The organism is Streptomyces griseochromogenes (assembly GCF_001542625.1).
In the GTDB taxonomy this organism is placed as follows: domain Bacteria; phylum Actinomycetota; class Actinomycetes; order Streptomycetales; family Streptomycetaceae; genus Streptomyces; species Streptomyces griseochromogenes.
The window spans coordinates 4,857,794-4,970,914 of record NZ_CP016279.1; the positions used below are offsets into that span (position 1 = coordinate 4,857,794).

99 protein-coding genes, 1 tRNA gene and 17 pseudogenes are annotated in these 113,121 nt (G+C 69.2%); 60 read left to right on the top strand and 57 right to left on the bottom strand.

The window, feature by feature from the left end:
* Positions 1-311: 311 nt before the first annotated feature.
* Together AVL59_RS20580 and AVL59_RS20585 are read right to left on the bottom strand one after the other, a co-directional pair.
* On the bottom strand, positions 312-911 hold the full coding sequence (locus AVL59_RS20580; RefSeq protein ID WP_067306534.1) for a cation diffusion facilitator family transporter: 600 nt from the start codon (positions 909-911) through the stop codon (positions 312-314).
* Positions 912-993: 82 nt separating this feature from the next.
* Positions 994-1,437: pseudogene (locus tag AVL59_RS20585) on the bottom strand (IS110 family transposase); the annotation flags it as partial.
* A 280-nt stretch (positions 1,438-1,717) separates the two neighbouring features.
* On the opposite strand from AVL59_RS20585, the gene AVL59_RS20590 reads away from it, so the two are divergent.
* Complete coding sequence (locus AVL59_RS20590) at positions 1,718-2,215, top strand: GNAT family N-acetyltransferase (RefSeq protein WP_067306539.1); 498 nt, start codon at positions 1,718-1,720, stop codon at positions 2,213-2,215.
* A gap of 446 nt (positions 2,216-2,661) precedes the next feature.
* Here the strand turns inward: AVL59_RS20590 and cynR are convergent, their stop codons facing one another.
* On the bottom strand, positions 2,662-3,615 hold the full coding sequence (gene cynR / locus AVL59_RS20595) for a transcriptional regulator CynR (RefSeq protein ID WP_067306542.1): 954 nt from the start codon (positions 3,613-3,615) through the stop codon (positions 2,662-2,664).
* A 126-nt stretch (positions 3,616-3,741) separates the two neighbouring features.
* Between cynR and AVL59_RS20600 the strand changes: the two genes are divergently transcribed.
* Both AVL59_RS20600 and cynS read left to right on the top strand, forming a co-directional pair.
* The gene (locus tag AVL59_RS20600; protein ID WP_067306544.1) at positions 3,742-4,335 is read left to right on the top strand and encodes a carbonic anhydrase; all 594 of its coding nucleotides are present in this window, start codon (positions 3,742-3,744) and stop codon (positions 4,333-4,335) included.
* Positions 4,336-4,440: 105 nt separating this feature from the next.
* The gene (gene cynS, locus AVL59_RS20605) at positions 4,441-4,911 is read left to right on the top strand and encodes a cyanase (RefSeq protein ID WP_067306546.1); all 471 of its coding nucleotides are present in this window, start codon (positions 4,441-4,443) and stop codon (positions 4,909-4,911) included.
* Between the two features lie 55 nt (positions 4,912-4,966).
* Here cynS and AVL59_RS52270 read toward each other — a convergent pair whose 3' ends face one another.
* Genes AVL59_RS52270 through AVL59_RS52275 form a run of 3 tightly spaced genes read right to left on the bottom strand, consistent with a single transcriptional unit; the run spans position 4,967 to position 5,571 of the window.
* Positions 4,967-5,098 (bottom strand): DUF4253 domain-containing protein, encoded by a 132-nt coding sequence (locus AVL59_RS52270; protein WP_159399967.1) that lies wholly within the window; start codon positions 5,096-5,098, stop codon positions 4,967-4,969.
* Positions 5,095-5,346: a DUF4253 domain-containing protein gene (locus tag AVL59_RS20610; RefSeq protein WP_067306548.1), complete on the bottom strand. Its 252-nt coding sequence runs from the start codon at positions 5,344-5,346 to the stop codon at positions 5,095-5,097. Before AVL59_RS20610 ends, AVL59_RS52270 begins: the two co-directional genes overlap by 4 nt.
* Before the next feature lie 48 nt (positions 5,347-5,394).
* Positions 5,395-5,571, bottom strand: coding sequence for a hypothetical protein (locus tag AVL59_RS52275; RefSeq protein ID WP_159399968.1), 177 nt, complete (start codon positions 5,569-5,571; stop codon positions 5,395-5,397).
* Positions 5,572-5,940: 369 nt separating this feature from the next.
* Here AVL59_RS52275 and AVL59_RS20615 point away from each other — a divergent pair, with 369 nt between their 5' ends.
* The 4 genes from AVL59_RS20615 (at position 5,941) to AVL59_RS56465 (ending at position 8,239) form a co-directional block, all read left to right on the top strand.
* Positions 5,941-6,396, top strand: a complete 456-nt coding sequence (locus AVL59_RS20615) for a VOC family protein (protein ID WP_067306551.1) — start codon at positions 5,941-5,943, stop codon at positions 6,394-6,396.
* A 98-nt stretch (positions 6,397-6,494) separates the two neighbouring features.
* On the top strand, positions 6,495-6,686 hold the full coding sequence (locus AVL59_RS56460; RefSeq protein WP_079146829.1) for a DUF2716 domain-containing protein: 192 nt from the start codon (positions 6,495-6,497) through the stop codon (positions 6,684-6,686).
* Between the two features lie 77 nt (positions 6,687-6,763).
* Entirely contained in the window at positions 6,764-7,375 is a 612-nt protein-coding gene (locus tag AVL59_RS20620) for a DUF6193 family natural product biosynthesis protein (protein WP_067306553.1), read from the top strand.
* A gap of 174 nt (positions 7,376-7,549) precedes the next feature.
* Positions 7,550-8,239: a transposase family protein gene (locus tag AVL59_RS56465; protein WP_079146830.1), complete on the top strand. Its 690-nt coding sequence runs from the start codon at positions 7,550-7,552 to the stop codon at positions 8,237-8,239.
* On the opposite strand, the gene AVL59_RS20625 is transcribed toward AVL59_RS56465, so the two are convergent.
* On the bottom strand, positions 8,220-8,645 hold the full coding sequence (locus AVL59_RS20625) for a hypothetical protein (protein ID WP_159399970.1): 426 nt from the start codon (positions 8,643-8,645) through the stop codon (positions 8,220-8,222). The genes AVL59_RS56465 and AVL59_RS20625 overlap by 20 nt on opposite strands.
* A 649-nt stretch (positions 8,646-9,294) precedes the next feature.
* Between AVL59_RS20625 and AVL59_RS20630 the strand changes: the two genes are divergently transcribed.
* From AVL59_RS20630 to AVL59_RS20665, 9 genes and pseudogenes are all read left to right on the top strand, one after another.
* Complete coding sequence (locus tag AVL59_RS20630) at positions 9,295-9,555, top strand: hypothetical protein (RefSeq protein WP_067306559.1); 261 nt, start codon at positions 9,295-9,297, stop codon at positions 9,553-9,555.
* Positions 9,556-9,885: 330 nt separating this feature from the next.
* Positions 9,886-10,374 (top strand): hypothetical protein, encoded by a 489-nt coding sequence (locus AVL59_RS20635; protein WP_237281892.1) that lies wholly within the window; start codon positions 9,886-9,888, stop codon positions 10,372-10,374.
* Between the two features lie 246 nt (positions 10,375-10,620).
* On the top strand, positions 10,621-11,196 hold the full coding sequence (locus tag AVL59_RS20640) for a hypothetical protein (RefSeq protein ID WP_208870417.1): 576 nt from the start codon (positions 10,621-10,623) through the stop codon (positions 11,194-11,196).
* A 423-nt stretch (positions 11,197-11,619) separates the two neighbouring features.
* Positions 11,620-12,516, top strand: a complete 897-nt coding sequence (locus tag AVL59_RS20645; protein WP_067306562.1) for a L,D-transpeptidase — start codon at positions 11,620-11,622, stop codon at positions 12,514-12,516.
* A 52-nt stretch (positions 12,517-12,568) separates the two neighbouring features.
* On the top strand, positions 12,569-13,075 hold the full coding sequence (locus AVL59_RS20650; protein WP_067306564.1) for a SigE family RNA polymerase sigma factor: 507 nt from the start codon (positions 12,569-12,571) through the stop codon (positions 13,073-13,075).
* Positions 13,068-13,790, top strand: coding sequence for a L,D-transpeptidase (locus AVL59_RS20655; protein WP_159399971.1), 723 nt, complete (start codon positions 13,068-13,070; stop codon positions 13,788-13,790). Before AVL59_RS20650 ends, AVL59_RS20655 begins: the two co-directional genes overlap by 8 nt.
* A gap of 509 nt (positions 13,791-14,299) precedes the next feature.
* A complete protein-coding gene (dacB, locus tag AVL59_RS20660; RefSeq protein ID WP_067306568.1) occupies positions 14,300-15,667 on the top strand; it encodes a D-alanyl-D-alanine carboxypeptidase/D-alanyl-D-alanine endopeptidase in 1,368 nt (455 codons plus the stop codon).
* Between the two features lie 118 nt (positions 15,668-15,785).
* A pseudogene (locus AVL59_RS48510) lies at positions 15,786-15,993 on the top strand (cold-shock protein).
* Between the two features lie 50 nt (positions 15,994-16,043).
* Positions 16,044-16,117 (top strand) — tRNA-Met (locus tag AVL59_RS20665).
* Positions 16,118-16,469: 352 nt separating this feature from the next.
* Here the strand turns inward: AVL59_RS20665 and AVL59_RS20670 are convergent.
* Entirely contained in the window at positions 16,470-17,099 is a 630-nt protein-coding gene (locus AVL59_RS20670; protein WP_067306571.1) for a TetR/AcrR family transcriptional regulator, read from the bottom strand.
* A gap of 72 nt (positions 17,100-17,171) precedes the next feature.
* Here AVL59_RS20670 and AVL59_RS20675 point away from each other — a divergent pair, with 72 nt between their 5' ends.
* A complete protein-coding gene (locus AVL59_RS20675) occupies positions 17,172-17,999 on the top strand; it encodes a class I SAM-dependent methyltransferase (RefSeq protein WP_067306573.1) in 828 nt (275 codons plus the stop codon).
* Positions 18,000-18,283: 284 nt separating this feature from the next.
* Here the strand turns inward: AVL59_RS20675 and AVL59_RS20680 are convergent, their stop codons facing one another.
* The 7 genes from AVL59_RS20680 to AVL59_RS20710 form a co-directional block, all read right to left on the bottom strand.
* Positions 18,284-20,044, bottom strand: coding sequence for a thiopeptide-type bacteriocin biosynthesis protein (locus tag AVL59_RS20680; protein WP_079146833.1), 1,761 nt, complete (start codon positions 20,042-20,044; stop codon positions 18,284-18,286).
* A gap of 7 nt (positions 20,045-20,051) precedes the next feature.
* A complete protein-coding gene (locus tag AVL59_RS20685) occupies positions 20,052-22,094 on the bottom strand; it encodes a TOMM precursor leader peptide-binding protein (RefSeq protein WP_079146834.1) in 2,043 nt (680 codons plus the stop codon).
* Positions 22,091-24,178, bottom strand: a complete 2,088-nt coding sequence (locus AVL59_RS20690; RefSeq protein ID WP_067306575.1) for a hypothetical protein — start codon at positions 24,176-24,178, stop codon at positions 22,091-22,093. Before AVL59_RS20690 ends, AVL59_RS20685 begins: the two co-directional genes overlap by 4 nt.
* Before the next feature lie 128 nt (positions 24,179-24,306).
* Complete coding sequence (locus tag AVL59_RS51425; RefSeq protein ID WP_067306578.1) at positions 24,307-25,488, bottom strand: lantibiotic dehydratase C-terminal domain-containing protein; 1,182 nt, start codon at positions 25,486-25,488, stop codon at positions 24,307-24,309.
* Complete coding sequence (locus AVL59_RS55865) at positions 25,485-28,325, bottom strand: lantibiotic dehydratase (RefSeq protein WP_067306580.1); 2,841 nt, start codon at positions 28,323-28,325, stop codon at positions 25,485-25,487. Before AVL59_RS55865 ends, AVL59_RS51425 begins: the two co-directional genes overlap by 4 nt.
* 211 nt (positions 28,326-28,536) lie before the next feature.
* Positions 28,537-28,716, bottom strand: a complete 180-nt coding sequence (locus tag AVL59_RS20705) for a thiazolylpeptide-type bacteriocin (RefSeq protein WP_067306582.1) — start codon at positions 28,714-28,716, stop codon at positions 28,537-28,539.
* Between the two features lie 47 nt (positions 28,717-28,763).
* The gene (locus tag AVL59_RS20710; protein WP_067306584.1) at positions 28,764-28,967 is read right to left on the bottom strand and encodes a thiazolylpeptide-type bacteriocin; all 204 of its coding nucleotides are present in this window, start codon (positions 28,965-28,967) and stop codon (positions 28,764-28,766) included.
* A gap of 1,023 nt (positions 28,968-29,990) precedes the next feature.
* Here AVL59_RS20710 and AVL59_RS20715 point away from each other — a divergent pair.
* The 3 genes from AVL59_RS20715 to AVL59_RS20725 all read left to right on the top strand — a co-directional run bounded on the left by AVL59_RS20715 (position 29,991) and on the right by AVL59_RS20725 (position 33,439).
* Positions 29,991-30,395, top strand: coding sequence for a hypothetical protein (locus AVL59_RS20715; protein WP_067306587.1), 405 nt, complete (start codon positions 29,991-29,993; stop codon positions 30,393-30,395).
* A gap of 585 nt (positions 30,396-30,980) precedes the next feature.
* A complete protein-coding gene (locus AVL59_RS20720) occupies positions 30,981-32,525 on the top strand; it encodes an FMN-binding glutamate synthase family protein (protein ID WP_067306590.1) in 1,545 nt (514 codons plus the stop codon).
* A 131-nt stretch (positions 32,526-32,656) separates the two neighbouring features.
* The gene (locus tag AVL59_RS20725) at positions 32,657-33,439 is read left to right on the top strand and encodes an alpha/beta hydrolase family protein (protein WP_067306592.1); all 783 of its coding nucleotides are present in this window, start codon (positions 32,657-32,659) and stop codon (positions 33,437-33,439) included.
* A gap of 152 nt (positions 33,440-33,591) precedes the next feature.
* Here AVL59_RS20725 and AVL59_RS20730 read toward each other — a convergent pair whose 3' ends face one another.
* Positions 33,592-34,518: a hypothetical protein gene (locus AVL59_RS20730; RefSeq protein ID WP_237281578.1), complete on the bottom strand. Its 927-nt coding sequence runs from the start codon at positions 34,516-34,518 to the stop codon at positions 33,592-33,594.
* A 4-nt stretch (positions 34,519-34,522) separates the two neighbouring features.
* Complete coding sequence (locus tag AVL59_RS20735; protein WP_067306595.1) at positions 34,523-35,137, bottom strand: papain-like cysteine protease family protein; 615 nt, start codon at positions 35,135-35,137, stop codon at positions 34,523-34,525.
* A 253-nt stretch (positions 35,138-35,390) separates the two neighbouring features.
* Between AVL59_RS20735 and AVL59_RS20740 the strand changes: the two genes are divergently transcribed.
* Positions 35,391-36,374, top strand: coding sequence for a hypothetical protein (locus AVL59_RS20740; RefSeq protein WP_079146835.1), 984 nt, complete (start codon positions 35,391-35,393; stop codon positions 36,372-36,374).
* Between the two features lie 125 nt (positions 36,375-36,499).
* Positions 36,500-36,803 (top strand): annotated as a pseudogene (locus AVL59_RS50550) (IS5/IS1182 family transposase); the annotation flags it as partial.
* On the opposite strand, the pseudogene AVL59_RS54485 reads toward AVL59_RS50550, so the two are convergent.
* The 8 genes and pseudogenes from AVL59_RS54485 to AVL59_RS20770 form a co-directional block, all read right to left on the bottom strand.
* Positions 36,731-37,219: pseudogene (locus AVL59_RS54485) on the bottom strand (transposase); the annotation flags it as partial. The pseudogenes AVL59_RS50550 and AVL59_RS54485 sit on opposite strands and share 73 nt — an antisense overlap.
* 48 nt (positions 37,220-37,267) lie before the next feature.
* Positions 37,268-38,539 (bottom strand): protein kinase domain-containing protein, encoded by a 1,272-nt coding sequence (locus AVL59_RS20745; protein ID WP_079146838.1) that lies wholly within the window; start codon positions 38,537-38,539, stop codon positions 37,268-37,270.
* Positions 38,540-38,616: 77 nt separating this feature from the next.
* Positions 38,617-39,029, bottom strand: a pseudogene (locus AVL59_RS48525) (IS110 family transposase); the annotation flags it as partial.
* A 500-nt stretch (positions 39,030-39,529) separates the two neighbouring features.
* Entirely contained in the window at positions 39,530-39,946 is a 417-nt protein-coding gene (locus AVL59_RS20755) for a hypothetical protein (RefSeq protein WP_067317566.1), read from the bottom strand.
* Between the two features lie 2 nt (positions 39,947-39,948).
* Positions 39,949-40,236, bottom strand: coding sequence for a hypothetical protein (locus AVL59_RS53000; protein ID WP_162494759.1), 288 nt, complete (start codon positions 40,234-40,236; stop codon positions 39,949-39,951).
* Positions 40,233-40,655: an ATP-binding protein gene (locus AVL59_RS20760; RefSeq protein WP_237281579.1), complete on the bottom strand. Its 423-nt coding sequence runs from the start codon at positions 40,653-40,655 to the stop codon at positions 40,233-40,235. The genes AVL59_RS53000 and AVL59_RS20760 overlap by 4 nt, the downstream gene beginning before the upstream one ends.
* A gap of 643 nt (positions 40,656-41,298) precedes the next feature.
* Positions 41,299-42,087 carry an anti-sigma factor family protein gene (locus tag AVL59_RS20765; RefSeq protein WP_067317567.1) on the bottom strand — a complete coding sequence of 263 codons (789 nt, stop codon included), beginning with the start codon at positions 42,085-42,087 and terminating at the stop codon, positions 41,299-41,301.
* Between the two features lie 25 nt (positions 42,088-42,112).
* Positions 42,113-42,715, bottom strand: a complete 603-nt coding sequence (locus AVL59_RS20770; RefSeq protein ID WP_079146839.1) for a sigma-70 family RNA polymerase sigma factor — start codon at positions 42,713-42,715, stop codon at positions 42,113-42,115.
* Positions 42,716-43,582: 867 nt separating this feature from the next.
* On the opposite strand from AVL59_RS20770, the gene AVL59_RS20775 reads away from it, so the two are divergent.
* From AVL59_RS20775 to AVL59_RS20785, 3 genes are read left to right on the top strand one after another with little or no spacing between them, the layout of a single operon-like run.
* Positions 43,583-43,879 (top strand): plastocyanin/azurin family copper-binding protein, encoded by a 297-nt coding sequence (locus tag AVL59_RS20775; protein ID WP_067306604.1) that lies wholly within the window; start codon positions 43,583-43,585, stop codon positions 43,877-43,879.
* The gene (locus AVL59_RS20780; RefSeq protein WP_067306606.1) at positions 43,876-44,889 is read left to right on the top strand and encodes a metallophosphoesterase family protein; all 1,014 of its coding nucleotides are present in this window, start codon (positions 43,876-43,878) and stop codon (positions 44,887-44,889) included. The genes AVL59_RS20775 and AVL59_RS20780 overlap by 4 nt, the downstream gene beginning before the upstream one ends.
* A complete protein-coding gene (locus AVL59_RS20785) occupies positions 44,886-45,341 on the top strand; it encodes a hypothetical protein (RefSeq protein ID WP_067306609.1) in 456 nt (151 codons plus the stop codon). Before AVL59_RS20780 ends, AVL59_RS20785 begins: the two co-directional genes overlap by 4 nt.
* 564 nt (positions 45,342-45,905) lie before the next feature.
* Here the strand turns inward: AVL59_RS20785 and AVL59_RS20790 are convergent.
* Positions 45,906-46,781 carry a PhzF family phenazine biosynthesis protein gene (locus AVL59_RS20790; protein WP_067306612.1) on the bottom strand — a complete coding sequence of 292 codons (876 nt, stop codon included), beginning with the start codon at positions 46,779-46,781 and terminating at the stop codon, positions 45,906-45,908.
* Between the two features lie 143 nt (positions 46,782-46,924).
* On the opposite strand from AVL59_RS20790, the pseudogene AVL59_RS54490 reads away from it, so the two are divergent.
* Positions 46,925-47,092: pseudogene (locus tag AVL59_RS54490) on the top strand (IS5/IS1182 family transposase); the annotation flags it as partial.
* Positions 47,093-47,121: 29 nt separating this feature from the next.
* Here AVL59_RS54490 and AVL59_RS20795 read toward each other — a convergent pair.
* The 3 genes from AVL59_RS20795 to AVL59_RS48535 form a co-directional block, all read right to left on the bottom strand.
* Positions 47,122-47,466 carry an ArsR/SmtB family transcription factor gene (locus tag AVL59_RS20795; protein WP_067306614.1) on the bottom strand — a complete coding sequence of 115 codons (345 nt, stop codon included), beginning with the start codon at positions 47,464-47,466 and terminating at the stop codon, positions 47,122-47,124.
* Positions 47,463-47,921 carry an SRPBCC domain-containing protein gene (locus tag AVL59_RS20800; protein WP_067306618.1) on the bottom strand — a complete coding sequence of 153 codons (459 nt, stop codon included), beginning with the start codon at positions 47,919-47,921 and terminating at the stop codon, positions 47,463-47,465. Before AVL59_RS20800 ends, AVL59_RS20795 begins: the two co-directional genes overlap by 4 nt.
* Before the next feature lie 155 nt (positions 47,922-48,076).
* A protein-coding gene (locus AVL59_RS48535; RefSeq protein WP_237281881.1) for an IS5 family transposase occupies positions 48,077-48,876 on the bottom strand; the annotation gives its coding sequence in 2 pieces (ribosomal slippage) (positions 48,077-48,538 and positions 48,541-48,876; 798 coding nt in all).
* Positions 48,877-49,457: 581 nt separating this feature from the next.
* Here AVL59_RS48535 and AVL59_RS20815 point away from each other — a divergent pair.
* A pseudogene (locus tag AVL59_RS20815) lies at positions 49,458-49,840 on the top strand (transposase family protein); the annotation flags it as partial.
* Positions 49,841-49,853: 13 nt separating this feature from the next.
* On the opposite strand, the gene AVL59_RS52280 reads toward AVL59_RS20815, so the two are convergent.
* Both AVL59_RS52280 and AVL59_RS20825 read right to left on the bottom strand, forming a co-directional pair.
* Positions 49,854-50,309 (bottom strand): hypothetical protein, encoded by a 456-nt coding sequence (locus tag AVL59_RS52280; RefSeq protein ID WP_159399972.1) that lies wholly within the window; start codon positions 50,307-50,309, stop codon positions 49,854-49,856.
* Positions 50,310-51,007: 698 nt separating this feature from the next.
* A complete protein-coding gene (locus tag AVL59_RS20825; protein ID WP_067306623.1) occupies positions 51,008-51,472 on the bottom strand; it encodes a peptidase inhibitor family I36 protein in 465 nt (154 codons plus the stop codon).
* 548 nt (positions 51,473-52,020) lie between these two features.
* Here AVL59_RS20825 and AVL59_RS20830 point away from each other — a divergent pair.
* The 10 genes from AVL59_RS20830 (at position 52,021) to AVL59_RS20875 (ending at position 63,544) form a co-directional block, all read left to right on the top strand.
* Positions 52,021-52,359, top strand: coding sequence for a hypothetical protein (locus AVL59_RS20830; RefSeq protein ID WP_067306626.1), 339 nt, complete (start codon positions 52,021-52,023; stop codon positions 52,357-52,359).
* 321 nt (positions 52,360-52,680) lie between these two features.
* A complete protein-coding gene (locus AVL59_RS20835; protein WP_067306629.1) occupies positions 52,681-53,295 on the top strand; it encodes a class I SAM-dependent methyltransferase in 615 nt (204 codons plus the stop codon).
* Positions 53,296-54,128: 833 nt separating this feature from the next.
* Positions 54,129-55,319: a M6 family metalloprotease domain-containing protein gene (locus AVL59_RS20840; RefSeq protein ID WP_237281580.1), complete on the top strand. Its 1,191-nt coding sequence runs from the start codon at positions 54,129-54,131 to the stop codon at positions 55,317-55,319.
* 235 nt (positions 55,320-55,554) lie between these two features.
* Positions 55,555-57,237: an ABC transporter substrate-binding protein gene (locus AVL59_RS20845; protein WP_237281581.1), complete on the top strand. Its 1,683-nt coding sequence runs from the start codon at positions 55,555-55,557 to the stop codon at positions 57,235-57,237.
* Entirely contained in the window at positions 57,234-58,178 is a 945-nt protein-coding gene (locus AVL59_RS20850; RefSeq protein ID WP_067306639.1) for an ABC transporter permease, read from the top strand. The genes AVL59_RS20845 and AVL59_RS20850 overlap by 4 nt, the downstream gene beginning before the upstream one ends.
* The gene (locus AVL59_RS20855) at positions 58,175-59,167 is read left to right on the top strand and encodes an ABC transporter permease (RefSeq protein WP_067306642.1); all 993 of its coding nucleotides are present in this window, start codon (positions 58,175-58,177) and stop codon (positions 59,165-59,167) included. Before AVL59_RS20850 ends, AVL59_RS20855 begins: the two co-directional genes overlap by 4 nt.
* Positions 59,164-59,985, top strand: coding sequence for an ABC transporter ATP-binding protein (locus tag AVL59_RS20860; protein ID WP_067306645.1), 822 nt, complete (start codon positions 59,164-59,166; stop codon positions 59,983-59,985). Before AVL59_RS20855 ends, AVL59_RS20860 begins: the two co-directional genes overlap by 4 nt.
* A 5-nt stretch (positions 59,986-59,990) precedes the next feature.
* Positions 59,991-61,019, top strand: a complete 1,029-nt coding sequence (locus tag AVL59_RS20865) for an ABC transporter ATP-binding protein (protein WP_079146840.1) — start codon at positions 59,991-59,993, stop codon at positions 61,017-61,019.
* Complete coding sequence (locus AVL59_RS20870) at positions 61,016-62,296, top strand: alpha/beta fold hydrolase (RefSeq protein WP_067306651.1); 1,281 nt, start codon at positions 61,016-61,018, stop codon at positions 62,294-62,296. The genes AVL59_RS20865 and AVL59_RS20870 overlap by 4 nt, the downstream gene beginning before the upstream one ends.
* A 45-nt stretch (positions 62,297-62,341) precedes the next feature.
* The gene (locus tag AVL59_RS20875) at positions 62,342-63,544 is read left to right on the top strand and encodes a M6 family metalloprotease domain-containing protein (RefSeq protein WP_067306654.1); all 1,203 of its coding nucleotides are present in this window, start codon (positions 62,342-62,344) and stop codon (positions 63,542-63,544) included.
* Between the two features lie 130 nt (positions 63,545-63,674).
* Here AVL59_RS20875 and AVL59_RS20880 read toward each other — a convergent pair whose 3' ends face one another.
* Entirely contained in the window at positions 63,675-64,640 is a 966-nt protein-coding gene (locus AVL59_RS20880) for a LysR family transcriptional regulator (RefSeq protein WP_067306658.1), read from the bottom strand.
* Positions 64,641-64,793: 153 nt separating this feature from the next.
* On the opposite strand from AVL59_RS20880, the gene AVL59_RS56470 reads away from it, so the two are divergent.
* Both AVL59_RS56470 and AVL59_RS20885 read left to right on the top strand, forming a co-directional pair.
* The gene (locus tag AVL59_RS56470) at positions 64,794-65,888 is read left to right on the top strand and encodes an aldehyde dehydrogenase family protein (protein ID WP_418361217.1); all 1,095 of its coding nucleotides are present in this window, start codon (positions 64,794-64,796) and stop codon (positions 65,886-65,888) included.
* 181 nt (positions 65,889-66,069) lie between these two features.
* Positions 66,070-66,267, top strand: a complete 198-nt coding sequence (locus tag AVL59_RS20885; protein WP_067306661.1) for a DUF1918 domain-containing protein — start codon at positions 66,070-66,072, stop codon at positions 66,265-66,267.
* A gap of 236 nt (positions 66,268-66,503) precedes the next feature.
* On the opposite strand, the gene AVL59_RS20890 is transcribed toward AVL59_RS20885, so the two are convergent.
* Positions 66,504-67,019, bottom strand: a complete 516-nt coding sequence (locus tag AVL59_RS20890; RefSeq protein WP_159399973.1) for a hypothetical protein — start codon at positions 67,017-67,019, stop codon at positions 66,504-66,506.
* A gap of 156 nt (positions 67,020-67,175) precedes the next feature.
* On the opposite strand from AVL59_RS20890, the gene AVL59_RS53005 reads away from it, so the two are divergent.
* Together AVL59_RS53005 and AVL59_RS56855 are read left to right on the top strand one after the other, a co-directional pair.
* A complete protein-coding gene (locus tag AVL59_RS53005) occupies positions 67,176-67,421 on the top strand; it encodes a hypothetical protein (protein WP_162494773.1) in 246 nt (81 codons plus the stop codon).
* A gap of 3 nt (positions 67,422-67,424) precedes the next feature.
* A pseudogene (locus tag AVL59_RS56855) lies at positions 67,425-67,634 on the top strand (tyrosine-type recombinase/integrase); the annotation flags it as partial.
* 493 nt (positions 67,635-68,127) lie between these two features.
* Here AVL59_RS56855 and AVL59_RS20900 read toward each other — a convergent pair.
* On the bottom strand, positions 68,128-68,904 hold the full coding sequence (locus AVL59_RS20900; protein ID WP_067306669.1) for a class I SAM-dependent methyltransferase: 777 nt from the start codon (positions 68,902-68,904) through the stop codon (positions 68,128-68,130).
* A gap of 90 nt (positions 68,905-68,994) precedes the next feature.
* The gene (locus AVL59_RS20905; protein WP_237281582.1) at positions 68,995-69,666 is read right to left on the bottom strand and encodes a pyridoxine/pyridoxamine 5'-phosphate oxidase; all 672 of its coding nucleotides are present in this window, start codon (positions 69,664-69,666) and stop codon (positions 68,995-68,997) included.
* A 529-nt stretch (positions 69,667-70,195) separates the two neighbouring features.
* Between AVL59_RS20905 and AVL59_RS50560 the strand changes: the two genes are divergently transcribed.
* Together AVL59_RS50560 and AVL59_RS20915 are read left to right on the top strand one after the other, a co-directional pair.
* Positions 70,196-70,438 (top strand): LysE family translocator, encoded by a 243-nt coding sequence (locus AVL59_RS50560; RefSeq protein WP_237281583.1) that lies wholly within the window; start codon positions 70,196-70,198, stop codon positions 70,436-70,438.
* An 81-nt stretch (positions 70,439-70,519) separates the two neighbouring features.
* On the top strand, positions 70,520-71,194 hold the full coding sequence (locus AVL59_RS20915) for an HAD family hydrolase (RefSeq protein ID WP_067306675.1): 675 nt from the start codon (positions 70,520-70,522) through the stop codon (positions 71,192-71,194).
* A gap of 30 nt (positions 71,195-71,224) precedes the next feature.
* Here AVL59_RS20915 and AVL59_RS20920 read toward each other — a convergent pair whose 3' ends face one another.
* Positions 71,225-72,043, bottom strand: coding sequence for an AraC family transcriptional regulator (locus tag AVL59_RS20920; RefSeq protein ID WP_067306678.1), 819 nt, complete (start codon positions 72,041-72,043; stop codon positions 71,225-71,227).
* A 101-nt stretch (positions 72,044-72,144) separates the two neighbouring features.
* On the opposite strand from AVL59_RS20920, the gene AVL59_RS20925 reads away from it, so the two are divergent.
* Together AVL59_RS20925 and AVL59_RS20930 are read left to right on the top strand one after the other, a co-directional pair.
* Complete coding sequence (locus AVL59_RS20925) at positions 72,145-72,951, top strand: sulfite exporter TauE/SafE family protein (RefSeq protein WP_067317571.1); 807 nt, start codon at positions 72,145-72,147, stop codon at positions 72,949-72,951.
* A 163-nt stretch (positions 72,952-73,114) separates the two neighbouring features.
* A pseudogene (locus AVL59_RS20930) lies at positions 73,115-73,802 on the top strand (M24 family metallopeptidase).
* Here AVL59_RS20930 and AVL59_RS20935 read toward each other — a convergent pair.
* Both AVL59_RS20935 and AVL59_RS20940 read right to left on the bottom strand, forming a co-directional pair.
* Positions 73,778-76,525: a molybdopterin-dependent oxidoreductase gene (locus tag AVL59_RS20935; RefSeq protein ID WP_067306680.1), complete on the bottom strand. Its 2,748-nt coding sequence runs from the start codon at positions 76,523-76,525 to the stop codon at positions 73,778-73,780. The pseudogene AVL59_RS20930 and the gene AVL59_RS20935 overlap by 25 nt on opposite strands.
* Positions 76,522-77,343: an FAD binding domain-containing protein gene (locus AVL59_RS20940; protein ID WP_067317573.1), complete on the bottom strand. Its 822-nt coding sequence runs from the start codon at positions 77,341-77,343 to the stop codon at positions 76,522-76,524. The genes AVL59_RS20935 and AVL59_RS20940 overlap by 4 nt, the downstream gene beginning before the upstream one ends.
* Before the next feature lie 212 nt (positions 77,344-77,555).
* On the opposite strand from AVL59_RS20940, the gene AVL59_RS20945 reads away from it, so the two are divergent.
* Together AVL59_RS20945 and AVL59_RS54500 are read left to right on the top strand one after the other, a co-directional pair.
* On the top strand, positions 77,556-78,539 hold the full coding sequence (locus AVL59_RS20945; RefSeq protein ID WP_067306683.1) for a PucR family transcriptional regulator ligand-binding domain-containing protein: 984 nt from the start codon (positions 77,556-77,558) through the stop codon (positions 78,537-78,539).
* Positions 78,540-78,652: 113 nt separating this feature from the next.
* Positions 78,653-78,703, top strand: a pseudogene (locus AVL59_RS54500) (hypothetical protein); the annotation flags it as partial.
* A 92-nt stretch (positions 78,704-78,795) separates the two neighbouring features.
* Here the strand turns inward: AVL59_RS54500 and AVL59_RS20950 are convergent.
* A complete protein-coding gene (locus AVL59_RS20950; RefSeq protein WP_067306686.1) occupies positions 78,796-79,194 on the bottom strand; it encodes a TOBE domain-containing protein in 399 nt (132 codons plus the stop codon).
* 146 nt (positions 79,195-79,340) lie between these two features.
* Here AVL59_RS20950 and AVL59_RS20955 point away from each other — a divergent pair, with 146 nt between their 5' ends.
* Positions 79,341-79,697 carry a LysR substrate-binding domain-containing protein gene (locus tag AVL59_RS20955; protein WP_067306689.1) on the top strand — a complete coding sequence of 119 codons (357 nt, stop codon included), beginning with the start codon at positions 79,341-79,343 and terminating at the stop codon, positions 79,695-79,697.
* A gap of 19 nt (positions 79,698-79,716) precedes the next feature.
* Here AVL59_RS20955 and AVL59_RS20960 read toward each other — a convergent pair whose 3' ends face one another.
* The 5 genes and pseudogenes from AVL59_RS20960 to AVL59_RS54505 form a co-directional block, all read right to left on the bottom strand.
* Positions 79,717-81,510 (bottom strand): Ig-like domain-containing protein, encoded by a 1,794-nt coding sequence (locus AVL59_RS20960; RefSeq protein ID WP_067306692.1) that lies wholly within the window; start codon positions 81,508-81,510, stop codon positions 79,717-79,719.
* Positions 81,511-81,584: 74 nt separating this feature from the next.
* Entirely contained in the window at positions 81,585-82,565 is a 981-nt protein-coding gene (locus AVL59_RS20965) for a hypothetical protein (RefSeq protein ID WP_237281584.1), read from the bottom strand.
* A gap of 1,004 nt (positions 82,566-83,569) precedes the next feature.
* On the bottom strand, positions 83,570-83,980 hold the full coding sequence (locus tag AVL59_RS20970; RefSeq protein ID WP_067306698.1) for a DUF6234 family protein: 411 nt from the start codon (positions 83,978-83,980) through the stop codon (positions 83,570-83,572).
* Positions 83,981-84,307: 327 nt separating this feature from the next.
* Positions 84,308-84,748 (bottom strand): annotated as a pseudogene (locus AVL59_RS20975) (transposase); the annotation flags it as partial.
* A gap of 682 nt (positions 84,749-85,430) precedes the next feature.
* Positions 85,431-85,651 (bottom strand): annotated as a pseudogene (locus AVL59_RS54505) (dihydrofolate reductase family protein); the annotation flags it as partial.
* Between the two features lie 375 nt (positions 85,652-86,026).
* Between AVL59_RS54505 and AVL59_RS20980 the strand changes: the two are divergent.
* Complete coding sequence (locus AVL59_RS20980) at positions 86,027-86,518, top strand: cupin domain-containing protein (protein ID WP_159399974.1); 492 nt, start codon at positions 86,027-86,029, stop codon at positions 86,516-86,518.
* Positions 86,519-86,593: 75 nt separating this feature from the next.
* A pseudogene (locus tag AVL59_RS20985) lies at positions 86,594-87,052 on the top strand (IS5 family transposase); the annotation flags it as partial.
* Between the two features lie 567 nt (positions 87,053-87,619).
* Here the strand turns inward: AVL59_RS20985 and AVL59_RS20990 are convergent.
* Complete coding sequence (locus tag AVL59_RS20990; RefSeq protein WP_067306704.1) at positions 87,620-88,057, bottom strand: subtilase-type protease inhibitor; 438 nt, start codon at positions 88,055-88,057, stop codon at positions 87,620-87,622.
* Positions 88,058-88,524: 467 nt separating this feature from the next.
* Positions 88,525-89,271 (bottom strand): SDR family oxidoreductase, encoded by a 747-nt coding sequence (locus tag AVL59_RS20995; RefSeq protein WP_067306707.1) that lies wholly within the window; start codon positions 89,269-89,271, stop codon positions 88,525-88,527.
* Between the two features lie 99 nt (positions 89,272-89,370).
* Here AVL59_RS20995 and AVL59_RS21000 point away from each other — a divergent pair, with 99 nt between their 5' ends.
* Entirely contained in the window at positions 89,371-90,273 is a 903-nt protein-coding gene (locus tag AVL59_RS21000) for a LysR family transcriptional regulator (RefSeq protein WP_067306710.1), read from the top strand.
* Positions 90,274-90,321: 48 nt separating this feature from the next.
* A pseudogene (locus tag AVL59_RS54510) lies at positions 90,322-91,037 on the top strand (IS5 family transposase); the annotation flags it as partial.
* 698 nt (positions 91,038-91,735) lie between these two features.
* Here the strand turns inward: AVL59_RS54510 and AVL59_RS21010 are convergent.
* Together AVL59_RS21010 and AVL59_RS21015 are read right to left on the bottom strand one after the other, a co-directional pair.
* Positions 91,736-94,735 (bottom strand): M48 family metalloprotease, encoded by a 3,000-nt coding sequence (locus AVL59_RS21010; protein ID WP_067306715.1) that lies wholly within the window; start codon positions 94,733-94,735, stop codon positions 91,736-91,738.
* Complete coding sequence (locus tag AVL59_RS21015) at positions 94,732-95,154, bottom strand: hypothetical protein (RefSeq protein WP_079146844.1); 423 nt, start codon at positions 95,152-95,154, stop codon at positions 94,732-94,734. Before AVL59_RS21015 ends, AVL59_RS21010 begins: the two co-directional genes overlap by 4 nt.
* Before the next feature lie 1,478 nt (positions 95,155-96,632).
* Here AVL59_RS21015 and AVL59_RS21025 point away from each other — a divergent pair.
* Positions 96,633-97,016 carry a hypothetical protein gene (locus tag AVL59_RS21025; RefSeq protein WP_067306724.1) on the top strand — a complete coding sequence of 128 codons (384 nt, stop codon included), beginning with the start codon at positions 96,633-96,635 and terminating at the stop codon, positions 97,014-97,016.
* A gap of 90 nt (positions 97,017-97,106) precedes the next feature.
* Here the strand turns inward: AVL59_RS21025 and AVL59_RS21030 are convergent, their stop codons facing one another.
* The 3 genes from AVL59_RS21030 to AVL59_RS21040 form a co-directional block, all read right to left on the bottom strand.
* Positions 97,107-97,511, bottom strand: a complete 405-nt coding sequence (locus AVL59_RS21030; protein ID WP_067306726.1) for a hypothetical protein — start codon at positions 97,509-97,511, stop codon at positions 97,107-97,109.
* Positions 97,512-97,580: 69 nt separating this feature from the next.
* Positions 97,581-98,255 (bottom strand): DUF6745 domain-containing protein, encoded by a 675-nt coding sequence (locus AVL59_RS21035; RefSeq protein ID WP_308281987.1) that lies wholly within the window; start codon positions 98,253-98,255, stop codon positions 97,581-97,583.
* Positions 98,256-98,282: 27 nt separating this feature from the next.
* A complete protein-coding gene (locus tag AVL59_RS21040; protein ID WP_159399976.1) occupies positions 98,283-98,720 on the bottom strand; it encodes a hypothetical protein in 438 nt (145 codons plus the stop codon).
* 695 nt (positions 98,721-99,415) lie between these two features.
* Between AVL59_RS21040 and AVL59_RS53010 the strand changes: the two genes are divergently transcribed.
* Positions 99,416-99,643, top strand: coding sequence for a hypothetical protein (locus AVL59_RS53010; protein ID WP_162494760.1), 228 nt, complete (start codon positions 99,416-99,418; stop codon positions 99,641-99,643).
* On the opposite strand, the pseudogene AVL59_RS51430 reads toward AVL59_RS53010, so the two are convergent.
* Positions 99,614-99,697: pseudogene (locus tag AVL59_RS51430) on the bottom strand (IS21-like element helper ATPase IstB); the annotation flags it as partial. The gene AVL59_RS53010 and the pseudogene AVL59_RS51430 sit on opposite strands and share 30 nt — an antisense overlap.
* A gap of 406 nt (positions 99,698-100,103) precedes the next feature.
* Between AVL59_RS51430 and AVL59_RS21050 the strand changes: the two are divergent.
* The 4 genes and pseudogenes from AVL59_RS21050 to AVL59_RS21070 all read left to right on the top strand — a co-directional run bounded on the left by AVL59_RS21050 (position 100,104) and on the right by AVL59_RS21070 (position 106,843).
* The gene (locus AVL59_RS21050; protein WP_079146845.1) at positions 100,104-102,329 is read left to right on the top strand and encodes a S8 family peptidase; all 2,226 of its coding nucleotides are present in this window, start codon (positions 100,104-100,106) and stop codon (positions 102,327-102,329) included.
* A gap of 27 nt (positions 102,330-102,356) precedes the next feature.
* The gene (locus AVL59_RS21055) at positions 102,357-103,145 is read left to right on the top strand and encodes an FHA domain-containing protein (protein ID WP_067306736.1); all 789 of its coding nucleotides are present in this window, start codon (positions 102,357-102,359) and stop codon (positions 103,143-103,145) included.
* Positions 103,106-104,278 (top strand): annotated as a pseudogene (locus AVL59_RS21060) (IS701 family transposase); the annotation flags it as partial. The gene AVL59_RS21055 and the pseudogene AVL59_RS21060, both read left to right, overlap by 40 nt.
* A 792-nt stretch (positions 104,279-105,070) precedes the next feature.
* Positions 105,071-106,843 carry a protein-arginine deiminase family protein gene (locus AVL59_RS21070; protein ID WP_067306742.1) on the top strand — a complete coding sequence of 591 codons (1,773 nt, stop codon included), beginning with the start codon at positions 105,071-105,073 and terminating at the stop codon, positions 106,841-106,843.
* A gap of 119 nt (positions 106,844-106,962) precedes the next feature.
* On the opposite strand, the gene AVL59_RS21075 is transcribed toward AVL59_RS21070, so the two are convergent.
* Complete coding sequence (locus AVL59_RS21075) at positions 106,963-107,958, bottom strand: GNAT family N-acetyltransferase (RefSeq protein WP_067306744.1); 996 nt, start codon at positions 107,956-107,958, stop codon at positions 106,963-106,965.
* Positions 107,959-108,049: 91 nt separating this feature from the next.
* Between AVL59_RS21075 and AVL59_RS54515 the strand changes: the two are divergent.
* Positions 108,050-108,379, top strand: a pseudogene (locus tag AVL59_RS54515) (transposase); the annotation flags it as partial.
* 64 nt (positions 108,380-108,443) lie between these two features.
* Complete coding sequence (locus AVL59_RS56475; protein WP_099053095.1) at positions 108,444-108,908, top strand: hypothetical protein; 465 nt, start codon at positions 108,444-108,446, stop codon at positions 108,906-108,908.
* Between the two features lie 495 nt (positions 108,909-109,403).
* Here the strand turns inward: AVL59_RS56475 and AVL59_RS21090 are convergent, their stop codons facing one another.
* The 4 genes from AVL59_RS21090 to AVL59_RS21105 form a co-directional block, all read right to left on the bottom strand.
* Positions 109,404-109,691 (bottom strand): hypothetical protein, encoded by a 288-nt coding sequence (locus AVL59_RS21090; protein ID WP_372450420.1) that lies wholly within the window; start codon positions 109,689-109,691, stop codon positions 109,404-109,406.
* 195 nt (positions 109,692-109,886) lie between these two features.
* Positions 109,887-110,234 (bottom strand): VOC family protein, encoded by a 348-nt coding sequence (locus AVL59_RS21095; protein WP_067306746.1) that lies wholly within the window; start codon positions 110,232-110,234, stop codon positions 109,887-109,889.
* Between the two features lie 518 nt (positions 110,235-110,752).
* Positions 110,753-111,481 carry a hypothetical protein gene (locus AVL59_RS21100; RefSeq protein WP_067306749.1) on the bottom strand — a complete coding sequence of 243 codons (729 nt, stop codon included), beginning with the start codon at positions 111,479-111,481 and terminating at the stop codon, positions 110,753-110,755.
* A gap of 442 nt (positions 111,482-111,923) precedes the next feature.
* Positions 111,924-113,108 carry a hypothetical protein gene (locus AVL59_RS21105; protein ID WP_067306751.1) on the bottom strand — a complete coding sequence of 395 codons (1,185 nt, stop codon included), beginning with the start codon at positions 113,106-113,108 and terminating at the stop codon, positions 111,924-111,926.
* Between the last annotated feature and the right edge of the window lie 13 nt (positions 113,109-113,121).

A 113,121-nucleotide genomic window follows, 5' to 3' on the forward strand; every position in this document is an offset into this window, starting at 1 on the left:
TGCCGGCTCCGGTAGCTCCTGAGGCGTGAGATAGGCGCAGGCGCGGAATTCTCCGCCGCCTGCGCCGACCACGGCCCCTACAACGTCCTGGTCACCCCCCCCGCCTGGCCCGAACCGTACATCGACCCTGCCACGCTCTACCGCAACCTCGTCCAAGAGCGCCTGCCCTCGCAACTGGTGAGGCATACAGCCGACCGTCCCACCAGAAGGTCGGCACAAGACCGCGCCGCGCTGGATAAATGACTTCCCAATCTTTACGTCAAGGGGGCGAAGGAGTGCCTGAGTGCCGTTCCGGGTTCCGTGGCGAGGGCTCAGTGGTCGCCGAAGAAGATCTCCTTGACCTCTCGTGCGGCGTAGTAGACCAGCACGTAGCCGGCCGCTGGGTCGGCGCACCACCAGCCGACCGCGGTGTTGAGAATCAGCCCGAGCAGCACCGCGGCGGCCAGCAGCCCGTCGATGAGGGTGACCCGGCCCTCGGTGGTCAGCACCGGGTTGCCCAGGGCCGCGCCGGTGCGGGCCTTGCCGTAGGCCAGAGCGAACATCACGGCAGCGGTGATCGCGGTCCAGACGATGCCCAGCGGGGAGTGCTCTGGATGGAAGCCGGTGGCCAGCACCCACGTGGATTGCACCAGCAGGTAGACCGCGAGCAGCGCAAAGCCGACGCCGATCAGCCGCAGGGCGCGGCGCTGACGGTCCTCGCCGGTGCCGGACAGCTCCCAGATCACCACCGTCGAGGCGCCGATCTCGATCAGGGAGTCCAGGCCGAACCCGGCCAGGGCGACCGACTTCGCGGTGATCGCCGCGACGGCGAGGACCACGATGCCGACCACGTTCCAGCCGAGCGTGATGTATTCGAGGGTGAAGCCACGGCGCAGCAGGGCTTGGCGGCTGAGGTCATCGGTGCTGGTCACTGCACGAGTTTCGCAGAGCCGCACGGCCACACACCGGCCTGGTCTGCTCGGCCGCGGTCAGGCTGCCCTGGCAAGGGGAGGCTCTGTGTCTGCGCAGGTTGCCGCTGCCGGAGTCCCAGGGCGCGGGAGCGAAGCCGGCCAGGCGGTCGGGGCCACCGAAGGTGCTCAGGTCGCCGCCGGTCGCGGCGATGAACTCCGCCCCGAGGGTGGGGTCCATGCCGGGAAGGCTGAGGATCACCTCGGCGTCCTGGTGCTGGCGAAAGCGCGCCTCGATCCGAGCGTCCAGCTCGGTGACCTCCTCGCGGTGGTCCATCATCACGCGCGCCGGCCGAGCCACGAGCTCGGAGCCCAGGTCCTCCCCGGGCAGTGCGGTCACCTGGGCTTGGGCGGCATCCACGGCCCTGCGCGCGAGTGCGGCGGCATCGCTGACCTTGCGGTTGCTCAGCCAGGACTCCAGCCGCTTGGCGCCCATGCGCCGGATTTCCGCTGGGGTCTGATACCCGGTCAGCAGCGTGACCGGACCCTTGTCTACTCCGGCCCAGATCCGGGGCACGGTCACATCCGCCGGCTTGCCGTCTCGCATCGGTCCCGCAGCCGACCTCGCCGACATGGTCTTACAACAGCGATCAAGTCGCGTTTCCCAATTGGTGGTCGAGTCGTCGCGGGGCTCCGGGCGGCCAAGTTTCCAGAGCCATCCGAACTGCAACGGGAAACGAGCCATACCCGGAGCCCCTGAAGCCACCGATCCTACGAATGACCGATTGATCCCCACGGCGAAAACGTAAGACAAGCTAACCTCGGCCCTTATGAGTTGGCTGCCTGACGACTTCGTCCATCCCGTGTACGTGCCCGTGCCCAACACCGCGCTTCACCTGCGGCCGATCCGGGAGGCGGACACCCCGCTCGACTACCCCGCCGTGATGGGTTCCCGAGAGCGTTTGTGGGAGATCTTCGGCCCGGCCTGGGCCTGGCCCAAGGAGACGATGACCTATGAAGAGGACCGCGTCGACTTGCTGCGGCACGAGAAGGAGATAGCCGCGCACCAGTCATTCAACTACGCGCTGCTGGACGAGGAGGAAACGGCGATCCTCGGCTGCGTCTACATCGATCCGCCCGAGCGCGCCGGCTCCGACGGCGAGGTCTCCTGGTGGGTGGTGGACGATCTGGTCGGCGGCGAGGTGGAGCGCGCGCTCGACGCGCTGGTGCCGCAGTGGATCGCGGCCGACTGGCCCTTCCGGCAGCCCCGTTGTCTGGGCCGCGACATTACCTGGCAGGACTGGCTCGCGCTGCCGCGCGCCTCCTGACACCGCCGGGGCAGTGCCTGGATCGTTCCTTTGCAGCGTGGGCGGGCCCGGTCCCGGCTGTGGCGCCCGTTTCGGCAGTACTGCCGGCGGTCGCAGTGCGCGCCCCAGCCGACCGTCTCGCATGGTCCGTGGAGACGCCCTGCTCCTGACAGGACGAGAGAAGCAGCTCGCGGGTGGCGTCGTCGCTCCAGTGCACGTCCTCGACGACCAGCGCGACCTGTCCGAGGGCGCCCAGCACCTCGCGTACTGCCTGCCCTCACCAGCTGGTACCGCTCACCGCGAGTGTCCTCGGCCGGCGGCGCGGCAGGCAGACGGTTGGCCGGCTCGGGCAGATTCCGGCTGAGCGCGCCCGCCACCCCGGCTACGCGCGCTGGGGTCAGCTCCGGTCGATGGATGAACATGGATGAACAAGGTCAAGGAACGGTAGTCAGGGCGCCGTTGCCGAATTACGGCGCCGGCCGGCCAAGATCCGCCTCGGCGCCAGCGGCTGTACCAGTCCCCAGTCCGGTGTAGTGGCGGGTGCGGACGAGGTCGTGGGTGAGGCGCGTGAAGGCGCGGGCGGCGGCACTTTGGTAGGCGTCGGTCCGGGTGAGGAGGGCGACGGTGCGGGTGGGCAGGGGTGGGTCGAGGGGGATCGGGACGAGGTCTGGGTGGTCGTGGGTGATGGCGTCAGGGAGGGCGGTGGCCAGCGTGGTGCGCTGGACGACCTCGGTGAGGGCCTGGACGGAGTTGGCCTCCACCGCGATGCGGGGGCTGACGCCGTGCCGGGCGAGGTAGTCGTCGATGTGGCCCCGGGTGGCGAAGTCGCCGCTCAGAAGGGCTAGCTGATGCCCGGCGAGGTCGCCCACGGGCAGGGGGCGGTCGTGGCCGGCGGGGTGGTGGGCGCTGGTGACGAGGGTGAGCGTTTCGGTGAACAGTTCGTCGGTGGTGATGCCGGGCAGATGGCTGCCGGTGAAGGCGATGCCGAGGTCGATTTCGTCGGCGAGCAGGCCGGTCTCGATGCGGTCCTGGGTCATCTCCCGCAGCGTCAGCGTGATGCCGGGGTGGCGGGTGTGGAGTTCGGCGGCGAGCGGGCCGGTGAGATAGGCGGTGAAGGTGGGGGTGACCGCCAGGCGCAGGTGGCCGCGGGTGAGGTCGTGTACGTCGTGGACGGCGCGTTCTGCGGCGGCGAGGTCACGAAGTGCGCGGCGGGCGTGGTGGACGTAGGCCTCGCCGGCGTCGGTGAGGCGCACGGTGCGGCCGGTGCGATCCAGCAGTTGCACGCCGAGGATCCGCTCCAGCTGCTTGATCTGCTGGGAGAGAGTGGGCTGGGAGATGTGCAGTTCTTCGGCGGCGCGGGTGAAGGTGCCGTTCTCGGCGACGGCGAGCAGGTAGCGCAGATGACGCAGTTCCAGGACCATACATTCGAATATAGATGACATCTATAGCAGACATGGATAGCAGGTCTTGGACTCTATAGATGCAGGTCGTGCATGGTGGATTTCGCCAGCCCGGTGAGGGTGGCACCCACCGATAGGGAGTGACCCATGCATGACCTTGCTGAGGGCGTCGCGCGGTTCCAGCGGCACGTCTTCCCGGCCAAGGAGGGACTGTTCGCCCACCTGGCCGGTCACCACGACCCGCACACTCTGTTCATCAGCTGCTCGGACGCCCGTGTCGTCCCGGAGCTGATCACCGACAGCGAGCCGGGCGAGTTGTTCGTGATCCGCACCGCCGGCAACCTCGTGCCCGCCTACACTCCTGGTTCCGACGGGGTGGCGGCGAGCATCGAGTACGCCGTCGCCGTCCTCGGCGTGAGGGACATCGTGGTGTGCGGGCACTCGGCTTGCGGCGCGATGACCGCCCTCGCCCGGCATCACGACCTGTCCGGCGCCCCCGCGATCGCCGGTTGGCTGCGGCATGCGGACGCCTCCCAGGCCGGTACCACCACCGTCGGCGACATCGATGCGCTGGTACGGCAGAACGTGCTGGCGCAGCTGACGAACCTGGCCACCCACCCCTCGGTCGCCCGTGCCCTGGCGGAGCGGACGGTCACACTGCACGGCTGGGTCTACGACATCCCCACCGGCCGCGTCGACGACCTGGACCCCGCCGGCCTCCCCGCCGCCCGCGCGGCCTGACCTCATGACTTCCCGCGCCGCCCCTGGCGCACGGGATCACGCTCCATCACCGTCGTGCGCAAGCGCGTACGAGGCATCGCAACCCCCGAAAGGAATCTCCTTCTCATGGTGCACGCACAGTTCGACCCTGCCGCCCGCCAGGCCCTTGCCACGGAAGCCGTCGAGGCCAAGACCCGCAAGAACCTGACCTGGGAGCAGATCGCCGAGGCTTCCGGCCTGTCGGTGGCCTTCACCACCGCCGCCGTGCTCGGCCAGCACGCCCTGCCGGAGAAGTCGGCCAAGGCGGTCGCTGAGCTGCTGGGGCTGGACGAGGACGCGGGGATGCTCCTGCAGACCATCCCCACCCGCGGCTCGATCCCCGGCGGCATCCCCACCGACCCGACCATCTACCGCTTCCACGAGATGCTCCAGGTCTACGGCACCACCCTCAAGGCCCTCGTCCACGAGCAGTTCGGCGACGGCATCATCTCCGCGATCAACTTCAAGCTCGACGTGAAGAAGGTCGCCGACTCCGAGGGCGGCGAGCGCGCCGTCATCACCCTGGACGGCAAATACCTGCCGACCAGGCCTTTCTAGGAGGTTGCCTCTCTTGGTCCGCAGTTGATCCGAGAGAGGGTCCTGCCTAGTCCCATCAGAAGGACCACGCATGCTTGCCCAGGATTTGGCCGGCCGCGTAGGCACGGAGGGTCTCGTCGCGGCCCTGGGCGATGTTGTCGGGTGCGAACACGATGTGTTCGGCGGCGACGGCCTCGACTTCGCTCATCTCCCCACGGGTGCCGCCACCGAGACGGTCACGCGGTCGTCCGACAGTCCGATCAGCCGTGTACCGAAGCGTTCCTCCCAGGACCGCAGGACTATGCACATCTCCGCTGTGTCATAAGGCCAGCCGGCTCCCTGGCGCACTTCGGCCAGGACAGGCAGATCCGTGCTGAGGTACGCCCTCTCCAGGAGATCCATCTCCTGGAGAGCGTCTTCGCCCTGCATCAGGCCGGCCAGCACCTGCGCCGCCACTTGCTCGGCGTCCGCCCAGGGTTCGGACGGCGGGTCCGCCAGCCCGGGTCACTCGGCGCCGAAGGGGGCGACTACCTCTTCGAATGGAGCGGGCTCGCCGAAGAGCTCGATGCCCCTGTCCCGACCGGGGTAGTCCTCGCCGGTATGCGCAATCTTCTCCTGGGCGTAGCTCTGCCAGCTCTGCCAGCTCTGGCCCAGGATCTGGTCCACTGTGCGTTCGTGCACGGCTCGACTCCACCTTCCCGGTCTGTGGAATCGACGGGACGCCACCAGCCGTCTCCGACAGTGCCGGGGATGCCGGATTTCCGCGTGGACCCGCCAGGTCGCCGTGTGATGCGCCTCGTCGCGGGGCGGGCTGCCTCCCCTGCCAGCCCGCCCCGCACTCGCCTCCTGCCCGTACCCCGTCACCCGGAGGAATCCCGTGGTGGTGTAGGTGGAGATGCCTCGGCGACGAAGTACTTGTTCAAGTGTCGCGCGGTGATCGGCTTGCCCCGGGTCGGAATTGTTGCCTTGCGGAAGTGGATCTTTTGGCACGGGGTGGTCCGGGCAAGAGCCGTGACCGATGTTGTCAGACCTGCCTGGCATCCTCCGGGTATGGAGATGACGCTGCAGCTGGTGATCGACTGTGCTGACCCGCAGAGGCTGGTGGGCTTCTGGGCCGAGGCTCTGGGGTACGTTCCAGAGCCTCCGCCGGGCGGCCACTCCACGTGGCGGGAGTATTGGGTGGGCATGGGGGTGCCCGAGGAGGAGTTGCCCGCCGGTGCCGGGGAGACGCCGGAGTCGATCATCGATCCTGCGGGACAGGGGCCGCGGGTGTGGTTCCAGCAGGTCCCCGAGCCGAAGGTCACCAAGAACCGGTTGCACCTTGACTTGAAGGTGGGCGGAGGGCGCGAGGTCCCGTTGGCGGTCCGCGCTCAGCGGGTCACCGCCATGGTGGAACGGCTCACCGAGGCCGGTGCCACCGTGCTGCGGATCATGGATGACCCGGACATGGAGCACTACGCTGTCGTACTGCAGGACCCCGAGGGCAACGAATTCTGCGTCGTCTAGAACCCCGTCGGGCGGTACTGGGCACAGCCACTCGCTGATGAAGCCGAAACGCGGCTCGTCTCGGGAACGTCACCGACACGTGCCAGTCGTACCGGCTCATGCGAAACCTTCCGGACGATCACCGTGTCGCGCGCCTTCAGGAGGCCGTCGAACGCGGCCTGCGCGCTTGCGTCCGCCCCGGTGAGCAGCTCTACTCGGTCAGCTGGTGGCACCAGGGCTACCGTTTCGACCCGGCCCGCGTCGGAGGCTCCGGCCAGCCGAGGTGGCGGCATCGTGGGGGGCGGTCATAGCAACAGGCGACCAAGAGGGCGAGCGGCGGGCCGCGGCCCAACCTGATGCGGCGTCGTCTGTGGATCCGGTGCGGCGCATGGAGATCATCGCGCTGGCTCAGGGCGTCGACTTGAGGCAGCTGCGGCCTGTATCCGGAGGGGACGTCGGTGCTGAGATGGGCACAGGTCGTGGCAAGGCGATCGTGTCCCTGCACGCGGAGGACACGTTCCGTGTACGGATCTGTCTCCACGGTGCTTTCGCCTGGTCGGAGGGCTGGACGAACGATCTCGTTGCGGCGGTGGGGGTAGCGGACCTGTGGTGCCGGGGCGGCCGTCTGCGGGAGTTGCACGACCGATTCCCGTTCATGAGCTGGGACGAACTGGCACAGGCGTTCGAGGACGGTGACCCTGTTGCCACGAAGTGGCGACAGCTCCTTTCCAGCGATTGGCATCTACGTGACCGCCCGCTTCATGAGGCGGCCCATGTACACCCTGACCTGCGGGTGTTCTATCCGGACATCAGCATGGGGAGCCTGATGCTGAGCCGGAAGCCGTTCGACCTCGAATCCGGCCTCGTGAAGATCATGCCTCTTTCCGAAGAGCACTACCGAGTGACCATGTGGCCGACCGCATTCCGGCGTGACGTGACGTCACTGAACGAGGCGCTTGACGTCGCGGTGGCCTGCTTCCGATCCCTGTCGGATTCGTAACCTCGCCGCTCGCGGGCGGTGTATGCAGGATCGTTCTGGCTGGGGGCGTCTTGACCATGCAGGTCAACACACTCGAAGAGCTGCTCTTCCCTGGAGTGCGGCCAAGGGCGGGTGGTTGGCGTTCGTCGATGCGGCCTTGATGATCGACGCCGCTGCTTGCGGCCCGCCCGGAAGATGCCCGCAGTGCGACCACCCGGCGTGCGCGTTCACAGTCGGTACTGGCGACACATAGCCGACCTGCCCCTGGGCGGCCAGAAGATGGCTGTGCATCTCCGCGTGCGGCGGTTCTTCTGCGATCAGGGCGAGTGCCGACGTCGGACATTCGTGGAACAGGTGGCGGGCCTGACCGAGCGACGACTCAGCTCTTCAACTGCAGCGCGATCGGCCATGAGAGCGATCGCGGTGCAACTCGGCGGACGTCCGGTCCGGCGCCTTTGCCGGAAATTGCAACTCCATGGCCGGCGAAGCTCACTCCTGGGACAACTCACATCCCCACCCGCGCCAGCGCGGGCACCGCGGATACTCGGCATCGACGAGTTCGCTTTCCACCGGGGCCGGACCTACGGAACCGTCCTCGTCGATGCCGAGACCTCCATCCCGGTGGATGTCCTGCCCGACCGGGAGACCAGGACGGTCGCCGCCTGGCTCCGACAACCGTCCTCGCCGAGGACATCAGAAGAAGGGCTTTTGTACTGGGTGCACAGACAGTCGAGTTCGAGCTCTTCTTGGAGGGCGTCGAAACCCCCGACCCGACTGAAGCTCTCCGCCCGTTTCGGAGGCAGTAAAACGCCCCAGTCCCGCAGCCGTCGTCGGACATCCGCAGGACCGGGGCGTCAGCAATTCCCTACGGAACCTTCACCTTGACGACAGGCGTTGTGGCATCGCCGATTTCGACGGTGGTACCCGGGCTGGTGCAGTGCGTCGAGCCCTGGAAGTTGCCCGACCAGTTCACCTTCTTGCCACCCGCCTCAGGCGTATAGAAGGTCGTCTTCGTGCCGTCCGTCTTGACCGAGCGCGTCTCACTCGATGTCGCGGCCGTCGAAGGAGCCTCGCCGGTGGAATACATCAAATGGCCTTTGCAATGGGCCTTGATGGTCGGCACGCTGCCTGCGCACTCGACGCGGGTCTTGTAGATGACACTCTTGGCGCCCTTGGACCAGTGCGGCCTGTCAGCCGATGCCTTGCAGACGAACTTGGGTCCGTCCGCCGCATGGAGGCTGTCGGCCATCGCGGGACCAGTGGTCAGACCGCCGACCATGATGAGGCTCATAGCTGAAATAGCAGTCGCCCTGAGCGGGTTACGCACACTTCCCCCTGCTTCGCATAACGGTGGGCCCGGTCACGGCCCTGAGTAGATGTTCGAAAGGGAGATTACCCAGAGAGATGGCAAACGATCAAGGAGCGTCCCGTTTCAGACAAACCTCGAACGACACCTGCCACCACTGTGGGTAGCGGAGGCGTGGGCCGTGGCGTCACAGTTCGCCCGGGCGGCGCCCGACATTGGCTGTGCCCGGGGGTGCGTTTTTGTCGCACCGAGTCGACCCATGAGATGTGAACGGCTTCATGTCGCCCAGCAATTGATATTCCGGAATGGTCCGACATAAAGGTCACGAAAGTCAGAACGGGCGCGTCCAGAATGTGACAAGGCACCTCGGCGTACTGACTACAGCGTCATGGACACCCGAACCTCACTGGGCCGCGATTGACAGGGGCTCCGCGTCAATGAGCGATCGCGCCCCCTTCGTGGTGAAGCCGACCAACTGGTGGGCTTGTCCGTGGTGTCGGGTACTGCGGGACCGCTTTCGGGGTGTTGGGGACAGATCTCGTCCATGCTGCCTTCGGGGAAGCCGCGGCCGGAGCCCATGCCGCTGACGTCACGTCGGCGGACCGCCCGCGAGGCGGGCCGTTACGGTTGCCCCATGCACGTACGAGGAGTGGATCCGCAAGACACCACCTGGGAGCAGGATGACGCCACCTACCGTGCGTACTTCTGGGACAGGTCGGCGAGGACATCGGACGAGTATGAGATGACCGGGGCCGACGTCGAGGAGGTCCTGGCCTGGGCCCGAGCCAAGGCGCAGAAGGCGGGCTCGGCCTACACGCTGTACGTGCGCGTCACCGACGAGGGCAGGCCTGGGCTGGTCCGCCTGAGCGGAGTGGCGGGCGACCCGTTCGCTTGAAATCCCGGCCCACCTCCAAGAGCGTTTTGTTCTGACGGGGTAGTTGGTTCGAGGTTCGGATGTCGCGACCGATGCCGAGCCTCCAGCCGCGAACCGCTCCGGACGGCGCATATCGCGGTGACCGATATCAGCTCCCCGGAGCTCTACCAGCGCATCGCGCGAAGCCTCGGCCGCGACGTTACGGAAGACACCTCCGAGGCGCGTGGTGAGTGGCAGCGGGAGGCACTCCAGCTCCATCAGCTCTACCGGTATCAGTGAAGGCTCCTGGTCGGCTCGGGTGCGGATCGTGGAGCGAGCGGGGGCGTCAGGCAGAATCCCGGTGTGACATCCATGGGGATCCTGACCGAGCTGCAAGCCGGCATGGCAGAACTGTCCACCCCGATGCGGGTGTACGTGGCGGCCGGGCGGTTCACCGAGCCGGACCCCGACCTGCCGGAGCTGGCGGCACAGGTCCGCGCGCTGCTGGCCGTGGTCGCGGTGGACGAGGCCTGGCGGCGCTTCCTGCAAGGGTACGTCCCGCCGTCCGTCCCTGAGATCTGCGCCGCTCTGGAACCGGTGGAAACCCACGGCGCCGCCGCGTTCCTGGCCTGGGTCGCGGCCGTCGACCTGGTCTGGCCGAGCCACCGGCACCTGCCCGTCGAGACCGCCGAGCGCGCGGCGGAACGGGTGGTGTCCTTGCTCGGACCGGAGGCCAGCTGGTGGACGAACCACGACGCCGGATGCGGCGCCGTGAACGGGCTCACCTCACTGTTCGACAGCCTGCTCGCGGGAACGGACGGTGAGCACTTCGCGCTGGCCCTGCAGATCGCCGACGACTGAGCGCCCCGCCCGTAGGAGTGGTCATCAGTCTCTGCGCGCGCGGACGCACGGCGCACGCGCCAAGGAGGCCCGCATTCCTGATTTCGATGCTGCGGCGCACTCTCGCCCCGTTCGTGGCGCTCTGCTTGTCACCGCCGGAACCGTTGCCGGGACAGCCGTACGGCTTGCCCTGGCTGCCCCCTGCGACTGCGGCGTGCGGTGCTGCGAGCGGTGGCCGAACGGGGCTCCACCCCTGAGGAAATGGACATGATGCACAAGCTTTCCGACGACGAACGCCGGCGCCTCATCACCGACTTCATCGATGACACCTTCGGCGGGCTCGACGCCAATGCCGAGTTCGTGGACATGATGCGCTCGGCCATGCCTGACCTGCCGGACGACCCCGAACCCGATCAGGTCGACGCCTGGGTGGAACTCGCCGAGCTCACCCAGGACTCCGACTTCCGTGCCGCCGTCCGCCGCATGGCGGAGTACCAGGCAGCCGAGCGCGCTCAGGGCGACGTCACCGGCTTGCACCACGACCTGACCGAAACCGTCCGTGACCGCGTCGGCCGCGCGTTCGACGCCGGCATCGCCCCTGCTTCCGCCGAGGCAACACCCGTCATCGACGCCCTCACCGCCCGTTACGCGCACACCTTCGGCCGTGCCGACGACGCCGACTTGCGCCACTGGCTGCTGGCACGCCTGGAGATCGCCGGTGACCCCCGCGCGGAGCGCTACTGGTACCTGCTGGCTGTCATCAACGGATGGCCCGTGCCACCCAGCCTGGCGCCGGTGTTCACGTGGTTCACAGAAGCCTTGCGCGCCCGCACCCGGCAGTAGTCCCGTGACTTGCGGTCGGCCCGGTCCTCGCGGCTTCGACCCCTGCCGCGAAGGTCTCGGGGCGTTCCATGAGGTGGCCGCCCTCGAAGCGGGCTCCGGCGTGCACGAGGGCGACGAGATTGCTCCTGGCCGAGTGTCCAGCTTCGAAGAGCGTCGGGGTGCATGCTCGGCGGGGACAGGCGGTGCGCGAGTACGTTGTGTATCTCCCGGGTCCAGTTGCCCGGCAAAGAAGTTGTGTTGCGATGCAACCTGCCTCCCAGCCCGTGCGTATTAGAGGCGATACCGCACCTCATCCGGGGGGATTACATGTATTTGGACCGTTCGGCCGTTCGGACCGTCGGCCGTTTCGGCGCTGTTGCAGTGGCCTGCGCGGCCTTGTTCTCGGCCGTCGGCTGTTCGGCGGACTCGGGTTCTGGCGTCAGGGTGGCCGCTGACGGGCCGGATGCCGGGGCCTCCACCACGGCGGCCGGCAAGGCTGCGGGCGGGCACAACGGCGGCGCGGGCAAGGCGTCCGGCGCACGCTCGGTTCCGTCGGTGCCGGAGCCCGCGGTGCTTGCGCAGGCGCAGGTGAACATATCCGACGGGCAGACGGTCGGTGTGGGTATGCCGATATCCGTCTCTTTCGCCCGGCCGGTCCCCGCCGCGGACCGCAAGAGCGTGGAGCGCTGGCTGCGCGTGCAGACCTCGTCCGGCACGAGGGGCGCGTGGAGCTGGGTGAAGGGCCACAACCTTCTGGACGGGCAGCGCGTCGACTTCCGCCCCAGCACCACCTACTGGCAGTCCGGCACCCAGGTCACCCTCCGTCTCGGCTCGCACGGCGCCCGCCGCTTCACCATCGGCCGGTCGCTGGTCGCCACGGTCGACGCGAAGACGCACATGATGACCGTCCGTACCGGCGGTGGTACACAGCGCATCCCGGTCACCACCGGGGCGCCGGGGATGGACACCTGGAGCGGGACGATGGTCGTCATGGACAAACAGTCCAAGGTGTATATGGACTCCCGCACCGTGGGCCTCGGCGACACCTACCATGGCTACTACTACTGGGCCGTGCACCTGACGACGTCGGGGACGTACGTGCACCAGAACCCGCGGGCGAACACCGAGGCCGGACACCGTAATGTCACTCACGGCTGTGTCGGCCTGGCCTCCAACGGCATCGCCCAGCGCTTCTACGACCAGGTACAGGTCGGCGACGTCGTCACGGTCACCGGGGCGGACAAGGACATCGTCGCCGCCGGCAACGGCTACGGCGACTGGAACCTGACCTGGAAGCAGTGGCTCGCGCAGAGCGAAGCCGGCGCCACCACGACCGCATGACCCCCATCGCACCGGCCCTGCGCCCCACGCCGTAAGAAGAGAGCACGACAAGGTGACCGAGGACGAGTTCGACCTCTTCTACACGGCTGCCTGCCCACGTCTGGTGGGTCAGCTGTACGCCCTGACGGGCGACTACGCCGAAGCCCAGGACGTGGTCCAGGAGGCGTTCGCACGCGCCTGGGAGCGGCGTTCGTCCGTCCTGAACGGCGACCGGGATCCGGAGGCGTGGATCCGCACGGTGGCGCACCGTCTGGCGATGAGCCACTGGCGGCGGGCGCGCCGCTGGTGGGAGCTGGTGCGGGGCGAGTCCGCGCCACGGCCGGTGCCCGAACCGAACCCGGACCATGTGGCGTTGGTCTCCGCTCTGCGGCGTCTGCCGGAGGTCCAGCGGACCGCGATCGTGCTGCATCACCTGTGCGATGTGAGCGTGGAACAGATAGCCGCCGAGACCGGTGCGGCCGTCGGCACCGTCAAGGCACGCCTGTCACGCGGCCGTACGGCACTCGCCGCTCACCTGGTGAGCGAGGAAAACCACTCCACGGAGGAAGCCTGTGTCTGACCAGCCACCACCGCATCCCCTGACCGAGACGGAGCTGTCGGCCCGGCTCCGTGGCCTGGCCGCGCAGGGCGCGGCACCGGCCACAGGGGCACAGGCGAGGAGCCGGGCGCAACGCCGCCGCCGCAGCCAGCGCGTTGTGCTCTCCACCACCGTGCTCGCGGCGGCGGCTCTCGCCGCCGTCGCCTCCGGCGCCCTGGGCTCCGACACCGAGGCGGCCGCACCCCCTGCGGCGTCCGTGTCCCACACCCCCACACCCGTCCCGTCCCCGGCGCACGTCCAGCGGGTGACGATCGACCTGGACGCCCACACACTGACCATCAAGGGCAGGAGGTTCCCCATCAGCGGGGTGCAGGACAACTGCCCGATCGGCGAGAGGGAGGTCACGGTCACCGCCAAGTACCCCACCCTGACCATGCCCCCCGACAAGTACTCCAGGCTGACCAAGTATGTGGACGTCAGGCAGTGGACTGTCACCTTCACCGACCGCCATCATCACGAGCGGCTGCTGATGTGGGCGCTGGACCCCTCCGCCGGTCTCAACAGCATCGGCAACAACGCCGGCCCCGGCTCCATCGCCCTCGCGCCCCAGGACGGCAAGTGGGTGTACGACGCCATCAAGCCCGGCGCACGTGTGGAGATCAAGGGCCGGCAGGCCGCGAGCGCGGACCCGGACTCCGTGTGCTACGACCGCCACCCGGTCACCGGCGACCACTGATAACGAACCGGCAGCGCGGCGTGGGCACGCCGACCGCACCGGTCCAAGGCTGCGCGAATACCACGCCGGTGACCTCCAGGGTATCGACGCAGGCAAGAGCCCGCCGCCCCTGCCGACCCGCCCGACACCAGCGCTGTCCCGGCCGGGCATGTCGGGAGCCCATTCCACGTACTCCGTCGGAACGGATCGATTCCGTGTATTCCGCTGGAAGGAACCGATTCCGCGCATGAGGATCGTCGGCGCCCATGGGACGGATGTATTCGAAGAATATGGACAACTGAACAAGTTCCCCGTCCAGCCCGTCAGTTCGGCCAGTCCTCGTGTCTGCCCGGCTGTCCGCTCAGCCGGCACACCCTGCATCATGCCCAGCCGACGACCGGCCGCAGACCAGGCCAATTGCCCGCACGGGCAGACACGTTGACCTCCGGCTGCATACATGTGTGATGGCTGATGCAGAGCGTTTGGCTTTCCTTCATCCAAAGCCCCCCTCCTGAAAGCGTCGAACCCCGATGACCGAAGCACCTGTCAGGACACCCGAGAACACCTTCCTTCCGGGGGGCCGGCGCCGGCACCGCAAGCCCGGACAGAGTGGCACGGGAACCGGCCTGCGCCGGGCCCTCGTCCTCGCCATGGCCGTGCCCGTGGCGTCCGCCGCCCTGGCGGGTCCGTCCGCCTTCGCCGCCCAAAAGGGCGCCGGCGCGACGGCCAAGACCCACGGCCTGGACACCGGGGACCAGCAGATGGCCAAGAACCTGAAGACCCGGGTACTCGATCAGCGGCTGGGCTCGAACGTGAGCGGCGTGGTCCTCAACGCGGACTCGGCCACCACTGTCTGGGGCCACAACGCCTCCACCGCGCTGATGCCGGCGTCCAACGCGAAGCTCGCCACTTCGACCGCCGCCCTGACCGTGCTCGGCCCGCAGCACCGGTTCACCACGAAGGTCGTCTACGGTCACGGCACGCTGACCCTCGTCGGGGGCGGCGACCGCACCCTGAGCACCGCCGACCTCGCGGAATTGGCGAAGACCGCGATCGCCGGACTCAAGGCCGCGGGCCGGACCACCGTGACGGTCACCGTCGACGACAGCCTGTTCCCGGAGCCGACCCTGGCCAAGGGCTGGAACAAGGGCTACTACCCCGACACCGTCGCCCCGGTCCGCGCGCTGGTCGTCGACGGGCACGGCGTCCAGGACACCTCCATCGACGCCGGGCAGGTCTTCGCCAGGCAACTCGCCGCGCATGGCGTCACGGTCACCGGCGACGTCACCCGTGCCACCGCACGCCCGACGGACGTTCCGGTGGCCCAGCACAAGTCGGCGCCGCTGTCGGACATCGTCCGTACGATGCTCAAGCGCAGCGACAACGACATCGCCGAGACCCTGCTGCGGATGACGGCCCTGGGCGCCGGCCGCCCGGCCACCTTCGAGGGCGGCACTGAGGCCGTGCGGCGGGTGCTGAGCCGGGTGTACGGCGTTTCGCTCGACAACTTCGAGCTCTACGACGGCAGCGGCCTGTCCCGGGCCGACCGCATCCCGGCCGCCACCCTCGCGCAGATCCTCGAACTGCTGACGCAGCCCCGCTACGCGCACACCCTCGGCGCCGTCCGGGACGGCCTGCCCGTCTCCGGTGAGGCCGGCAGCACGCTCGGGCCGGAGTACGGCCGCTTCGACGACGCCAACTCCAAGTGCGCGGTGGGCAAGGTGCGCGCGAAGACCGGCACCCTCACCGGCGCCATCGCGCTGAGCGGTCTGACTCGGGGCAAGGACGGCAAGTGGAAGGTGTTCTCCTTCGTCGAAAACGGCGCCACGGCCGACCCGAACGCCATCAAAGACGCCATGGACGGCCTCGCGGCGACCGTCAACGGCTGCTACGCGTAAGGGATTCGGCCTCGGGATTGGTGGGCTCTGGTATTCACCTGTCGCGACATCTCCCGGATGAGGAATGGCGTCGGATCCGGTCTGCCGCGGTGCGCCCGGCGTGCGAGAGGGACTCTGGATGGCCGGCGGCGTCGTGAAGTGGTTCAACGCTGAAAACGGCTTCGGTCTCATCGCCAAGGACGGCGGGACCGATGCGTTCGCCCATCGCAGCGACATCGCCGATAGCGGGTGCCGGGAACTAGTGGAGGGCGAGGAGGTGGAAGGCCACCTTCGCCGTGACCCAGGGGCAGAAGAAGCCACAGGCCGAGAACATCGTCCGCGACTGAAATAAGGATTCTGCCCCGCGTGGGGCTGCTGTGTATAGTGGACCTACCGACGCGGGGTGGAGCAGCTCGGTAGCTCGCTGGGCTCATAACCCAGAGGTCGCAGGTTCAAATCCTGTCCCCGCTACGAAACCGAAGGGTCCGGCATCGTTCGCCGGGCCCTTCGGCTTTTCCGGCCCCGCTTGACGGCCTCGGCGATCTGACCGGGCACCAGCATGCTTCGGAACTTCAGGTGCGCACGCGCAACGCACCGCACCTGTCCTGACAAGTCGCGCTGTCTTCGGAAGAGTCAACGAGTGCATCGTCCGCCAGCTCGTCACAGGTACAGCCGCCGCCGTGGCCTTGCTGCGACCGTCCGCGTCACGCGACCGGCCCTCGGGTTCTGGTGCTCTGGGCGACCGGCTCCATCAGGCGTTGCCCGCACTGCTCGTCGTGACGGCTGCCGCGGCCCTCGGCCGAGCGGCCGGCGCCCTCTCGTCCTACGCCGGCCGCAGGCTCACCCCCTGTTGACGCGGTCGTCGTTGCACGGCATCCGCGATGACCGCTGTCACGAGCTTGTTGACGACCGCCGTGGCCGGCGGGCCGGGGTCGCGGTCCGCGAACAGGAGATGCCCGCCGCCGACCAGGGAGAGGGTGAGTGAGTCGATGTCGGCGTCGGCCGCGATGCGGCCCAGTTCACGCTCGTCGGCCAGATAGGCGGAGATCGCGGTCGTGGCCTCGGCGAGGATCGCGATGCCGCCTCCGGGCCTGGCTTGCCGCAGCCGTGCGCGCAGCTCGTCCCGGAAGGTGATGAGCGGGATGACTGCCACCGGAATCGGTCCGAACAGGGTGGTCAGCGCGCTGGTGAGGTTGTCGGCCACCGTGCCGGTGCCGGCGGACTCGCGCAGCGCACTCGCCTGCGTCTCGAGCTGCGCGGCCCGGTCGAGCACGAGGTCGGTGAGGAAGGCGTCGAAGTCGGTGAAGTGCCGATGCAGGACGCCTTTGGCGCAGCCCGCCTCGTCGGTGACGGCCCGGCTGGTCAACCCGTTCGGCCCGTCCCGCAGAAGTACGCGTTCGGCGGCGTCGAACAATTGCTGCCGCGCGTCGCGAAGGTGCACCCCAGTCGGCACTCGCAGATCCTCTCGTGCGTCACTCTGCTGGCACCCGTTGCCCAGTGGGCGCACGCCCACTAAGGTGGGCGCATGCCCATCTTACCGCGACAGCAACCAGAACCGTCTCCGGCGGAGCCGCACAAGGCCCGGCGGATGGCCGAATCGTTCGGTGCGGACGTGCAACGCTACGACCAAGCCCGGCCCGGCTACCCCGAAGCGCTGGTGGCACGGATCGTCGCCGGAAGCCCCGGTCCTGACGTGCTCGACATCGGCTGCGGCACCGGCATCGCAGCCCGCCAGTTCCAGGCCGCCGGCTGCGCCGTGCTCGGCGTCGAGCCCGATGCGCGGATGGCCGACTTCGCGCGAGCCCGTGGCCTGCAGGTCGAGGTGGCGGCCTTCGAAGCCTGGCAGTCGGCCGGCCGGACGTTCGACGCGGTCATCGCCGCCCAGTCGTGGCACTGGGTGGATCCGGTCGCCGGCGCCGTGAAGGCGGCACGTGTGCTGCGTCCAGGGGGACGGCTGGCGATCTTCGGGCACGTGTACGAGCCGCCCGCCGAGGTGGCCGAACCGTTCGCCGCTGCCTACCGGCGGGTGGCGCCCGACTCCCCGCTCAACGGCCAACCGGCCCGACGTCCGCTCGGCCTCTACCAGGCGGCATACGCGAAGTTCGCCGACAGGATCCGCGAGACCGAACAGTTCGACGACCCCGAACAGTGGCGGTTCGACTGGGAGCGGTCCTACACGCGCGACCAATGGCTGGACCTGCTGCCCACCACCGGTGGCCTCACCCAACTCCGTCCCGATCAGCTGGCCGAGATATTGGACGCGGTCGGGGGCGCCATCGACTCCCTGGGCGGACGCTTCACGATGAACTACACCACCCTGGCCGCGACCGCCGTACGTGCTGACACCGCCTGAGTCCATCTGCCCAGTCGTCGCCGACCCAGAAATCCGCGCGGACATTCGACGCTCTGCCCGGCGTCGGCGGAGGAGCGCGGCCAGCCGCCTGGGCTGCCGTCGATGGGTCGATATGTGTGCTGAGGTCGCGTGGCGCTCGCTCGCCCCGGACCGCTGCCACCACCACACCGATCCCACCGTGCCCCGAGCCGTTCCGCCGGCGTACCTGTGCGTGATATTCCGGCCGTGCCGTCGGCCGGCTCGGGCGCCTGCCACAAAATAACCGCCGAGTAGCTCTCGTATCGTCAGATGCCCCGTGGACTGGTCAGTCTGCCTGGCGGGGCGGGGCGGCCCAGGGGGAGGAGGTACTGGACCGGCTCGTCGAGGTCGTCGAGGCCGAGGAGCTCGTGGGTCAGGTCGTCGTGGAGGCCGCCGAGCGGGAGAGTGGCGAGGCCGAACGCCGCCGAGGTGAGCAGCAGCGTCTGCGCGAGGTGGCCGGCCTCCAGCAGGCCCAGCCGCAGGGCCCGCAGGCCGTAGCGGCGGCGCAGCAGGCCGAGGTCGAGGTGGACGGTGAGTACCGCCGGGGCCTCGTCGATGCCCACCGCGTCCGGGTCGTCCGCCGGCCGGGAGAGGTACGAGGACAGTGCCTTGAGCTCGGCGACGGTCGGGGCCGGGCCGATCGGGAGCAGTGTGCGGCGCTCCGGCACGCAGTGGTACGTGCCCGCGGCCAGGCCCGCGACATCCAGCGCCACCAGGCGCACGCGCACGCTGTAGAGGGCACCGGCGCTCGGGTACGGGCGGTGCCGGAGGGTCTGTACGGTGCCGTCGGCGAGCGGCCGGTGCGTCGCGTGGCTCTCGGCGTACGCGGACCACAGCACCCCGCCCAGGGTCCCCGCGTCCAGCGGCCCGTACAGCGGTCCGCGCACGGAGCTGCGTCGGCACAGTGCCTCGGCGAGCGACAGTTCCGGCAAGGGGACGGCGGGCAACGGCAGTTCGGCCGTCAGCCGGGCCGCCGAAGGGGTCGGCGGCGGGGGCAGGTCGCGCAGCGCGGTGTCCTCGGGTCGTCCGATCCGGAACTTGCTGCGCTCCAGGTACTGGTAGTCGGCCGCGCGGTGCCCGGCGGGGAAGAACCCGGGGTCGTCCTCGGTCTCCAGCAGCGTGCGGGCCGCGAGGCGGCAGACGGCCCGCTCCTCGTCGGGGGTCACACCGAGCCGGTTGAACAGCATGTGCAGCTGGGACGCCCAGACCCAGGGCACACGGCGGGCGGCCTGCTCCGCGGGCACGGCGTCGCGCAACCGGGCGTCCGTGGCGCCCACCCGGCGCGCCCACTCCGCCAGCCAGTGCGCGGCGGTGCCCGCGTCGAGGGCGGCGCCGAGGGCCCCGGCGCGCCGGACCAGGCCCGGCCGCTGGAGGGCGAACACCGAGTTCACGCGGGAATGGACGGCGGCCCCGGGCAGCGGCTCCACCTCGGTGATCCAACGCCAGGAGGCGGCGTGCCGACGCAGCCAGCCCGCGGCCTGGAGTTCGTCGAGGCCGAGCGCGTGGGCGGTGGCATGGGCGAGGTCGAGGGCGAGCGGGAGCCGGGCGGCGCGGTCCGGGGTCGCGCGCAGCGCCTCGACGGCCGCGCGGGTGGAGTGGCAGAACACCTCCTCGGCGACGCGCAGCGCGGCGGGGCCGCCGTACCGCTCGGCCTCGGGTACGTACGGCACCTCGCGCACCTCGCCGTGCCGGGACGGCCAGGAGCCGGTGAACTCCGCGGGCCGGGCGGCCGCCAACTCCGCCAGGACGGCGGGAAGTCCGGCCGCCGCACCGGCGGGCAGCGGTCCCCGGAAGCGGATCCGCAGGTGGGGGCCGCCCTCGCCGTAGCGGATGAAGAACCAGGCGGCGCGCGGGTCGGCGGTCAGATCGTCCATCAGCGGAGCGAGGTCGTCGGTGACGAACGCGTCCGTCTCCGCGCCGCCGGTGTGCAGGGCGAGGTGCAGGCTGTGCCAGGCGTGTCCGGGGTACTCGGACGCGACCTCGGAGGCGGTCGGGCAGGGGCGGGGGCGGGGGCGGGCGGTCGTCATCGCGTCCTCACGGGAAGGGGTGGGGGTCGAGGGGCAGTTCGTCGCGTCGCGGCGGCCGGGCGGTACGGCCCAGCCGGTGGGGCACTGTCAGCAGCCGGTCCAGTCCCGCGGTGCGGCGGTTGACGTGCCCGAAGGTCATCGGAAGCGTGCCGGGGACGATCACCTTGGCGCAGTGCAGCCCCAGCCGGTCCCGTACGCCCGGCTCGTCCTGCGTGACCGCGATGACCTCCAGTCCCTCGGCGGCCAGCCGCTCCACGGTTCGCTCCAGCAGCCCCGTCAGGTCGGCCACCGGCTCGGGCGCCCCCGGCCACCGCTCGTACCACGGCGCCTCCGCGGTGTCGGCGAACAGGAAGTCCAGCCGGGGCTGCGCCTCGGGCAGGGTGTTGAGGCCGACGTGGTCGTCGAGGTCCAGCACCAGCTCGGGGCGGTCAAGCATCGGACGCAGCCGCTCCGGGTCCCGGGGACCGCCCGGAGCGCAACGGCGGGCGGACTCCTGGACGTTGGTGACCACCTCGGCGACCGCCGAGCGGATCGCCACCCGGGGGTCGTGATGGGCGCCGGCAGCCAGGAACACGCGGGGCGCGTCGGGATGCGCGCCCTCGTAGCGGCAGAGCGAGATCACCGCCGGGACGCCCAGGTCGTTGGTGGCGTCCAGCAGGGTCAGGCGGTAGCGCAGCAGCGCGGCGCGGTCGGCCAGGGCGGTGACCTCCGGGTCGTCGGCGGGGACGGAGATCCGGGGCAGCGGGGTGCGCGCGTACCAGGCCATCAGGAAGGCGTCGCGTTCGGCGACCTCGAACAGCCCGTACAGCGCGGCCTCTTGGGGGCTGTTGCCCAGTCCACAGCCGTTCGAGGACTCGTACACCACCCGCGGCCGGTCCGGCCCCGGTACGTCCCAGTACGCCACGTGCTCGGGTACCGCCAGCGCGCGGCGCTCGGTGAGCGACCAGCCGTACACCCAGTCGAGTGCGAGGCCGGGGGAGTACGGGAGGGTCCGGCGGGCGGGGTGACCGTCGAGCTCGGGATCCGGCAGGCCGAGCCGGACGGGGTCGAGTACGGCGTGCCCGCCCGCGGCGACGAGGTCGGCGTACGAGGCGCGGAGCACGGTACGGCGGCCGGTGGGCCGCATCCCGGCGAACCGCTCCACGCTCTCGAAGAGGGCGACGCGTTCGCTGGACCGGAAGTCGCCCGACCGGCCGTAACCGCCGTCGTCGAGGGGGCGGCCGTCCGTCACCCAGGCGGTGGTCAGCGCGAACGCGGAGTCCTCGGTCCTGAAGAGCCGGCGCACCGGCCCGAACCGCTCGTCGTGCAACTCGGCCCGCAAACGGGCGGGCGTGGCACGGGCGTTGGGGCCGCGCAGCACCGACGGGTCGGGCACCGGCCGGGGCTCGGCCGGCAACCGGGCGTCGGCGGGCGAGTCGTCCGGCAGCGGCCGGCAGACCGGGCAGCCGCCGACCGGCCGGATTCGGTGGGTGGACCAGGTGTACCGGTCGCCTTGGAGGATGTGGAGGACGGCGCGGTCGTCGACCGTGACCGGGTCGGGGGCGTCGGGAGCGTCTGGCCCGGCGGGGCTGTCGGGGCCGTCGCGGTCGGATGGGGGCGGGGCGTGGCGGTCGGACGGGGGCGGGGCCGGTTCGAGCGGGTCGGCTGTGAGCAGGTCGGCCGTCAACAGGTCTGCCGCGAGCCGGAGCGCGGCCTCGGCCAGGGGCGGGGTCGCGGTGCCGCCGAGCGCCAGCCGCGGGCTCTGCCACGGCACCCGGCCGCCTGCAGTGGCCAGCCGCTGGTACTCCGCGCAGCCGACGCAAGCCCGCGCTCCGGGACGGAGTACGGGCCCGATCACGGTCAATGCCCCGTCCTCGCGCACCGGCACGAACCGCACCGGATGAGCCAGTGCGTGCCGGCTGAGCCGCTCGGCCAGTGCGAGATCCCACGCGGTCAGCCGCACGACGGCGGTGCCCGCGACGGTCGCGAGCGCCGCCGCCGGATCGAGGACCGGGACCGGGACGGGGACGGCGTACGGATCGGGGACGGCGTACGGAGCGGCGGTGCTCATCGGGCGCCTCCCCGTCCGGTCAGGAGCGTGAATCCGGCTGCGCGCAGGGCGTCGGCGAGGGGGTGATGGTGGCCGGTGCCCCGCCGGGGTGTGGGGCGTAGGCCGGTCAGGCGGTGCAGGGCGGCGCGCAGGGCCGGTTCCCGGGCGGCGATCCCTGCCAGCCAGGCGTCGGTCCAGCCCTCGTCCGCCCAGCCGGGCGGCTCGACGCCGGCGAGCGGGGCCGCGGCCCCGCTGAGCGCGGTGTGCCGCGCCCGGTCCGGCACGTGCTCCGCCGCCATCGCGCGCGTGACCGCGTCGATGGCGGCGAGGGCCACGGCGTCGGCCGCGGTGGCCTCGACGGCGTGGCTCACCGTGGCGGGGGAGGCGCTGGTACCGGCCGAGACCGATCGGACCCGGATGACGGCCGAATGGGCTTCCTCGGAGCCGAGTCGCCGGACCGACAGATCGGCCGACCGGCCCATGCGTTCGGTCAGCACGGTCCACCAGTGACGGGCCTGAGGGTGCGTGCGCCAGACGTCGTTCCCGATGCCGTCGGCGCGGGCGCCGGCAGCGACCGGATCCGCCTCCGACGCGGTGTCGGCGGCTTCCGGCCCGATGTGGTCGAGGACGGCGCGGCGCAGTGCCCGGCCGTATGCGTGATCGGGGCTCGCTCCGACGATCGGGGCCGACGGGCCGTCGGCGAGGGCGAGTTCGGCGGCCCGGCAGGCGGCTTCCAGCCGGGCCAGGTCCGCTCGTACCGCTCCGGCGACCAGCAGACCCGCCGGGGTCCGGCAGGATGCGAGCGACGCGGGAAGCTGCGGCAGGGCCCCGGGCAGCGGCGCGTCGAGCACGCCGAGCAGCGGGTCGCCCAGGGCTGTGACCCGGCGCAGCGCCTCCCCGAGATCCGGCGCGGGCGGGGCGTCCGGCCTCCGGCGGGCAGCCCGAGGGGCCGCCGCCCACGGGTGGTACGTCGCCTCCGGCGGCTCGGCTCGGGCGATCAGCACGGCCGAGTGTCCGGCCGTCGCCGTGCCGGAGGCGTCCTCGTGCGCGGCAGGGTCGGGCAGGCCGGCGACGGCCGCGAGCAGCCGCCCGGCCGCGGCACCTGCGAGCAGGGCGACATGCGTACGGGACGGCTCCCTGGCAGAGGCAGAGGCACCGGTAACGGCAGCGGCAGCCGACTGCGACGGCGCCCGGGCACCTGCAGGCGGTGTGGCAGGCGCTGCCGATCGCGACTGCGTGGTGCCGGGCCTGCCTTGAGCCAACGCCGGCGTCCACAGTGGTGTGCTGGTGGTGAGGCGGGTGGCGATGGCGGTGGCGTCGGGGCGGGCGTGGTCCGGGGGGCCGGGCTCGGTGACGAAGCCGCCGTCGGCGTCGCAGGAGACGGCCAGCGCCACGGCCCCGGACGGAGCTTGGGCCGTGACCACGGCCCAGCCGACGGGCAGCCGGCCGTCGGCGGTGACCCGCGGGCTCGCCCCCGCGCGGCGGAGCGCCCCCACGAGGCTCACGGCGAGAGGACCCTCGGGATCCGGAGTGGAGACGACCGGTCGCGCGGTCCGGATCGCTTCGACCGCCTCAGCCGGGTGGGCGGCTGACGAATCCGGCCAGGGCGGGAGTTCGGCCCCGTCCGGGTGCTCGACCAGCAGGTCGTGCTCGCGCAGTCGGGCCGCGAGCGTGGCGAGCGCCGCTTCCACCCGAGGGCCGGCCTGATCGCTCGCTGCGGCCCTTCCCCGGCTGCCTGCCTGCTCTCCGGCCTCGGCCTGCGCCCGGGCCACGCCCTGAATCTGGGCGTCGGCCCAGGGAGTGTCGTCCGCTCGTGCCTCGGTATCGGTCTGCGTGTCGTCGTCCGCCCTCGCCTCGGTACCAGCCTGTGCGTCACCGTCGCCCCGCACTGCCTGGTCCGGGGCGAGCCGGTCCGAGAGCAGCTGCCACAGGGCCGGCAGCGCGCGGCTGCCCTCCAGCGTGACGACGGCGCCGCGGCCGCGCAGGTGCAGACCCGTGAGCAGCGGGGTGACGGCCACGCCGGGCCGCAGTCGGAACCGCGGCTCCGACCCCGGCCGCGGCGCGGGCGCGACGAAGGTTTCGGGCGCGACGGGGGCCTCGGGCATGACGGGGGCTTCGGGCGTCGGCGGGGCGGGTTGCCCTCCTGGAACGGGGTCCGGGGGCTTCGGGACCGTGCCCGCCGCGGAGTCCGAGGGCTCCGCGGCTGTGTCTGGCGCGGCGGCGGGGGCAGTGGTCATGACGAGCCCTCCACCGCCGCGATCACTTCGTCGATGCGGCCCTGCCAGGTGTGCCCGGTGAGCTCCGGCACCGTGCGCACGACCAGGTACGCGGCGAGGTACCGCTCCACCGGCCGTACGTCGCAGATCGCGAACAGCCGGTAGAGCGCGTTCGTACAGGCCCGGTAGATCAGGTAGTTGGGCCGAGTCCACATCGCCCCCTGCGGGTCCGAGCGGCGCAGCCGGCGGTGGAACTCGCTGTAGCGGGTGCGTACGTCCTGGTTCCAGCGGTCGGCCACCGTCCGGTCGCCGAGCACCGCCGCCCGGTCCCGGTACTCGAGGGGGTCGCCGGCGAAGTCCGCGCCCGCCGCGAACCGCTGCGCGGCGATACGCCACGCATCGGCGGACCAGTCGGCCCAGGCGCGCTCCCAGCCGGCCGCCCCGCCGCCCGTGATCCGCCCGACCATGGCGGTGACGGCCGGCCCGGTGGCCTCCCACCTGCGTTCGAAGGCCGCGCGGAGCCGCCCGTCCGGGTCCTCGTAGACCAGGAAGTCCTCGAGGTGCGAGACGAACGAGTAGTGGCCGCCGATCAGCCCCTCGGGGTGCGCCGTGGCGTGCGCGGCCAGCGCCGCGACCGCGAGCTGCACGCGGGCGGCGGGCGCGTCGCCGTGCCCGCCCAGGAACGCGCACCCCGTGTCGAGGGCCTGCAGGCCCAGTGCCAGCAGGTCGTCGCGGAGCCGGACCCCGTCGGGCCCGATCAGGACGCGCAGGGACGACTGGTCCACCGGCTCGACGCGGACCGTGCCGTCCGGTACGAGCGGGCCGTACGGCGGGGCGATCAGCTCGGCGCGGCCGGCCACGGCGGCCCGGGCGAGGATTTCCTCCTCGGTGACGTGGGCGGCCGAGGGGTGGTCGGCGGCCCAGGTCCGCAGGGCGGAGGCGGTGCGCTCGGCCGCCAGGGCCACCCGGTGGGGTACGCCGCGCAACCGGATCCGTACGTGCGGGCCGTACAGCCAGTGGCGCTCGACGTGCCCGGTCAGGCGGGCGCTTGCGGCCCGGCGGGCCAGCGGCAGCACCGCCTCGCGCAGCAGCGGGGCCTTGTCCTCGCGGTAGTCGTACAGGACGACGTCGAGGGCCGTGGCGGACCCGGGCACGGCCGGGTCCGGCGGGGCGGGGGCGGGGCCGGCCGGGGCGTTCATCGGGTGCCTCCTCGACGGGGTACGGGCGGGGCGGCGGGCCGGGTCGCGGCCCGGTCGGCTGTGCGGCGGCGCGCCGGGCGGTACGTCTCGATGACGGACTCGACGGCATGGGCGGGCTGGTCCCGGCCGCCGAATGCGGGCAGGGCCTCCTCCAGGACGACGCCCTGGGGATGGCGTGCCAGCCAACTGCCCAGGCAGCGCAGGTGCAGGACGTTGCCCAGGTCGAGCGCCTGCGGTTTGGGCGCCCGCAGTTGCGCGACGAAGTCGTCGACCGCGCGCCCGGCCGGGGGCCGTGGAACCGTGTGCAGGAAGAGCTGCTCCGGCAGGTCGAGCAGGGCCCGCCAGCGGGCCACCGTGGCGGCCGGCACCTCCCGCTCCTCCGTGGTCAGGTCGGCGCGCAGCGCGTCGAGCACGCCCGGGCCGAGGTGCCAGCGGCGCCGGGCCAGCACCAGGTGGCGGTGGCGCAGCCGCGGCGTACGGACCACCTGGCCGCCCGGCGCCGCCATGGCGTGCCGGGGCAGCAGCGGGTGGAAGTCCACCACCCCCGCGGGATGGTCGGAGAGGAACGGCCCGAGCCGTCCCGGCAGCATGATCGGTGCGAGGAAGCCCAGGTAGAGCACGTCCAACGGGTCGCCGGTCGCCCGTACGCGGAACCGCAGTCGGTCGGTGACCGGGTCGTGGACGAGATCGAGGTCGGCTTCGGCGAGGGCGGTCCGGCCGCGGTCGGGTCCGATCTCCTCGGCGAGCAGCAGCGGGTGAAGGTTGGCGTTGAACCCGCCCACCGGCCGGACCTGGGCCGCCCGCGCGCCCGCGCCGAGGCCGCGCCGGACGCGCTCGCCGACCGCGGCCGCGGCGCTCACGGGCATGGCGTCGAGGAAGCGGCTGGTGAACCGGCCCCAGCCGCCGTAGACGTGGTTGACGCACAACAGCCCGTCGTCGTGAACGCGTTGGACGAAGTGGGAGTAGCTGAGCGGCCGGGCGGCCGTCCAGTCGGGCAGACGGGCGGCGAGGGCGCGGACGGGGTCGGCCGGCAGGACGATCGCGGGGGCCGTGTCCCCGGCCGGTCCTGCCGCCGCCCGTGCCAGCGCGGAGAACTCCTCGCGCAGACAGGCGAGTTCGACCAGTCCGGCCGGCAGTTCGGGATCGTCGGACGGCCGGGCCACGAGGCGGCCGGATTCCTCCCAGGCGGCGGCGGTGTCGGCGCCGAAGTCCCATGGGTCGCGGCAGGTTCCGCCCTCTCCGTAGCGGGCGACGAAGCGGTCCCGGGCGATCCGGCTCATCATGTGTCCGAGGTCGAACAGCTCGGCCAGGGGGGTGAGTTCGCTGAGCGCGGCGTGGTCGGCGGGAGTGAGCGGGTCGTACCCGGCGGGCCGGTCCTCGTACGGCGCTCCCGTGGTCCGCTCGTCCGTGTCCGGTGCGGTCGGCGGGCGGCGTGGGGACAGGGGAACGGGGGCGACGGCGTCCTCGGTGAGGGTCGTCAGCGGGGCCGCGTCCGGCGGGACGGCTCGGCCGGTGTCGGCGAGCAGCTCGTGCCAGTGGTCGGCCAGGGTGGCGAGCAGGGCGGGGCGCTCGGCGGCGGGAGTGTCCGCGAACCGCCGTGTGTCGTGCGCGAGTCGGGTGAGCCGGTCCGCCAGGACCGCGTCCGCGGGCCACTGGCGCAGCCAGTCGGCGAGCGCGAGGAGCGGGGCGGGGTGCTGCGGGTCGACGGGCTCCGCGGGCATGAGCAGCCCGGAGTCGGCGAGCCGGTCCACGAAGCCCGCGACGGCGGGGTCGTCCGGCGTGCGGCCCAGGCCGGCGGCGAGCCGGGCGGTGAGCGTACCGAGGGCGAGCGGGCCGCCGGCGAGGACGGCTGCCAGCGTGTCCAGCGCCGGGCGGGCAGCCACCTCGACCTCGTCCTCGCGGGTGACCAGGTACCGGCCGCCGGCGAACAGCGCCTCCGCGCGGGCGAAGCGGGCCCGCCCGTCGGCCACCCGTGCGGTGCTCGTCATGCGGTGGGGGAGGGCGCGGCGGCGGCGCGGCTCGTCGAGCAGGGCCGCGGTGAGCGCGGCGACGAGGGTGCGGTTCTCCTTGACGACAGAGGTCAGCGGGGTAGTGGACCCGGGCTCGGGCTCCGTCGCGGCGGTGGCCGTGGCAGCCGTGTCGGCGACCGGTTCGGCCGCCCACCCGACGGCGGTGAACCAGGACAGCGGACTGGTCTTCGTGCTGGCCCGCAGGGCGTGCCGCAGGACCGAGGCCTCCTCCTTGCGCGCCCGCCGCCCGGTCTCGCCCCGGCCGGCCCTGCCGACCGCCCGCAGCAGGTCGGCACTGGTCAGGGCGATGGCCCGGGCGAAGGCCGGGGAGCGGCAGAGGCCGGCGAGCGCGGCGCGCTCGGCGGTCAGGGCGGGCGGTACGGCGGCGCCGAGCTCATCGAGCAGCCGGGCGCGCAGTTCTCGCAGGGCGAGCCAGTCGGCGAGCCGAGGCACCCGGTCGGGAAGGGCACCGAGCCGGCCGAGGAGGGCGGGGCGGGGCTCGCGGCCGTTGTGCAGGGCGCGGCGGAGTGGAAGGACCACCTGGCGGTGGAACTGCTCCTCGTGGCCGGCGCGCGCGGCGAAGAGGTCGTCGGACAGGGCCGCCCGCAGGGCGGCGTCCTGGGCGGCCAGGGCGGTGAGCCGGGCGAGCAGGGTCCGTACCTCGGCGGCGGGGGCGGTTTCGGCGGGGTATGGGAGCACGGTCGTACGGACGAGGGTGTACGGCGCGGTCCGGTCGTACGGGTCCGCCGGGTCGTAGGGGCCTGCCGGGTCGGCCTGGTCGGGCTGCGGCACGCGCACCGGGGTTGCCGGCGGGGCGGAGTACGGCATGACGGGGCTCCCGGCGTACGGCTCGGAGGGCGGGCGGGATCGGCGGAGCGGGCGGGAACGCGCGGACGGCTTCAGCGGTACCGGGTGGACCTCTGCGGACCGCGTCGGGGTAGGCGCGGGGTTGTGCGGCCGGCCGGCTGGACAGGACGAGCCGGCCGGCCGCACGGAGCCGTGGCCCACCGGCCTCGTGGGAAGCGAGGCCGAGGGCGCACTAGTAGGGCAGGTCGGGCAGCCTGGGCTGGGCGCGCGAGGAGGAACCGCATGAGCCCGAGCCGGCTCCCCCGGATGCGCCCGTCTCGGGCAGCGCGACGGTGTCCCGCAGGGCGGTGACGGTCAGTTCGCCGAGCTCGGGGTCATCGAGGGCTAGGAGGTCCCCGCTGTGGTCGGGCATGTGGAGCCTCCCAGGTTCGAAAGACGGTGTTCGGGATGGGCCCGGGGTCAGAGGACTACGGGCGTGTCCACTTGCGGCTGCGCGCACGACGACGAGCCCTGGCACGAGCAGGAGCCCCACGAGGCGCCGTTCTCGGGCAGCGCGGCGGTGTCGCGCAGCGAGGTCACGGTCAGGTCGCTGAGGTCCAGGTCCGCGTCCAGGGCGAGGTCCTGGAGGTCCAGGCCGTCCTGCTGGTTCGGGGTACGGGACATGACGAACTCCCTTGGGAGGAAGGTGGAGGTCGGAACGCGCCTATGGAATGACGGCGCGAAACATGCCGAAAAGCAGGGCATGTAAGGGAATTCCGCTCGAAGCTGGAGAAAGAGCCCGAACGGTCATTCGTCGTACAGCAGCGAGTCTGGGTCCCGGGGGAGGCCGGCAGCAAGGCCAATTCAGTTATTGGCCTGTTGTGTTCATCCCGGTTCGGTGCGTCTTGGCACGTCGCGTCGCGGTGGTGCGGCCGCGTTTGGACTGGTGCGAGGTGAAGAAAATGTGGATGCATGTGTCCCTTGTGAGGTGGATCTCCCCTGGTTGTCCACGAGGTGAGTCAGGGTCGTGACAGGCGGACGTCAGGCCTCCGTCAGCCGGGTGTCAACGCCTCCCGGCGCCCTCGTGCGGCCCGGCGCACGGAGGTGGCGCACGTCGCGTCCATGAGGGGTGCACAATCGGTCAACTTCCTTTCCGGGGAGGTCGGGTGGATAGGTACGGGCCCCGGACCGAGTCTCGGTCCGGGCCTACATCCGGGCCGGAGAGGTCGAGATCCCGCTCCTGCTCGCCGCACGCGCGATCGGGCATGCCGATGCCAGTCGGATCGCGGTCTGCCTTCCCTGATGGGTTGCTTGGCGGGGTGTCCTTGCCGTCGACCTGGTGCGCTTTCCGGGCCGCCGGGTGCCGGATCTCTGCCCGCTGAGTGACGACCGGTAGGTCGCCCGGATCGGGGTGGAGGCGGATCTGCCGCGGGGTGCACCTGGACGCGGCGCCGGCGCGACCGGTTCGGCCGCGTGACTCAGGGCTGGGATGCCCGGAACGCCGCTCCGGCACGGAACGGCGTGGCCTGGCTACGGTCTGCCCGTCGCATGCATCGGGGTGCTTCACGGGCACATAAAGGGGATTTACTTCACACATCAAGTTTATTGTTCAACTATGTATGGGTGCGTAGCTTTGCCAGGGCCAAGACAACGGGGCGTCCGCCGCCGGCAGGCACGGAACGGCGGGCAGTGCAAGGAGGAAAGATCATGAAGAAGCTCATGCGGCGTATCGCGACCGCAAGCGTTTCAGTGACACTCGCCGGAGGCGCTCTCCTCGCCGCCGGCGGCTCCGCGACTGCGGCCACTTCGCAGGACAGCGGGCCCACCCCTGCTCCGGCCGCCCTGACTGCGGACGCGAAGGTCATCGACCTCCACGGCATACATCACGACCGTGGCGCCCCTACGTACGGTCACCGGCTCCATGACCGCGGTGACCAGGACTACGGCAGCCGGTGTGACGACGGCCACGGTCACGCTGGCACGTACCGGACGGCGGGTGGCCGCTTCGACCCCTGGGTGGACGACCAACTGCTGAAACCCGACCCCTGGATCAAGGATCAGTTGGCGATGTTCGTCCACTCCGGCGAACCCGGTCATCGGCACTTCGTGTGACCCGCGCCGCAGCGTCCGCACGCACTCGGACCGCACAGGGAAGGGCACCCGCCGCTGAGTGCTCGCCCGGAGCACACGCAGGTGCGTCGCCCCTGCGTCGGCAACCGGCGGCTTGTGCCTGGCGCGGACCTCGGGCCCGCGTCGCCGTCCTGTACTCGTGGTGAGCCCACTCGGTGCCACCCTCGACCGCCTCCCGCACCACTGCGAGGCCGTCCCCACCAACAACAACGGCTACCGGCTCAAGAACGTCTCCAGATCATCGAACGAGACACCGGCGTGGCGTGAGCGGTGCACATATCCCCGTACTTGGTGCTGCACTCACGCGAGTACGGGGACAACAGCCCACCGACGACACCAACCCGAGCGTGTCCGCGCCTGCTTCCCTATCCCGTCCGCTCCGGCCAAGGCGAAGCCGAACCCGGACCAGCCCCCTGACCACACGCCTGTCCGGGCGGCCTCTTAACATCATTTGGCATTCTTCGACGGACGCTGATGCCCGCTTGGCCGCGCCCGCCGTCCAACGCCCAACACGACACAACGACTCCACCGCGTCGCGACGGAGTCGTGCATCGAGGAGGAACGTTCATGCACGCCCGGAGGATCGGCGCAGCCGCCGCAACAGCGTTGGCGGTCCTGGCTGCCCGCGACCTCACCCAGAAGAAGCACGCACTGCTCCGGAACTTCCCGGTCATCGGGCACGCCCGGTACCTGTTGGAGAAGATCGGGCCGGAGCTGCGGCAGTACATCGTGACGTCCAACGAGGAGGAGCGCCCGTTCAGTCGTGACCAGCGCACCTGGATCTATGCGTCGGCGAAGGAGGAGAACAACTACTTCGGGTTCGGAACCGAAGTCGACGTCGAGCACGTGCAGGGGCACGCCTACCTGAAGCAGCGCACGTTCGCCGGCACTCTGCCCGACACGCACGACCCGCAGGCGTCACTGCCCTCCGCCAAGGTGCTGGGCGGGCCGCGCGGGCGCGCCAAGGCGTTCCGGCCGGCGAGTGTGGTGAACATCTCTGCGATGAGTTTCGGATCGCTCTCCGGCGCGGCCATCACGGCGCTCAACAAGGGGGCGGCGCTGGCGGGCACGATGCACAACACGGGCGAGGGCGGTCTCTCGCCGTACCACCGCAACGGCGGCGACCTCGTCCTTCAGATCGGTACCGCGTACTTCGGCTGCCGCAACGAGGACGGCAGCTTCAACCTCGACAAGCTCAAGGACGTGGTCTCCGGCGCCCCGGTCAGGGCGATAGAGATCAAGCTCTCCCAGGGCGCCAAGCCGGGGCTGGGCGGGATGCTGCCGGGCGCGAAGGTGACCCCGGAGATCGCCGCGATCCGCGGCATCCCGGTCGGCAAGGACTGTGCGTCCCCGTCGCGGCACACCGCGTTCAACGACGTCGACTCGATGCTCGACTTCGCGGAGCTGATCGCCACCGAGACCGGTCTGCCGGTCGGGGTCAAGAGCGCGGTCGGTGAGATGGGTTTCTGGCGGGAGCTGGCCACGCTGATGGCGCGGGGTGACCGTGGTGTCGACTTCGTGACCGTCGACGGCGGTGAGGGCGGCACCGGGGCGGCGCCGAGGATCTTCGCCGACTCGGTGTCGCTGCCGTACCGGATGGGTTTCTCCCGGGTCTACGGCACCTTCGCCGAACTGGGGCTCACCGACGAGCTGACCTTCATCGGCTCCGGCAAGCTCGGCCTGCCCGAGAACGCCGCGGTCGCCTTCGCTCTGGGCGCCGACATGATCAACGTGGCCCGTGAGGCGATGCTGTCCATCGGCTGCATCCAGGCACAGAAGTGCCACACCGACACGTGTCCCACCGGCATCGCAACCCAGAACCCGTGGCTGGCCCGCGGCCTGGACCCGGCCTCGAAGGCCACCCGGGCCGCTGTCTACCTGCGCACCCTACGCAAGGAGCTGCTCAAGGTTTCGGCGGCCGTCGGCGTCGCCCACCCGGGACTCATCACGGCCAACGACATCGAGATCATGAACGGCGACTACGAGGCCCGCACCCTGGCCGGCGTCTACGGCTACAAGGACGGCTGGGGCGAACTCGGCCCGCACCTGGCCGATGAGATCACGGCACTGCTCACCACCAAGCCGGCCGCCGTCCACAAGCCGGTCGTCTGACGCGCCGACAGTGACAAGCACCGCGCTCAAGGCGCCCTTGCGCGGAACACGAGCGTGGCACCAGCCGGTGTCGCCCTCACCCATCCACTTGCCCCTACCCCACGGCCAGTCCGTGCCGAGGCGATCACAACATGACTGAAGAAGTGAGATTCAAGAGCGTCGTCGGCCCCGAACTGGCCGGGTCGATCGACCTGCCCGAAGGCGAGATCCGGGGCTGGGGAATCTTCGTCCACGGATTCACACTCGGCAGGAACTCGCCGGCCGCCTCGCGCGTCAGCAAGCAGCTGGCACGCGAGGGGATCGGGATGCTGCGCTACGACAACCTCGGGATCGGAGACTCCGACGGCGACTGGGGGGACGGTTCCTTCACCATCAAGGTCCAGGACACGGTCCGTGCAGCCGCTTTGATGGCGGAGCGAGGAACTCCAGCAGACCTGCTGGTGGGGCACTCGTGGGGAGGCGCCGCCGCCATCGCCGCCGCGGCCGAGGCAACCGGCGTCCGCGCGGTCGCCACGATCGGGGCGCCTGCCGACCCCAGCCACGTCGAGAGACAGTACGACGCGGTCATGGAACGCGTTCTCAACAAAGGTTCGCACGAATGGTTCGTCGGCGGGAGGACCCTGGTCCTCAAGCGTGCCTTCGTCGACGACGTCCACCAAGCTCGCCTGCGCGACCGGATACGCGAGTTGCACCTGCCGCTACTCGTCATGCATTCGCCCACCGACAACACCGTCGACATCGCCAACGCCGGGGAGATCTTCCGCGAGGCACGCCACCCGCGAAGCTTCATCTCGCTCGAAGGAGCAGACCATCTCCTGACCGCACGAGGACAAGCGCAGCGAGCCGCTCACATCATCAGCGCCTGGGCCGACCAGTACATCCACAGGTCACGGCCCGGAGGAAAAGACATGTGAGGGAGCCGCTGAGCCATCGGAAGGGGTGGCTCGGCAGCGTTGCATCTCCTGGTGAAGACCGACGTTCCCCGCGTGGGCTGGGCGGACAGCCCCCGTGCCCCAGACCGGGTGGGCCTGGGGCACGGGGGCGGCGCCGGCGCCGGGGAGGCGGCTCAGCCGCTGCGGTGCGAGCGCCGCATGCGGTGGACGCCGAAGCAGGCGCCGACCAAGGCGGCAGCCGTGGCGGCGGCGCCCGCGGTGACGGCTACGTCGGCGGTTGCCACGGGTGCGGCGGACGCGCGCGGGGGCGCGGCCGTACCGCCGTAACCGCCACCCTCGCCCGCCCGGTCGTAGGCCGACCCCGGGAGCTTGTCGCCGTATTTCGCGTGTACGAGGCGTTGGTAGGCGGCCAGGGGCACGCCGCCCTTCCCCACCGCGCGCCGCGCGTCGGGGTCGAGCGGCAGCACACGGCCGTCGCGCACCACGTACCAAGCGTCGATCTGCGGTTCCCGGAAGACGGTTCCGCGGCCGTGCGCCTCACTGACGTAGTGGGTCTCGTCACCGCCGGTCGCGATGTTGACGACCTTCCACCCCTTCGCCGTCCGAACGGTCCACACCGAGGCGACCTGGCCGTCTGCGGAGACCGCCTTGCTCGCGACGAACTGCGGGTCGGCGACATGGGCGCCCGGGCGTCCGGCGACGAACCCCGGGTCGAGGAAGTAGATGGTCACCGACGGTCCGACCAGGCGTGGCCGGGCCGCGCTCCGCGCGATCGCGTCATCGCGGGCGAAGAAGCGCGAGAGGGTGTGGAGGGTGGCCGGGGTTGACGCCGCCTCGCGTGCCTGAGCGGTGTCGGCGGCGGTGAAAGGCGCGGGGAAGTCGCCGGCGGTCGCCGCGTGGGCGGTGACGGGGGCGAGTGCGCCGAGCAATGCGGTGGCGGCGAGCACCACGACCGCGGCCTTCTTGCGGACGGGCTTGCGGCCGGGGGACGCGTGCCGGTTCGGTGTGCGGCGCTTCGATGACGTCTGGGTCGGCGGCATGCCGCTCGATGACGTCTGGGGCGGTGTGGTCTGGATCGGTGACGTGCGGATCGGGGTCATGGGGTCACGCTCCGATCCCGTAGAGCGAGTGGGTCCACGTGAACGAGTTGTTGGTCACGTAGTAGTCGTAATCACCCCAGTTGTAGCGGTAGTTGGAGGGCCACGGGTCGCCCCAGTAGACTTGGTTGTCAGAGGTGTCGTAGCCGTACAGCACATGCATGTGTCCGCCCCCGGAGCTCCACTCGATGCGCGTCTCGACGGGGCGGTCGGCACTGATCTCGTTCTGCACGGTGCCGTAGCGCAGATACCCTCTGACGTACGTACCGGGGTTGATGCCCATCCAGTCGAGGGCGTTCTGCACGTCGTCCAACGCCGCTTGCCAGTTGCCGCAGGTGCTGCCCTGGGGCCGGTTGAAAGCGGCGTCACAGAACTGGTTCTGGGTGTAGTTGCGCCCGAACCACGACGCGATGGTGTTGCCGCTCGCCGCCCAGCACCAGTTGCTGTGCTCCTGCGCCTGCATGGTGATGTTGAGGCGCTTGGCGGCGGGAACGGCACGGTGGGCGACGGCGTGGGGAGCGGCGTGAGCGGTGGCCGTTGGCACGAGGGCGGGAGTCAGGACGGCGACGGCCGCGAGGACCGCTGACGCCAGCCGTCTACGGCCCCGGGTGGTAGTGGACATGGCGTTCCTCCCAGTCAGGGTGGGGGTGGAGGAGCGCGTCCGGACGCTGCGACAGCAGCATCGATCTCTTGTCGGGCCCCGGTCAATGAAGTTATCCACAGGGCTGGCGGCGAAGTGAACTCCACCCGTACGGTTGTGAACGCCACAGCGGGTACCGGCAGGTGGCAGCGCAAGTAACGCTCCGTTCCAGGACGGAGAAGTGAATGTTCACAAGTCAATGATCACAGGGGGTGGGGGGAGGGGAGGGGGCCCAATGGCAGCACATAGCGCCGATCGCCGTGCCACCCCGCGCCCCGGTGACCCAGCTCTCGGCTCGCCCCGCCGCCCCACCCCCGAGGCCGAACTCGCCGAAGCCCTGCGCACCGGTCCGTTCTCCGCCGCGCTCCGGGCCGCGCTTGCCGCACGCGGTCTGGCCCTGCACCGTGTGCAGCACCGGCTCGCCCAGCGCGGCATACGTGTCGGTGTGACCAGCCTCAGCTACTGGCAGCGCGGTGTGCGGCGGCCCGAACGGCCCGAGTCGCTGCGTGCCGTCACCGCGCTTGAGGAGGTGCTGGAGCTTCCCCCGCACGCCCTCACCCGCCTGATAGGCCCACGTGCCACCAGCGACCACCCCCCGGCCCGCTCGTATCGCACCCTCCTGGAACCCGCCGCCGCGCTCGAATCACTGCTGGCGAGTCTGGCGGCACCGGCGGACGGCGGGCTGCACACCGTGATCCACTACGAACACGTTCACATCGGTGCCCATAGAGAGCTCGCCGCCCGCGACTCGCAACACGTCGTACGGGCTCACCGCGATGGCGTCGACCGCTATCTCGCCATCCATCACGGCGACCCGGGCTGCGATACGGAACGGGTACGGGTACGCGGTCTCGGCAACTGCCGGGTCGGGCGGATCCGGCGCCACGGCGCTTCGGGAATGATCGTCGTCGAGCTGCTCTTCGACGGGCGATTGAGAGTCGGGGAGACCGCCGTCCTGGGGTACCGCTTCGAGGACGGAACCGGCGCGCCCAGCCACGAGTACGTTCGCGGCTTCACCTACGGCGGCGGCCAGTACGTCCTCCAGGTCGGCTTCGACCGCGCCGCGCTGCCTGTCCACTGCCGCCGCTTCGCCCGTCCCTCGGCGACCGCCCCTCGCGAGGCGGTCGCCGATCTGACGCTGAACGCCCATGGCTCTGTCCACCTCATGGAGCAGCAGATACGGCCGGGCGTCCTCGGTATCACATGGGAGTGGGACTAAAGGCAACATCAACCAGCTCAAGAACCCGGCTGCCGCGCCGGAGAACGTCGGCTGACACCTCCCGTCGAGGCCGGCGCACAGCTCCTGCCTCGACCGGAGACCGCCCCGAACAAGCGAGAGAATGGCCCCTGGCCCTCGCCATCACTGCGGGGCAGGCGGGGGACGCACCGGCTTTGAGGCCGTGATGGCAGGCATCGTGTCCCGTGGAGCGGACGTGGGAGACCGAGGACCCGGCCGGAGGCCGTCCTGGCGGATCGCGCGTATTCGTCCCGTGCGATCCGTGGGCAGCTGAGCCGGCGCGGGATCCGTGCCGTCAATCCGCAGCCTTCCGACCAGGCTGGGCACCATGTGCGGCGAGGTCGCGCCGGCGGTCGCCCGCCGATCTTCGACGCCGAGGCGTACAGGCAGCGCAACGCGGTCGAGCGATGTTGGATGGGGTCCAGGACGGGAATCATCTGCGGGGTTTCATCCCATTGTCCGGGCGTGACCTGGACGGCCGGCGGGCGGCAGGCGCCGTCACTCACCGGATGGATCTTCGCCGGGAGCCCGCCAGGTGAGCGGCCGATCCCCTCGTCGGGACGATGCCAAGCAGGGTGAGCGCGTCGCCCCGGTATCCGAACCGGCCGGTGACACGCCCCGGCGGCGTGCTGGTGCGCGCGGCACACCGTGGACTCCACGCTCACCACGCTTCAGTCGATGCGGCCTGCCGCGTCGGCGTCGGCCCGCACGGCACGCAGGATCTTCTCCCGCGTACCGGCCGGCCATCGCCGATGGCGATCATGAACGGTCTTCCAGTTCCCGAACCGAGCAGGCGGGTCCCGCCAAGGGATGCCGGTCCGCTGGCGATTCATGGAACACGCCTGAGGACGCCCGGCACGCCAGCTCTGTGAACCCTACTGAGGCGTGCCGAGAGACAGGGTGACCCGCACGATGGCGTCACGTGACACCTGAACCCCGGGTGAAGGCATCTGCTCGCACACCTGGCCGGGTGTGGCGGGCTGGGGACACACCCGGTGCCGCACGTGGATGCGCACCCCTGCCACCTGAGCGCGCGATCGGGCTTCGGCCATCGTCATGCCGACAAGTGACGGCGCCGAGACGGAAGGCCGAGCCGGAGCCTGCCACCCGCTGATCATGTAAGTGGCCAGGCCGGCTGTCAGCAGTGCCGCGGTTGCCTGGAGGGCCCTGCGGATGCGTCGTCGACGCATGGGGCGCGTCTTCGGCGAGCCCTGATGCGGCAGATGCCGCGTCTGCTGGACCGTCGCCGACGGTACCGGCAGCGGCGGGGCGACTGCTGTGGGGCGGGCTGCAAGTATCTCCCCGATGGCGTCGTGCATCTCTTCGGCCGTCTGATACCGCTCCGCGCGATCCTTGGAGAGTGCGCGGAGCACCAGGGTGTCGTAAGCGCCGGGGAGCCCTGGTACGTGGGCGGACGGAGGCACGGGCGGTTCCGAGACGTGCTTCATGGCCACGGCCAGCGGTGTGTCACCGGTGAACGGGGGTAGGCCAGTGAGCAGTTCGTACAGGAGACAGCCGGTCGAGTACAGGTCGGTTCTACGGTCCACCTGCTCGCCTCGAGCCTGCTCCGGTGAGAGGTACTCCGCTGTGCCCACAACCATCGACGTCTGGGTGAGGGCTGTTTCCGTCAGATCCGTCGAACGGGCTATGCCGAAGTCCATCACTTTCACCATGCCCTCGTGAGAGACCATGGCGTTCGCCGACTTGATGTCCCGGTGGACGATGCCATGGTGGTGAGCATGCTCGAGCGCTTCCAGGACGCCGACGGTGAGCTCCAGAGCGTGCTCGGGCCCGGTGATCCGCTTCTCGCGCACCAGCTGGAGCAGCGTGATGCCTTCGACGTACTCCATCACCAGATAAGGGGCGGGTGCTCCATCCGCCATGTCCTCGCCTGCGTCGTAGACCGCGACAATGGACGGATGGCCGAGCAGTGCGGCCGAGACGGCCTCACGGCGGAAGCGTGCCCAGTGTTCGGCATCGGCCGCCAGTTCCGGACGCAGCATCTTCACCGCGACCGAGCGAAACAGCAGCAGATCGTACGCGAGCCATACCTCGGCCATTCCCCCCTGGCCCAACATCTGTTCCAGACGGTAGCGCCCGCCCAGACAACGTGTGCGATCCACTGTGCTCCCCCTCGTCGCCAGCATCCGGCGACGCACAGTAGGGGCAGACCTTGTGGGATCTCTGTGATCCCGACAAACCCCGATCGCAGGTCAAGCGCTGGCATCTCCAGCTCGGCGACGGTGTTGTGGTCCAGGTCGAGCGAGTGCAAGGTGCGCGGCATGGCGCGGGCGGTGTCCGAGATGATGAACGCGCCACGGGTATCGGTTGTCGCTTTGCCGGGGTAGAGGTCGGCGATCCGCCGCATCGTCAGGCCGGGCAGATGGGCGACCTGACAGCCCGTGTCGCGGGCGACGGCCGGCGGCAGGGCCCCGATCGTGGCCGGCTGGTCGACGACCACGAGGACGGTGCCGTGGTTGGCCTGCAGTTTTGCGAAGACCTTGCGGAGTTGGGGTTCGATGTCGGGCAGCCGCTCGTCGAATGCCTTCTTGCCGGCTGGGTGACGGCGGCGGCGTGGTGCTCGTCCCCGCCGACGTCCAGGCGGAGGTAGAGGTCGATGTCGCCGGTGCCGATCACGTGGTGTGTCCTCCGGTCGTACTCCTCCGGCCCTGCCACGGCGCCGATCGCCACATTCGTACTCCGAAGGCTCGTGACGTTGTTGCAGGGCAACCAGGACGGAAATGGGGGCCTCGACCGGCACCAGGCCTATGGCGGGGCGCAGTTCGTAGTCTGTCATCTGCATGGTCACCGACGTCGGCAGCCTGGCCGACGGGATGTCTGGGGCAGTTGGGCCGAATGGATGGCCGACTGCTGCCCCTGGAAGCAACCACCGCCGGGTACTTGGAGCAGTTGATGAGTTTTCGCGTTCGGCCACGATGCGTTCATCGGCTTCCCCTGGAGTGGTCGTTCCGACGCGGGACGGTGCAGTGTTCACGGCTGGTTGCCGCGCGGGGGAAGCGGGGCGAGCGCAGGTGGCCGGCTGCTGCGGGGGCGTGCTGGGTTGTGATGTCCTGGCGGGTGGTGTGCCCTTGTTCCTGGCGGGCGGTGTGCGCTTGTTCCTGTCGGGCCGGGGTCGTTCAGGTGCCGGGGCGCCCGGCGGCCGTCCAGGCGGCGTACTCCTGGCGGACGTAAGGACGGCGGCTGGGGCCGAGTGCGATCGCGTCGGGGTGGTGCGGGCCGGCCACCAGGTCGGGATGGCGGCGGTCGTACAGCACGAGTTGTTCGGCAGTCTGTGCGGCGGCGCCGACCGGGCCGGGGCTGGGGTCGTCCAGGGCCATCCGGTCCATGAGGGCGGCCCTACGCAGCAGCCAGGCGCGTTCGGTGGCCGGTGTCTCGACCGGCGGGCCGGTGCCGGTCCTGGCTTGGCGGCCGTCGCGTTCGGCCCCGAGGGCGAGCACCAGGTGTGTCTCGCGACGCAGGTCGGGGGCGTCCGCGTACGCCTGGTGCGGAGGCGCCGCGCCGATGACCGCGGCGGTATTCGCGGTGGTCCCCACGCTCACACCTGCGCCGGTACGTCGGGGCCGGCGCCGCAGCGTTTGCAGAGCACCGTGTGTTGGTCGGGGTCGCCGTGGTCGAGGGCCGACTGGTGTGCCGGTGACCACATGGGCAGCTGAGCCGGGCCCGGGCAGCCGTCGACGGGGCACGGCTTGTGGGTCGCGAAGGCCCACTCGGTGGGGTCGTCGGGTGATCCCGCGGCGCAGCCGCTCCCGGTGGCCGGTCGCCGTGCTGTGGTGCTGGGCCCGGCGGGGAGCCGTAGCTCGTGCGGAACGCCAGGGCCGGTCATGCCGAGCACCTCAGGCAGGCGCGGACTTCGCGGCCGCTGCGCGTCTGGTGGACCTCGGTCGACTGTGCGAGGTACTGGACGATGCCAGTGCCGCGGCCGTGTTCGTCCGGATCGATGTCGGGGCGAGGGCGTTCCACGGCCGTTCCGGAGTCACTGACCACTATGTGCAAGGTGTCGTGGTCGAGGACGAGGAGCAGGGTCATGCGCTCGCGCCCGTACTGGGCTGCGTTGGCGGCGAGTTCGTCGATGATGAGAACGGCGGAGTCCCGTTCGCTCGCGGGAACGCTCCAGGTCTCCAGCAGATCGGCCGCGAAGTGACGAGCGGCGGAGACGTGCGCCTCCTGCGCGGGCAGGGTGAGCAGCGCCTGGTGGCTGCAGTGTTGGGACAGCCCCGCGCTCGGGTGGGGGGAATCGGTCACAAACATGGTCTTCTTGCTCTTCTGTGGATGTGCGGAGACCGGATCATGGGGGACCGCCAACGACTTCGAGGGCTGGTCGCTACGCCGGATCCTGCATGGGAGCGCTCATTGAGTTCCACGGGCGGCGCATGCCGAACGGTTCGAGTTATTCACGTCTTTTGCTCGACTTCTCGCGGGTCAGGTCAAAGCCGATGGCCGGGCCGGGCTCACTTGCCGCCGTCAGAGCGCGGTGCTGTTCCTGTCGGGCCGGGCACCGGCGGCTCGGCCCCCGTGCGTGGTCTTTCTGGCGGCCTTGAGGGAATGTCGCTCCGTAGAGCTGGACGAACGTCCCTGCCCCGTGCTCGGCCCGCTCGTGGTGGCCTCGGCGTGCAGCGCAGGGATCCCCTTCTTCGCGCAGTGGGGAGGGCTCGCCATTCGCCAACTGCCCGGCTCCCTTTCCGCGAGCGGCGCCGACCCTGCGTAGCGCGGCGTCTTGGCCCCTTGAGCTGCTCGCCGGTCACGGCAGGTGGACGCACGCTCGGGAGTGCGTCAGAGCCCGCACTGTCGCGACCGGCGCGCCTTTTCCTCCGGAGCGCAGCGTGAGGAGGCGGTCGGATACGGGAGGGAGCCCGCCCGACGCGGCATCGGGCGGGCTCCCCGCCCCTCACGCCAGCATGGTGACCAGCTTCTGACCGTTGCCTGCGAGGATCTCGAAGTGCTCGATGGCACCCGGAGACATGGCAACCGCCCCTGGGACCGTGGTGCCGGGAGGGTACTCTCCTGCCCGCCACGTAGCGCCGTCCGCCCTGGCCCCGCCGGGCCCGACCGCCTGTAGCCGGCAAGTGATTCCGGCGGGAGCCCCCCTGGCGGAGACTTGCAGGATACTGCCCCAGGCAGAGGGCGAGACCTTCACCGAGGCGGAGACGCCGGTGGCGGCATCACTTCCGGAGAAGGTGCGCCAGGCAGTCGGCGCGGTGGGCCCGGGCTGCGTCGCCTGACTTCCCACCGATCCGACAGCCGCCAGCCATGTGCCGCCGGCCGCTGCCGCGATGAACACAAGGGAGGATGCGGCGCCGGCCAGTTGCAGCCGCCAGGTCCGGCGGCGCCGAGCCGCGGCCTGCTGGAGCAGCCTCTCCAGCACACCCGCCTGTGGCACCGGCGGCACCTGCGGCACCGCAGGCCGTGCGGGCGAGGAGTCCTGAGCGCGCTCGGTGGCCCGCGCCACCAACTGGTCGGCCAGGTCCTCGCCGGCCGTCGGCACGGTCTGGCCCGCGGCTTCGGCTTCGGTCACCGTCGCCAGCAACGCGGGCAGTCCCGCCAGCTGGGCGTGCTCTGCCCGGCACTCGGCGCATCCCGCGAGGTGGGCCGCCACCTGTTCCATTTCCGCCGGGGGCAGTGTGCCCAGGACGTATCCTCCCAGCGCCAGCCGGAGGGCGTCGTGCTCCGCACTCATGGTCGCCACCTCCTGCACGCCACGGTCATGGCTCGATGCCCCGTTCCTGCAGCGCCAGCCGAAGGGCGTGCAGGGCGTAGTACGTCCGCGACTTCACGGTGCCCAGCGGGATGCCCAGGACCCGTGCGGCCTCCGACATGGTCCGGCCCCGGTAGTAGGTCTCCAGCAGGACCGCGCGGTGGTCCGGGGACAGCGTCCGGACGGCGTCGGCCACCGCCCAGCTCTGCAGCGCTTGCTCGATCTCGTCCTCGCCCTGTGCCTGCTCGGCGGCTCGCTCCAGCGCCTCGCCGCCTGTCTCGGCCGGCCTGGCCTGCCGGGCTCGGTGAGCGTCGATGACCAGGTGCCGGGCGACCGTATACAGCCACGCCCGGGCCGGGCCGCGTGCCGGGTCGAACGCGGCGGGATGCTGCCACGCTCGCAGCAGCGTCTCCTGTACGACATCCTCCGCCCATTGCCAGTCTCCTGAGGTCAGTCGCAGCACGTAGTGAAACAGGGGTCCTGCGTGCTCCGCATACAGAGTGCGCAGTAGTTCCTCGTCCGTGGTCGAAAGGGTCCCTCTACCAGAGACACGGTGCGCGGAGCGATCCGGACCGGTCTTTGGATCACGTTTTCGGGAACTCCAGGGCATAAGTCGATCATCGCGCATATGTATTGCTTTGTCGTGTAACGCACGGCGTGGTGCAGGTGACGCTCCGCGAGCGCTGCGGGCGGAGTGCCGGGGGGCTGACTGGCCTGCAGTGATCACCAGGAAGAAGCGTAAAAGGCGCATATCTTCTGAACCGAACGCCCTCGCCGCCCGTGAAACCAGGCAAAAGCCGACTGGCACGGCATTTCTCTTCTTGCCTCTATCTCCCATGCGACAAGGACGGATCAGAGGTGACCGAGATACACAACGCGGCGCACATGCTCATGGCGCCCGCCACGCTCGCCCCGCCCCCGTGCATCGAACTCGGCGCCACCAGGCAGCCTCCGCGCACGCTACGGCGACGGCCCTGCGGAGCGCTCGACGCATACAGCGATACGACGATCGAGGGCTGCGCAACCACCAGAGCAGAACACCTCCCCGGTGTGCGCAGCGTGGGGCATGTCGAGCCGATCGGTCGACACAAAGGCAGCATCAGCGCCTATGCACAAGCTCCGGCAGGGGCGGTCGGCCGTGACGCGGCACCCACCACACATCACCGCGGTTGCGTGCGCCCAGCCGGCACATTCCCCGTCTCTGCCTGATCAGTGAGGAACGAACACCATGTACCTGAACCTTCGTAGACCAGGCCGACGATCACGCGCCGCGGCCGGGCTCGCCGTCGCCACCGTCGGCGCCTTGGGGCTCCTCAGCTCATGCGGCCAGTCGTCGCACTCCCCGTCCGGTGGAGTGGGCACCATCAAACCCGGTCCGGGCCAGCACCAGGCGGCCGGAATGCCGGGTGCCGCCGGACCGAAGAACACGGCAGGCTCCGCTCCTGGCGCCTCGCCGATGCCCAGCATGAGCATGCCCATGAGTCCCTCGAGTACGGGTGCGTCGGCCGCGCCGGTGACCGGGGATGCTGTGGCGATCAAGAACTTCGCATTCTCCCCGGCCACGCTCAAGGTCACCATGGGCACGACGGTGACCTGGATCAATCAGGACACCGACGCCCACACCGTCACCAGCGCCGGATCGGGCGGCCCGTTGCATTCGGCAGCCCTGAACACCCACGCAACCTACAGCTACACGTTCACCAAGCCCGGGACCTACTCCTACCTCTGCACCATCCATCCGTTCATGACCGCCACCGTGGAGGTGACCCGATGACCGGCTACCACGACAGTCACGACGGTGTACCGGCCGGCCATGCCGAGCAGCCTGCCACGGAACACGGCATGTCCCGCCGCCAACTCCTTCGTCACGCGGGGTGGTTCGGCGGAGCCGTGGTGCTGACCGTGGCCAGTGGAGAAGTGATCAGCCACATCGCCGACTCCCGGGAGACCAGCTCCGGAACCAGCTCCGGAACCGCCGTCGGCGCCGCCGCAGCGGCAAACGGCGCGCTGCGGTTCGTGCAGGTCTCCGACAGCCATATCGGGTTCCAGGGCCCGGCGAACATGGACGTGGCGGGCTCATTCACCGAAGCGATCAACCAGGTCAACTCACTCGGATTCAGACCGGACTTCGTCATGCACAGCGGCGACCTGACCCACCTGTCCACGGTCGGACAGTTCGACCAGGTCAAGCAGATGATGACCGGTATGCAGACAGACCGTGTCTTCACCGTACCGGGCGAACACGACTCCATCGGCGATGCGGGCCGCGCCTACCGGAAGACCTTCGGCATGGGCACGCTCGGCGACGGCTGGTACAGCTTCGACACCCACGGCGTCCACTTCATCGCCTTGGTCAACACCGTAAGCCTGGAGAAGCTCGGCCATCTCGGCAACGACCAGATCGACTTCGTCCGCAAGGACATCGCCGCACTGTCGTCGGACACCCCCATCGTGGTGTTCAGCCACATCCCGCTGTTCGCCATGTACCCGCAGTGGGGCTGGAGCACCGATGACGCCCTCAAAGTGATCGCCCTCCTGCGCCGCTTCTCCTCCGTCACCTGTCTCAACGGGCATGTCCACCAGCTGTTCACCAAGACAGAGGGCAACATCACCTTTCACTCCGCCACCACCACCGCCTACCCCCTGCCCAAGCCAGGCCGTGCGCCCGCGCCCACACCGCAAGTCGTCCCCGCCCGGCAGCTCAAGGACGCACTCGGCATCCGCACGGTCGGCTTCCGCCAAGGCGACCGCGAACTGGCCATCAAGGACCAGAGGCTCGCATGAACACCCGAAGACTCCTCGCCACCACCCTGCGGTCGGCGAGCGCCGTCACCCTGGCCGCCGGTGGATACATCCACGCCCAGCTCTACGTCGACGAGTACCGCTTCATCCGCGTGATCGGCAGCCTGTTCCTGCTCCAGGCCAGCGCCTCCTTCGCCCTCGCCGCCCTGCTGCTGATGGGAACGCCGCCCCTGCTGTTGAGGGCCGCCGCAGCCGGCGTTACGCTCGGCGCCCTCGCCGGATTCACCGCCTCGCGTACGGTGGGAGTGTTCGGATTCACCGAACACGGCCTGCAACCCACCCCACAAGCGGTCCTCAGCCTCCTCACCGAGACCGGCACGCTACTGCTCCTCGCGATCTGGCAGATGACCGTGACAAGCCAACACCGCGCGCCCCGATCACCCGGCAGGACACTCAGCAGGGTCAGGGTCACCACCCGTACACCACCAAGCTGAACCCACCACCGCCAAGCCGCCCGGGATGACAGCGTCCTGGCTCGGGACGCCGGGGGAACCGGCCATGCCACACGCCCCACCCGTTGATGCACACAAGGCCATCCGAAGCCCCGCCGACCCACCACTCACCCAACACCACGTGCTGCGTGACGACTGGGCAGTGACATCGGCCCGCGCCGTCTACGGAAGGCCGGTCCGCGTCGCTCCTCCTTGCGCGAGACCCGGACCAGGCACGGGCCGAGGCACTGCTGTGGGACTTGGGCCTTTTCCGTGTCACAGGCAGCCGCCCGTTCCGCGTGCACACGCCGTTCGGCGCCGGCCGGTTCGCGGCGGAAGGCTGCGGTCTCGGGCGCCGTCCAGGCCGTGAGCGCTCCGCGCGCACCATGCGCTCCGCTCCGGTCCGGCGACGCCAGACGCCCGACTTGGTGAGTTCGTTGGCGTACAACACGCCGCCTAGGCGGTCGAGGGCCGCCTGCACGGGGTCGGCGAGCCGTATCTTGCCCGCTTCGGCCGGCCTGCCACGGTCACCAGAACACTAGCGGCTGCTGACGCACCGCGTTGTCTTCAGCTGATGCGAGTTCCTGTGCCGCTGACACGGACGCGCTGGTCACCCGCGCGCAGCGTCACCGTGAGCTCGCCAGGGCGTCCCATGTCCTCGCCCTGATGCAGGGTGAGGACGGCGTCCTCGGGGACCAGGCCGAGCTCACGGGCGTACGCACCGAACGCGGCGGCCGCGGCGCCGGTCGCCGGGTCCTCGACGACGCCGCCGACAGGGAACGGATCACGGACGTGGAAGACGGTGGCCGACTCTCGCCACACCAATTGGACCGTGGTCAGGTCCAAGCGGTGCATCAGGGCTTCGAGGCGCGCGAAGTCGTACGCGAGATCTGCGAGGCGCGTGCGTGTCGCCGCCGCGAGAACGAGATGGCGGGCACCGGCGAAGGCGATGCGGGGCGGGAAGGCCGGGTCGAGATCGGCGGGCGGCCAGGCGAGCGCGGCGAGCGCCTCCGTGAGGTCGGCGTCGGCGATCTCCTCGATGTGCGGCTCGACACTGGTGAGTGTGGCCCTGACCGTCCCGGCCTCCTCGGCCACCTCCACCGGCACGGTGCCGGCGCGCGTCGCGAATACCAGTTCCCCGGGGCCTATGCGCTCGGCGAGCGCGAGGGCGGTCGCGACCGTGGCGTGCCCGCAGAACGGCACCTCCGCCTTGGGGCTGAAGTAACGGATGCTGTACGCCCGGCCCTCCTGGCCACCGAGGCCCTCCGGGGGCGCGGTCAGGAACGCGGACTCCGAGTATCCGAGGTCGGCGGCGATAGCCAGCATGTCGCTGTCGTCCAGGGTGGTGGCATCCAGAACGATGCCGGCGGGGTTTCCGCCGTCGGGGGTGCCGGAGAAGGCGGTGTATCGCAGCACCTCGGGCCGCAGCGCATTCGTCGTCATGTTTGCGGCAACCCCGGGCGGGCCCACGGCTATTCCCGGACGCGGGTGGAGGCGGGGACGGGCCCCCGTGGCGAGCCGTATATCTCGACGTCCAGCCCACCACTGGCATCCCGCTTGCCTCCACGATGAACGGCGGCCGCGACACCGGGCACGGCTCCGGACTTGGCACCCAACGCTGTGTCGTGGAAGGCGCGTTCGCCCATCTGCACTGGTTCCGCCGCCTGCGGATCCGCCGGGAGATACGCGACGACATCCACGAAGCCTTCCCCACCCTCGGATGCGCGCTCATCTGCTGGGGAAGGCTCCGTACTGCGATGGGCCGAGACGGCGCTGTGCGGGTTCAGGGCCCGGTGGCCCCTTCCGCCAGATCCTTGATCGCGTTGAGGCGGTGTTCCCACTGGGTGGCGAGGGTGTCCATCCACCGCGTTGTCCGCTTCAGCGGCTGCAGGTCGGCTTGGTAGCGGACCTCGCGACCGGCCCGGTGGGCGCGTACCAGTCCGGCGCGGTCGAGGACGGCCAGGTGTTTGGCCACCGCCTGGCGGGTGATGGGGAGGCTTGCTGCCAGGGATGTCGAGGTCGCGCCGCCGTCGCGGGCAAGGACGGCCAGGACCTCACGGCGGATCGGGTCGGCCAGGGCCACCAGGACGTCATCGGGGGCCTGTTCGCCCTCGGTTGTGCGGGTCATGCTGTGGTCTGTTCGCAGTCCGCGCGCAGTTGGTCGAGCTTGCCGGGCCAGTTCTGGCTGTTGGCGCGGTGCCGGAGGGCGGCCTCGTTGGTGGGCAGGCCGAGGTGCGCGAAGCCGCTCTCGACCATGGTGAGCCGGGTGCCTCCTGTGGAGTCGTCTTCGGTCAGGGTGAACTCGACCAGGGTGGCGTTGGAGTCATCCGGCTCCTCGCCGGCGGCGCCTTGGGACCACCGCCAGGACAGGACGCGCGGCGGCTCGACTGTCTGGATACGGGCGGGAATGACGCCGTGGACGCCGTGGTCGAAGACCAGGAGACCGCCGGGGCGCAGGTCGATCTTGACCGGCTCGCCGTTGCCGAACCAGCGGCCGAGGAAAGCGGGCTCGCTCAGCACGGACCAGACCCGTTCCCTGGAGGCATTGATCAAGATGGCGCGTTCGATCGTGTTGGTGGTCATTGCAACCTCATCTCATTCGGATGCGCTACCCAAAGGTTGCACATTCAGGAGCCCGTGCGCAACCGATTGGTTGCGCATGGGTTGAGTGGTTGCTTGGGTCCCGCCAAGCTTCGAGCACCCGCTGCTCATTCCGTAAGGAGTTCTTAGAAGTCATCTCATTTGGTGAGTCTGCGGTAGCAGATGAGGGTGCAGGCGATGCTGGTGAAGGCCAGGAAGTGTTCGGCTTTGCGTTCGTAGCGGCGGTGGAGGCGGCGGCATCCGGCGAGCCAGGCCATGGTGCGTTCGATCGTCCAGCGGTGGCGGCCCAGCCGTGTGGAGGGCTCGATGCCTTTACGGGCGATGCGATGTCGGATGCCGCGGCTGCGTAACCATCGGCGCAGGTGGTTGTAGTCGTAGCCTTTGTCGCCGTGGAGTTTGGCGGGCCGTCGTCGGCGCGGTCCGCGCCGGGAGCGAATGGGTGGGATGCCTCGCACGAGCGGTTCGAGGGCCTGGCTGTCGTGCAGGTTGGCACCGGATATCCCGACGGACAGGGGCAGCCCGGTACGCTCGGTGATCAAGTGGATCTTTGAACCGTACTTGCCGCGATCCACCGGATTCGGACCTGTCAGGTCCCCTTTTTCAGGGCTCGCATGTTCACCGAGTCGATCGCGCAGCGAGACCAGTCCAGTTCACCGCGAGAGCCGAGTTCGTCGAGGACCAGGCGATGGAGCTTCGCCCACACCCGGGCCTTCGACCACTCGGCGAAGCGCCGGTGAGCCGTGGGCCCTGAAAGCCCGAACGAGGCGGACGGCAGTTGCTGCCACGTGCAGCCCGACGTGGCCACGAACACGATCGCAGCCAACACCTCCCGGTCGCCGTGCCGGCGCCGGCCACCACCCTGAGGCCGACTCGGCGCCTCCGGAACCACTCGCTGGAACAACTCCCACAGCTCATCCGGCACAAGCCGCTCAACGATCCCCACATCTGGAGCCTATCGAACACCCCAAATGAGATGACCTCTTAAGGGCTTGCCCGGTTCAACCTGCATGCCGAGGCACTCCGCCCCGACGTCCTGGCCCTCGCCCGCCACCTCCTGACCCTGCCGCCCTCAGCGGCGGCCTCGGTCACGAAGTCGGTCGACCGTCCCGGTCGACACGCCGAACCCGGCACCCACCTGCTGCAACGGCTCTGTTCATGAACCTCGAGGCGAACCCCGGCGACGGGGTGCAGGCCGGCATACGACCCGTTCCGGGTGCAGGACGCACGGGTCGGGCAGGCAGTTCTCCTCAGCGCCGTCCGGCCGGGGGTGCGCGGCGAGTTCCCCCGCCACACGTGGAACTGTCCCGCCAATACAGCTTCGGCTGGGGAATGTAGCCGTGATCGAAGGGACACCACAGGATTTGCAGGAGGGGACCACCCGGCGAGCTGTCCCCGGGACCGGGATTCCCCACTCGTGGATGCAACCGGACGGTGTCCTTGCAATAGGCAGTGACCTCGGGAAACAGCATCTCCACGTCGACGGGACGCGGCGGGGTGGTACGAGCCACGGCAGCGTGCATGGACGTGCAGGTCATAACCGACCCGTTGGGCCGCTCGCTGTGGGCCTCGCCCGCCCTGCCTGGCGCCGTCCACGGCGTCAAGGCCGCCCGCGTCCACGGCGTCATCTACGCCCTGAACGCAATGGCCTGGCTTGCTGGACGGACAAGGGCTATCAGGGTGCCGGCGGTACCGTCCGGGTGCCCTTCCGCGACAGATGGGAGCGGCTTTCCGCCGGTCGGCAGGACGTCAACCGGGCCCACGCGCACCTCCGAGCTCTGGGCGAGCAGGCCATGGCCACCCTCAGGACCTGGCACCTCTTGCGGAAACTTCGCTGCGGCACCACCAGACTCACCAGCCTCGTTCAAGCCGTCCTCACCCTCAACCTGACCTACTCAAAATGAGGTTGGAAAAGGTTCACTGTGTTGGGATCTTGCGGGCCGCTGACAGGGAACGGAGAAGCCGCTGAATGTCCGCCGCCTCGACTACGCGTTGCTTCTTGATGTCGGCCATCTTTTCGCGGTTCTCCTTGATTTCGGACTTCTGGTACGCGGATTCCACCGCGAACCACACTCCGACCACATTCACCTTTCCCTTGCAAGCCACGTCGGTCTCTGCTTGCGCGATCTCGGCGGATGTCGGCTCGGGTGCGCTCATGGAGGGCAGGTCAGCCGCCTTCAAGGGATCAGCGAGATGGTATCCATGCGCCTTCATGCAGGCGGACCAGCGGGAGAAGACAGCTTTGACGCGTGAGTCGGCCAGGGAATCATCGAAGCTGTTTCCCTTGATCGTGCTTGTGGTTTTGTCCGCAGCGGATTCCGAGCCCCGTACGCTGCCGCTGTAATAGCGGATTGATGAGTTCGACCTTCCCACGCAACCGCCGGATGGGATGGGTCGGCCGGCGTAATCGGTAGCGGGCCTGTGGGTAGAAGGGTCCGCTCCGGTAAGTACGCGTACCTCATCCGGAGAGGGAATCCGCTTCCTTGGCGTACTTCCAAGTGACTTCATGGTGATGGCGGACCGACCCGGGACATGGTAGCCCCAGATGTGCACGCTTTGCGCCTCTGTCACGCCGTATCGCCGGAACATGACCGTGTAGGAATTAGCGGCTAGGCCGTTCGCCGTTGGGCGTACGCCGGCAGGGTACGCAAATCCGAATTGACGCATGCATGAGCTGACGATAACGCTCCGAACCCAATCCGCTTCAACCGCCTGCAGAGGGGTCAACAGGTATTTCTCGATGGGCAGGTGCAGCCCAGTCACACTGGTCGCCACCGGCGTGGCAGTGACTGTAGGTGGTACTGCCGGGGCGTCATGTGATGGTGACGCACATGCGCCGGTTGCCAGGGCGAGTGCCACAGTGAAGGTGGTCAGAGCCCAGTGAGTTCTGCTCGCGGCAGTCATTTGAGCCTCGCAGGAGTGTCGCGTTCCGCCAGCTATAGGATTCTCATTACTCGTTTCCGAACCTCCCGGCAGAGTCGCCCGCCGGGGCAACTCATCGTTGACCTGACCGTTCGGTTCGGAAACGGGTACTGGACTGGCGGGCAGGCCCCGCCTGGTGTGTTCGGACCTCAGCCGATGCCTTCGCCGGGGCAGTTGGTGGAGTCGTCGACGGCGATGGAGGCCTCGTTGTTACGCAGGGCGGATGTGAGGTTTCCACCCCTGTTTCCGTTGTTCAACCAGTTGGAATTCCCCGTGTAGCCGGGGGATACCCAGATGCCCACGTGACAACCGCTGCCGTTGTCGGCCGATGCGGCATTATTGCGCACCAATTCAGTAGTGCCGGGGAAGTAGTCGCTGATGGTGGGCACTTTGGTGACTGCGTAGTGCTTGACGGCGCCGCCATGGTTCGGGGAGTAGTAGAGGCAGAAGTAGTTCGGGCTCCCCAGGTCGCAGCCGGACTGGCTCGCCCAGCCGCCGGTCCCGTCGATGACCGCGCTTGAGGCATTGGCCTGCGCGGCGAGTCCGCCGAGGCTCAGGGCTGTGGCTGCGACAACAACTCCCGCACGCGAAGCGAGCCTTTTTGTGAACGTCACATCGTCCTCCGAGTCGAGCTGCCGAATTCAGAAGGCCCCGCATTGTCGATGACCTCCGCCGGTGATTCTTGCCGAGGGGCACGGGTGTTTCATTGACGGAAAATGCAAAGTCGTTGACGGACAGTGCACCGCGGCGGCGGGTTCGGCGCCCCTCACGCTCGTGGTGAAGGCGGTGATGCCCCTCAGTGCACTGCACCGAGCTGCGCGACGGGCGCAAGGTGGCGGTGAAGCTTGTCACCGACCGGATGCTCGTCATGGACTTGCCCGCCCCTGGGCCCGTAAACGAACGGATGGTAGGCGATGGGTGGTGGCCGAGAATCCGCGAACGCTGAGCTACGAACCGGCTTCCTCGGTAGCGACGGCGGAGCGTCCGCCGACGCGGCCGCAGGCGCGGGCGGCGGCAAACCGCCGGGCGAACACGACTGGCCCTCGGCACCGTCGAGGGCCGGCGTTGCAGGTGCACCCTCGGAGTTCTCAGGTTCACGCCCGAGCACTGGTGCTCTTCACTGACCACAAGAAGACAGCCGCTCGACATCACGGGGGTACGCATGCACAGCAGGAAGCACATCGTTGCAGCCGGCCTGGCCACCGCAGTCTCTGTCGTGGCCCTCACCGTCGCCGGTGTGGCGGTTCCGGCGCAGGCCGCTGCCCAGGGGACCGTCGACTGCGACGGCTGGGTGCACAACAATGATCCGGACGTCGGCATCGCGGGCTGCCAGAACAACACCGACCACACCGTCACGTTCCGCGCCGAAATCGTCTGCGGCACGGCCCCTGACGTCTCTGGCGACTGGGTGACGCTGAATCCAGGGCAGTACAGCGAGTCCACGGGCTCCTGCGCGTTCTACAGCACGGGTGTCGGCAGCGTGGGCTGGACCATCCAGTGACGCATGGGTGTTCAGGCGCCGTCAGCCAGCGCCACACATTGCGAGTGGCATGAACGATCCCACCGTCTCGCGGCCGCTGCGGCGGCCGCGGGCGGCGGGGGCCGTGGAGGGGAAGAAGCGGCATCTGCCGTCAAGCCCATCCATTGAAGAGGAGTGTCAGTCGCAGTCCTGAGGGCTGTCGAGGCAAGAGATGAGCGTCGAACATCGGCATGGTGTTCGCCGGGGACGGCATCGCGGCCACGGTCGGCATCGGCGGTTTCGGCAGTGCCGTGGCCGCCGGCGCACGCCTGGAGGCCGTGACCATGCCCCTACGATGGCCGGATGCGCCAAGCCGACCTGAGGCCGTACTGGAACACCAACGTTGCCCGACACCCCGGCATTTTGCGCGCCGTGCCCGAGGACAGCGACGAGGCATTGGACGTCGGCTGCGGGGACGGGCTGCTGGCACGGAAACTTGCCGGGCGGGTGAAGCGCGTCGTCGGGATCGACAAGTCGCCGGAGATGATCGCCTGCGCGCGCGGGCTCGCTGCCGATTCCCCGGATCTCACCTTCGTTGAGGGCGACTTCCTCACCGCTGACTTGCCCGCCGAAGGCTACGACTTCATCTGTTCAGTGACCACGATCCATCACATGGACTTCGAGGCGGCCCTCATCCGCATGCGTGAGCTGCTGCGGCCTGGCGGCACGCTGGTGGTCGTCGGTCTGGCTCGTGAGGCGAGCCTGTCGGAGTGGGCAGCGATGATCGCGGCTGCCCCAATCGTTCGGATCACGAAGTTGCTGCGTCGCGCGCGGGGACCGGAGGGCATGCCAGTCGCTGTCCCGCATATGAGCTACGGGCAGGTCCGGACCGCGGCACTGCGGCTTCTGCCTGGTATGCGATACCGCCGACATGTGCTCCGTCGGTACTCACTGATCTGGGCAAAGCCCGTCCGCTGATCTGGCGGCACAACGGCGAGTTCACCCTGGAAGGCCGCCATCCGTCTCACTCGTTGGCAGGTCGGCCGCGGTGTGAGGCAGGTACCCGACGTCGTCGCCGTCGAGACCTGACCCCGATCACCTGGCCCCGCAGGAACGGCTACTGTGCACGGACGATCCCACCGACTGGATCGAGTACGGCAAACGGTCGCTCCGGCATGTCCTCGGCCGCCTCACCCGGGTGAATCACGGGCACACTCGATCCGCATCTGGCCCGCTACCCACGGCGCTGGGCCCAACTCGCCACCGGGGGCCATGAGGGATCCTTGCCGGACCAGCACGAGTGCGCCCCCTTCCGGCTGGACGCCCTTCGACCGTCATGTCGGCGGCACCGGATCAGACCGCGTTCGCCCTGTAGACCGCGTATCCGTTCGTCTTCGGCGTGCTTGTTCCGCCAGGTGATGCAGCGGCCGCACTGCCGAGTGCTCGACGCATAGCTCATAACGCCGAGTTATGGATTTCTGATGTCTCCCCAATGACACATGTATGGCCGAATACTCGTTCTTGCGTGAACCAAGTGCTGGACGTGCACGGCCTGCCACGCCATGGGGCCGCGGCCGTTCCAGCCTTGACCGTCTCCGCGACCGGGTGAGCGCTTCCCCACGTAAGCTGCCGCGCCGCCCTCCACACCCAACACAGCCGCGAACGACCGGCGCGCCGGGCCGACCGCACTGGCCTCTGATGCCTTCCGATGGCCGCCCGCCGGATGCTGCCGCGGTTCGAGGCTGTCCCGGGCCACCCCGAACGCCTGCCCCGGAGGCACCATGCGTTTTCCAGCCACAACGAGACGGCCGTTGCACGCGGCGTCGCTCCTGATCGTCCTGTCCGCCCTGCACGCCTCGGTCATCCTCCCCTCCCACCCCGCGCACGCGTACAACGGGAGCACTTCGGCGTGCGCGCTCCGGGGGACAACGGGATACTCCGACGAGGGCCGACAGACCGACTACACACGGTTCCAGAACCCTGCCGGCACCAAGCACGTGGCCGTGATCTACGTGGACTTCCCCGACGCCGCCGGCACGGCCCTGCCCCTGACCCCGTACTACAACCAGCTGTCGGGAGCCGCCGACTGGATGTGGAACGCGTCCAACGGTAAGACGTGGCTCGACCTGAGGGCCCCGTACGGCAATTGGGTGCGCATGCCGAAGAACTCCACCGACTATGACTGGGAGCGTGGGTTCACCTGGGCCACGCACCAGACCTATGTGGAGGACGCGCTCACCGGCGCCGCCGGCGCGGGCGTCGACCTCTCCCAGTACGACATGTTCTATATCGTGCCGACCGGCACCGCGGCCGCGATCGGTCACTCCCCGACCTTCGTCCAGGACCCGGCCCAGCCGACCCAGGTGTGGAACGGCGCGACCCGGAGCTGGGTGACGATCCACTGGGCGGTGACGTTCGGTCAGGACATGTGGCGCTGGGGCCACAAGGTCGCCGACCATGAGACCAGCCACACCTTCGGCCTGCCCGACCTCTACTCCTTCAGCGGCGATCAGAACCAATACGTCGGTGGTTGGGACCTCATGGGCCTGATCTCGGGTCCGGCGCCTCAGTATTTCGGCTGGGAGGCGTGGAAGTTCGGCTGGATCAGCGACTCCCAGGTCTCGTGCCTCTCTACGCCGGACACGTACTCCACGATCCTGAATGGTGTGGAATACGGAGGTAGCGGCTTCAAGCTGGCCGTGATCAAGACCAGCGGCACGACTGCCTATGTCGCCGAGTCCCGCAAGGCCGCGGGCAACGACTCCGGCGGCTGTGCCACCGGCGTCGTCATCTACAAGGTCGACACCTCGACCGTCAGCGGCAGCGGGCCGATCCGGTTGGTCACCAACCCCGACGCAGCCGCCCCCACCGGGAACTGCACCTCACTGGACATGCAGACCTGGAAGCCCGGCCAGTGGTTCGAGGACAGTGCTGCCCGCATCCGGATCTACGTGAACAGCTCCGACGCGTATACCGACACCGTCTGGACCTACAAGTGGTGACTGCGTAGCGCCGGCGCCTCCGGTCGGAAGGCGGTGTGGTCTGCGGGCCATGCGCCGGCCGCACCGCCCCTGCGTTCCTTCAACCGGCCTGAGCGGACGGCTTCATGCTGCCGGGATCAGCCTCCATAACCCGATGTTCTGGGGATCCAAGAGCTGGCCCTGAGGATCCACCGCCTTCACCCTTGACCCGACCCCAGTGAAATGTCACATCGTATAGCTAGCCAGAGGAGTCAGCGTGAGAGCACGACGTTCCAGGATGGTCATGGTCGCCGCCCTCGGGCTCGTCACCGCCGCCGGCTGCGGGGGAGCCGGCGACGGCGATGCGCAGGGCGGACCCGCGAGCAAAGGGGGCACCCTTCACGTGCTCTCCAGCCTCGACCTGGAACACCTCGACCCGGCCCGCAACTACGTCACCTCCTCCGAGGACGTCGGCCGCCTCATCTACCGGACGCTGACGACGTACGCGGCGGCACCCGGGGCTGCCGGAGGAAGGATCGTGCCGGATCTGGCGACGGACACCGGCCGCCCGAGCGATGGCGCCCGGACCTGGACCTTCACGCTCAAGGCGGGGGTGAAGTTCGAGGATGGGCGGCCCGTCACCAGCCGGGACGTCAGGTATGGGGTCGAGCGGTCGTTCGCCGCGGAACTTCCCGAAGGGCCGCCGTACGCGCGGATATGGCTTGCGGGGGGCCGGAGTTACAAGGGTCCCTACAAGGACGAGCACGGGCTGGCTTCGATCGAGACCCCGGACGACAGGACCATCGTCTTCAAGCTCAACCGCCCGGTGGCCGACTTCGGTTCCGCGGTGTCGCTGCCGATCTCCGCCCCGGTTCCGCAGGACAAGGACACCGGTGTCCGCTACGACAGCAGGCCCTTCTCTTCCGGTCCGTACAAGATCGGTACCTTCGAGCCCAAGAAGCGGCTCACCCTGGTCCGCAACACTCACTGGAATCCGGCCACCGACACGGTGCGCAAGGGCCTTCCGGACAAGATCGTGATCGATCTCGACCTCGACCCGGCCGTCGTCGACCAGCGGCTCATCGCCGCGCAGGGAGCGGACGCGGACGCGGTCGCCTTCGAGCCGGTCGGGCCGGCTTCGGTCGGGCCGGTGATGGCCAACCCCGCGGTGCGCAAGCGGCTGGTCAACGGCGAGTCGATCAACACGCGGTACCTGAGCATCAACACCCGGCACAAGCCGCTCGACGACGTGCGGGTGCGGCAGGCGATCGCCTATGCGCTGGACAAGGAAGCCCTGCGCACCGCTCGGGGCGGCCCGATCGCCGGCCGACTGGCCACCGCCCTGCTGCCGCCGTCGCTGCCCGGTTCCGTTTCCGACGATCCCTTCCCGAGCCCGGGAGGCAAGGGCGCTCCGGCCAAGGCCCAGGCGCTGCTGGCCCAGGCGGGCCACGCCTCGGGACTTGCCCTCACGCTCGACACCCCGGCCACCGCGGGCGGCCAGGCGCAGGGCGAGGCGGTGCAGGCGTCCCTGGCCAAGGCCGGGATCAAGGTGAAGATCAACGCGATCAGCTCGTCGGCGTTCTACAGCACAGTGGGGAACACCGCGCAGGAGCACGACTTGGTGATCGACGGCTGGACACCCGACTGGCCGGGCGCCTCCACCTATCTGCCGCTCGTGTTCGACGGCCGGTTGATCACCCCCGAGGGCAACAACAACCATGCCCAGTACAACTCCGCCAAGGTCAACGCCCGCATCGACGCGATCGCCAGGATGAAGGCCCCGACGGCCGCCGCGACCGCCTACGGCCAACTGGCCGGGCAGATCATGCGGGACGCGCCGGTCGTGCCGTTCCTGTGGGACAAGGCGGCCGTCCTCGTAGGGGCTCATGTCACCGGCGCCTACGGGCACATCGCCTACGTCGGACGACTGGATCTGGTCTCTCTGGGGCTGCGCAAGTGACCGCCACCCTTCCCACCTCCCTGCCGTCCGAAGCGCCGGGCCGCGGCGGACCCCAAGAGACGTCTGTGCTGCGCCGACTGCTCGCCCAGCGCTCCGCCACGGTGGCGCTGGCGATGGTTGTGCTCCTGGTGCTCATCGCCCTCGCGGCCCCGCTGATCACCTGGGCCGCCGGCACGTCCCCGACCGAATTCCACTCCGAAGCGGTGGACTCGGCGCTCGGCGGGCTCCCGCGCGGCACCGCGGGCGGGATCAGCACCGCACACTGGCTGGGCGTCGAGCCCGGCAACGGCCGGGACATCCTCGCCCGCGTCGTCTACGGCGCCCGGATCTCGCTGCTGATCGCCCTGCTCGCCACCGCCCTGTCAGTGGCGCTCGGCACCGCGCTCGGGCTGGCCGCCGGGTTCTTCGGCGGCTGGACCGACATGGTCGTCGGCAGGCTGATGGACCTGCTCATGTCCTTTCCCGCCCTCATCTTCATGATCGCGCTGATCTCCGCGGCACCGGGTGTGAACCGGCAGCTGCTGCTGGTGATCGTGCTCGGCTTCTTCGGCTGGCCGTACGTCGGGCGGATCGTGCGCGGGCAGGCGATGGTGCTGGCCCGGGGCGAGTTCGTGGCCGCGGCCCGGGTACTGGGTGCCTCCCGGCGCGCACTGCTGGTGCGGGAGGTGCTGCCCAACCTGAGCGGGCCCATCCTCGTGGTGGCGACCATGTCGATCCCCGGCTATGTCGCGACCGAGGCGGGCCTGTCCTTCCTCGGCATCGGAGTTCGCCCGCCGACCCCCTCCTGGGGCCAGATGATCGCCACCGCGGTGCCGTGGTACGCCGCCGACCCCGTCTACTTCCTCGTCCCCGGCGCCTTCCTGTTCGTCACCGTGCTCGCCTTCAACGTGCTCGGTGACGCGGTACGGGACGCGCTCGACCCCCGGAGCCGTCACCGATGATCCTCTATGTCCTGCGCAGACTGGCCGCGACGACGGCGATCCTGCTGGTGATCTGCGCAGCCACCTTCGCGATCTTCTATCTGATGCCCGCCGACCCCGCGCAGGGTGCCTGCGGCAAGGCATGCAGCCCGGAGCGGATCGCCCAGATCCGCACCACGCTCGGCCTGAACCACTCGGTGTTCGTGCAGTTTCGCGACTATCTCGTCGGCATCGTGGCCGGCCGCAGCTACGGCACGGGAGCGCGGGCCGTGCACTGCCCCGCCCCGTGCCTGGGATTCAGCTTTCAGACCGATCAGCCGGTGTGGCGGATGCTCACGGACCGGCTGCCGGTCAGCGTCTCCATTGCCATGGGCGCGGCAGCGCTGTGGCTGATCGTCGGCGTCACGGCCGGGGCGATCTCCGCTCTGCGCCGCGGCAGCCTGTGGGACCGGGCGGCGATGACGGCGGCGCTGGGGGGCGTCTCGCTCCCGGTGTACTTCACCGCCCTCGTGCTGCAGTACCTGCTCGTCGTCAAGCTCGGACTGCTGCCCTATCCGCAGGCGATCGCGCTCACTGCGGACCCGGTCGGCTGGGCTCAGTCCATGGTCATGCCGTGGATCACGCTGGCGATGCTCTACGCCGGGATCTACGCGCGGATGACCCGGGGCGAGATGCTCGACAGTCTCGGCCAGAACTATGTCCGCACCGCCCGCGCCAAGGGGCTGCCCGAGTCGGCTGTGCTGCGCCGCCATGCGCTGCGGCCGGCGCTGATGCCCATCGTGACGATCTTCGGCATGGACCTCGGCGCGCTGCTCGGCGGCGCCCTCATCACCGAGTCGGTCTTCGGCCTGCCCGGCGTGGGCAAGCTCGCGGCCGACGCGATCAACAGCGCCGACCAGCCGGTGATCCTCGGCGTGACGCTCTTCGCCGCGGCGTTCGTCGTGCTCGCCAACGTCGCGGTGGACCTGGTCTACGCACTCCTGGACCCGAGAGTGAGGGCCGTGGGATGACCCTGCTGACCGTACGCGACCTGACCGTGGACTTCTCGGGCGGCATACGCGCCGTCGACAGCATGGACCTGGACCTGGCCGCCGGGACGGTGCTCGGCGTGGTGGGTGAGTCGGGCAGCGGCAAGTCCGTGACGAGCCTGGCCATCATGGGCCTGTTGCCGGATGCTCGGATCACGGGTGAAGTCCGGTTCGACGGGCATCAGTTGATCGGCCTGGACGGGCGGGCGCTGCGCCGGCTGCGCGGAGACCGGATCGCGATGATCTTCCAGGATCCGCTGTCCTCCCTGAACCCCTACTACTCGGTGGGCTTCCAGATCGCCGAAGCCTATCGCGCGCACCGCCGGGCGGGGCGTCACGAGGGGCACCGGATCGCGGTGAGCATGCTGGACCGGGTCGGCATTCCCGAACCCGAACGGCGCGCCCGCGCGTACCCGCACGAGTTCTCCGGCGGTATGCGCCAGCGCGTGATGATCGCGATGGCCCTGTGTCTGGAGCCCGACCTGCTCATCGCCGACGAACCGACCACCGCGCTCGACGTCACCGTGCAGGCCCAGATCCTGGACCTGCTGCGAGAGCTACGGGAGCGGTCCGGCACCGCCATCATGCTCATCACCCACGACATGGGCGTGGTCGCGGGACTGGCCGACGACGTCGTCGTGATGTACGGCGGCCGCGCGGTCGAGCGGGGCACGGTCCGCGAGGTGTTCTATCGCCCGCGCGACACCTACACCAAGGGCCTGCTCGCCTGCGTACCACGCGTCGACGGGCCATTGCCCGACCGTCTGCCCACCTTGTCGGCACCGGAGGAGACGGTGTGAGTCCCATGAATTCGGCGAGTCCCGTGAATCCACCGCTGCTCGAAGCACGCGACCTGGTCAAGCAGTTCCCCGTACGGCACGGCCTGACCCGGCGGCTCGCCGGACGCGTCAGGGCAGTTGACGGTGTGTCGCTACGGGTGGACGCGGGGGAGACGCTGGGCCTGGTCGGCGAGTCCGGCTGCGGCAAGTCCACGGTGGCCCGGCTGCTGACCCGGCTCATCGAGCCCACCTCGGGCACGATCTGCGTGGCAGGAAGGGAACTGTCCTCACTGAGTGAGCAGTTGATGCGGCCGGTACGCCGCGACCTGCAAATGATCTTCCAGGATCCCTTCTCCTCGCTCAACCCCCGCCAGACCGTCCGCCAGATCCTGACGGCCCCCTACCGCTACCAGGGGCTGACCCCCGACGAACCGGTGGAGCAGCTGCTGGAGCGAGTGGGCCTGCGGCCGGAGCACGCCGCCCGCTACCCCTACGAGTTCTCCGGCGGCCAGGCTCAGCGCATCGGGATCGCCCGGGCGCTGGCGCTGCGGCCGAGACTGGTGGTGTGCGACGAGCCCGTCACGGCGCTCGACGTGCGGGTCCAGGCGCAGATCCTCAACCTGCTCAAGGATCTGCAGCAGGAGTACGGGCTCGCCTACGTGTTCATCGCGCACGACCTCGGCGCGGTCCGCCAGATCAGCACGCGCGTCGCCGTGATGTACCTGGGCACGGTCGTGGAAACGGCCGACCGCGACACCCTCTACGGCCGGGCCGCCCACCCCTATACCCACGCCCTGCTCTCCGCCGTACCGCTGCCCGACCCGGACACCGAACGGACCCGCGAGCGGATCGTCCTCCACGGCGACCTGCCCAGTCCGCTCGCCCCGCCCAGCGGCTGCCCGTTCCGCACCCGCTGTCCCAAGGCGGCCGACCGCTGTGCCGCCGAACGGCCCGCGCTGCACGCGATCGCCGCGGGCCACGAGGTCGCCTGCCACTACCCGGAGCCGCTGACCCGGCCGTGTGCCGCGCCGGTCGCCGAGGAAAGGACCTCATGAGCCGCAGCTACCGCCTGCCCGGACTCGCCGTCACCGACCACACCTTCACCGCGCCGCTCGACCACACCGACCCCGCGGGTACCTCGATCCAGGTCTTCGCCCGGGAGGTGTCCGACCCGGCCCGCGCCGGCGAACGACTGCCCTGGCTGCTGTACCTGCAGGGCGGACCCGGAGGCAAGTCGCCGAGGCCACCGAACGCGACCACCGGGTGGCTCGCCCATGCCATCAAGACCCATCGGGTGCTGCTGCTGGACCAACGTGGCACCGGCCGCAGCACCCCGGTCACGGCCCGGTCGGTCGGCCAGTTCCCCGATGCCGGGGAACTGGCCGACCGCCTCGCCCTCTTGCGCGCGGACTCGATCGTCGCCGACGCTGAGCTGATCCGGCGTCAGCTGTGCGGTGACGAGCCCTGGGAGACGGTCGGCCAGAGCTATGGCGGCTTCATCACCCTCACCTACCTGTCCCAGGCCCCCGAAGGACTGCGTGCCTGCTACATCACCGGCGGCCTGCCCGGCCTGGACGCCACCGCCGATGACGTCTACGCGGCCACATATCCCCGGGTCAGAGAGAAGGTGAGCGCCTTCTACGCCCGTTACCCCGGTGACCGCGAACTGGTCCGGCGGATCGCCGGCCTGCTTGATCGCCAGTCGGTACGGCTGCCCGACGGTGACCGGCTCACCGTCCGGCGGCTGCGTACGCTCGGCTTGATGCTGGGCATGGGCGACGGAGCCGAGCGGCTGCACTGGCTGCTGGATGAAGCCCTCGGCGCCGACGGTCATCTCTCGGCGACCTTCCTGTATCAGCTGATGAACGTGACCGGGTTCGTCGACAACCCGCTCTTCGCCGTGCTGCAGGAATCGATCTTCGCGCAGGGCGGCAGGCCCACCGGCTGGGCCGCCGCCCGCGCGATCGCCGGACGCCCGGAGTTCGCCGAGGACGCCGACCCGCTGCAGTTCACCGGCGAGATGTTCTATCCCTGGATGTTCGAGGAGATCGCAGGACTGCGGCCGTTCCGCGAAGCTGTGCAGCTGCTGGCCGAGCGAGCCGACTGGCCCGCGCTGTACGACCCGTCGCGGCTGGCGGCCAACCAGGTTCCGGTGGCCGCGGCGGTCTACCACGACGACATGTACGTGCCCACGGAGTTGTCCCTGGCGACCGCGCGCTCGGTCGGTGCGCTGCGCGCCTGGGTCACCAACGAGTGGGAGCACGACGGGGTGACTGCGTCCGGCGCGGGTGTGCTGTCCCGCCTGATGGACATGGCCGCCGGACGGGCCTGACGTTCCCGCGCCAACCCGACCCGATCGAAGAAGAGTTGAGGAGACATGTCCGGATCCATCAAGAGTCTCAGAGCCCTTGCCGCGGGTGCCGCCGCGACGGCGTTGCTGTCGCTCACCGCCACGGCCCCGAGCGCGCACGCCGCACCGGAAGCGGCGCACGAACCCGCTCCGCCCACCGACTGCGCCCTGCCCGGCAGGACCGGCTGGACGGACGAGGGTCACGCCACCGACTACACCCAGTTCCAGCGACCCCTTGGCACCAAGCACGTGCTCATGCTGTTCGTCGACTTCCCCGACGCCCAAGCCTCCGGTTCCACGTCCGGCTACTACCGGCAACTGGCCCCGGCCGCCGACTGGATGAAGCGCGACTCCTACGGACGGACCCGGCTGGACATCACCCCGCTCAACCGGTGGATACGGATGCCGCAGGATTCGACCGGCTACGGCTTCCAGCGCGGGATCACCTTCGAGCAGCATGAGTTGTACGTCCGGCAGGCGGTGGCAGCGTCGGACCCGTACGCCGACTTCTCCCGGTACGACATGATCTACATCGTCCCGGCGAAGTCCGCGTCCGCGATCAGCTTCTCGCCGACGTACCTGTACGACCCCACCACCGCAGGCATCACCGCCGACGGCAAGCGCGTCAAATGGGCGGTGACCTTCGGCCAGGACATGTGGCACTGGGGCTACAAGGTCGCCGACCATGAGACCAGCCACACCTTCGGCCTGCCCGATCTCTACGCGTTCACCGGCACCGACTACCACCACTTCGTCCGCGGCTGGGACCTCATGGGCAACATCGCCGGGCCCGCCCCGCAGCACGTCGGCTGGGAGCGGTGGAAGTTCGGCTGGATCGACGACCGCCAGGTCGCCTGCCTGCCCTCGACAGGAAGCCGCACGGTCCGCCTCAAGGCGGTCGAAAGCCCTGGCGGAACGAAGATCGCGGTGGTCCGCACCGGCGAGACCACCGCCTACGTCGCCGAGTCCCGCAAGGCCGTCGGCGCGGACAGCCACGCCTGTTCCACCGGCGTACTCATCTACAAGGTGGACTCCTCCGTCCAGACCGGCGACGGCCCGATCCAGATCGTGAACGGCAACCCCGGCGCCATCCCGCCCTCGGGCTGCCAGGACCTGGACATGGCGGCTTTCCGTACCGGGCAGTCCTTCAGCGACCCCGCCACAGGAGTCCGGATCGACGTCGACAGCAGCGGTCCTCTCCACGACGAGGTCACGATCACCAAGCACTGACCGCCCCCCGGCGGTCACGACGCCCTGCGGGCAAGCACATCCCAGACGCCTTCCTCGGTGACACCGAAGGCGGTGTCAGCGCCCGCAGAGCGGGGATCGTCCGTCGGCGCAGCCGGTTCCGCCGGGCGGCTCACTCCGGCAGGCGCGGCGACTCCGGATGGCGTTCGCGCCACCGCGCGTAGGCGGGAATGGCGGCGCAGGTGGCACGGTACCCCTGCGCGACCCTGCGGACGATCTCCTCGCCGTGTGCGGCCACCGGTCCGTCCCGCCGCCAGCCGAGCACGTGCCGGTACCAGAGCGGATCGCCGGCGAGCGGACGCACCGTGACGCCGGGCACCTCGATGAAGGTCGCCTGGCAGAGGCTGACGGCCAGGCCCGCCCGGATGATGTCGATCAGCTGTCGGCCTTCCGCCTCGTAGGGGGTGCACGGCTGCCGGCCCATCAAGGAGAAGACGGACGCCCAGTACTCCCGGGTGCGGTCGCTGTCCGGGTGGGGCATGGCCCAGTCCTCTTCGATGAGGTCCGTCAGGTTCGCTTCCTCGTGATCGGCCAGCGGGTGCGTGGACGGGAGCAGGGCGAACACGGGCTCGGTGACGACCGGTCGCAGTACGACTCCTTCGCGCGGCGGGAGCTCGTGGCCGGGGTTGTCGCCGAGGACCGCCGCCTCCAGGCGTCCCGCCGCGAGGTCGTCCAGCAGCGGCGACGGGGAGTACTGGCATCGTGTCGTCACCTCCGAGCCGGGGACCAGCTCCCGTGTCGCCACGATGAGGTCGGCCAGCAGCGGCGCGCCCACCGATCCGAGGCGGACGCGGCCGGGTGCGGTGCCACAGCGGGCGGCGCGGGCGGTGTCGGCCAGCAGATCGTCGATGCCCGGCAGGATGGCCCGCGCCCGGGTGAGCACCAGCTCGCCCAATACGGTTGGCACGGCACCGGCCTGTCCACGGTCGAAGATCGGTCCGCCCAGCAGGGCCTCGATGCGCCGTAGCTGGGCGCTGAGTCCGGGCTGGGTCATGCACAGCGATGCGGCGGCGCGGGTCAGACTTCCGGCCTCCGCGATCGCGCAGATCACTCGCAGGTGCCGTACCTCCAGATCCATGGCGCGGATCGTAAAGAGCGTCGGGGCCGTCCGGCAGACGATGGGACATCACAGTCCTATATGAAATGTCACACGTGATCTGAGATCGCGCTCGTTACGGTGCCGGCCGTCGTCCCCACCGTCAGTAATCCGGCAGACCTTTCCGATGTCCTGGTGCGGATCCCGGCCCCCGGCACCACCACCGCGATCCACGCGGTGGAACGAGCCCGTGCTGCCCAGCCCGGCTGGCTCACCGGCGGTGCGACCGCACGCTCTGCGGCACTCACCGCGATCGTCCAGGCCGTCGAGGCCGCCGCCGAAGAGCTGTCGGTACTCGCCGTACGTGAAGTGGGCAAGCCGCTCGCCGAAGCGCGGGCCGAGGCGGCACGCACCGCCGCGATCTGGCGCTACTACGCCCAGACTCCCTTCGAGCCCTCCGGCGCGGTACACGAAACGGCAGGCGGCCCGGTGCTGTTGCTGACCCGGCGCCGCCCTCGACCCGCTGCGCGAGGCCCTGGCCGAGTCCCTGCGCCCGCGACCGAGTGGACGAGGCGCGCCCTTGTACGGGCGCGAAGTCGGCCGTCCCCCTCATCGGCAATGCACGTCTGCCAGGCTCGCGCGCTGAACGCGATGGGAACAGCGAGTCCTGCGGCGTGGGCGACCGGAGCTGGTACGTCAGCTTGTCGTGCGCCGTCAGGTTTGCAGCCTGCGGCCCGTGATGACGGCGGCAGCGACCATCAGGGAATAGCCGGTCAGCTCGCCGACCGCGCAGATGTGACGGGCGTTCCCTCTGGGTGCGGCAGGCGCCGCCGGACGGCAGTTGATCGACATTGCCGTCGGGGTGGACGTAGCACTTCAAGTACGTGCCGTGGCTGCCCTGTTGGCGGTCCTGGTAGGCGATGGAGCCGACACCCTCCTTGCCGAAGGCGACCAGCCTGGCGGGTGACGCGTAGACGGCGCTTACGGCGAGCGCGATCGACGCCAACGTGTAGCAGTCAGGGCAGCCGGCAGCAAGACCAGGAGCCACCCGATGATCATGCGGCTCCGGGCGGAGCCGGCGGTCCGCTCAAATCGCCGGAATGCGTTGTCGCCACACCACGAGGGCCTCATCCGGGCCACCGCCTGCGGGTCGTGACCCACCGGCTCACCACCGATCGAACCCATCGGCACCGGCGGGTTCGGCCAGGTCCGGAAGGCACACGACCCCAACGTCGGTGGCAACGACGGGTGGTTCGGCGCACTCGGCAGACTGGTGGGACGTCAGGCTGAACACCAATCACAACGTGGGGCTCTACCGGACGCCGTGGACCAACGACAAGGACATCCACAACGACCTTCACCACGTACCGTCGCTATTTCACCGATCTGCTGGAACATCCGGCTGCTTGCGCTGGCGAGAGCGATGTGTGGGTATAGGTCAAGCTGACGATGTGTGGAGAGAGGTGACGGGATGCAGGCCAGCGTAGGCGACAGGCTCCTTGTCCACGGCAGGATCGTGGGCCAGCACGATCGGACCGCCGAGATCATCGAAGTCCTGGGGGAAAACGGCTCGCCTCCCTACCGAGTGCGCTTCGAAGACGGGCACGAAACACTCATGTCGCCGGGCCCGGACACCGTCGTCCGGCAATTTACCGCTGAGCAGGAGTAGGTGACTGGCCGCCTCTTCCGGATGGCAGCGGTGGCACCCTGCCGAACGGCGCCGCTCCTGCGACCGAGGCTGCCAGAATGAGCAGCACCCCCTCCGCATCCGGCGCCGCCGCCAATGGCTCGCAGTACGGGCAGGTCCGCGTGGCCACGGCCTCGCCGAACCCCGTGGCGGCTCTCCTGAACCGTTGCCCGTGGCTGCGGCCTGGATCGCCACAAGGGCACTCAGCTGTGAGCGAGTCATCCTTCTTCGTCGTCCAGGTCAGCCACGTCTCCAATGGCGATCCGCAGGTCATGCATGCCCTGCAGAATGTCGATGAGGGCTTCCTCCGCCCCGCCCAGAGCCCGTCGGGTTCCCTCGATGTCGCCGCGCTCCGCATGCAGATGGGCGCTGAGCGCATACACCGCTGTCATGGCGGCGGCAAAGGAAGCCTCCCGGCCAGGTGGAAGCTCCTCCGCGTCGGGCGCCACCTGCATCGCAGTGCGGTGCAGTCTGTTCGTCAGGATGTTGGCCGCAAGGCCGGGATCCGGGCCTACCTGCTCTGACCAGCCGACCACTGTGTTGAGGACGTCCTCGATCTCCTCCTCTTCGGTCAAACGCGTCGCGGCGGTGATTTCCAGCTCTGCCTTCGCCAGCAGACTCCCCAGAAGATGCAGACGGTCCTCTTCCCGCGGACCCTCGGGGCGCACCTCCGGATCGGCCACCGGCTCGGCCCCGAGAGCGGCCAGCGCGGCATGGACCTGTTCAGCGGTCACGGGACTCTCGCTACTGATGCTCACGCCTTCAGCTTCACCCCACCGAGGCGCAACCGCCGCCCGCACACACCGACGGGCTCAAGAAAAATGCTCCCACTGTGCAGTGCGCAGGTAATCACAGCTGTTGCGGGCGAGGCTGTCGCTGCGGACGGCGCGATGGACGCGGAGGTGCTCGCGATCTGGCAGCCGCTGAAGTTCCAGCCAGCCTGGCCTTCACAGATGATGTCGCGGTTGTTCGTCAAATCCAAGATCTGGCGTTTGGGTGATTCTGCTGGTCAGAGCCGTGATTTCCGCGTCCGGGTCAGCAAGTGGTCAGCATCGGTCCGGACGGTGTCCCGCGTTGCTGACCTGCGGCCCGCGGCAGGCCCTGCTGCGCCGCCCAGCGCCCGCTATGAAGGCTAGAACCTCCCTGCGGAGGACGGCGTCGGCATGTACTGCTTCCGGCACTATTCTGCCTCGAACGCGCCCGGGAAGGGGATACCGATCACCGACGTGGCGGAATGGATGGGGCACAAGTCCATCGAGGAGACGTATCGCACTCACCGGCATCTGATGCCGGGCAGCATCACCAAGGCGGCCGGCATCTTGGACGCCGGCCTCTGGGAAGCGGCGTGATCGTCGGTGACGCGCGCTCGCCCGCGATGCCCCCGCCTGGAGCGATGGCAGCCTCGTCTCCATTGGCCATGACGCCAGGCTGGTGGCAACAGGCGTTACGCCAGGTCGAGCAGCCCCTTGTACGAGCCGCCGAAGCCCTGGTGTTCGTCGGCCAGGTGGATTTCCAGGATCCAGTGGGCCCGCCACCTTCCTTGGACCGTGCGGCGGAGCGGTTGGTCGTTGTCCGGGCAGAGGAACGAACCCGCCTGCGCTGACCGGGCGTTCGTGGTCGGTGTCGTACCGACCAGGCGGCCGACGTGCCATCCGCTCGGCGTCCAGCCCGCCTTGGCGGCGACGTTCGCTGTGGCCCGGCGCGACCAGGTCGCGGGCCATGGCGTGGGCGAACATGGCCTGCGCCATCCGCTGTGCCTCCACCAGCCCCAGGGCGCGCAGCCGCTCGTCCATCCGGTCGGGTCCCGCCATCGTGCCGTACCTCTTCTTCCGCTTGCTCTGCTTACGGGGTCGCGCGCACGATCACGAGCGAGCCTTCGTACGTCGGCTGACCGCGCAGGCGGCCGAACTCCTCGTCCCAGGCGCCGGATTCCAGGTCGTGGCGCAGGGTGTCGTCGAAGAGCTCGCGGACCCGGTCGTCGACGAAGCTCCAAGCCGAACACGCCTGGCGTGCGGCCGGGTTGAGGAGCATCTCGGGGCGGCCGTAGTACGCCTCGTTGAAGCCGTCCGTGCAGTCCAGGGGGATGGGCACACTCTGGACGGTCCAGGTGCCGCCCAACGCCTCGGTCAGCTCCTCGACGAGTGGGTAGCGGCGGGCTTCGGTGTCCAGCACCTCAGGTGCGTACCGGTACAGCCAGAAGTCCCGGACCAGCGCGGGATCGCAGGTCAGAATGACCACGGGCCCGCGAGTCACACGCCGCATCTCGCGCAGGCCGGCCCGGACGTCGGACCACTGATGCACGCTGAACAGCGTCATGGCCGCCTCGAACTCACCGTCGGCGAAGGGCAGCTCCTCGGCCACGGCATCGACCGCAGGAGCTAGGTGGGTCGGCCGCTGGGCACGCATCGACTCCGAGGGCTCGACCGCCGTCACCGCACGCGCCGCGCTCTCGTACGAGCCGGCGCCGGCGCCGACGTTGAGCACTTTCCGGGCGTCGCCCAGGGCCTCGGCGATGAAGCGGGCGATCCGTTCGTCCGGCCGACGGTAGGAGGAGTATCCGGAGCCGATGGCGCCGTAGTCGACGTCGCCGGCGCTGCCGTCCTGGGTGCGTGTGGTCATGGGGGGTACCTCGCCTCGTGAGCAGGGACAGGGGAAGGGATCCCCGCACGCCGGTCGGTTGTGCCGGTCGGAGTGTGGGGCATGGGCGAGCTACGACCAGAGCCGGAACCGCTGCCAACTGTCCCCGGCCCGCTCATAGCGCAACCGGGTGTGCACACGGCTCTTCGCCGCCTGCCAGAACTCCACCTCGGCCGGTGCGAGGGTGTAGCGAGTCCAGGCGGGGTCGACGAGTGAGGGCTCCTTGTCGATCAGGGCCAGGGACTCCACCAGAGCATGGTCGCGTTCAGCGGTGTCCGTGAGGTACTGGCTCTGACGGCCCGACAGGGACTCGGCACGGGCGGTCGCCGACCGATCGAGGAAGTCGGCTGCGCTGTCGTGGGCGGAGCAGGGAGCCACGGTCCCGCGCAGGCGCACCTGTCGGCCGTGCTCGGGCCAGTAGAAGGTGAGCGCGGCCCGCGGATGGACAGCCAGCTGGCGTCCCTTGGGACTGAAGCCGTGCCCGGCGAACTGCCATCCCGAGGCGTCCACCCCTTTGAGGATCAGTACGCGTGCGTCTGGGTCGCCGGCCTCGTCGACGGTGGACAGGACCATCGCGTGCGGATCGCGCAGACCGCCCGTCACGGCCTCGGACAGCCAGGACAGAAACAGGCTCACGGGATCTGCCGGAGCCCGCTCGGGAACGAACTCCGGAAGCGGTCCGGCGAACACCTCGATGCCTCGCAGCCATCCACGGACTGCAGTGCCGTGATCTCCGTCCCTCACCGGGCCGCCTCCTCCGCAGGACACCTTCATTGCCCCATCCTGCATCTGCGGATGATATTCGACAATCACCTGGCAAATGCTTATCTGAAGCCACAAGACGCATCGCTTGTAAGCGGTGGATGTTGGAGGTAGTGACGATGTGCATCTGTAGATCCCCGGTGCTCTGAAGCGGGCTCGCCGACCAGGGCGGCGATCACCTGGCCGCCGACGCGGCCGGCAAGCCACGTCTCGGCAGGCTCCTCGAAGCCGGGTTCGCAGTCGGTGCGGGGGACGGGGCAGGTGGCGCCGAGTGCTTCGAGGCGTTTGTCGGGCCGGCGACCGTGGCCGCAGAAGTCGTCGTAGCGGGAGTAGTGCCGCCATTTCTGCCCGATTCCGGGCAGAAATATGGACGTTCTCCAGCCGCCGACCTAGGGTGACCGGTCATGATCACCTTGGATGCGATAGGGACGTTCACCCTGATAGTGGGACTCCTTACGCTCACTCCCGGACTGGATACCGCACTCATCCTGCGCACCGCCTCAACCCGAAGATGGGCGCCTTCTACGTTGCGGTGCTTCCGCAGTTCATCCCCACCGGCGCCCCGCACATCGCTCTGGGCGTGCTCCTGGCCGGTGTGCACGTTTTCCTGGCCGTCGTCTGGTCCTGCGCACTGATCGCCCTCGCGCACGTGCTCCGGGACCGCCTGCAACGGCCTTCGGCCCGCCGCTACCTCGACCGCATCACCGGCACGGTCATCACCGCCTTCGGCATCCGGCTCGCGCTCGGACAGTGAGGCGCCGGTCGACCAACCGCAAGACGCCGACAGCTGCCGCGCGGGCAACCCGCCCATCACCCGAAACGAGAGGGCATCTGCATGTACTCGCTCCCCACCAGCGCCGACGCCGTGGTCTTCGACTGCGACGGCCTGCTGGTCGATACCGAAGCGTGCTGGACCGTTGCAGAGGCGGCCATCTTCGCGGCGCACGGCCATCCCTTCGGTCCCGAACAGAAAGCACTCGTCATCGGCCGGACCGTTGAGGCCGCTGGAGAGGCCATGGCCCAATACCTCGGGCGCCTCGGCGACGGTGCCGAACTCGCCTCCGAACTCCTCGAAGGAGTCCGCAAGGAGCTGGCCCGAGGCGCCGCAGCCCTCCCCGGGGCGGCGGAACTGGTGCGCGTCTGCCGGGCAGCCGTACCCGTCGCCGTAGCCAGCAACAGCCCTCGGGAGCTGCTGGACGCGGCACTGTGGTCGGCCGGCCTCGCCGACTGCTTCATCCACTCGTTCGCCGCTGACGAAGTACGTTCCCCCAAACCCGCACCAGAGCTCTACCTCACGGCATGCGAGACACTCGGTGTGGACCCGAAGCGTTCCGTCGCCTTCGAGGACTCGGCCACAGGCATCGCCTCGGCGCGTGCCGCCGGACTCTACATCGCGGTCGTACCGTCCCTTCCCGGAGCCGACCTCGACCACGACTGGCTGGGCACCAGCCTGGCCGAGCCCGCATTGCAGGAGTGGGCCAGGGAACTCGGATGTGGCACTGCCTGCTGACCTACCTTCTTCGACTGCGGGGCAGGCTCATCAGCGAGGTGAAGCGTGCCTCTCACGCCGCGCTGTTGGGTCGAGCCAAAAAGCATCGGGGCTCTTGTGTGCCGTTGGCGGTCGGCCGAGGAGCCTTTTGAACGCGGCAGTGTAGGCGGCCGGGTTGTCGTAGCCCAGCATGGCCGCGACGCGCGTCACGGGCATCCCCGCGGTGAGGTGCTGCAGGGAGTGCAGGATGCAGGCGCGTTGCCGCCATTGCGAGAAGCTCAAGCCGGTGCCGCGCTGGAACAGCCGGGCGAGAGTGCGTTCGCTGACGTTGAGGACTGCGCACCAGCGTCCGGGCGGGTCGTGGATGTCGGGCTTCCGCAGAAACTCCTCGCACAGGTTGCGCAGCTGCGGATCGGATGGCAGCGGCACGTCGAGGGGCAGCGGGGTGAGGCTCTTGAGCTCGTGGAGGATGAGGGTGGCGACCGCTGCGTCACGGCTGTGCTCGGGATACCGGGGCTCCATCTCAACGGCCTCCAGGATCAGCTCTCGTAGCAGAGCGGAGACGTCAACGGCCTGGCATCGCGTGGGAAACCACGGCACGGCAGCGGGTTCGATGTAGAGGCTGCGGGTGCTGACGCCTGTCATCTTGACCTGATGCCTGGTCATGGGCGGGATCATCACCGCGCGGGCGGTGGGAACCGTCCAGCTGCCGTCCGCTGTCTCGACCCGCATGATGCCGGTGGCCGCGTAGAGGATTTGGGCACGGCGGTGCTCGTGCCGGACCAGCAGGTGGTCATCGGGATAGTCGGTGCCGATGGCCAGCACGGCACGATCGAGGCCGTCCACCTCCGCGACCAGGATGTTGCGCATGCCATGAGGCTACGAGGGACCCTGCGATCTGTCTGCTCCGCGTAGGAAGCTGGCAAGTCATCGATTGCCCGCCAGGCCGCGTGATCCCTAGCGTCTTGCCGGTGCCTACCTCGTTCTCCACTCTGTTGCTTTTCGGGTGCCTGACCGGCATCACGACGGTGCTCTTCGGCTTCGGCGGCGGTTTCATCACCGTCCCCGTCGTCTATGGCTTCCTGACGGTGACGGCGCGTTCCGGAGCGGACGCCATGCACGTCGCCGTCGCGACCTCGGCAGCGGTCATGGTCGTCAATGCCACCGTGGCGGCGCTCGCGCATCGGCGTCAGGGCCGATTGCGCCGCGACTATGTCTGGCCGCTGGCAGTGTTCATCACGATCGGCGCCACCGCAGGATCCTTCGCAGCCACCTTGATCGGCGGTACAGCGCTGCGCCTGCTCTTCGGCGCCTACCTTGTGGTGACGATTGCCGACAGTCTGGTGCGGAAGGGCTTCCTGTCCGTGGCGCACCAGACCTGCCCGAAGCCCCTGGGCCGGGGCACGACCACCTTCGGTGGAATCGGCATCGGCTTGGTGGCCGCCGTGCTGGGCGTCGGCGGCAGTGTCATGACGGTCCCACTGCTCCGGCGTAAGGGTCTTCCCATGGCCGAAGCCACCGCCATGGCCAACCCCCTCAGTGTCCCTGTTGCCGTGGCCGCGACACTCGTCTACGCCCTTGCCCCCACCGCACCCGTCGGCACAGGTCAGTTCGGTTACGTCGATCTCACCGCAGGCGCCGCTCTACTCATCGGATCGCTGCCCGCCATCGCCGTGACGAGGCGAGTCACCAGCCGTGTCCCGGACCGCGTCCACTCCGCCGCCTACATCGTCCTTCTCATGATCGTACTGATCGTGATGGTGGCCGTAGGAGTCTGACTCGGTCGGCTATCGAACCCCTCGATTTACCGTGCCTGCGTCGATCGTCAGCCTTCTCTCTCGCTCGATCGCCCGGGGAGGGTACCCGGCACGTGCCAAGCCGTCGGAGTCCGGCCACTGGAATCCCGTTGCCGCTAGCGATCTGGCTGGCTACGTTCGGCCCATGGCGGATGACGAACCGACACGTGCCGCACGCTTGCTGGATGCCCAGGCGAAGGCGGCGCGGCTGTTCGCGGAGATCGAGGCGCGGCCTGGTGGCGCCGGGCCAAGGGGAGCGGGCAGTCAGCGACCGCGTCCGGGACCTGGCGAACGAGCTGTTCGGGACGACCCGGCACTGGCACAAGCGGATCGTGCGGTCCGGGCCGAACACCCTCCTGCCGTACAAGGAGAACCCGCCGGACCGGGTGATCGGCGCGGACGACATCGTGTTCGCTGACTTCGGGCCGATTTTCGAGGAGTACGAGGCCGATTTCGGCCGGACCTTCGTCCTCGGCGAGGACCCGGTCAAGCACCGGCTGCGCGAGGACCTGCCTGAGGTCTTCAAGGCCGGCAAACGGTTCTTCGAGGCCGATCCGGAGATCACGGGTGCCGCCCTGCACGCCGAAGTCGCCCGGCTCGCCGCCGAGGCCGGCTGGGAGCCGGGCGGCTGGCACGCCGGGCATCTGGTCGGCGAATTCCCGCACGAGACGATCGACGGAGCGGACGTCGAGTCGTACATCACCCCTGCCAACGACACCCCGCTGCGGCGCACCGACAAGACCGGGCGCCGCTGTCACTGGATCCTGGAGATCCATCTCGTGGACCGTGAGCGGGGCTTCGGCGGGTTCTACGAGGAGTTGCTCACCCTCTGATCCGTGGCGCCCGCGTCGCGCATCGCCCGCCACACCCGGTCGCGAGTGAAGGGCAGTTCGGTGAAGCGGACGCCGGTCGCATCACGAAGGGCGTTGGCGAAGGCGGGGGCGACCGGGTTGAAGGGGCTCTCGCTCATCGACTTGGCGCCCAGGGGGCCGATGGCGTCCGCCGTGTCCATGAAGTGGACCTCGGTGCGCGGAATGTCGGCGTACTGCGGGAGCCGGTACTGGCGGAAGGCGAACGTCTCGACCTTGCCGTGTGCGTCGATGCGGACGTTCTCGAAGAGCGTGGAGCCGAGAGCCTGCGCGACCCCACCCTCGACCTGGCCCCGGCACTGCATCGGGTTCATCACCTTGCCCGCGTCGGCCGCGTGCACGCTGCGCAGGATGCGGATCTCGCCGGTGCCGGGGTCGACGGCCACTTTGAACCACTGGGCGTTGAAGGCGACCGAGCGCGGAGTACCGCCGAAGTTGCCGTCCGCGGTGACCTCGGCGCCGACCGCACGGGCGGCCGCGTACAGGTCCTTGAGTGTCAGGCGCCCAGTGGGATGCAGGACGGCCTCCTCCGCGAGCCGACAGTCGGCGCGCGGGACGTGCAGGTGGGCGGCGGCGAAGTCGAGGAGCATGTCGGCGAGGGCGCGTGAGGCGCGCAGGGTGGCCTTGCCCGCGACGACGGTGCCGGTGGAGGCGAAGGCGCCGGTGTCGTGGCGTACGACGTCGGTGTCGGACTGGCGGATGGTGATCCGGTCGACGGTGGTGGCGAGTTCGCCGGCCGCGATCTGCTTGTGCACGGTCGTGGTGCCGTTGCCGAACTCGGCGGTGCCGACGGCCAGATCGAAGGTGCCGTCGGGCAGCAGCGTGGCCTTGGCGTCGGCGATGTGGCCGCCGGGCGGTCCGGTGGCGATCATCGCCAGGGCCGCGCCCTCGCCGACCAGCCAGCCCTCCGGTGCGGGAAGGCCCGCATCGGTCTCCGCCTGTGCCCGGCGCACGATCCCGATGCACTGGTCCAGGCCGTAGCTCGCGATGTGCAGGTCCTCCTCGTGGCCGCCCGGAGTGACCATCGGTTCATCGGCGCCGATGACATTACGAGCTTTGAACTCCAGGGGGTCCAGGTCGAGTCGTCGGGCCAGTTCGTCGAAGGCGGACTCGACGGCGAACATCACCTGGCCGAGGCCGTAGCCGCGGAAGGCGCCCGCGGGGACGGTGTGCGTGTACACCGAGTAGGCGTCGACCTTCTTGTTCAGGGCGCGGTAGATCGCCATGGACTCGCCGACGCTGTGGAACATCACGGCCGGGCCGTGATTGCCGTACGCGCCCGTGTTCGCCACGACCCGCAACTGGAGGGCCGTGAGCACGCCGTCGCGGCGGGCGCCCGCCTTCACGTGGATGGTGAAGGGGTGCCGGGTGGTGGCGCCGTAGAACTGCTCGGCGCGTGTGTACTCCAGCTTCACCGGCTTGCGCAGTTTCAGGACGGCCAGCGCCACGATGTCCTCGACCAGCATCTCCTGCTTGCCGCCGAACCCGCCGCCGACCCGGCCCGCCACCACCCGCACCTGCTCCAGAGGCAGGTCGTACAGGGCGCACAGGGCGCGACGGGTGAGGAACGGGGTCTGGGAACTGGTACGTACAGTGAGCCGGCCGTCCTCGTCGAACCAGGCGACGGCTCCATGAGTCTCCAGGCTGGCGTGTTGCCCGCGCTGGGTGCGGAAGGTGTCCTCGTAGACCGCGTCGGCCTCGGCGAAGCCGGCCTCGATGTCACCGATCTCGCCGTGGGCCTCGCCCACCACATTGTTCTCGGGGCGGGAGATGCGGTGAGTCTTCGCGTCCTTGTCGTGCACGATCGGCGCGCCCGGCCGCATGGCTTCCTCGGGGTCGACGACGGCGGGCAGCACCTCGTACGTCACCTCGATGCGGCGGCAGCCCTCCTCGGCGGCACCTTCGCTGTCGGCGACGACGGCGGCGACGCGCTGGCCGATGTAGCGGACGGTGTCGTCCAGGACTCGAGTGTCGTTCGGATCTTCCTCGGGGTGCTCATGCCGGGCGGTGGAGAAGTGCCGTTCCGGCGCGTCGTAGTGAGTGAACACGGCGTGCACGCCGTGTACGCGCAGGGCGGCGGAGGTGTCGATGGCGAGGATGCGGGCATGGGCGTGCGGTGAGCGCAGCAGCTTCATGTGCAGCAGCCCGGGCACGTCGACGTCGAACGTGTAGCGAGCGGTGCCTGTGACGACCTGCGGTCCGGCCGGGGCGGGCAGGCTTCGCCCGACGGACTCGCCGGGCGCCGGCTCCTCGGTGTTCTTCACGCCACGTACGGCGTCCTCGATGGCCCGGTAACCGGTGCAGCGGCACAGGTTGCCCTTGAACGCCCGTGCCAGGTCGGCCAGTTCGTCTTCGTCGAGCGCCGCCGTGGTCATCAGGAAGCCGGCCGTGCAGAAGCCGCACTGGAAGCCCTGTGCGTCGAGGAACTTCTGCTGGACGGGATGGAGGTCGCCTTCGGGCGAGGCCAGACCCTCGACCGTGGTGACCCGGTGGCCGTCGGCGCGGAAGGCCGGGTACAGACAGCTGTGGACCGGCTTGCCGTCGACGTGAACCGTGCAGGCGCCGCAGTCTCCCTGGTCGCAGCCCTTCTTCACACCGAACCAGCCGCGTTCGCGCAGGTAAGTGCGCAGACACTGACCGGGGCGTGGCTCTTCCTCATGAGACCGTCCGTTGACCTCGACCTTCATCGTGCCGCCTCTCCCAGCTCCCGGCGGATCTCCTCCGCGTACCGGAACGTCATGTGCCGCCGCCACTCGGGCAGCCCGTGAATGTCGTCGAACCACTCGTCGTCGGCGACGGCTGCCTCGATCGCCGACCTCAGGGCCTCGCTGGTAGGCGGCAGAGGGAACCACAGCCGGAACGGGCGGACCGTCGACGCGGTGATGGTGATCGCGAGGGAGCCGTCCAGCGGATCCAGCGTGCCGATGATCAGCACACCGGAGCGGCCGAGGCCGTAGAGCGACGCCTGTCGGAAGGCCGTTCGGCAGGTCAGGGCGCGGGCCGGAAGGGTCACCGAACGTATCAACTCGCCCTCGGTGAGGACCTTGCGGCCCGCTCCGGTGATGAAGTCGACAACCCGGACCCGGCGGCGGGCGCCGGTCTGGGCGATCAGCAGGCACTCCCCGTCGAGACCGGCCGTGAGGGAGATCATCGGGCCGGCCGGCAGGCCATTGCCCAGGTTCCCGCCGACCGTGGCCATGTTCCAGATTTTGAACGAGGCGAGGAAAGCCCGGCAGCACTGCTCGAAGAGCGGCGCCGCCTCGGCCACGAGTGCCTTCGCGAACCCGGACAGCTCGGCGATGGTGCAGGTGGCCGCGATCTCCAGCGAGCCGTCCGGGTGCCGCTGGACGGGGGTCCAGCCCATCCGGCTCAGGTCCACCAGGCGGCGCAGGTGCGGCTGCGGCTCCGAGAACAGATACGTGCCGCCGCCGAGCCAGCCGTCGCCCGGTCGCCAGGGAGCCGGGTGGCGTGCGTCCCGGATCTCCACCACCGTGTTGAGGTCCATGACCGTCAGTGAAGCAACGAGAACCGGCCAGAACGACTGGTTCACAGCACGGAAACGACGGCTTTTCCAGCCCGATACTTGGTGAATCAACCAACAGGCATACCGCTCACCTCTTCTGGCACTTACGACGTGATGACTCGCATGCACCTGGGGAATGTGAGATACCGAGTGTCAGGCACCGCCCCCGGCAGCCGTACGAGGAGCCGGAACGCATGCACGTCGAACATCTCCTTCAGGACGAGTCCCTCGGCGTGCGTCTGCTCTGGGCCGAGGACGCACTGCTGAAGCGCGAGATCAGCGGAGTCACCGTTACCGACCTGGAGGACCCGGCCCGCTTCGTCCGGCCCGACGAGGTCGTGCTCAGCGGTCTTGTCTGGTGGAGCGCGGGCGGGGGGAAGGACAAGGCGGAACGCTTCGTCTCCGGCCTGAAGGACGCGGGCGCCGTCGCATTGCTCGCCGGTGAGGAGACGCATGGCGCGGTGTCGGACGATCTGGTCGAGGCGTGCTTGCGGCATGGCGTTCCGGTCGCGGGCGTGCCGGCCCATGTGATGTTCCGTGCGATCACGGACGCCGTGTACCTGCGGCAGTGGGGCGGGCTGAGCCGCCACCATGCGCTGCCCGAGCATGTGCGCGTCCGGCTGAACCGGCTGGTGTCGCAGGACGCCGACCCGGCCCTGATCCTCGCCACCGCCTTCACGCATCCCGACGCCGACCCGGCCTACGTCCTGACGCCGCCACCTCGCCTGCTGCAAGAGATCAGCGCCGTCCTTGCCCGCTGCCAGGATGGGCTGGCTCACCGTCGGGCCACCGAACAGCGGACGGCGGACGAGCTCGGCAGGCTGCCGGCCGCTCCCGAAGCCCGTGACCTGGCCGGCGCGCTGCGCGCCTGCGGTCTGCCGGCGGACGGTCCGTACCCCGTGATCGTGGCCGACACCGGCGTACGGCGCGAGGGACCGTCGCAGGGCGCACTGACGGAAGCGGTAGCGCACACGACCCCGGCGTTCTCGGCGGTGGGGCGCCTGCCCGACGGAAGCGCCTTCGCAGTGGTACCCGAGGACGCCGCCGCGGCTCTGGTACGGATCTGGCCGCTGGTAGCCGCCTGCGAGCCGGACGTCCTGCCGCACGGCGGGCTCGCCTCACCGGCTACCGAAGCGACCGGGTTGCCGGGGCCCTGGCCGAGGCCTGTTGCGCCCTGACGTCCGCCCGGGGGACCGGGCCGGGCACCTCGGCCCTGACCGACGCCACCACCCTGACCACCCTGGAGGTCTTCCTCGCCCACGACGGCTCCTGGGTCCGTACAGCCGAGGCGCTGCACCTGCACGTCGGCACGGTTCACTGCCGGATCCAGCGCATCGAGGACTTCACGGGCCACAACGTGTCCCGCCTCCGTGACCGCCTCGATCTGTGGGCGGCCCTGCTGTGCCGCACGGACGCGAGCGGCACAGCAGGGCGCTACGACCGCTCGACGTTCACGCTCGTCGATTTCACCCGCGCGACGACCGTGACCCCGACGTCCAGAGCCAGCTCCTCCACTGCCTCCCGGGTCACCAGGGACACGATCTGGTGCGGACCTGCCTGGATCTCCACCCGGGCCACGACATCGTCCATGGCCAGGGCCGTGACGATGCCCGTGAGCGCGTTGCGCACGGAGGTCGGCGGCCCGGCCACCCCGCCCCGCTCGCTCTCGGCCGCCCGCTCCCGCACGAACCGCGCCAGCCCCGCACCGTCGATCACCCGGTTCCCGGAGCCGTCCCGCCCCATCGGCAGCCGACCCGCGTCCGCCCACCGCCGGACGGTCTCCGGACTCACTCTCAACAGGCGCGCGGCCTGGCCAATGCTGTACGTCGGCACGCTCGAACCCTAGCCGTCCCCTCTCCTCGCGGAGGCCGCACATGCTGCTGCGCCAGCTGGAGTACCTCGTCGCACCCGCCAGGGAACTCCACTTCGCCCGCGCCGCAGCCGCCTGCTAGTACGAGGGCCTGACCCCCGAGGGCGAAGTGGCCCTGGCCTGGGCGCACCGGATGCTCGCCGAACAGGACGCGCTCCGGCAGGAACTGTCGGCACCGCGCGGTGGCCTGACCGGAACGCTCCGGCTGGGTGGCGTACCCACGGCCGTGCCCGTGATGTCCCCGCTGACCACCCCTTTCTGCGACCGCCATCCGCGTGCGGGAGTGACCCTGGAGGCGCTGTCCTCAGCAGAGATCAGACACGGCCTGGCGGAGTTCGAGCTGGACGCGGCGATGACCTACCTGGACGACGACGCGCTGCGCCACGTTCCTCACGCTATTGGGGAGGGCGGTGCACAACACCGCCCTCCCCGGACTGTTGCCGCTCCGCCGGCATGGCCTCCCTGACGGGGCGCTGCCAGGTACGTCATCGGCACTGTCCGGACCGGGGCCCGCTCACGGTGTTGTCGCTCTGGTGCAGCTCCGGTTCGTTGCCGTCGCAGGACAGCGGGCCCTCGACGTGGTTGCCCTCGAACGCGGGTGCGGACTCGTCGGGCAGCAGGCCGCTGCCGCTGTTGCCGGTGATCCGCACGGGCCCGGTCACCGAGTTGCCGCTGACCGCGATGCCGCCGGTGTTGGCGTCGATGGTCAACGCGCCCCGAACGAGGTTGCCCTGGCAGGTCGTCGGCTCGCCACCGATCCGTACGTAGCCACTGCTGTGTTCGACGGTGAGAGGACCGGTGAGCGTCGACCCGCACACGGTGAGGGCGAGCGCTCCGTCGGCGGTGACGGGTCCGGTGATCCGCGCGTCGGATACGGCGAGCGATCCGCCGGGCTGCACCGTGACCTTGCCGTCCTGGCTGCCGCCGGAGCCGATGCAGATCGCCTCGTCGGCGGCGACGGTCAGGACGCCGTGGTGGGCGGCGGCGATGCAGGGCCGGCTGAAGCCGACCGTGATTTCCGTGGGGCTGTCGGTCGCGCCCGGGGTGAAGCCGGGGTCGCCGCTGAAGGTGGCTGTGAGCGCGTGGGAGCCGGGTCGGAGGCCGCCGGTGGTGAAGCGGGCCCGGCCGCCTTCGAGTGGGACGGTGGCGAGCGGTGTCGTGCCGTCCGAGATGGTCACCGTCCCGCTCGGGGTGCCCGCGGCGGGGTTCGCCGCGTGGACGGCGGCGGTGAAGGTGACGGGGTGGCCGAACAGGGGGGTGGACGTGTCCGGGGTGAGGGAGACGGTGGTCCTGTAGCGGAAGGAGACGATCGCCCTGCCGCTGCCGTGGTTGACTCCTTGGAGCAGCGAGACCTGGGACGCGGCCGGTGTCGCGTAGCTGCTTCCCCCGCCACCGCCGGCGCCGTAGAGGTTGCCCGGGTTGCCGCCACCGGAGCCGCCTCCGCCGCCGAAGTAGCCACCGCCGCCTCCACCGCCCCCGTTGCCGCCTCGGGCACCGTTGCCGCCGGGGCCGCCGCTGCCGGGGTTGGGCAGGCCGGTGTTGGGGTCGGTGTCGCTCGCGGGGCCTCCGGGGCCGCCGAGGGCGGAGTTGGGGCTGCCGGTGCCGGGCGTGGTCTGGCTTCCGCCGCCGCCGGCGACACCAGAGCCGTCGGGGCCGCCGCCCTGGCCGCCGTCCTGGCCGGCAGGGCCGCCTCCGTCCCCTCCGTGCAGGAGCGGTCCGCCGTTGCCCGCTCCTCCTCCGCCGCCGGCCACCAGGACCCGGTCGGCGGCGCCGAAGTCATCAAGCCGCACGTCGGAGGCGCCGCCCCCGGAACCTCCGCCGCCATGGGCGCCCCCGCCGCCGGATCCGTGACCGAATCCGCCGGGCCGGGCGAACTCGCCGTGCCGTGAGCTGCCCGGGACACCGGCGGCCCCCACGGTGATCTGGAGTTTCTGGCCCGGGGTGACGGCCAGTCGGGCCCGGGTCTCGCCGCCGAGTCCGCCCGGTGCTCCGGTGTTCGGCGGGTTGGGGGCGACGAAGCCGGCCGCGCTGCCGCCCTCGGCGCCGTACAGGTCGACGGTGACGGCGTCCACCCCGTCGGGCACCGTGAAGGTGTCCGTGCCGGTAGTGCCGTACGTGCAGGTGGGCGGGGAGGCGGTGAACACGCCGCCGACGCCGCAGGGTGACGCGGTGGCGGAATCAGCCGGAACGTCGGCGTTCGCCGGCAGCGGTGCGAGTATCGCCGTAACGAGGCCGGCCGCTCCGACAGCGGGCAGGAGCTTGGTTCTGAGGAGGCTCAACGGGGTTCCCTGAGGCAGGAGTTGGATCATCGGCGGGGAGCTGACGCCGTGGCGGCGTCGGCTCACGCGGTGACTCAGACGCCGTCGTCGGCGCAGAGCGCCCAGACGTCGGAGGAGGTGCTCGGTGAGCTGGTGCCGCCGGTGTGGGTGGAGGCGGTCCAGTACGCGGCTGTGGTGGTGCCGTCCGTGACCGGGGTGCCGCCGGAGTCGCTGGGGTAGCTGCCGTTGAGGTGGTCGCCGGCGGAGCCGGGACCGGTGAAGTCGGTGGTGGTGACGCTGCCTCCGCTGATCGCGGCGCCGCCGCTGACGAGCTTGCCGTCGTTGCCGCCGCAGCCGACGGTGGCGGTCTGCCCGCTGGTGGCGGAGGTGGGGCCACTGACCTCGCTGAAGCGCACCTTGACCGTCGTACCGCTGATGTTGATGTTGTTGCCGCTGCAGATGGCATAGGCGTACGTGGTGTTGTTGCTGTTGCCGCCGCCGCCGTTCCAGCCGACCGCGGTCCAGGAGTCGGGGTTGGTCTCGCCGTCGGCCGCGGCCTTCTGTCCGTAGTCGTGCGCCGAGTTGTTGAAGGTGGGGAAGCTCGCGATCGGCTTGAGGCTGCCGACGCTCGCGGGTGTGATGCGGGCGCCGCCGCCGAGCAGGCGGGTGTTCGCGGGGCAAGTGGCGGTGACGAGTCCGACCGTGCCGCTGGTGGTCGGTCCGGCGAGCTTGTTCATCACCACCTGGGTGTGGTTGATGAGGTTGCTGGTGAAGCACAGGGCGTACGGGGTGCTGGAGAAGTCGGCGTTGACCGCTCCTCCGCTGCCGCCGATGCCGAGCCAGTAGGTGACGTCGGTGCCGACCACGCCGGTGGAGCCGGTGTACTCGGTGCTGCCGTCGGGGCTGGGCGAGGTGCCGTTGATCTTGTTGCCGTTGGACGAAGTACCGGTGCCGATGGCCTGGTTGATACCGCCGCCGGAGAGCAGGCCGCTTGTGCAGTGCGCGTTGGTGGTGATCTCGGAGAAGGTGGAGGCCGGGCCGGCTGTGGCACCGGGGGTCTTCACCGTGACCCCCACGGTGTTGGCGTACGCGACGCCTGGCACTGCCAGGGCGATTGCTGCGCCTATGACCAGTGTTTTTCCTGCGACGAGTTGCCGCAGACGTCTTGTCTTCATCGAGTCCTCTCACGTGCGCGGGGCGACCGGCCGTGTGGCCGTCGCGTAACGCGCAGGGGGCGATGTCCGAGTCGCTTGCTGAACAGGGAGTGGTGGCTGTGCATGAGCCGATCGCTCCCTGTGGGGAGCTCGCTCAGGAGCTGCGGCAGCGGCGTCTCCAGGGTGTTCCGAGGAGCCCGCTGTCCGCTTGGAGCATGCGGACTCTAACAGCGACTCAAGCACGCATGTACAGACTCTTCGTGTAGAAAATCCTTGCGGATGCGGCTCTCATCCCTCGATCCGGGTCGCACCTAAGACGACCACACATATAACGGCTGCCGGTACTGGGCCTGGCTTGTGCAATGCTCCAGGCTCCAGCGCGGGAAAGTGCTCAGCGTTCAGCCCGGATGGATGACCTCCGGTGCTCACCCACGGGGACTGCGGGCCGGCCGGGTGGCTCCCCTCTGGTACCGGTGAGGTTCCCTTTGCGCGGGGAAACTCCCCTTTGCGGACCGTGAGGTCGCCTGCGGAAAGGTGCTGCACGGTCGGCATCGACGGAGGGTACGAGGACCGGATGCCGGTAAGGCCCACGGGAGGCGCGAGCGAGGTACCGCTCTTCCACCCACGCCGGCGACAAACGTCGTAGACCGCCGCAATCTCACCGAAGAGCTTCAAGCGTGTCGCAAGTGACGAGGATCTCGATGCGCCTGCAGGGCCTGATCCCTACCCTGCTTCCGTTCGTCTGTCGAGCCTGGGCGTGGAGCCGGAACGGTCTTCATTCGTTTACTGGCGTGCGGTCAGCAAGTGTTCAGCATAATCAGCATAAAGCGCGCATCTGTTGGTGAATGTCCGCGACGCGATGCGCCACCAGACGCCTACAACAGTGGCAGCCCACTCCCGAGCAGGCGCAATCGCCCGGACAGCTCCTAGCCGTTGCACCCCGCCGCTGACGGCATGTCACGGCAGGACCTGTCCTGGTGGGACTGTGCCGTAGCCCCGCCGAAGACGATGAGGAGGATCAGGGTGGCCATGATGCCCTGGCTGACAACCGTCACGACAGCCCCGGCCCGCGCGGCGATCGCGCTCGCGGCGATGGCGAAAACTCCTACTCCACCAGCGGCTACCAGATACCCCCACAACGAGTCGGCGTGCACGGTCTTGGCCGGGTCGAGGTTGAACCCGGACAGGAACCAGAGCCCAAAGACCGACATCAAGGTGATCAGCTCCAGGAAGACCAGACCGCACCCGGCTCCGATGTCGGCGCCCAGGTCGGCACGGTGGCGCGGCCGCGGGCCGGTGGTGGCGTCGAAGGCCGGAGGGGCGACAGGCAGGTCCATGCCCGCCACCTTGCCTGCGTGGGCGAGGCAGGCGCATGAGTACCCATACTCAGCTCCACATCAGGTAGATCCTTCGCTCCGCCGGGCGAGGGCTGCCACAGCGTGGGTACGTGACGCGCTCGTGGTGAGGAGCGCTCCCTAAATGCACATGCGTGCGGAAGGGAAGGGAGAGAGGACACCATGAACCAGGTGTCACCACCGACCACGACGGCCACGGCAAGTGTCTGTAGGTGTGCGGCGACTGTCACGCATGAAGGACGCGAGCAACAGCCCCGAAAAGCAGCTGGACCAGGTCCTCGGCGCCGCCAAGAGGCCCTGGCAAAGGCGTTACACGTGGCAGTGGGCGATCAGGCGGACGGTGAGGCCGAGGAAGGCCTCGTGGATGTCGTCGCGCCGTTCCCAGCGGATGCGCAGGCGTCGGAAGCCGTGGAGCCTGGAGATGGTGCGTTCGACGACTCAGCGGAAGATGCCCAGGCCGGAGCCGTGCGGCTGGCCTCGCTCGGCGTTCACCAGACGGATGCCCCGTTGCCATAGCAGGCGCCGGTACTTGTCGTGGTCGTAGCCGCGCTCGGCGAGCAGCGCGTCGGGCCTGGGTCTGGGGCGGCCGACGCGGCCGGCCACCGGCGGGATCTTGTCGAGCAGGGGCAGGAGCTGGGTGATGTCGTTGCGGTTGCCGCCGGTCAGCGACACCGCGAGCGGGATGCCCTGCGCGTCGGTGATGACGTGGTGTTTGCTGCCCGGCCGTGCGTGGTCGACCGAGCCGGGACCGGGGGTACAGGATGAACAGGGTCCCGCAGCACGCGTAGCTCTCTTCCCGGCAAGCGCCGAGGAACGAGTTCGGATCACAGGCGCCGCCCTCTGGGCCCGGGCAGCCCAGGATCACAAGACCGACTCTCCTTGGACCGAGAGGTCCCGGCAAGTATGCAGTCTTGCCGGGACCTTTTACGCTCTCACAACTTCCCGGGGCGCGCCCCCGCCCCCTTCCGCAGGAGAATAGCGTTACAGGAGTTGCCTCGTGAAATCGCTCAAGAGACCTTCATCCTGTTCGTCATCGGTAGGCTGTTTACCATCGCCGTCTACGCGATCAGCGGTAGGTTTAGGCTTCGACTGGGCGATTGATCCCTCGATGCTGGACTCTTTCGGAGGGGCTGCGGACGTACCAATCATTCCCATCGTGGCGAGCAGGACAGGGGTGGCGATCGCGATGGCCAGGGCTCTACGTGCACGCATGCTTTCCGCCTCATCTAGGACTACGGGCCGCCGCCAAGCTACCCCAGTATTCATTCTGAAAAACAACTCATCGAACTAACCACTCATACGGCCGAGTGAGCCTTCCGCTCTTCCGCTTAGCTTCAAGACGCCGAAGCAGGAAGTTCAATTGATGGCAGATCAAAGAGGACCGTTAGGATTGTCCGCGTCTTGAATTCCATCGACTTGAGTGCCAACCTGTGCCTTTCGGCCCGTCGACCACGTCGAAAAGCCGGCGGCCGAGGACGACGGCGGGTGAGAGGGCGGTCCCCTCGCGCAGGACCCAGCGGTTGTCAAGGCCTTCGGACAACGCCCAGGTGTGCAGGGCCTCGCCGCCGGAGCCCAGACCGTTGTCCGGGCCGGGGTGGGCCCGGTGAGGAAGTCCTAGTGGGAGACCGAGATGTCGGCGATGATGCGTGTCAAACCAGGGCAGAGCCAATCCGCCGCCCGAACTCATCGCTGAGCATCAAGCGTGTGCAGGATGCGACCACGCTGGACCCATCACGGCGTACTCATCGACCTTCGACTGCGACCTCCTCATGGGACCCCTGAAACAGACCGGCTGAACCCGCAGACCAACAGACCAGCAGGATGGTATGCCGTACCCGGCATGGGCACGGGTCCTGGCCCGGTCACTCGCGTGTCTCGCCACCTGGGGCTTTCTCGGTCGGATGCTGGGTTTGGCTACGCTGCGTTGGGGCTGCGGCCAGTGCGTGGACCAGGGCGGTGGTCTGCGGCGGGACCACCGACGGAGGCACTGCGGGACTGCTCGCACTTGCCATGGGTGACAATGCCGCCATGACCGATGATCAGTTCCGGATACCCGCCCGCCCGTTGTTGCGCCGCCCTGAGGACGGTGAGCTCATAGATGTCGCCGGTGTTGCGCACTACTTTCGGCTCACCGCCGAGCACACGGGAGGCCGTTTCGCCTTCGAAGAGTTCAGCCTCGCCCCGGGCACCATCGGTGCCAGACCTCATGTGCACGAAGGACATGATGAATACTTCTACGTCCTGGAGGGTGAGTTGACCCTCCACACCGGGGAAGGCGAGGTGTCGGCCGGCCCCGGGTGTCTGCTCGCCGCGACCCGGGGCACCCCGCACGGCTTTCGCAATGCGGGCTCGGTCCCGGCACGCGCTCTGTGCCTCTACACCCCCGCCGGTTACGAGAACTACTTCCGCGACGTCCACGCCGCCGTGAGCGTCGGCGCCGAAGCCACCGATGAGCTGCTGGCTGAATTCCGCAGCCGTTATCGGACCACTGCCTACGAGAATCCCCAGGAGCAGCCTTAGAGGGCATCTGATCTAGGTAGTTGGTGTTCTGGGATGTTTTTGTGACTGGCACTGTTGGTGGTCGTTGCATGAGGCGTGAGTGTTCGTCGTCCGTATCGCAGTGACGTGTCCGACGCCCGCTGGGTCTTGATCGAACCGGTGTTCACCGCCTGGCGGGCGAGACGAACCGGACCCGGCACGGCGGCCCGGGTGCACGATCTGCGAGAGATCGTCAACGCGATCCTCTACGTCAACCGCACCGGCATTCCCTGGGAGTACCTGCCGCACGACTTCCCGCCGCACAAGAGCGTCTACGACTACTGCGCGAAGTGGGAAGCGGACGGCACCGCCCAGCAGGTCCACGACCTGTTACGCGACAAGACCCGGCGGGCTCACGGCCGCAGCGCGGAGCCCACCGCGGCCGTGGTGGACGCGCAGAGCGTGAAGACCTCGGCAAACGTCGCCGAGACCAGCCAGGGCATCGACGCCGGCAAGAAGATCAAAGGACGCAAGCGCCACCTGATCACGGACACGCTCGGTCTGGTGCTGGCCGTCCGCTGAGAACGACGCCTCCACCCGCACGACGCCCTTGCAGTGCCGCGTGAACACGGTGTGCACGGGGTGGTGCAAGCGAGCCGATCATCTGGCCGCAGCCGAGACATCTGCCAACCCGTTTGTGCGGTACGGACCGCAGCTGGTCGAGATTTTGATGATCAGTCAGGGTGTCCGCTGGGCAGTCCGGTCGCGCTGGGACGGGGACGGTACCCAATCCGGGCGCGGCCGGTTGCTGGACCGGCAGCGTTCGCGCCCGGGCAAGCGTTGTCCGCTCCGCCCGGCGTGTGAGCCGCAGGCCGCGTGCGAAGGTGGGTCGGGGCTGGAGACGGCGGTGTGAAGGTGGTTGGGGCGGAGAGTCCGACGGCGTTGCTAGGCCGAAACCTTGGCTGCGCACTCGGTGAAGAGCGCGGCCAAGGGGCGTGAGACCGTGCAGGGTGCTTCCCGTTCCGGGGCGCCGGTTGTTGCTCACGCCGCCATGTTCGGCCCCGATGCCAGGCCGCGGGCAGCCGAGGAGGAGAACGTCTCCTTCGAATCCCGCGTGTCCTGGCCCAGGGCGCGTCGGTGAGGTCAGAAGCTGAAGAGGCTGTTCTGCTCGACCGCGTGGTTCATTTCGCACGCGTTCGCAAAGGTGTGTTTCCAGGAGGTGCGGGTTCCCTGCCAGACGCCGTCGACCGTGATGGTCACGGGGGACCAGAGGTGCATGCAGACCTGACCGGGCGTCGTGGACAGCAGGGAGTCGAGCCGGCCCTCGACCTTGCGCAGATCCGCGCAGGCCGCGGCGGGGGAGGGGTGGGTGCCGGAGGCGCCGGGCGCGCAGCTCAGTGTGACGGCGCGAGCTGCGGTGTCGGTCGATCCGCCGGGGTAGGACACGGTCAGGACCAGTGCCGACGGTGCGTAGAGGCTGGCCGGCGCCGCGGTGGCTGTGGCCGAGGTCGCGGCGAGTGCTGTACCGATCACGCAGAGGGCGGCTGCGGCGGTGCCGGCGAGGCGCAGGTTCGTGCGCATGGAAGCTCCTTCAAGAGGGTCGGGGGCCTTGTGGGCCGGGAGAAGCTTCGCCGGAGCAACGGGGCAAGGCCAGTTGACGGGATGTGTTTCAGACGTGCTCGACATGTGTGCATGATGTGAATCCCATGTGTGCAGGTAGCAAGGATTTCCATCTCTTCGAAGATCTTCATTCACTGTGAAAGTGAATGAATCCAACTAGTCTTGCGGGGGGAAAGAGCAGGTCGGCGCTGTTGCCGCGCTGGACAGAATGGCTGGAAGTCAGGGCGTTTCGCCATCTTGGCCCGGCGCCCCGCCAGGGCCTGTCTTCAAAGTCCCGCCTGCCCTTCGACGCCTGGCACGCACGCTCGCCGCGTTGTCGGGACCCCAGTACGTCCAGTAAGGGGGCGACCCTCCTCCTTGCGATCGCACGCACCAGACGCCGCAGGCCCCACCCTCCGGGCGGACGGCGCCACTCTGAAGGCAGGCCCCTAGAGCTGCGAAGCCCCTCCGTCGACAGGGAACTCCGTTCCCGTCGAGAAGGTCGCACCGAACGCCAAGTACGCCACCGCGGCGGCCACTTCCTCGGGCGTCCCCAGCCGCTGCATCGGGTTGGTGCTCCGGTAGGTGTCCTTCATCGCCTCGACGTCGGCGGCGGGCAGCAAGGAGCGGTCCAGGATGCCCGAGTCGATCGGGCCGGGGCTCACGGCATTGACGCGCACCTTGCGCGGAAGCAGCTCGCGGGCCAGGGTGCGCGTCATCGACCGCAGGGCTGCCTTGCTCGCCGAGTAGACACTGAGCGCGTCGAGGCCCAGGACGTTCACCACCGACGTGGTGAGGACCACGCCGCTTCCCTCGCGCAAAAGCGGCGCCAACGCCTGCACTGTGAAGTACGGGCCCTTGGCGTTGATGCCGAACAGCTCGTCGTACATCTCCTCCGTCGTCGAGTCGAACGGCGCGGACGCAGTGACGCCGGCGTTGACGAACAGCGCGTCCACCGCGCCGAACCGCTCCTGGACCATGCCGGCCAGCGCCTTGATGTCCTTCAGGGACGCGGCGTCGCTACGGACGGCGATCGCCTTGTTCCCCAACTGCTCCAGCGCGGCGTCCAGGGTGGATCGGGTGCGGCCGGTGATCAGTACGTGCGCCCCGCCGTCCGCGAACAACCGGGCCGTAGTCAGGCCAATACCGCTGCTTCCGCCCGTGATCACGATCTTCTTGCCGTCATAAGTGGTCATGTCCTCCAGCCAAATATCCACCCGCACTCCCTGTCCAAGACCTGATCCGTATGCCGTCATGTCCCAGGCGTATGGCGGCGCGCGACGTACGCTGGGCGGATGGACTTTGATCTGCGGCTCGTGCGCTATTTCACGGTCGTGGCGGAGTACGGCAACTTCGGCCGGGCCGCCACCAGGCTGCACCTGGCGCAGCCGTCGCTGAGCCGTCAGATCCAGCGACTGGAGGCTCAGCTCGGTGCCCGGCTGTTCGACCGCTCACCACAGGGCACCAGCCTCACCGACGCCGGTCAGGCATTCCTTCCCAGGGCCCGGATACTGCTCCAAGAGGCCGAACAAGCCGCTCGCACGGCCAGAGCAGCCGCCCAGCCCCGCACCGTCACCATCGGCTGCGGCGAAGGACTGGTCATCACCGCCTGTGTGCAGGAACTGCGCCGCCGGCACCCTGACGGCCAGGTCCGCACCCGGCACCTCGACTGGCGGGACACGCGCGCTCTCTCCGAGGGGCGGGTCGACGCCCTCGTCGTGTACAGGCCCCTGCCCTTCCCCACGGACGGCTTCCGGGTGACCAAGCTCCATGAGGAACCGCGAGTGCTCGTCACGTCGGTGAGTCATCCTCTGGCGAACGAGGAAGCAGTCAGCCTGCGGGCTCTGTCGGACGAGGAACTGGTGGCCTGCGTCAGCACTCCGGTTGTCTGGAGCACCCCCAAGCCGGTCGGCGACCGCCCGCCACCACCCCCGCCCGCGATCGACGACAGCTACGAGGACAAGCTGGAGCTCATCGCCACCGGCCACTGTGTCGCGATCTTCCCTGCCGGCGATCGACGCGCCGCTGTGCGCGAGGACATCGCCCTGGTGCCCGTCATCGACACCGATCCCTGCGAGGTCGTACTCGTCACGCGCGCCGGCGACCCGAACCCGCTGCTCGGACCACTGGAAGACGTCGCACGTACATTGCTCGGCACAGCCTCCCGGCGGGAGAACAGCGCGCTGCCGGTCAGCTGACCCCCAGGCGGTGTCTTCAAACGATCTTGCCTGGTGGATCATGGTCCGGTGATACGTCGACATGAACTGTCGGATGCGGAGTGGGAGTTCCTTCTGCCACTTCTGCCCGTGTCGTTGCGGGGCAGGAGGCGGTTGGACGACCGCACGGTGCTCAACGGGATCGTGTGGAAGTTCCGTACCGGGACGGCTTGGCGGGATGTTCCCGAGCGATATGGCCCATGGGCCACGCTGCACACCCGTTTCCGTCGCTGGGCTCTGGACGGGACGTTCGAGCGGATGCTCCGGTCCGCCCAGGCCGGGGCGGACGCGGCCGGCGATATCGACTGGCTCGTATCGGTCGACTCCACCGTGGTCCGGGCCCACCAGCACGCCGCCGGGGCCCGAAAAAAAAGGGGGGCCGCGGCCCCGGACTCGGACGGTCGCGGGGCGGCCTGACCAGCAAGATCCACCTCGCCTGCGACGCCTTGGGCCGCCCGCTCGCCTTCACCATCACGGGCGGCAACACAACCGACTGCACCCAGTTCACCACCGTGATGGAGTCCATATGGGTGCCCCGGACCGGTCCCGGACGACCACGCATGAGGCCCGATCACGTCCTGGGCGACAAGGGCTACAGTTCCAGGGCCATCCGGACCTGGCTCAGACGACGCGGCATCGCCCACACCATCCCCGAACGAGCCGACCAGCTCCGCAACCGCCTCCGGCGCGGCAGCCGCGGCGGACGCCCGCCGACCTTCGACAAACAGCGCAACACCGTCCGCCGCCTTGCTCACGCACCAGCCCGGACGAGTTGCCGGTCGGCCGGCCGCACGAGCATTCTCGACCCGCACAAGCCCCACCTCCACCAGCGGTGGAACGAGGGCTGCACGAACCGCCGCCCGCCTCTTCACCGAACTGCGCGGCCGCGGCTACACCCGGGCGTCACCACCGTCCGCCAGTACACCCGACGGCTCCGCGAAGCCGCCCCCACGACGGCGCGCCCCGCAGACAGCCCTCGGCGCGGGACGTCACCAGCTGGACACCCGCCGCCCCGACAGCCCCAACGCCGACCAGACCCAGCAGCTCAAGGACATCCTCGCCCGCTGCCCCGAACTCGACCGGACGGTCACGCACGTGCGGGGCCTTCGCGGACCTGATGAACAACCGCACGGCCGGTGACCTCGTTGTGTGCAGTCGGGCGGACCTGCGGCTGCGGGCCGGAGCCCAGGTGCCGCTCCTGGTGGACCTGGCGCACCTGTAGTTGTATCTGCTGGCCCGCGGACGTCTGTACTCCAACAAGGGAGCGAAGACGCGCCGGGTCAACCGGGACGGCGGCTTCGGCTCCTGGGACGATGGCAGGTGCGCGCGCCAAGAGGGCGACACAGCTGAATCGGCCCGGCGTCAGGACAGGTCTTCGGTGGCGAAGGGCAACCGCTGACGGCCGATGCCCCAGCCCTGGAGGGTTGCGGCGCTCAGCCTGGCCTCAGCGGAGGAGGAGCTGGGGTGGTTCGGTCGGCTGACCTTTGAAGACGGGGTCGGAGCGGTCGCTGATGACGGCCGCGACCCGGTTCGAGGCGTCCAGCGCGTTCTTGCGCGCGGTCAGGAGCTCGAGCATGGACTTCTCGAAGGCTTTGACGTCCTTCTTGTCGACGGCCTGCATGCAGTCCCGGCTCCCGCTCCACGCGGTGACGCCGTACTGGTGCCAAGACTTCTCCGCGGTGAGGTCGGGGACTTGGAAGTAGGCGCCGGGTTCCCAACTGGCGACGTTCCTGATGTCCTGACACACCGGCCGCATCCGGGTCATCGAAGTGGCGGTGATGTAGAGCCGGTTGTTCCGCATCGTGGAGCGCAGCTGCGTCACCATGGAGTTGGCGTCATTGATTGCGTGCTTGAGGAGGTACCGGCCCCCGAGCCGGTACCAGGCGTGGACCTGCTGCCGGCGCAGGTACGGGGAAGCCGGTAGGTCCTGCAGGCCGCTGGTCTGCCGGAAGTTGGCCTCCACACTGGGGGTGATCCCCCGCGACATCGGGGTGACGAACGCCTTGGCATCTCCGGCGATCAGTACACTCGCGGTAGCGAGGGCCACGGCGGATATGCCGACCGCTGACACGGCGCTGCCCGCGAGCCGGCTTCTGCTCTCCGTGGACGGCGGGCCCGCGGTGGGCCGAGGCGCTGACATGGCGCCGTTCGCGCGGATCGCTCGCCAGGCCGGGCGGAGCAACGCTGCCACGACGGTCACCGCCGCGGCGGTTACCGGGGCCATCAGCAGTGTGCTGTGCGCGACCAGACTGAACGTGTTGCCGGGCTGCAACTGCTGCCAGGCGGGCCGCCACGCGCAGCCGGTGTTGAGAACGTCCAGCGGCTGGATGCAGCCGTCGATGGAGATCAGCGCGGTTGCGCCGGCCAGGCCCAGCAGGGAGCTCATACCTGCGGCGACCAGGGCCGCCGGCAGCCGGAATTGGGCTGACGCGGCCGCAAGCGCGGCGGCGACGGCGGTGCCGGCGACGATCGCCCACAGCGACCAGATCGCGTAGCTGAAGGCGTACATGCCGCCGCGCTGTCCCGGCCCGGCGTGGAAGGTGTGCAGCCACGCCTGGACGCCGACGACACCGAGGACCGCGATCGCACCGCCGACCAGTGCGGACACGATCGCCTGACGGGCTACGCGCACCTGCCATCGCCCGGCCGCGGAGGTATCCGCTGCCGGGTGGCCAGGTGCGGTGGTGCCGAGCGGGCGGAGCCACCCCGGTCCCGGGCCGGCAGTGCCCGCAGCCCATAAGGCAAGAGGCGTGATCCATGCCGCGACACCGGCGGCGGGCATCAGCGGCCTGAATGCCGCATACCGCAGCGCAGGGATCGTCTCGGCCATGACGGCGACCGCATCGGGGTGGACGGTGCCCGGACCGGGGAACCAGTGAGCGATGCCCTGGCGCATGCCTGCCTGGTCGGACCAGAATCCGGTGGCGTACTGCGCCGCGTTGTTATCCCACCAGCCGAACCACGCGGACAGGAGCAGCCAACCGGCGGTCAGGCACGCGGCCAGCGGCCAGCGCAGCGACCGGCCCGGCCACGATGCGGTGGCCAGGCGCGCACATTGACAGGTCCAGCATGTGAACGCGACCGCCGCCGCCGCGACGAGGGCCAGCACCCACATCCGGCGGGGCAGCCAAAGACCCCCGGTGGTCTGGCCGCTGAGCAGTGATCCGGCGATCAAGCCCAGGCCCAGCCAAATCCCGGCGCGCACACCCGTGGGCGCCGGCCGGCCGAGCGTCGCGGCACGGGCCGTGGCCCGCCACAGCACCGTCGTGGTGACCGCAGTCGTCACGGCGGCGGGAACGGCGGCAAGGCCCTCTGAGAGCCAGAGGCTCAGCACAGCCGGGTGAGCCGAGGTGTAGTTCGACAAGTCGAAGCCCAACAGCATGGCGACGGCGCCGGTCAGGAACATCAGCAACGCGCTTACCGCGAACAACGGCGCGGGATCGTCGAGCGCGTCACGGCGGATGTCCCACCTCGGGTGGGCACGTAACCGGTCCAGCAGGACGGTCGTTGACCGGTGCCTGTGGGACCGCTCGGCCGTCGCGGGCATCGCGGCCCAGATGTGCTGCAGCGGCGCGCCCCACCGATAGGCCGTCAGGTCGGCATACAGCTCCCTGCTGCGCAGCACGTCCGCACGGGCGAAGTACATGATGGCGGTGGTGACCACTGGCAGCGCCAGACCCCGCACGGTCAGGGCTGTCAAACCGTGGCCATGCGCGATGGCGATGGACGTCTCCTTGCCCAGCCACAGCAGGTAGGGGGTGATGACCACCACGATGAAGGTCCGCCACAAGGCGACGGTGCCGTAGGTGACCGTCAGATCCCGGTTGGCGATGTGCGCGAGCTCATGGAGGACGACGGCGTCGAACGTCTTCGGGTCGGTGGTGCGGGAGGCTGCCAGTCCGCCGTCCAGAACCAGCCTGGGGCTGCTGTTGGTACCGAACACCGAGGCGCTCTTGGTCGCTGCGCCGGGCACCACGAACAGCCTCGGCACCTGCGGGACACGGCCCTCGGCCAAATCCTTGACGCGTGCGGCTACCTCGGCGCCGCCCGGGATGCGGTCCAAACGGATACAGCGACCGGGGCGCTGCTTCCACAGTGGCAGCAGTGCCGTGGTCACCGCGGCGACGGCTACGACAACGACAGGACCGGCCAGGATCTGCCACCACGGTGGGAACGGCGCGTACCAGTCCACGCAGGGCAGGAACGCCAACACCTGTCCGGTTGTACGCAGCACCGACGGAAGCTCGGCGCCGTGAGAGGGATCGGCGCCCGCCGCCAGCTCACATCCCGTGTAGTCGCCGGGATGCAAGGCCGACAACACCGACAGCAGCATGGAGCCGCTGGCAGTGATGAGCAGCAACGTAAGCAGAGCGAAGCGGGCGTTCGTCCCGGCGCCCAGCACCCGTTCGTCCAGCCTGGCCCGAATGGATGCGGCGGTGGTCACCGGGCTTCCCCCGCGTCACTTTCATCACGCACCTCGCCGGGCTCGGCCAGAGCCAAACCGGCAACGACACCGTCAGCGATCCGCTTGGCCCGCTGCTGCGACAGCCCAGCCTCGACCGCCGCGTCGAGGACCATCTCCTTCACCAACGCCTGCTGCGCGCGCGTGAGAACGGGGATCACCTCCGGCTTCGATCTCCGGCGCAGGATGCGCTGCCACAGTGACGCCGAGCCGTGCGCCGCACTGTCCACGACCGCGTCCGCCACCCTCTTGCGGGCGCCGTCCAGCGCCAGCCACAGCACCGGGGTCACCAGCGGAGCGACCTCGGAAAATCCGAAGCCGAGCGGGTCGCGACGTTGCCTGCGCCGTCGCAGCCGGGCCAGCACCTCGGCGTCGCTGTAGCGCAGCAGCCCCTCGACCACGACCGCTTCCTCCGGCGCACAGTCCCTCACAACCGCCCGTACGACATCACGGACGAGTACCCCAGCGCCGAGTTCGGATGGTGCACTCAACTCCCCACCCCCCAGTGGAAGTTCGCCGCCTCACCGGGCGGCAGCTCGGGCGGCGATGCTACAACCGTCGGCCGTCATACGGAGCCGCGATCACAATGTCCACGCATCGCCATGCGCGGTGAGGGGGTGCCGGCCGCCGGCTGCCACCCCCTCGCCTGCACTCGCAAACGGCAGAGTCGACTATGCCCGCCGGTCGGGCCGCTACGCTTGCCGGGCGAGAATCAGTTCGGAACTCGTTGAGCGTGCCGGACACCTTGCGGTCCCATGGCAGGTCTGCACGCTGCCGAACGCCGACCGCTCCAAGACCTCCGGTGGCTCGCCTTCGGATGACTGTTCGTGCTGGAGCCGGCCCGTCGTTCGCGACCGAGGTGTTTCGCGCGGACATCGGTGAGGACCTCGCACGACCCGGTGGCTTGAAAGAACCAAGGCCTCCACCGTCGGCGAGCGCCACAGCGCCTGGCGCTCGCTGGGGTAGTAGTGCATGCCGGACCAGACTCAAGATCGCCAGGGGCGCCACCAGAGGCGAGGACGACGGCACCGTTCCTGCTCGACGGGTTGGTCGAGGTCCATCCAGTTTCTCTGAACTAACGGTTGCTGAGCCGACCTTGGGGGTAGGGTCCGAGCAGTCTCTGGATGTCGGCTCTGGCCGGAGATTCCATGCGCTCACGCGCTTGGGGTGCCCAGTTCGCGTCGCCATCCAGCACAGTTCCCTTCGCGGGAAGAACCCTGGAGGTTGACGCATGCCCGTGTGGCTGCCGCGCCCGTTTCTCGTCGCGTTGTCTCTCTTGCCTCTCCTGGCAGTCGTGCTGTTGTCCACTCCTGCATGGTTGACCTGGCCCTTTCTTCCGTCTCGGCGCCAAGAGGTCGTGTTGGAAGTTCTCGACCGACTTGTCCTATGGACTCGGGCAGCGGTGCCCGGTGCGGGGCGTGGCCGATCCCGGGCGAACTGACGCCCCGCCCGCAGGGTGAGTGGTTCGGGAGGAGCCTGGCGACGCTGTCGGCGGTCCGGGTGGTCAAGGCCGGTTCCCAGATTGGGAACTGGCTGGTGGCGAAGACTTCGAGTGTGGTGAGGAAGACCGCGAAGGCCGCCGGCCAGCCCCGTCCGAAGCGTCCGCCGATCCGCCTCGGGGCGATCACATCGGTCGGATCGTGAGCCGTCTGAGGGAGCTCCACCGGCTGGGCGGGGACCCGGCGTACGAACGGTTCCCGGCCTCGGAGGAGCTGTTCCTCCTGCTGGAGCATGCGCAGACGTGGGCGGGCAAGCTGAAACAGGCGAAGGACAGCCTGATCGACGTGGTTGGCGAGGCGGCGGTGCTGCGGGCGACGTTGTCGCAGTACCTGCGGGAGCAGGCCAACGCCGGGCAACTGAAGGCGGACTCTCGGGGGCGGTGCTGGAGGAGCGGGAAGGGGAGATCGCCGCGCAGGCCGAGGCGACGAGGGAGCAGATCGCGCAGCTGACCGCGCGGCTGGACGAGCTCGGCCGGGCCGCCGAGGAGGTCCGGATCACCCGCAAGACGCTGCTGGAGCTGCCCGCTCCTCCGCCGCCCGTTCCGCCGGCCCCGAAGCTGCCGGACCATCTGGCCTACCAGCAGATCATGGCGGTGTTCGCCGCGGCCGACGCGCCGCTGCGGGCGCGGCAGGTGTGCGACGCGATGAACCTGGAGATCGCGCCCAACAACATCAACAACACCCGCCTGAAACTCAAGCGGCTGACCGAGCGCGGAATCCCGGTCGAGACCGTGCAGGGCTTGTTCACCCAGCCACGGCCGTAGCCGCCCGGCGACGCCCCAGCCAGCGCGCTTACCCCTCCCGAAAGGGCGAAACAGATATCAAATCACGTACCGCCCTCTGAAAGACCTCAATCAGTCCTGCACTATTCGCGCGATGTCGGCCATTTCACGCTGCCGACCCACCCGGTATGTCCCTGGAACAATGGCCAGGCCGCCGTGCTCAGGATGCAGCAGTATCGCAGTCGAACCTTCCGGGACGGTGAGGGTTCCCGGCATCAGGCCGGTGTCGGACGGTGCGGCCTGGTCCCACATGATCGGACCGTCGCCGTGCAGGGAGTGCGTGTTGCCACCGTTCTCGCCTCGCACGACTGCGACTCCGGCTTCCGGAACGATGGTGGTGGCGCCCGCAGTGGTGACGCGGAGGACGGACATATCGCCCTGGCAGGCGGCGCGGGTGACGATGGGGAGTGCGGCGTCGTGGTCAAGGTGGTCGAGGACCTCGACGTCGAAGCGTGTGGTGGCGTCTCGCAGGATCATGTCGGTGTTCCGTTTCTCGTGTCGGGTTGTCGCAACTGCCGGGGCGGAGTCGTGAGTTGTCGCTCAGCGCTACCGTCGGACCTCCAGGTCGCGGTACTCAGCCACGGGCCAGCCGAACGTCCAGGCGGCCGCATGGATCGGATCGTCGATGCTGGCGGGCACGGTCAGGCCGAACTTGCGTCGCGTCCCATCGCGTTCGACGCTGCCATTGGTGCACAGCAGCACCCGCACCGGTTCGTCGTAGAGGGCTTCAGGGGCGTCGTACAGGGCGAGGGTGTGTCCCGGGTTCCCGGGATCGGGGACGGATTCGCCGATCTGGGTGAGGCCGGCGTCCGCGATGAACTGGTCCCAGCCGACGCGTTCGATGGCGCAGCGGCGGACTTCGGCGTTGGGTTCGGTGAGGATCCGCTGGGTGTCCCAGCCGCATTCGACCAGGTCGGCGGGAACGCGGGTTCCGTGCCAGGCGTGGATGGAGAAGCCGTCGGGGTAGGCGAGTGCCGGTCCGGTTTCGTGGTGGAGGCGGCCATCGCGGTCGCGGTGGAGGATGGTGGGGCGTTCCGTGAGGACGGCGGTGTGCGGCATGGCCCACCACCAGCCTGCGTTGCGGGCCACGTCCATAAGGCCGGTGACAGGTTCGATTCCGGTTGCGCCCATGCTTGCGAACGCGTCGTGGTAGGCAAACGGAGCGGCGTCATAGTGTCCGAGGAATGCCCTGCCGACCTGAGGCTGGACGCTGGTGACCAGGGGCCAGAAGTAGGACCAGACCTGCTCCTAGACGTGGGACCTGATCTGGTCCTCTACCTGAAACCTGACCTGAGAGCCGACGCGGAAGTTGACCTGGCTTTCGACCTGGGCCTGGACGTGGGACCTGACCTGGTCCTCGAACTGGTCCCGGATCTGGGACCTGGCCTGGTCCAGGACCTGTTCCCCGACTTGGGACCTGACCTGGCCCAGGACGTGCCTCTCGGCCTCGTACCAGTCCGAGGACCGGCTGACCTGGGCCATGGCCTGGAACCTGCCCTGGAACCTGACGTGGGCCTTGAGCTGCTCCTTGACCTGGGCCTCGATCTGGTCGCGGATCTGGTCCCGGACAAGATCGAGGCGGGCCCAGGCCAGCGCCCGGGCATGCGCCCATACCCGCGCCCAGTCCTGGTCCTGGTCCTGCGCTTCGAGCAGTACCTGGATCTGGGTCTCGATCTGGGCCAGCATCCACGATCCGATGCACCCGGCCAGCGGGCTATCGAGCCACACGAAGATCTTTGGGGCTCCAGCCCGGCCGCCTCGTATGCCAGCCGCACGGCGGCCTCGGCCGCTGGACGGTCGGCCGGTCGGGTGGACAAGCCGTGTTGGATCCAATCGTCGCGGATGGGGTGAAGGATGGATTCTTGTTCGGGGGTGAGTTCGGTGATGCGAGGTACGTGAGCGGGGCGGCCGAGAGGGTTCCCGAAGCGCCTGCTGATTCTCATGCGGGCGAAGGCGGTGACGACCACGATGACGGACAGCAGTCCACCGCCCCACGCCACCCACGCAACGGGGTGATTCAGCGGCTCCGGCATCTCATCCCTTCCCGGCGGCAGGGCAGCTACGTGTGGCCGGGGCTCCCATGGCAGCAGCCATTCGCCCGCGTTCACCGAACCTGTCCGCTTGGGCCGTTAGAAATGCCCACTCGGCGGCCTGAGTTCGGTGATCTCCAGCTCCGCACCACTCGCTAGGCGTCGAACAGCCCATCCATGTCCGTCGTCAGACCGACTTCGCCCTCATCCTGTGGTCGCACCCGTCTTCGCCAGTTGGTTGCGGCGACACTTGAAGGACGACGTCCTCGGTCCTGGCGGATCAAGAGGCAGATCGGGGTCTCCACGGGAACCCGCCAGTTCGCATTTGTCGTGTGGGGGATCCCGGCGCTGATGGCCGCGATCGAACGCCTCCGCCAGCACTGGAGCCCCGACCAGGTGGTGTGGCTTGCCGAAACCGCGACGGCGGAATACGCCGAGCTGGGCGAAGGACTCGTCCCACGCCCCGGTCAGGCACTCAGATCGGACATGAGCCCCATCGAGTTCGTGGGGGCGATGGGGCTCATGGAACTTCAGGAGCTCGCCCGCGGGGGTCGCGATGATCGTGCCGTTGAAGGTTAGGCGGTCAACGATGGCCGCGCAGAGCCGGGGACCTGTGAAGGTCTTCGTCCACCCATCTGGGGCTGGCACTTGAACCGGTGGTCCGAGCAGGACTGGCACCGTGCCGCCCCTGCGTGCGCACGCCGCCCTGGGGCAGGAGTGGGCCCACGGGCCGCGCAGGGACCGTGCGGTACTGATCGGCGTTCTGCGGCAGGGGCTGCGCCTGGCCCGCGACTTAAACCTCGTCGAGCTGGGCTGGCTCACCGAAGCCGCCTTCTCCTACGTCGGGGACTCCGTGTGGGGGCCGCTTCTTCCAACAGCTGGGCGAGCTGACCGTCACGCACTAGAAGATCTCGCCGGGCCTGAGCCAGATCGCCGGCTGCGGCTTGCGCCCACCGTCACCCCGCACGGAATTGCGCAGCAGAGTCTCCTCCACTCGTAAAGCGGGAGTTAAGTAGGTATCCGTGGTTCGACATCACGGATGGGTAACACCCCAGTCTCGGGCCTAAGTTCGAAGCACGGCCAAGCGTGCTGTGTCCCCGAGGTCGTACGGTGCCAGAACAAGCTTCCGCACCGTACGGCCGCGGCACGCAGGGCGCGGCTCGCGTGTTCATCGTCTCTGGCGACGCGGGGCATGAACACGCCCACTCGGTGGGGTCACGGTCATCCCTGTCCGCCGGCAACGGCGGAGGCCCAACCGAACCGAGGCGGCAGGAGTCGTCCCAGGCTCGACAGCACCGTCAGTCAACCCGGCTTCGGCATGCCCGGAGCCGATCCGCTCGAAAGGCAGACAGTGAATCCGCATCGCAAATCCCGGCGGGGTCGAATACTCGTCGCCACGGCGCTCGGCACCACGCTCCTTGTCGGCGCCGTGACCACCGCCATGGCCGGGCAGGGCTCCTCCGGGTCCGGCAATTCCGCCTCCCCCGTGTTGCCGAAGTCAGCGCCGACGGCCTCAGAGCCGGTGTCCGACCTGGTCATCGGTTACAAGTCGAAGGCGCAGGAGGCGCATTCTGAGACGGCGGTACGCGCGGGAATCAGCGCAGCGGCCGCGAAGACCGGCCTGAAGCTGTCGTACGAGCGCCGTCTGAGCGTCGGTGCGGCTCTGGTGAGCCTGGGCGGAGCACAACCCGCCAAGGACGTCACCAAGCTCATGGACCATTTCCGCGCCGATCCGGACGTGGCCTACGCCGTTCCGAACGGCCACATGCAGGCGCAGTCCGTCACGTCGCCCAATGACCCGCGCTTTGCCGAACAGTGGGACCTGACCGAACCCACGGCAGGCATGAACGTGCAGGATGCCTGGGGCACCACCACGGGCAAGGGTGTGACGGTCGCAGTGCTGGACGACGGCATCGCCAAGCATTCCGACTTGGATGCCAACGTCATCCAAGGGGCCGACCTCGTCTCTAACACGTTCACGGCGAACGACGGCGACGGCCGCGACGACGACCCCTCCGACCCGGGTGACGGGGTCAAGAAGGGTGAGTGCGGCAAGGACCTCGGCGGGAAACCGTTGCGGCCCGAGGACGAGCCCTCCAGCTGGCACGGTACCCACATGGCGGGCATCATCGCCGCCCCGTCCGACAACGGCAACGGGATCGCGGGCGTCGCACCCGGGGCCAAGCTGGAGCCTGTACGGGTGCTCGGGCGTTGCGGCGGGAACGACGCCGACATCAGCGACGGAATCATGTGGGCCGCGGGCGAACACGTCGACGGCGTCTCCGACAACCAGACTCCCGCCAACGTCATCAACATGAGTCTGGGGAGTAAAGGCGATTGCAGCCCAATCGTGCAGTCCGCCATCGACAAGGCCGTCCAGCTCGGTAGCACGGTCGTCGTTGCCGCTGGTAACCGCGGCAAGGAGCCCGCGCCGGTGGACGCCAGCCAGTTCACCCCGGCCAACTGCAAGAACATCATCACCGTGGCCGCCGCCGATCGCGAGGGCAACAGGGCCGAGTACTCCAACTTCGGCCAGGTGGACATCACGGCTCCCGGAGGTGACATCAGGAAGAACGACGGGGACGGCATCCTCTCCACGTTCAACTCCGGCACCGGCGCCCCCGCTGCCGAGAACTTCGCGTTCGAAGTGGGCACCAGCCAGGCCACCGCGCACGTCTCCGGGCTCGTCGCCCTGATGCTCTCGGCGAACCCCGAGCTGACGCCCGCAGAGATCAAGACGGCCATCCAGGCCAACGCGCGACCGATTCCCGGCAAGTGCGACGGTGGTTGCGGCGCAGGGCTTGCCGACGCCGCCAAGACGGTCGCGGCCGCCGCGAAGGGCGTCCCGGGGTCTGGCTCGCCCTCGGACTCCGCCTCGGGCTCCCCGTCGGACTCTCCGTCGGACTCCGCGTCGGATTCCCCGTCGGACGCGCCCGCGTCGCCTGACGCCCCGCCCACTACGTCCGCGCCGTCGGACGGGTCCGGATCCGAAGGGGCGGGGGCCGGCACGGACCTCAGCGCCTGCCTCCACGACTCCTGCCAGGTCGAGGTGACCGGCGGGGACACGATCCAGCTCGACGGCGCCGACGGAGTGGACGAGCTCGAGATCAACAGCGTCTCCGCCAACGCGGTGGACATGACGGGTGCGTCCGGCAGCGGCTCTCAGAGCGCCAAGCAGTCCGCCCCAGGCACCTCACAGCTCAACAACCTCGTGGTCGACATCATCAAGGTCGACGGCGACCGGGCGACCATCCGCCTTTCCTGATTCGGCTCGCTGCGGGAGACATCATCTGTGGAGTACGGAAATCCGCCCCTGTTCTTGGCGATCGAGGGAAGCTTCCTGAAGCTCGATCCCGTCAGGACGTACACCATGGGTCGTGATCCGCAGTCGGACGTGGTGTTCCAGGAGACCGCCATCTCCCGGAACCATGCCCAAATCTACTGGGGCGGTACGAGTTGGGTCCTGGAGGACCTGAACAGCACCAACGGCACCTACGGCCTCGGCCAGCGCATCTCGCTGGCCGAGGCCGGCCATGGTTCAGTGTTCCGCCTCGGCGACGAAGCCGAGGGCCCGCAGCTTCGCTTCACCGGTCAGCCGGGGCCGCAGGACGGCGCCAAGGCGGCCTCCCTCACCCGTATCGGCCGTTCGTCCGACAACGATCTGGTCGTCCGCGGGACCGAAGTCGCTTCATATCACGGCGAATTCCGATGCACTCCATCCATCCACGAGGTCGTCGACCTGGGCACGCCCCACGGAACCTACGTCAACGGCCGTCGCGTCGAGAGGGCTCGGTTGCAGCCCGACGACACCATCACGGTGGGCCACCGCAGCTTCCGACTGATAGGAGATCAACTCAGACCCTCTGCCGATGCACAGGAGTCATCTCTGATGGTCCGTCAACCAGGGGCTGCCCTGACTGGGGTCCGGGAAGCAGTAGGCCACCACCCCGCCACGGGCCGCGAAGAGTCCTTCCCTCGCCTGGATCCCAGTGTCACAGTGGGGACCTGCGGACGGGGAGGCATGAATGAACGCAGGGGGCCATGGGGGCGGAGGCCACGGAGGCGTGGGCCGGTGAACTGACCGCTCTGCACGAGCGGTTCGTGCACCGGTTCAACCGGACGGAGCCGCGTGAGTCGGCGCTGCCCTATATGCGCGGGCTGATCGCTCCGTTGGGGCGGAAGAACGGCTGGACGCTGGCCGAGCAGGCCGGACATGCAGGCCCGGACGGCATCCACCGGATGCTGAACCGGATCGAGTGGGAAGCCGATGAAGTACTCGATGACGTGCGCGACTACGTCGCCGAGCACCTCGGAGACCCCGAGGCCGTCCTGATCGTGGACGACACCGGCTTCCTGAAGAAGGGACTGCGGTCGGCCGGAGTCCAGCGGCAGTACTCCGGCACCGCCGGGCGGACGGAGAACTGCCAGATCGGCGTCTTCCTCGCCTACGCGACTCCGCGTGGACGGACGCTGATCGACCGACGGTTGTATCTGCCCACGTCCTGGATGGAGGACCGCGAGCGGTGCCGCCGGGCCGGCATTGGTGACGAAGTCGGCTTCGAGACGAAGGTGGCCATGGCGAAGGCGATGGTCCGCCGCGCGATCGCGGACCGGACCCCGTTCCGGTGGGTGACCACGGATGCCGCCTACGGCTTTTCCAAGGGCTGGCGTTTCGAGCTGGAGCAGGCCGATGTCTTCCACGTCATGGCCACCACCCGGCACGACACCGTCGTGACCCGCTGGGCGATCGATCACCCCGTCCACGACCTGTTCAACGGCCTGCCTCGGCAGAAGTGGAAGCGCCGATCGTGCGGCACCGGGGCTCACGGCCGGCGGATCTACGACTGGGCTCGCATCGAGGTCCGGCCCTGGCACCGGCCCGATCGCCGCCACTGGGTGATCGCCCGCCGCAGCGTCAGCCGGCCCGGGGAGGTTTCCTCCTACATCGCCTACTGCCCCGCCGAAACCACGCTTGATGGCCTGATCCGCATCGCGGGCAGCAGGTGGGCCATCGAGGAATGCTTCCAGAGCGCGAAGCAGGAGTGCGGCCTGGACGACTACCAGGTCCGACGCTACCCCGGCTGGCACCGCCACATGACCCTGGCCATGGCCGCCCACGCCTGCCTGACCGTCCTGCGAGCCCGCAAACTGGACACCGACAAAGCAGAAACGGACCCTCCCAACTCATCCACCTCAGTCTCGCCGAGGTCAGACGGCTGCTCACCCGCCTCACCGACCGCCGGCCCGTCACTGTCGACCACATCCCGCACTGGTCACACTGGCGTCGACGACGCCAACACCAAGCCCGCGTCAGCCACTACAAGCGACGCGGGCACAGTCCATGAAGCTGCCCAACAATCAGCACAAACACCGTTGCAGTACTACCAGCGGCTTTGCTGGGTAACCCGGAAGCGCCTGAGCAAGCCCCCTCCACGTAAAGCCCCCCTTGTCACGCCCACGCGCCATCGCGCTCGGCGCTGCCTGCGCTCCGTGGTGAGGGCGGCGTAAACCTGAAGTTCCGCTCCTTCTACTTCCCGAACACTGATACCTGACCCCACCGCCCCGGTGCAGGCCCGAACAAGCCCTGCACCGGGGCAACGTCGCAAGTGAACACCCCAAGGGACGCCCCCCAACCTTCGGAGGCAACAGTCAGTCTTCGCTGCGAGAGGCCAGCCGCACACGAGGAGGCCGCCCAACCGACTGATGCCGGCGCCAATACGTCACCCCGCGAACCCCATTTCGTCGGTAGCTCTGAGAGGACGACGCAGGTCCTCTTCGAAGGCGACCTTCTTGTCGCCGAGTTGGGCGGGGCTGCTGTAGTTGTAGGAGATCTGGAGGCCGATCACGGAGTCAAGGCACCGTGACTCTCTGGGCCCGTCAGCGCAGAGCGTGCTGCCGTCCACCCGTGGGCGGAGACGTCTCCACCCGGCGCTGTACCGAAAGATCCATCCACCGTTCCCCCTGGGGACCGAGGCGCAGGGTCCTGCCCGGGAGAACAGTGGAGGCATGAACAAACCTCTCAACACACGCACCCTCCTCCGTGCGACGGCCTGTGCTGCCGTGCTGGCCGCGGTGGTCCCGCCCGGCGGCGCGCAGGCCGCAGCCTCTACGGAGCCGGAGTTACAGGCGCCGCAGAGCACGGTCGTCCTGCCCAACCTCGACGACGACGCACGGCGCTGCACGCTGCGCCCGGGCGACCTGGACCGGCTTGATGCGGCCGTGGACGAGCGCCTCGCCGCCTGCAACGACGCTGCGGACGATACGGTTGACGGCCCCGAGGACGCCAAGGACCTCACGCCGCTGCGGGTACGGCCCATGACGGTGGGGGAGGGGGCGAGCGGCCGTGTCGCGGTGCCGGCCGCGCAGAGCCTCTATGCGCGCATCTTTGTGGAGCGGAACGGGCGGCTCATCTCGCTGGGAGCAGGCGGGTCGCTTACCGCCGAGGAGCTCCGGCATGGTGTACGCCTGGCCGTCGAAGGGCGCGACATCGTCCGCGATCCCCGACGGTGGGACGGACGCATCCCGGTGACCCTGTCCGTCACCGATCAGGGCGCCACCCGCATCGCGAAGCTGACCCTGCATATCGCACCGGTGCTGCTGCAGCACGATCTGCAGCGCGCGCAGTACGTCTTTGCCGCCGCGCCCGGCCCGGGCGTGGGCCAGCCCGTCGAGGTCCCGGTCTCGCACCGGCGCCCCGGCCAGTGGAAGGAGTTCGCACGGTCGCTGCGCGAGGCCGCGAAGGCCTCCGGCCTGCCGAACCGCGACCTGCGCTTCCAGCGAGGCACCTCCCAGTGGTGGCGGGACATCTGGCGCCAGGACGTCGCCGAGCCCGGATACGTCAGCAGGCCGACGCCCGACGGCCCGCACACCATACGGATCCTGCTGCGCTCTCCCAACTACTGGACGTCGGACGACGGTCGCTCGGCGAGCCTGCGCCGCGCCGGACGGCTGCTCTACCGGGATCTGCGTGGGCCGGGCGTGGGCGTGGTCCAGCAGTTCACCGCGCGCCGCGGCGCGAACGTGGACGAGCTGCTGAACTTCACCGGCAACTTCGAGTCGCTCCCGCCCTACGAGGCCTATCCGCGGGGCCGGATTGTCTACGGCAGCTCCGCACATCGCCGTCCGGACCCGTCGTTCGTCCGTATGCTGCGCGCCCAGGGGCAGCAGCCACCGGTGGTGCTGGACACTTCCTGGCTGCTCGTCGGCCACGCTGACGAGACGGTGCATGTCATACGCGCCAACAACGCGCGCGGCTGGACGCTGGCCGTGACCGATCCGCGCATGGCAATCAGCCTGCTGAAGCGGGTGCAGCACGCGGGCGAGGGCGGGCAGCGGCTCTTCGCGGATACTGCGGCCGCCCAAGAGCCGACGGTCGGCCAGTTCCTGCGCTATGAGCGGCGGTCAGGGGATAACGAGGACGCTGCCCGGCACATCGACGGACAGCTGAAGGTCCTGCTGCGGGCGACCGGGCTGAGGCCGGACGAGCTCGTGCGACTGCCCGTGCTGTACGTCAAGGACCGCTCGGGCGACGGCCAGACACGCCGCCAGATAGCGGTCTCGCCCGCTCTCGTCAACGGCTTGTCCCTGACCGCGCGCGACTTCGCCACCCCAGTGCCGCACGGGCCCCGCCTCGCAGGCCGTGATCTCTTCCGGGACGAGGCCGAGCGCCGCCTGACCGCCCAGGGTGTGAGGGTGCACTGGGTGGAGAATTTCTCGTGGGCGCACCTGAGCGGCGGCGAGGTGCACTGCGCCACCAACGCGCTGCGGGAGATCGGCTAGGTGCTGGCAGAAACAGAGGCAGAACCTAACGAAGCACTGAGGACCTGTCCGGTCGATCAAGCCGGGCTCAATTTTCGGGAATCCGTACCACCGAGAGACTACGGAGGACCTCTGTCAGATCAGGCGGCGATCGGCTTGCGGTAGCGGAAGTACTCGTTCTGGCGTTGGAACCCTACGCTCTCGTAGAGGTCGTAGGACCGGTGCGGATTGGCGGCCCCGGTGTACAACCGGGCGGTCTGCGCACCGTGCTTGCGAAGACACCGCAACCCGTCCAGCAGCAGGGCCCGTCCAAGTCCCAGACGCCTTGACTCTGCCCGGACGCTCAGTTCTTCGACTTCGCCCACAGTGGGGTCGTGTCGACGGATGGAGCACAGGGCGACCGCGGCCATATGTCGTCCTTCCCAGGCAGCCCGCCAGCAGGTCGGGTCGGCTGTGGCAAGGAAGCTCTCGAACGTCCACGTTTCTGTAAAGGCGGCATTCGCATACGAATCGACGACGGTCTTCCAGGCCGCGCGGTAGCCGCTCGGATCGACGGCACCGACTCGGATGCCGGCTGGCAACGGCTTGCCGTCGGGGAGCTGTCGGAGATCGACCAGCTCCAGCTCTACCAGGCTGAAGACAGGCCGGTATCCCGTTTCGAGCAGCAGCGTCGTTGCATCCTGTTCAGAGGCCATGGCGCTCGCGCCGAACACAGCCGTCTCTGTGGTTCCATGCCGCTGCACGAGCTGGCGGATACGGCATTCTGCCCAGTTGAGCATGGCTGAGCCGATGCCCTGGCCGCGGTGCTCGGGCAGCAGGTAGCCGCGGTGCAGGTACAACCACGTCCCGTCCCGCTCCTGCCACCACCTGATCGTTGAGTAGCCGACGACGCCACCGTCGTGCTCCACCAAGACCTGGTTCTCGGATGGGTCGTCCAGCTTGGTGCAGGATTCGGCGATCTCGGCTGCCGTGGGGAGCCCCTCCACAACCGAGCGGGCGTCGATCCGATCCCGCTGTGCACAGCCCAGCCGCACAGCGGCCATCCCGTCATGGTCGTGGTGGCCGCGATACGGCCGGAAGACGTAGCCAGGCAACCGTTCCCACGATGCAGGTCCGCTGCCGCTGTTCACGCTCACACCAAGACCCCCGTTACGTTGGATATGCGGTGTCATCGATCACGGAAGCGTAGGCCGTGCCGATCAGACGGCAGAACTCCCTTTCCGCAGCATGACCGTTCGCGGGGACTTGACGGACGAGGCGTGGGACCTGCCGCAGCCGTTCCTGCCCATGAGTAACGGCCGGTGGCGGGACCACTGCCAGGTGATCGACGGCATCCTGTATCGAGTACGCACCGGGGTGCAGTGGCGTGACCTGCTCGAACGCTTCGGGCCATGGAAAACGGTCTACGAACGGCACCGGGTGTGGTCGGCTGACGGGACATGGGCGAGTCTGCTGGAGTAGGTCCAGGTCACAGCCGATGCGGCGGGCAAGATCGACTGGAACACCTCCGTGGACTCCACCAGTGTGCGTGCGCACCAGCACGCCGCCGGCGCCCGCACCGAACCGCCGTCGGCCCCGCATCAAAGGGAGCCGCAACGGCAGAACACCAGGACGAAAGGCCATGGCAGAAGCCGCACGGCCACCCGGTGGAGGTGCCGCACCAGGTGAGGGCCTGGGCCGCTCGCGCGGCCGCTTCACCACGAAAGTCCATCTGAGCGCGGACGGCCGCTGCCCGGCCTCGGCGGAACGTGTCCGGGGCTTCGGCGAGATCCTCACCAACCGGTTCGGTGACACGCTTCCCACCAGGATCAATGCCGTCGACGTCAGCCAACTGCCCGGCCTCACAGGCTTCGCCCTTCACCTGCTCCGGGATCTCGACGCCGTGACCATCGGCCTCACCGTGCGCTGGAGCTCCGGCGGCACCGAAGGCGCGGTGAACCGCGCCAAGAAGATCAAAAGGCAGCTCAGCAACAGCGGCTCGCGGGACTGGTCTGCGCCTGCCTCGACGAACGATGCTGTACGGTGGTCGCCGCCGAACTCGAGTGGGAGTCGGATGCGGTGGCTCCGGAGGTTGTGGCGAGTGTGAGACCACCGCCGAGGATGGCCGCGGAGACGGCCAGGACAATGTGCTTGCGAGCGTTCACGAGTGAGGCTCCATCTCTCCCGTTGATCGAATAGGCAGCGCAGGGGACCCGTACCGGCGGAGCACTCCCGCGCGACCAATTCGGTGCCCACACGGGATACCACGGCATTCAGCCTGCTCCTTAGCCGGGTCCGGCCGCGTCCTTCATATTCCGTCACTGCACAGGTCACGTCATGTGCAAGGAGCGCACTCAACTTGGCGTACAGTGCACCGTTTGGTGTCCATGGCACCTGGCGACGATCGTGTGATATTGCGGTGGGATGCACCACGCGCCTGCCCGCCGCCGTTCGCCGCAACCTCGCACCTGATCGGGTCGGCGGATCCGTGGACCGACACGCTCACGATCAAGAAACGAAGCCCTTCGCCAGTCAGGTGTCGCCGGCTGCACCGCGGCTCGACCGGTCCAGCTGCCCGGGCCAGCACACGCTGACCGGCGTGTCAGGCGAGACCGAGCTGGCTGAGCGCTGGGGTCCAGTCGGTGGCGATGGCCCGCTGTGCGGCCTTGAGGGTGACGTTCCCTGAGCAGACCGCCGTGTGCGGCTTCGTCTCCACCGGGTCCTTCAGGTTGTTCACGCCCGAGCCCGGCTTGTGGCCCGGGTCGGCCGGCTCGACCCGGAGGTTGCGGGCGTCGTTCGGGTCACCGCCGATCTGCAGGGCCGGCGGGCCGCCCCCACCCGCGAGCAGGCCGCCGCGTCGGCGCCGCCCAATGCCTTGAAGACGCCCCAACTGGGAGGAGCGGCCGCCGACATCTTCCGGACTGCGCCCCCAGGGCCCCGAAGTCCCCGACAGCGACTTGCGGATGATGTACAGCGGGAACCTGCCCGTGTGAGCACGCCCGATGTGACCCGGGACCTGCTAGACGCACGACGCAGCCTGCGCACCGACCGATTCCCGGCCGGGCAGGGAGTGGCCCCCTGTGCGTCAGCGGTGACCCAGCACGTTGACAACACGGCCGTTGGGGTCGCGGACGAAGAACCGTCGTACCCCCCACTCCTCGTCCTGCAAGGGATGGACGATCTCCACACCGCGCTCCTGCATGGCCGCGTAGGCAGCATCCACGTCGTCCACCTCCACACTCATGTCGGGGGTGAGCGGCGCCGTCTTGTCGCTGGCCATGAAGCTGACCTGCGCCGCCGGATTGGACGGCGACGCGAGTGTCATGATCCAGCCGTGGTTCATGACCTCCTCGAAGCCCAGCAAGCCATAGAAGTCCCGGCTCTCCTGCGCGGCCTCTGACTGGATGTTGGGTACGACTCGACGAACGGTCATCGGGTGACTCCATGTGAGAACAGACGTGGCTCTGGGACTGTTCAGGAGTACTACGACTCATCCTTTGCCGCACGTACTTTCGCAACAGGCCCGAGTCGGGTTGGTTACAGCTCTCGCCGTCGGTGCGTTGGGATCCCGGCTCCGTTTTCGAAGGTGGCCGGGGCCAGCCAAGTCAGGGACCGTGCCGCAGCAGCACTTGGCGAGGCGCACAGTCCGTACGGCATCGCCTCCTCCAGGCTGAGCAGCGCAAGACCTCGCCTGTCTGCTCCATGGGGGCAGAGTCGATCTCGTCCAAGCCTGGGTGCGCGTAGTCGTCCATGACCGGCCAACGTACCCGGCCGCTCTTCGGTCGCTATCCAACGACATGCACCCCCCGGGGCCTGACGCCGGCCAGGACTGCGCATGACGCATTGGTGAAGGGCGGTGGCCCGCACTGAGCTCAGCGGAGCAGGCACCTTGTGTACGGTCACACCCGGGAGGCGATGACCGGCGGCGGGAGCGGCCCCACCGCCCCCTGGTCACTGGGAATTGTAGGCTTTGACGCTCACTGCCGGGCCGCCGGAGTATCTGGCTACCGCCTGGACGGCGCCGCCGGTGACCTTGACGACCCCCGTACCGTGAGCCGGTACGCGGACAAGCCCTCCAACGGGGGTGACAGAGATGGCTTGCTGGGTCTCGCCTTTGGCCGGCTGGTCGTAGACCAGGTAGGCAACGCGCACGGAAACCTCGAAAGCGTCGGGGTTCGTCACGCGCACGGCGGTGAAACGGGAAAACTTGCTGGCGGTCTGCCCCGCCGCGTTGAGCGGCTGAGTGGTCACCGGGTGGATGTTGGCCCGCACCCTGGCTGTGGCCAGGTGAGTAACGGCAACCCGGACATCGTAGACCTGGTGCTTGCCGGGCCCCGAGAAGCGCAGAATGTCGAAACCCCACCCGTAAGGAACCACCAAACGGCCACTGTCGCTGCCATATACGGTACGGACCTGCACCCCTGGCAGCCGGTGACCGTGCCGGTCGAGCGCGGTGAACGCCAAGACAGGGGTGACCGAGTCCCTGTCGGTGTTTCTGATGAACAATTGCTGGTCGATGTAGTTGTCACCGCTGTGCCGGTGATAGGTGAACGTGAGCACATTCTTGTCCGGCTCGGCGACCGATTGGTGAGCGGTTGCGCCGCCGTCCTCCGCTCCGCTCTTCGCCGGGCCGCACCCGAGGAGTAGCGCCGCCATCATGGCCGCCCAGGCCCCGGCCACAGCCCATCTGCGTCTCACATTGATCCTCTCCGACCTTTTGCGTTCGAAGCCCCACCCCGGAGCGCCGTGGGATCGTAGCCTGGTCTGGCGTCAAGGGTGATCATCAGTTGGCAAAGAGGCAAGCGGAGGCCACGCCAAGCCACGCCTACGCAGCGTTCGACGCAAAGGCATGCTCCACTATCTGGTCACAAGGTTCCGCTCTGCGCATTCACGCTGTGCGCCGCTATACCGAAGGCTGCTGAACGTCGGCCAGGTCGTCGTAACTCTGAACGCGTTCGTCCCTCGCGCGAGGGCGAATCCGACGCAGGCCGGCGGGGCAGCCGTGACGGACTCCCATGACTCCGGCGGCAGCGTCACGTGTGCAGCCCAAGAGCGCGAAGGCCCCGGCCTGCCGAAAGGATTCCCCGCGTCACGCCATCTGTCCTTGGTGCGTTTTACGGACTCACAGGCGTCGGGCCTCCTGCGCCATTTCTGAACCGATCTCGGGGTCGGGCTCTCTGGCTGCAGCGGCAAGGAGGATCCGGCGAGCCGCAGAGGGAACGAACTCGGTCGGCCAGCCCTTCAGCGCCTTGAGCGCCATGCGTCGGTTCCTGCTCGTCCTATTGTTGAGGGCTGTCTCTATCAATTCCCAGCCGTGGCCGGGGTGCTCGTCCAGGCGGCTCACGATGATGTCGAGAATCCGGTCGACATCGAACTCCCTTCCAAGACCCAGTTCAGTCGTCGGACCGGTTCGCAGATCCTGGAGGGGCAGGAGGCGTACCGCCGCCTCGACGACCACCGAGATGCCTTCGCTCGGACAGTCGTCGATGAGCAGGAACCAGATGGTGCTGTCCTGAGGTTCCGACTCCACCCTCCGCAGTAGGGCGGGGCGGGCTGGGACGTTCATCCGTCTTGCCGCCCATGCCGCAAGACGAAAGGTGGTCAGCTCCTTGTCGGCGAGGCCGGCGAGTACGACGTCCCGTGATGCCGGATCTGTGACCACTGCCGTGAATCGGTCCCGAATGCGTCGCCACTCGTGATGTTCCCGGCACAGCGTGCTCATGCATGGGTCATGCAGAAATCTGTCGATCGACAAGAGGTTCCAAAGCCGCCGCAAGGTGATGCCTCTTGCTGTGGCGTGGAACAGATAGCCATCCAGCGCACGTACTGCGTCGTCGTACGACGCCAGCGCCGGCCCCGGTCCATCGACATCGGTGAGCGCTTCGAGGAGCCTTCCCGTGCCGTCCAGGGTTTCCTCGTCCAGTTTTTCGCCGGCGAGGGCACCCGCGAGATCACCGACTCTCGCGGCGGTCAGCGCGAAATAGCTGTCCAGTACGTCGCCCGTGCACGACTCACGGATCAACCACCTCTTGATCTCGGGATCCGACGCGCCTTCGAGCCGGCGGACGGCATCGACGCGAGCCCAGCCTTCCGCCTGCCGGGCCAGTTCGAACAGAGCTTGAGAGGGATCGGCCTGGGACCGCAGCAAGGCTTCACAGGCCTCGGTCGAGAACGCCCAGAAGACGCCCAGCGTCTTCAAGACGTCACAGTCGTCGCCGGTCCCAGCCATGCCCAGCAGCAGGATGCCGAACCTGACGGCATTGGGGTGTTCGCCGTGCGTTGCGAACCACCGGCCCAACTGGCGCATGCGATCGGAGGGA

What these genes read in the sequence shown, in the direction of transcription:
- AVL59_RS20590 (WP_067306539.1), top strand. Translation starts at nt 1,718, where the DNA reads ATGAGTTGGCTGCCTGACGACTTCGTCCATCCCGTGTACGTGCCCGTG.
- cynR (WP_067306542.1), bottom strand. Translation starts at nt 3,615, where the DNA reads ATGGTCCTGGAACTGCGTCATCTGCGCTACCTGCTCGCCGTCGCCGAG.
- AVL59_RS20600 (WP_067306544.1), top strand. Translation starts at nt 3,742, where the DNA reads ATGCATGACCTTGCTGAGGGCGTCGCGCGGTTCCAGCGGCACGTCTTC.
- cynS (WP_067306546.1), top strand. Translation starts at nt 4,441, where the DNA reads ATGGTGCACGCACAGTTCGACCCTGCCGCCCGCCAGGCCCTTGCCACG.
- AVL59_RS52270 (WP_159399967.1), bottom strand. Translation starts at nt 5,098, where the DNA reads ATGAGCGAAGTCGAGGCCGTCGCCGCCGAACACATCGTGTTCGCACCC.
- AVL59_RS20615 (WP_067306551.1), top strand. Translation starts at nt 5,941, where the DNA reads ATGGAGATGACGCTGCAGCTGGTGATCGACTGTGCTGACCCGCAGAGG.
- AVL59_RS56460 (WP_079146829.1), top strand. Translation starts at nt 6,495, where the DNA reads ATGCGAAACCTTCCGGACGATCACCGTGTCGCGCGCCTTCAGGAGGCC.
- AVL59_RS20620 (WP_067306553.1), top strand. Translation starts at nt 6,764, where the DNA reads ATGGAGATCATCGCGCTGGCTCAGGGCGTCGACTTGAGGCAGCTGCGG.
- AVL59_RS56465 (WP_079146830.1), top strand. Translation starts at nt 7,550, where the DNA reads ATGCCCGCAGTGCGACCACCCGGCGTGCGCGTTCACAGTCGGTACTGG.
- AVL59_RS20625 (WP_159399970.1), bottom strand. Translation starts at nt 8,645, where the DNA reads ATGAGCCTCATCATGGTCGGCGGTCTGACCACTGGTCCCGCGATGGCC.
- AVL59_RS20630 (WP_067306559.1), top strand. Translation starts at nt 9,295, where the DNA reads ATGCACGTACGAGGAGTGGATCCGCAAGACACCACCTGGGAGCAGGAT.
- AVL59_RS20635 (WP_237281892.1), top strand. Translation starts at nt 9,886, where the DNA reads ATGGGGATCCTGACCGAGCTGCAAGCCGGCATGGCAGAACTGTCCACC.
- AVL59_RS20640 (WP_208870417.1), top strand. Translation starts at nt 10,621, where the DNA reads ATGATGCACAAGCTTTCCGACGACGAACGCCGGCGCCTCATCACCGAC.
- dacB (WP_067306568.1), top strand. Translation starts at nt 14,300, where the DNA reads ATGACCGAAGCACCTGTCAGGACACCCGAGAACACCTTCCTTCCGGGG.
- AVL59_RS20675 (WP_067306573.1), top strand. Translation starts at nt 17,172, where the DNA reads ATGCCCATCTTACCGCGACAGCAACCAGAACCGTCTCCGGCGGAGCCG.
- AVL59_RS20680 (WP_079146833.1), bottom strand. Translation starts at nt 20,044, where the DNA reads ATGACGACCGCCCGCCCCCGCCCCCGCCCCTGCCCGACCGCCTCCGAG.
- AVL59_RS20685 (WP_079146834.1), bottom strand. Translation starts at nt 22,094, where the DNA reads ATGAGCACCGCCGCTCCGTACGCCGTCCCCGATCCGTACGCCGTCCCC.
- AVL59_RS20690 (WP_067306575.1), bottom strand. Translation starts at nt 24,178, where the DNA reads ATGCCCGAGGCCCCCGTCGCGCCCGAAACCTTCGTCGCGCCCGCGCCG.
- AVL59_RS51425 (WP_067306578.1), bottom strand. Translation starts at nt 25,488, where the DNA reads ATGAACGCCCCGGCCGGCCCCGCCCCCGCCCCGCCGGACCCGGCCGTG.
- AVL59_RS55865 (WP_067306580.1), bottom strand. Translation starts at nt 28,325, where the DNA reads ATGCCGTACTCCGCCCCGCCGGCAACCCCGGTGCGCGTGCCGCAGCCC.
- AVL59_RS20705 (WP_067306582.1), bottom strand. Translation starts at nt 28,716, where the DNA reads ATGCCCGACCACAGCGGGGACCTCCTAGCCCTCGATGACCCCGAGCTC.
- AVL59_RS20710 (WP_067306584.1), bottom strand. Translation starts at nt 28,967, where the DNA reads ATGTCCCGTACCCCGAACCAGCAGGACGGCCTGGACCTCCAGGACCTC.
- AVL59_RS20715 (WP_067306587.1), top strand. Translation starts at nt 29,991, where the DNA reads ATGAAGAAGCTCATGCGGCGTATCGCGACCGCAAGCGTTTCAGTGACA.
- AVL59_RS20720 (WP_067306590.1), top strand. Translation starts at nt 30,981, where the DNA reads ATGCACGCCCGGAGGATCGGCGCAGCCGCCGCAACAGCGTTGGCGGTC.
- AVL59_RS20725 (WP_067306592.1), top strand. Translation starts at nt 32,657, where the DNA reads ATGACTGAAGAAGTGAGATTCAAGAGCGTCGTCGGCCCCGAACTGGCC.
- AVL59_RS20730 (WP_237281578.1), bottom strand. Translation starts at nt 34,518, where the DNA reads ATGACCCCGATCCGCACGTCACCGATCCAGACCACACCGCCCCAGACG.
- AVL59_RS20735 (WP_067306595.1), bottom strand. Translation starts at nt 35,137, where the DNA reads ATGTCCACTACCACCCGGGGCCGTAGACGGCTGGCGTCAGCGGTCCTC.
- AVL59_RS20740 (WP_079146835.1), top strand. Translation starts at nt 35,391, where the DNA reads ATGGCAGCACATAGCGCCGATCGCCGTGCCACCCCGCGCCCCGGTGAC.
- AVL59_RS20745 (WP_079146838.1), bottom strand. Translation starts at nt 38,539, where the DNA reads ATGCTGGCGACGAGGGGGAGCACAGTGGATCGCACACGTTGTCTGGGC.
- AVL59_RS53000 (WP_162494759.1), bottom strand. Translation starts at nt 40,236, where the DNA reads ATGACCGGCCCTGGCGTTCCGCACGAGCTACGGCTCCCCGCCGGGCCC.
- AVL59_RS20765 (WP_067317567.1), bottom strand. Translation starts at nt 42,087, where the DNA reads ATGAGTGCGGAGCACGACGCCCTCCGGCTGGCGCTGGGAGGATACGTC.
- AVL59_RS20770 (WP_079146839.1), bottom strand. Translation starts at nt 42,715, where the DNA reads ATGCCCTGGAGTTCCCGAAAACGTGATCCAAAGACCGGTCCGGATCGC.
- AVL59_RS20775 (WP_067306604.1), top strand. Translation starts at nt 43,583, where the DNA reads ATGAGTCCCTCGAGTACGGGTGCGTCGGCCGCGCCGGTGACCGGGGAT.
- AVL59_RS20780 (WP_067306606.1), top strand. Translation starts at nt 43,876, where the DNA reads ATGACCGGCTACCACGACAGTCACGACGGTGTACCGGCCGGCCATGCC.
- AVL59_RS20785 (WP_067306609.1), top strand. Translation starts at nt 44,886, where the DNA reads ATGAACACCCGAAGACTCCTCGCCACCACCCTGCGGTCGGCGAGCGCC.
- AVL59_RS20790 (WP_067306612.1), bottom strand. Translation starts at nt 46,781, where the DNA reads ATGACGACGAATGCGCTGCGGCCCGAGGTGCTGCGATACACCGCCTTC.
- AVL59_RS20795 (WP_067306614.1), bottom strand. Translation starts at nt 47,466, where the DNA reads ATGACCCGCACAACCGAGGGCGAACAGGCCCCCGATGACGTCCTGGTG.
- AVL59_RS20800 (WP_067306618.1), bottom strand. Translation starts at nt 47,921, where the DNA reads ATGACCACCAACACGATCGAACGCGCCATCTTGATCAATGCCTCCAGG.
- AVL59_RS20830 (WP_067306626.1), top strand. Translation starts at nt 52,021, where the DNA reads ATGCACAGCAGGAAGCACATCGTTGCAGCCGGCCTGGCCACCGCAGTC.
- AVL59_RS20835 (WP_067306629.1), top strand. Translation starts at nt 52,681, where the DNA reads ATGCGCCAAGCCGACCTGAGGCCGTACTGGAACACCAACGTTGCCCGA.
- AVL59_RS20855 (WP_067306642.1), top strand. Translation starts at nt 58,175, where the DNA reads ATGATCCTCTATGTCCTGCGCAGACTGGCCGCGACGACGGCGATCCTG.
- AVL59_RS20860 (WP_067306645.1), top strand. Translation starts at nt 59,164, where the DNA reads ATGACCCTGCTGACCGTACGCGACCTGACCGTGGACTTCTCGGGCGGC.
- AVL59_RS20865 (WP_079146840.1), top strand. Translation starts at nt 59,991, where the DNA reads ATGAATTCGGCGAGTCCCGTGAATCCACCGCTGCTCGAAGCACGCGAC.
- AVL59_RS20870 (WP_067306651.1), top strand. Translation starts at nt 61,016, where the DNA reads ATGAGCCGCAGCTACCGCCTGCCCGGACTCGCCGTCACCGACCACACC.
- AVL59_RS20875 (WP_067306654.1), top strand. Translation starts at nt 62,342, where the DNA reads ATGTCCGGATCCATCAAGAGTCTCAGAGCCCTTGCCGCGGGTGCCGCC.
- AVL59_RS20880 (WP_067306658.1), bottom strand. Translation starts at nt 64,640, where the DNA reads ATGGATCTGGAGGTACGGCACCTGCGAGTGATCTGCGCGATCGCGGAG.
- AVL59_RS20885 (WP_067306661.1), top strand. Translation starts at nt 66,070, where the DNA reads ATGCAGGCCAGCGTAGGCGACAGGCTCCTTGTCCACGGCAGGATCGTG.
- AVL59_RS53005 (WP_162494773.1), top strand. Translation starts at nt 67,176, where the DNA reads ATGGACGCGGAGGTGCTCGCGATCTGGCAGCCGCTGAAGTTCCAGCCA.
- AVL59_RS20900 (WP_067306669.1), bottom strand. Translation starts at nt 68,904, where the DNA reads ATGACCACACGCACCCAGGACGGCAGCGCCGGCGACGTCGACTACGGC.
- AVL59_RS50560 (WP_237281583.1), top strand. Translation starts at nt 70,196, where the DNA reads ATGGGCGCCTTCTACGTTGCGGTGCTTCCGCAGTTCATCCCCACCGGC.
- AVL59_RS20915 (WP_067306675.1), top strand. Translation starts at nt 70,520, where the DNA reads ATGTACTCGCTCCCCACCAGCGCCGACGCCGTGGTCTTCGACTGCGAC.
- AVL59_RS20920 (WP_067306678.1), bottom strand. Translation starts at nt 72,043, where the DNA reads ATGCGCAACATCCTGGTCGCGGAGGTGGACGGCCTCGATCGTGCCGTG.
- AVL59_RS20935 (WP_067306680.1), bottom strand. Translation starts at nt 76,525, where the DNA reads ATGAAGGTCGAGGTCAACGGACGGTCTCATGAGGAAGAGCCACGCCCC.
- AVL59_RS20940 (WP_067317573.1), bottom strand. Translation starts at nt 77,343, where the DNA reads ATGGACCTCAACACGGTGGTGGAGATCCGGGACGCACGCCACCCGGCT.
- AVL59_RS20945 (WP_067306683.1), top strand. Translation starts at nt 77,556, where the DNA reads ATGCACGTCGAACATCTCCTTCAGGACGAGTCCCTCGGCGTGCGTCTG.
- AVL59_RS20970 (WP_067306698.1), bottom strand. Translation starts at nt 83,980, where the DNA reads ATGGACCTGCCTGTCGCCCCTCCGGCCTTCGACGCCACCACCGGCCCG.
- AVL59_RS20980 (WP_159399974.1), top strand. Translation starts at nt 86,027, where the DNA reads ATGACCGATGATCAGTTCCGGATACCCGCCCGCCCGTTGTTGCGCCGC.
- AVL59_RS20990 (WP_067306704.1), bottom strand. Translation starts at nt 88,057, where the DNA reads ATGCGCACGAACCTGCGCCTCGCCGGCACCGCCGCAGCCGCCCTCTGC.
- AVL59_RS20995 (WP_067306707.1), bottom strand. Translation starts at nt 89,271, where the DNA reads ATGACCACTTATGACGGCAAGAAGATCGTGATCACGGGCGGAAGCAGC.
- AVL59_RS21000 (WP_067306710.1), top strand. Translation starts at nt 89,371, where the DNA reads ATGGACTTTGATCTGCGGCTCGTGCGCTATTTCACGGTCGTGGCGGAG.
- AVL59_RS21030 (WP_067306726.1), bottom strand. Translation starts at nt 97,511, where the DNA reads ATGATCCTGCGAGACGCCACCACACGCTTCGACGTCGAGGTCCTCGAC.
- AVL59_RS21040 (WP_159399976.1), bottom strand. Translation starts at nt 98,720, where the DNA reads ATGCTGGCCCAGATCGAGACCCAGATCCAGGTACTGCTCGAAGCGCAG.
- AVL59_RS53010 (WP_162494760.1), top strand. Translation starts at nt 99,416, where the DNA reads ATGGCCGCGATCGAACGCCTCCGCCAGCACTGGAGCCCCGACCAGGTG.
- AVL59_RS21050 (WP_079146845.1), top strand. Translation starts at nt 100,104, where the DNA reads ATGGGTAACACCCCAGTCTCGGGCCTAAGTTCGAAGCACGGCCAAGCG.
- AVL59_RS21070 (WP_067306742.1), top strand. Translation starts at nt 105,071, where the DNA reads ATGAACAAACCTCTCAACACACGCACCCTCCTCCGTGCGACGGCCTGT.
- AVL59_RS56475 (WP_099053095.1), top strand. Translation starts at nt 108,444, where the DNA reads ATGGCAGAAGCCGCACGGCCACCCGGTGGAGGTGCCGCACCAGGTGAG.
- AVL59_RS21095 (WP_067306746.1), bottom strand. Translation starts at nt 110,234, where the DNA reads ATGACCGTTCGTCGAGTCGTACCCAACATCCAGTCAGAGGCCGCGCAG.
- AVL59_RS21105 (WP_067306751.1), bottom strand. Translation starts at nt 113,108, where the DNA reads ATGCGCCAGTTGGGCCGGTGGTTCGCAACGCACGGCGAACACCCCAAT.